Here is a 115,343-nt window from a genome sequence, read left to right as displayed (position 1 = left end):
GAAGGGCCGAATGTGAAGGCATCGATCCCGGTTCTCGCCGCCGTCACCGCACTCGTCTTAGGCACCGTCCCAGCCGCCGCAACGGAGGCGGGCCCCCGGTTCTCCGTCCCCGGCCGTACCGGCGCGACCTGCGTGGACGCGCCGCTGACGATCACGTTCCCCGAGCCGGTGTCACTGGGCACGTCCGGGGCGATCGAGATCCGCACGGCCGACGGCACGCTCGCCGACCGCATCGAGGCGGCCACCGCCAAGGACGACAGGAAGAACATCGGACAGGCGGTCTCGGACACGGGCCTGCCGCACGACTTCTCGTACGAGTCGATCATGGTGGAGGGGAACACCGCCACCGTCTACCCGCACCACCGCCTCGACTACGGCCGCACGTACACGGTGACCGTGGAGGCCGGGGTCTTCCCCGGTCACGGCCCCGCGAGCTGGCGCTTCACCACCACCAAGCGCCGCCCGCACGACCAGCGCAGGCTGGCCGTCTCCGCCAAGGGGACCGGCGACTTCTGCACGGTGCAAGGAGCCATCGACGCCGTGCCGCTCGGCAACGACCGGCCGGTGACCATCGACGTCAAGCCAGGCGTCTACACCGAGATCGTCTACGTCCGCGAGGACCGCCCGCACATCACCGTCAAGGGCGCGGGCCCCGGCCGCACGGTGATCCAGTACCCGAACAACGACCTGCGCAACGGCGACAAGGCGCTGAGCGACGGCGGCCCCGAGGACGTGTGCCCGCGCCGCGTGCTGGAGACCTCAGACCTGCACAACTGCTGGCGGCAGACGTTCGGCGTGGACGCGGCCGACTTCCGGCTGACCAACCTCACCGTGCACAACACCACCCCGGACGGCGGCTCGCAGGCCGAGGCGTTCCGCGGCAACAACGACCGGATCGTGCTGGACCGGGTGCACCTCGTCAGCTTCCAGGACACGCTGCGGCTGCAGGGCAAGGGCTTCGTCACCCACAGCAAGATCAGCGGCGACACCGACTTCGTGTGGGGCACGGGCACGGTGTTCATCCAGGACTCGGAGCTGCAGTCCACCGACCGCGGCTACATCTCGCAGAGCCGCAGCGACGAGACGCGGCCCGGCTACGTGTTCGTGCGGACGAAGCTGACCAGGGCCCCCGGCGTGCCGGACGCGTCGGTGGTGCTCGGCCGCACCGCCGTGTGGCGCTTCACGCACAGCCAGACCGTGTTCATCGACACGAAGATGGACGCCCATGTGGCGCCGGTCGGCTGGCAGATCGACCCGGACGACTGCGCGCAGGCCCAGACGGCCGAGTTCTGGGAGTACGGCAGCACGGACCTGGCGGGCAACCCCATCGACACCTCGCAGCGGCTGGCCTGCTCCCGTCAGCTCACCCCCGAGGAGGCGGAGCGGTGGCGCGACCCGGCGTTCGTGCTGGGCGGCTGGGACCCGCTGCGCGACCGCCCGGCCGGGACGTCATGAAGGAACGGAGAGGCGAGATGACGGTACGGGACGCGGGCATGGAGCCTTCACACGACCCCGGCGCCCTCTCAGGGACCCGGCACGACCCCGGCGCCCTCTCAGGCGCCCGTCACGCCTCCGGTGCCCTCTCAGGCGCCCGGCACACCTCCGGTGCCCGAGCAGACGCCAGGCACGACTCCGGCACCCGCGCAGGAAGAGCGGGGCAGAGCAGGCGTGCGGTGCTCGGCGGCGTGCTGGGCGGCATCGGCGTCGCCCTCGCGGCGACGGGCCCGGCCGCGGCGGCGCCCACCCCGGGCGGCGATCCGGCCGGCTCCGCAGGCGGCACCCCGGCTGGTTCTTCAGGCGGCGTAGCGGGGGCGCGGGCGAAGGCCAGGCCGGTGTCGCCGGTGAACGCGGAGGTCGCGGCGAGGTTCGGCCCCGAGTACAAGACGCTGCCCGCCGCCGTGGCAGGCGTGGACATCGAGCCGCTCATCGGCATCACCAGCACCGAGGACATCGCGGCCCGGCGGCAGCGGATGATCGACTTCATCTGGAAGGGCGCCGGCCTGCCGCAGGGCCTGCCGACCGTCGAAAAGGGCGTGGACGCCGCCGAGTTCGCCTCGCTCACCGGCGTGCGCAGGATCGACCTGCTGACGGTGCCGCTGCGCTACCGGATCTCCGCCAAGGTGTACGACCTGCTGCCCCGCAAGCCGTGGAACCGCCGCCTGGCCCTCTACCACAACGGCCACGGCGAGCCACCGGAGACGATGCTCCGCACCGTGCAGGCGCTGCTGGATCGGGGCTACCGGGTGATGGCGTACGCGATGCCGTTCCACCACTGGAACGGCGGCCAGCAGATCGAGGACCCCGCGAACCCGGGCACGATGCTGCCGAGCCCGTCGCACCGGGAGCTGGTGCCGTGGGAGAGCGAGTCGTTCTCGACGCTGGCGTTCTTCCTGGAGCCGCTGGTCGTCACCCTCAACTACGCAGAGGCGACCTACCGCCCGGCCTCGGTCGAGATGCTGGGCCTGTCGGGCGGCGGCTGGACGACCACCGTGTACGCGGCGCTCGACCCGCGCATCAACCACAGCTATCCGGTGGCCGGGTCGCTGCCGTTCTTCCTGCGCCCCGCATCGCCGAAGCCGAGCCCCACGGTGGGCGACTGGGAGCAGACCAAGGAGTCGTTCCCCGGCTTCTACTCCTCGATCACCGCCGGCACGGCGGACGACTACCTGCAGATGTACGTGATGGCCTCGATCGGCGAGAACCGTGGCCAGCTCCAGATCCTCAACAGGTTCGACGACTGCTGCTTCAACGGCGTGAGCCATCGGGTGTACGCGGCGCCGCTGCGCGACCGGGTGCGGCTGCTCGCGGGCGGGCGGCCGGAGCACGGCCGCTGGGACCTGCTGGAGGACGCCACCCATGGCGATCACACGATCTCGCCGTACGCGCTTTCCGTCATCCTCTGGGATCTTGACAGCACAAATGTCACAACCTAATATCAGAATATAGATACATTAGCGAATAAATATTCACCGGCCATTTGTGGAGGGCCGCATGGCGGGCAGGATTTTCTCTCACCGGCGCCGCGTCATCATCAACAGCGATGCGAAGAACGAAGCGGACGACCAATTCGCGATCGTGCACGCCCTGCTCTCTCCGAGCCTCGACATCAGGGGCCTGATTCCCGCGCATTTCGGCAACCGCCGTACCCGGCACAGCCTTGAGGAGAGCCGCGCGGAGATCGAGCTGCTGCTGCGGCTGATGAAGCTGGAGGGCCAGGTGCCGGTGGCGGACGGCGCGCCGTACGCGCTGCCCGACGCCGGCACCCCGGTCCCCTCGCCGGGCGCCGAGCTCATCATCGAGGAGGCCATGCGCGAGGGCGCCGAGCCCCTCTACGTCGCCTTCCTCGGCCCACTCACCGACATGGCCTCGGCCCTGCTGCTGGAGCCGCGCATCGCCGAGCGGGACGTCACCGTCATCTGGATCGGCGGCGGCGGTTACGACGGGCGCGGCCCCCAGGACGGCCGTCCCGAGTTCAACCTGTCCAACGACATCGTGGCGGCCAACCTCGTCTTCTCGTCGGCGCTGAAGGTGTGGCAGGTGCCCGCGCCGACGTACCGGATGATGGCCGTCGGCTACGCCGAGCTTGACGCCAAGGTCGCGCCGTGCGGCGAGATCGGCGAATACCTCGTACGCCAACTCGTCGAGTGGAACGAGCGGCGGCACCGCGGCTCCATCGAGTTCCGCGTGCTCGGCGACTCGCCCGCGATCGGCCTGATGCTGCACCCCGACTGCGGCACCTGGGTCGAGCGGCCGGCGCCGAACTTCCGCTACGACGGCACCCTCGACTTCTCCAGCGCCAACCGGCCCATCCGCACGTACGACTCCATCGACGCGCGCTTCATCCACGAGGACTTCTTCGCCAAGCTGCGCGCCTTCGCAGACGGCGCGGGCCGTTGAGCACACCCATCAGAGCAGGAGGCGATGCGCCATGAGTGCGCTGACGTTCGGCGCCGGGATATGGGCGTTCGGGCAGATCGTGGACCGGTACGCCACGGACGGCTACGGTCCGGCGAGGACGATGACCGAGATGCTCGATCTCGCGGCCGCCGTTGACGGGCTGGAGTGCCTGGACGTCAACGTGCCGTTCGCCGAGGGCGTCACCAAGGCGTCGGAGGTGGCCGGGCTGCTGGCCGAGCGCGGGCTGCGGGCCAGGGCGATCACCCCGCACATCTACACCAGGGAGTTCACCAGGGGCGCCTTCACCAACCCCGACCCCGCCGTACGCCGGAAGGCCGCCGAGCGCGTGCACGAGGCCGTCGCGGTCGCGCGCGAGCTGGGCGCCGACTACGTGAAGTTCTGGCCCGGCCAGGACGGCTTCGACCTGCCGGGGCAGGCCGACTACGCGCGGCTGTGGGACCTGACCGTGACCGCGATCAGGGAGCTCGCGTCCGCCCACCCCGACGTGCAGTTCGCGATCGAGTACAAGGCCAAGGAGCCGCGGGTGCGCATCACGCTCGCCGACGCGGCCCGCACCCTGCTGGCCATCGAGGAGGCCGGGCAGCCGAACGTCGGCATCGTCATGGACTTCGGCCACTCGCTGCTGGCCGGCGAGACGCCCGCCGAGGCCGTGCAGCTCGTGCACCGGCGCGGGCGGCTGGTCTCGGTCGAGCTGAACGACAACTGGCGCGGCTGGGACGACGACCTGCCGGTGGCCTCGGTGCACCTGTTCGAGACCATCGAGTATGTGCTGGCCGTGCGGCGCATCGGCTGGGACAAGCCGATCCTGCTCGACCAGTTCCCGTACCGGGAGGATCCGGTGCGCGCGCTGTCGCAGAGCATCCGGACGATCAGGATGCTGGAGGAGGTGTGCGACCGGGTCGATCTGGACGCGCTCAGGGACGCGCAGGAACGGCAGGACGCGCTGGCCGCGCAGGCGGTGCTCTGGTCGGCGATCGGGACGGCACGTGCGACCTAGCGACACCACACTCCCCCACCCGCCGGTGAGCACCGGCGCCGAGCTGCGCCCCGACCATCAGGCCATCGCCGAGTGGCGGCGGCTGCGCGAGCGGCTGGCCCGCGCCGACCGCGCGGGCCGCGCCGCCGCGCTCGCCGCGCTGGCCGGCGGCATCAGGCGCACGGTCATCGGCACCATCGCGGACGCCGGTCTCGGCCACACCGGCGGCGACCTGTCGGTGACCGACATCCTCACCACCCTGTACGCCGCCGTGCTGCGCCTCGACCCCGCCGACCCCTCCTGGCCGGAGCGCGACCGGCTCATCCTGAGCAAGGGCCACTGCTCGGTCGCCCTCTACACCACGCTCACGACCTGCGGCTTCTTCCCCGCCGAGCACCTGAGCACGTTCGCCGCCCCGCTGTCGCCGCTCAACGGCCATCCCAGCCGCCGCTCGGTGCCGGGCGTGGAGACCAGCACGGGTCCGCTCGGCCACGGCCTGCCGGTCGGCGTCGGCGTCGCGATCGGGCTGCGGCTGCGCGGGTCGGCGGCGCGGACGGTGGTGGTGCTGGGCGACGGCGAGCTGCAGGAGGGCAGCAACTGGGAGGCCGCGATGACGGCGGGCCACCGGCGGCTGTCGTCGCTGACGGCGATCGTGGACCGCAACGGGCTGCAGCAGGGCGCGCGCACCAGCGACACCAACGACCTGGAGCCGCTGGCCGACAAGTGGCGGGCCTTCGGGTGGGAGGCGGTCGAGGTGGACGGGCACGACCACCTGGCGCTGCTCGACGCCGTCACGGCACCGCGCGACGAGGGCCGGCCGCGCTGCGTGATCGCCAGGACAGTGAAGGGACGGGGCGTTTCGTTCATGGAGGACCGGGTGGAGTGGCATCACCGGGTGCCGGACGCCGAGCAGACCCGCGCCGCGCTCGCCGAGCTGGCCGAGTCAGGGGACGCACGTTGATCGTGAAAGCGGCGCACGACTGCCGCGACGCCTTCGCCGACGAGCTGGTCGGCCTGGCCCGCGCCGACGACCGGATCGTGGCCGTGTGCAACGACTCGGTCGGGTCGAGCAAGCTGGCCGCCTTCGCCGCCGAGTTCCCCGACCGGCTGGTGAACGTGGGCATCGCGGAGCAGGACATGGTGGGCATCGGGGCGGGCCTCGCCAACGCGGGACTGGTGCCGTTCGTGTGCGGGGCGGCGACGTTCCTCACGGCCCGGGCGTTGGAGCAGATCAAGGCGGACGTGGCCTACAGCGCGGCGAACGTCAAGCTGTGCGGGATGAGCCCCGGGCTGTCGTACGGCGCGCTGGGGCCCACCCACCACTCGACCGAGGACCTGTCGTGGCTGCGCGCCATCGCCGACCTGCCCGTCGTGGTGCCCGCCGACCCGGCGCAGACGCGCGCGGCGGTGCGGTGGGCGGCGCGGACGGCCGGCCCGGCGTTCCTGCGCATCGGCAGGTTCCCGGTGCCGGACGTCTCGCCGCCGGACGGGCCCGCGTTCACCTACGGGCGGGCGGCCCGGCTGCGCGAGGGCTCGGACGCGACGATCGTGGCGACCGGCACGCTGGTCAGCCGCGCGCTCGAGGCCGCGGAGCTGCTGGCCGGGCGCGGCGTGCAGGCCAGGGTGGTGAACGTCTCGACCGTCTCCCCGCTGGACCGCGAGGAGATCGCGGCGGCGGCCACGCAGACAGGGGCGGTCGTCACGGCGGAGGAGGCGGTGCCCACCGGCGGGCTCGGGGCGGCGGTGGCGGAGGTGGTGCTGGAGACGCGCCCGGTGCCGATGCGGCTGCTCGGCCCGCGTACGTTCGCGCCCACCGGCGAGCCGGAGTTCCTCCTCGAACACTTCGGGCTCACCGCGGACGGCATCGCCCGCGCGACGCTGGAGGTGCTGGGCCGTGCCGGCGCGTGACGTGCGGGCGGGACCGCCGCCCGGTCTGAACGCCGGGGACGCTCGCGGCGCGCCCGTACGGCGGGACGCCGGAGAGGGCTCGGCCGGGCCGTTCGTCCTGGGCGTCGATCAGGGCACGAGCGCGACCAAGGCGATCCTGGTCGACGCGGCGGGTGAGGTGGTGGCGCGGGCGTCCGCGCCGCTCGCCCGGCGGGACCCGGGTCCCGGGCTGGTCGAGCAGGACGCCGCCGAGCTGTGGCGGAGCGTCCTCGACGCGGTCGCGGCCTGCCTGCGCGACGCGCCGCCCGGCCGGGTCGCGGCCGTCGGGCTGAGCGTCCAGCGCGAGTCGATCATGCTGTGGGACGGCGGCACGGGCGAGCCGCTCGGGCCGCTGGTGAGCTGGCAGGACCGCAGGGGCGGCGAGCTGTGCGCCCGCCTGGCCGGCGCCGCCTCCCTGGTACGCGAGCTGAGCGGCCTGCCGCTCGACCCGATGTTCTCGGCGTCCAAGGCGGCCTGGCTGCTCGACCGGCACGGCAGGAAGGGCGTGCGGCTCGGCACGGTGGACTCCTGGCTGCTGTACCGGCTGGGCGGCGGCCACGTGATCGAGGCCGGCTGCGCATCGCGTACCCAGCTTCTCGACGTGCGGCGGCGGGCGTGGAGCCCGGAGCTGTGCGAGCTGTTCGGGATCCCCGATGAGGCGCTGCCCGAGGTGGTGCCGTCCACGGGGGCGCACGCCGGCGCGGGCGCCCTGCACCCCTCGCTGGCCGGGGTGCCGGTCGCGGCCGTGCTCGGCGACTCGCACGCCGCCCTGTACGCGCACACGGCGGGCCGCCCAGGCGGGGTGAAGGTCACCTACGGGACGGGCTCGTCCATCATGGCCCTGGCGGGCGCCGACATGTGCGAGAACACGGCCCGTGAGGCGGGGCTGTGCCTGACGATCGCCTGGGACGACGGCGCGCCCGCGTACGCGCTGGAGGGCAACATCCTGGCCGCCGGCGCCACCGTCACCTGGCTGTCCGGGGTGCTCGGCGTCGAGCCTGACGAGCTGGCGCGGCTCGCGGCCCGCGGCGAGCGGGGTAGGCTGCACATCGTGCCGGCGTTCGGTGGTCTGGGCGCGCCGTGGTGGGACGACGGAGCAGAAGCGATCATGACGGGTTTCGGCCTGGGCACGCGCAGGGAGGACCTCGCGCGGGCCGCGGTCGACTCGATCGGCCTGCAGGTCGCCGACGTCGTGGCGGCCATGCGGCGGGCCGCGGGGCCCGTCACCGAGCTGCTGGCCGACGGCGGTCCGGCGGCCAACACCGACCTCATGCAGTGGCAGGCCGACATCACCGGGCTGCCGGTGCGGGTGGCGGCGCGTCCCGAGCTGTCCGCGCTGGGTGCCGCGCACCTGGCCGGGCTCGAAACCGGTGTATGGTCCCGCGGGGAGCTGTCGGGGCTGCCGCGCCACGGCCGGCGACACCCGCCCGTGCTGCCGGTGTGCGAGCGGCGCCGCGCGCTAGCACAATGGCACTCGGCAGTGGCCCGGGCTCGCCACCGGACCAGCAGGAGCGGCGAAGCCGAAGCGGAGGCCAGCGATCGTGGGAGCTGACAGTGGGTTCGACAAGGGCCGCGCGGGCGAGGTGAGGCTCGGCGGTCGCCGGCTCGGCCAGGAGTCCGAGCGCATGCGGCTGCTCGTCCGCGTCGCCCGGCTCTACCACGAGCACGGCGTGCGCCAGCCGCAGATCGCCGCCCAGCTGCGCATCTCGCAGCCCAGGGTGTCGCGGCTGCTCAAGGAGGCCGCGGAGATCGGCATCGTGCGCACGGTGGTCGTGGTGCCGTCCGGCGTGCACGCGCTGCTGGAGGAGGACCTCGAGCGCAAGTACGGCGCGGAGCAGATCATCGTCGTGGACGCCGCGGGCGAGAACCACGACGTGGTGGCCGCGCTGGGCTCGGCCGGGGCGACGTACCTCGACGCCACGCTGATCGGCGGCGAGCACCTCGGCATCTCCTCGTGGAGCGCGAGCCTGCTGGCCACGGTCGAGGCGATGCAGCGCCGTCCGGTGCGGGTGGCCGAGGAGGTCGTGCAGCTCATCGGCGGGGTCGGCAAGGGCTCCGCGCAGGTGCAGGCGACCCGGCTGGCCGCTCATCTGGCCGACCTGACCGGCGCCGAGCCGGTCTTCCTGCCCGCTCCCGGGCTCGTGGGCTCGGCGGTGGCGCGGCAGGCGCTGGAAGAGGACCACGTGGTGCGGCAGGTGATCGATGCCTGGTCGCGGCTGACCACCGTGCTGGTCGGCATCGGCAGCCTCAACCCGTCGCCGCTGCTGCAGGAGAGCGGCAACGCGATCTCCGAGGACGAGCTGGAGACGCTGCGCGGGCTCGGCGCGGTGGGCGATGTGTGCCTGCGCTTCTTCGATGCCGAAGGCCGGCTGATCGACTCGCCGCTGGAGGAGCGCATCCTCGGCATCCCCGCCGCCGACCTGCGGCGGGTGCCGCGCCGCATCGCCATCGCCGGCGGACGCCGTAAGACCGCCGCCATCAGGGCCGCGCTCAAGGGCGGCTGGGTCAACACCCTCATCACGGACGTCGGCGTCGCCGAGGAGCTCCTGAAGGACTGACCCGGCCCTCCTGGCAGAGAAAGCCTCCCGCAGGACGACCGGCCTCCTCGCCGAGGAGCTGAGGAACTTTCCTCGCCGAGGAGCCGGGGACCTCTCCTCGCCGAGAGCCGGGGAACTCTCCCGGAGGACCGACCGGCCGAGGAGCTTCTTTCCAGGGCCACCCTCGGTTCTCCTCGTCAAGGAGCCGCTCAGGGTTGCCCCGAGCCTCCCCGCCACCACGCCCGTGCCCCGGCGCCCGGATGCCGCGCCGACGTGCGGCGGATGCCGCACCCACCCGGCCGGCGAGGTTCTGCGCCGGCACACGCGAACCTCGCGGGCCCCGCCCGCTCCTCCAGGCCCCCGCACCCCACCCAGCTCCCCCACGCTCCCCGCCCGCCGCCGGCTTCCATGTGCTCTCCCACCGCCGCCGCGCGTTCGGCGTGGCGGCCGTCGTGCCTTCGCGCGGGCGGCCGTCGTGCCTTCGCGCGGGCGGCCGTCGTGCCTTCGCGCGGGCGGCCGTCGTGCCTTCGCGCGGCGGTCTTCGTGCCGTCCCGTGGCGGTCTTCGCGCGTTCGCCGGAACTCGAAAGATGACCGCCGGAGAAACCGCTCTTGACAGTCACATCCGTGTCGTTCACGATGTGATGAATCCACTCCATTCATGCCTGAATAAAAATTCTCACCGACAGCAGCGTGGTCCGGAGTGTGCCGATCAGACGGCACGGCCCTGCCTATTCCCGGGGCGGAAAGAGAGCGTTTCGATGACCGAGGCCCTTGGCTTCGATCCCCAAAGATCAGGATTCGGCCGCCGCGCTTTACTGCGCTCGGCGGCATTGGTCACACCCGCCGTGGCCTGGGGCCGGCTGCGGGTCATGCCGCCGCTGCGGCGGTGCCCACGCCGTCGCCGGCACCGGCTCAGACGGCGCAGGCCGCCGCGAAGAAGGTGCCCGCCTTCCCCGGCGCCGAGGGCGCGGGCATGTACGTCACCGGCGGCCGCGGCGGCAAGGTGTACGAGGTGACGACCCTCGACGACGACGGCCCCGGCTCGCTGCGCGCGGCGGCCGCCAAGTCGAACGGCACGATCGTCTTCCGGGTGGCCGGCACCATCAGGCTCAAGAGCGGGCTCGACATCACCGGCTCCAACCTGACGATCGCCGGCCAGACCGCGCCCGGCCACGGCATCACCGTCATCGGCAACGAGACGGCGATCAAGGGCAGCAACATCATCCTGCGCCACCTGCGCTTCCGCGGCGGTGACGAGCTCGGCACCCCCATCGACACCTTCGCCGCCAGGGGCGTGCGCGACGTCATCATCGACCACTGCTCGTTCAGCTGGGGCGTGGACGAGTGCTTCTCCGTCTACGGCAACACCAACGTGACCGTTCAGTGGTGCATCATCTCCGAGGGCCTGGTCAACTCGGTGCACGACAAGGGCCGGCACGGCATGGGCGGCCTGTGGGGCGGCGACACGGTCACGTACCACCACAACCTGCTCATCCACCAGAACGGCCGTAACCCGCGCTTCAGCTTCGAAGAGGGCATGGCGCTGGTGGTGGACCACCGCAACAACGTGATCTACAACCCGGGCATCACGTCCTGCTACGGCGGCGAGTGGTCCAACGGCATCAACCTGGTGGGCAACTACTACAAACCGGGCCCCAACACGCTGCCCGGCATCGCCAGGGAGATCGTCGCCCCCGGACGCTTCGGCCAGTGGCACGTCAGCGGCAACGAGATCGAGGGGCACGCCGACGTCACGGCCGACAACAGCAAGGGCATCACATTCCCGGTCGGCGGCATCACGCTGCTGCCCAGGCCGGTGGAGTTCGACAACGGCATCACCGAGCAGACGGCGCGCGAGGCGTTCGCGACGGTCCTGGAGCAGGCGGGGGCCACGCTGCCGCGCCGGGACGCCATCGACGCGCGGCTGGTGAACGAGGCCCGCACCGGCACGGGACGGCACATCAACTCGCAGAAGGACGTGGGCGGCTTCGTGCCCCTGCCCACCGAGGTGGAGCCCCCGGCAGACGGCGACCACGACGGCATCCCCGACGAGTGGGAGACCGCGAACGGCCTCGACCCCGCCGACCCCGAGGACGCGCAGACGGCCGGCCCCGACGGGTACACGAACCTGGAGCGCTACCTCAACTCCATCCAGCGGGCCGGCGCCCGCAACCCGGAGGTGGCGATCACCTCCCCCGCGATCGACCAGGTGTTCGCGGCGGCCAAGAACAAGCAGTCCATCACGATCACGGCCGACGCCAAGGCGCTCGACGGCGCGACGATCGCGAAGGTCGAGTTCTTCCACGGCGACACGAAGATCGGCGAGGCGACGGCGGCGCCGTACACGGTGACGTGGGAGGGGGTCAAGGACGGCAGCTACTGCCTGACGGCCAGGGCCACCGACAGCACCGGATCGGCGACCACGTCCTCGCTGGTGCCGATCCACGTCAACCGCACCAGGACGCACAGCGGCTGGCAGGTCAGGGACATCGGCGAGGTGCCGATCCCCGGCAACACGGCGCTCAAGGACGGCGTCTTCACGATGAAGGGCTCCGGCAAGATCGCCGGCTGGAACGACTCCTTCCACTTCGCGTACAAGGCGGTCGGCTTCAGCAGGCGCGGCGAGGTCCTGGAGATCACCGCCCGGCTCGACGGCATCAGCAGGAACCACATCGGCGCGGTGGCCGGCGTCATGGTGCGGCAGGACCTGGAGCCGGACTCGCCGTTCATGCTGGCCGGCATCGGCTACTCAGCCAGCAGTGAGGACGGCTCCGGCCGGCGGGCGATGGCGATCAGGGTCGCCTCGCACGGCACCCGGCCGAGCGTCGGCGAGTGGCCCGACGGCCTGGGCGAGAAGCCGTACTGGCTGCGCCTGGTCGCGAGGAGCCTGCCGACCGGCAACGACACCGAGTTCGAGGCGTTCCTGTCGGACAACTCCCTCAACTGGGACCGCATCGGCTACGAGCGCATCGCGATGCGCACCAGCCGCTTCTACGTCGGTCTCGTCGTGGACGGCAACCAGGAGGCCAACGGCGTCCACAACTACATCACCGCGACCTTCAGCCAGGTCAAGGTCAATCGTTAGACCCCCGGAAACGGAGCACCGATGACAGAGCACGCCTTCACGAGGAGGAGCCTGCTCCGCGGCGGCGGAGGGCTTCTGCTGCTGGCCACGGCCGGTGGCTGCGGCTTCTTCGACACCAGCCCCGCCAAGGACGCGGGCGGCCCGGCGGCGGCCGCCGACCTGTCGGCCAAGGAGGCGCCGCAGCTGGCCGAGCTGGTCAAAGCCGGCAAACTGCCGCCGCTCGAGCAGCGTCTGCCGAAGAACCCCATGGTCGTCACGCCGCTGAAGGAGCCCGGCCGCTACGGCGGCACGTGGGCCTCGGCGATCGTGGGCGAGGACGACTTCGACTGGCTGTACTACTCGCTCGGCTACGAGCCGCTGGTCCGGCTCAAGCCCGGCACCAACGGGCAGAAGGGCCCCGACGACATCGTCCCGAACGTGGCCGAGTTCGAGGTCCAGGACGACGGCCGGGTGTACGTGTTCCGGCTGCGCGAGGGCCTGAAGTGGTCCGACGGCCAGCCGTGCACGGCCGACGACATGCTGTTCGCCTTCGAGGACGTGGCCACCTACCACGACCTGCACACGACCGGCGTCTACGACCTCTACCTGGAGAACGGCACCACGGACGAGCTGGTCAAGGTGGAGAAGGTGGACGAGCGGACGGTCCGCTACGTCTACAAGCAGCCGAAGGCGGGCCTGCTGTTCCAGATCGCGGTCTCGACGTTCGAGCGCGGCGGCGCGGCCGGGTTCCTGCTGCCCAAGCACTACCTCAAGCAGTTCCACAAGAAGTACAACCCGGACGCCGACAAGCTGGCCAAGGAGCGGCAGCTGGAGGACTGGACCCAGCTGTTCATGAACAAGAACGACGTCGCGCACAACGCCGACATGCCGACGCTGCACCCGTGGAAGATCACGAACCCGGTCGGCAAGGGCACGGCGGTGGTGGCCGAGCGCAACCCGTACTACTGGAAGGTCGATGACAAGGGGCGGCAGCTTCCGTACATCGACCGGTTCAGGGCCGAGGTGCTCGGCGACGTCGAGGTCGAGCTGCTGAAGATCATGAACGGCGAGATCGGCCTGCAGCTGCGCAACTTCAACACGCCGGAGAACAAGCCGCTGATCGCGCAGAACGCCGAGAAGGGCAAGTACCGGCTGTTCGACGTGCCGAGCCGGCTGAGCAACACGATGATCCTGCAGTTCAACCAGACGATCAAGGACGACGGACTGCGGGAGCTGTTCCAGAAGAAGGACTTCAGGATCGGCCTGTCGTACGCGATCAACCGGCAGGAGATCATCGACGGCGTGTACGCCGGCCAGGGCGAGCCGTGGCAGGCCGCGCCGTCGAAGAACAACGCGCTCTACGACCCGGAGTTCGCCAAGCAGTACACCGAGTACGACGTCGCCAAGGCCGACGAGTTCCTCGACAAGGCGGGCCTGACGGAGAAGGACTCCGACGGGCGGCGGCTCGGCCCCGACGGCAAGCCGCTGATCATCACGGTCATGGCGAGCACGGAGTTCCCGCACCACGTCGAGGCGCTGGAGTTCGTCAAGAAGGGCTGGGAGGCGGTCGGCGTCGGGCTGCGCGTGGACCCGGTCGCGGGCACGCTGTTCACCGAGCGCACGATGGGCAACCAGCCGCAGTGCTCGACGTACACGTGCAGCGACTTCGACGTGATCACCGGCACCGGCGGCGACCACTACTACGTGCCGAGCAACTCCGGCAGCGCCCGCTACGCCATCCGCTGGGCGCAGTGGTACGGCAGCAAGGGCAAGAGCGGCGACGAGCCGCCGGCCCGGTGCGCGCGCAGCTCGAGGCGTTCACCAAGATGCGCACGGAGCCGGACTTCACCAAGGCGCTGGAGCACGCCAAGGAGGTGGTGAAGGCGGCCAAGGAGCAGTTCTACGCGATCGGCATCAGCTCGTACCCGGACGAGTACGGCATCGTCTCCACCGCGTTCAAGAACGTGCCGGACTCGATGGCGTCCGCGCCGGTGAACCCCGGGCCGACCCAGCCCGAGCAGTACTCGCTCTGAGGGGCACGGCGTGCTGGCTTACTTCGGGCGCCGCCTGATCTACGTGGTGGTGACGCTGTGGGCGATCTCGATCGTCGCGTTCGTCATCATCAACCTGCCGCCGGGCGACTACGTCTCGACACTGGTCGCGAACGCGCAGGCGGGCGGCGAGGGCATCACCCCCGCCGAGATCGCGAACCTGCGGCAGCGCTATGGGCTCGACGATCCGCTGCTCGTGCAGTACTGGCGCTGGTTCTCCGCCATCCTGTTCCACGGCGACTTCGGTCAATCGTTTGCCTGGAACCAGGCGGTCTCCACGCTGATCGGCGAGCGCATCGCGCTGTCGGCGGTGCTGTCGCTCAGCTCGCTGCTGATGGTCTGGGCGATCGCGTTCCCCATCGGCATCTACAGCGCGGTCAAGCAGTACTCCTGGGGCGACTACGGCTTTTCGTTCCTCGGCTTCATCGGGATGGCGGTCCCGGAGTTCATGCTGGCGCTGGTCCTCATGTACATCGGGTTCCGCTACTTCGGGCAGAGCGTGGGCGGGCTGTTCTCGCCGGAGTTCCAGGACGCGGCCTGGAACCTCGGCAAGGTGCTCGACCTGCTGAGCCACCTGTGGGTGCCGATCGTGGTCATCGGGGTCTCCGGCACGGCCGGCATGATCCGGGTGACCAGGGCCAACCTGCTGGACGAGCTCTACCGCCCGTACGTGGTGACCGCCAGGGCCAAGGGCCTGCCGGAGTGGAAGCTGCTGCTGAAGTACCCGGTGCGGATGTCGCTCAGCCCGTTCTTCAGCACCGTCGGCTGGCTGCTGCCCGGCCTGATCGGCGGCGAGACGATCGTCTCGGTCGTCATGAGCCTGCCCACCGGCGGCCCGCTGCTGCTCAGCGGCGTGCTGAACCAGGACATGTATCTCGTCGGCAGCTTCGTGCTGATCCTCAGCACGCTGACCGTGATCGGCACCGTGATCAGCGACCTGGCGCTGGCCTGGTGGGACCCGCGAATTCGCAAACGGTACAAGAGAGAGTAGCGCCAGATGTTCCTCAGGCGACCGACGGCGAGGGAAGCAGGGACGCTGCCGCAGTGGCGGCTGATGTGGCGGCAGTTCCGCCGGCACCGGCTCGCGATGGTCGGCGCGGCGATCCTGATCCCGGTCTACTTCGTGGCGATCTTCGCGGAGTTCTTCGCGCCGATGTCCAGCTCGACGGCGAACACGCAGATGACGTACGCGCCGCCGCAGGTGCTGCGCATCTCCGCCGAGCACGGCCTGCACGTGTACGGGTACACCAGCGAGCGCGACCCGCGCACGTACGCGCAGACCTACACCGAGGATCCGTCGCAGGTGATCGAGGTCGGGCTGTTCGTGCACGGCGATCCGTACAAGCTGCTGGGGCTGATCCCGTCCGACATCCACCTCATCGGCCCGGTGCGGCACGGCGATCCCTTCTACCTGCTGGGCACCGACCAGAACGGCCGTGACCTGCTGTCGCGGCTCATCCACGGCGCACGCGTGTCGCTGTCCATCGGGCTGGTGGGCGTGGCGGCGAGCTTCCTGCTCGGCATGCTGATCGGCGGCGTCTCCGGCTATTTCGGCGGCGGCGTCGACAACGTGGTGCAGCGCGTCATCGAGTTCCTGATGGCGATACCGACGCTGCCGCTGTGGATGGCGCTGTCGGCGGCGCTGCCCACCGACTGGGGGCCGCTCACCCGATATTTCGCCATCACGGTGCTGCTGTCGCTGATCGGGTGGACGGGTCTGGCCAGGGACGTCCGCGGCCGGTTCCTGGCGCTGCGCGAGGAGGACTTCGTCACCGCGGCCAGGCTGGACGGCGTGGGCAGGCTGTCGATCATCTTCCGGCACATGATCCCCTCGTTCGCCAGCCACATCATCGCCTCGTTGTCGCTGGCCATCCCCGGGATGATCCTCGGCGAGACCAGCCTGAGCTTCCTCGGGCTCGGCCTGCAGGCACCCGCCGTGAGCTGGGGCGTGCTGCTGGAGGGCGCCCAGAACGTGCGCGTCGTCGCCAACGCCCCGTGGCTGCTCGCGCCCGGCGTCGCGGTGGTGGTCGTGGTGGTCGCCATGAACTTCTTCGGGGACGGGCTGCGCGACGCCGCCGACCCGTACGGAGCGGCGAGCGGAGGCCGGAGAAGGAAGCCGTTCAGGCGTAACCGCGTAGGCCGACAGTGAGCGCGACCATCAACACCGCAATAAGGGGGTGGGCAGGCGTGGCCGCAGGCGACGTGCTGCTTGAGATCGAGGACCTGCACACGCACTTCCACATGGACGACGGCGTCGTGCACGCCGTGGACGGCGTGGACCTGCGGATGCGCAAGGGCGAGACGCTGGCCATCGTCGGCGAGTCCGGCTGCGGCAAGAGCGTCATGGCCCGCTCGATCCTGCACCTGGTGGACCCGCCGGGCCGGATCGAGGGCGGCAAGGTCACCCTGCACCGCCCCGACGGCCCGGTGGAGCTGGTCGGCGCGCACAAGCGGCTGCTGCGCCAGGTCAGGTGGAAGGACATCGCGATGGTCTTCCAGGAGCCGATGGCCTCGCTGAGCCTGGTGCACACGATCGGCAGCCAGATCATCGAGGCGGTGCGGCTGCACGAGAACGTCGGCAAGGCCGAGGCCCGCAAGCGCGCCATCGAGATGCTGGACCGGGTCGGCATCCCGATGCCGCAGCGGCGGGTGGACGCCTACCCGTTCGAGCTGAGCGGCGGCATGCGGCAGCGGGCGATGATCGCGATGGCGCTGTCGTGCCGGCCGAGCCTGCTCATCGCCGACGAGCCGACCACCGCGCTCGACGTGACCACGCAGGCGCAGATCCTGGAGCTGCTGCGCGATCTGCAGGACGAGCTGGGCATGGCGATCATGCTGATCACCCACGACCTCGGCGTGGCCGCGCAGGTGGCCGACACGATGGCGGTGATGTACCTGGGCCGGGTCGTCGAGTACGGCTCCGCCGAGCAGGTGCTGTCGCAGCCGCGCCACCCGTACGCGCAGGCGCTGCTGCGCTCGATGCCCCGGCTCGGCCAGGCCAGGCAGCGGCGGCTGGCGGCGATCAGGGGCTCGGTGCCGCCCCCGTACGCGCGGCCCGAAGGCTGCTCCTTCCACCCGCGCTGCGACCACGCCGTCGAGGGGCGGTGCGACGTGGTGACGCCGCGCCTGACCGAAGTGGGCGGCCGCGAGGTGGCGTGCCTGCTCTACCAGGACGAGCCGGAACCGCAGCGGGGCGGCGCCCCGGACGACACCCCGGATGACAGGGAGGAATCGTGAGCACGGAGCCTCTGCTCCGGATCGAAGGGCTGACCAAGCACTTCCCCGTCCGCAGCGGCCTGCTGGGCCGGCAGGTGGGCGCGGTGCGCGCGGTGGACGAGGTCGATCTGGACATCGCCCCGGGCAGCACGCTCGGGCTGGTCGGCGAGTCGGGCTGCGGCAAGACGACGCTCGGCCGGTGCATCGTGCGCGCGCACGACCCGACCAGCGGCCGCATGCTCTACCGGCGGCCCGACGGTTCGGTGATCGACGTGGCGACGCTGAAGGAGAAGGAGCTCAAGCCGTACCGGGCCGAGGTGCGGATGATCTTCCAGGACCCGCACTCGTCGCTCAACCCGCGCAAGACGCTGCGCGAGATCATCGGCGAGCCGATGCGGGTGCACGGCTACGGCACGCCGGACGAGATCGCCGAGCGCGTGGGCGACCTGCTCGAACGGGTGGGCCTGCGCCGCGAGTACGCGAGCCGCTACCCGCACGCCTTCAGCGGCGGCCAGCGGCAGCGGGTCGGCATCGCGCGGGCGCTGGCGCTGTCGCCCCGGCTGGTGGTGGCCGACGAGGCGGTCAGCGCGCTGGACGTGTCGGTCCGCGCGCAGATCCTCAACCTGCTCATGGACCTGCAGGAGGAGTCGGGGCTTGGCTTCCTGTTCGTCAGCCACGACCTCGGCATCATCGAGCACGTCGCGGACGTGGTGGCGGTGATGTACCTCGGCCGGGTGGTCGAGCAGGCCCCCACGGAGGAGCTGTACCGGCGGCCGCTGCACCCCTACACCGAGGCGCTGCTGTCGGCGGTGCCCGACCCCGACCCGGCGGCCAAGCGGCACCGGGAGCGGATCAAGCTGCTCGGCGACATCGCCGACCCGGCGAACGTGCCGCCGGGCTGCCCGTTCCACCCCCGCTGCGTGTACGCCAAGGACGAGTGCCGCGCCGACCGGCCGCCGCTGCGCGAGGTCGGCGGGCGGCGGGTGGCCTGCCACTTCGCCGAGGATCTCGACCTGCGCGGCGTGCCCGGCCCCGAGATCCGGGAGGTGACCGCGTGAGCGACCCGCGTTTCGACGGCGTCGTACGCCCGTCCGCCACGCTGGAGGACGCCGAGGAGGCGCTGCTGCCGGCCCCGCACGGCGTCGACAACCACGCCGCCAACCTGCTGCGCACCTCGTCGGGCGAGCTGCTGTGCACCTGGTTCAGCGGCCCGCAGGAGGGCGACCCCGGCACGAACGTGGTGGTGTCGCGGCTCGCGGGCGGGCGCTGGGAGAAGCCCGCGCTGGTGGCCGCCGACCCCGAGCGCACCGAGCAGAACCCGGTGCTGTTCGAGGTGGACGGGCGGGTGTGGCTGCTGCACACCTCCGGCGAGCCGCACGACCAGACCAGCGCGCACGTGGTGGCCCGCACCTCCGGAGACGGCGGCCGTACGTGGAGCGCGCCGCGCGTGATGCTCGCCAAGCCGGGCAGCTTCGTCCGGCACCCGCCGCTGGTCCTGGACGACGGCACCTGGCTGCTGCCCGCCTACCACTGCGCGCCGACGGGCGACCACAGCGTGGTCCACCTCAGCGCGGACGGCGGCGACACCTGGACCGCGCACGACGTGCCGGACAGCGCGGGCCTGGTGCAGATGACGGTCGTGCCACGGCCCGGCGGCGGGCTGCTGGCCTTCTTCCGCGACCGGCGGGCGGGGCGCATCCACGCCTCGTTCTCGGCCGACGGCCGTAGCTGGTCCGCGCCGGAGCGGACCGAGCTGCCCAGCAACGACTCCTCCGTCCAGCTCACGAGGCTCGGCGACGGACGGCTCGCGCTCGTCTACAACGACGCGAGCCTGGAGCGCGACCGGTTCCGGTGGGTGACCAAGAACGGGAAGCCGCGTAAGAAGGCGCTGCGCACCCCGCTGTCACTCGCCCTGTCCGAGGACGGCGGTGCGACCTGGCCGCACCGGCGCGTCCTGCAGGAAGCCGACTCCGAGTATTGGCAGAACGAGCTCGGCTACTCGTATCCGAGCGTGATCGACGGCGGCGGAGGCCGGGTCCACGTCGCCTACTCCTACCTGCGCAAGACCATCAAGTATCTAGAGATTGGCGTGTGATGAAAGTACGGCAGAGCCTGTTATACGGCGCTCTGGCGGTGGCGGTCGCGGTGCCGTCGTACGTCGCGGGCGACCGCGACGCCGCCGGCGGCGACAGCGGCACGGTACGGGTGCAGCCCACCGGCGCGTACGCCTGCCGCCAGGACGTGGCACCGCCCGACCCCGACGTGCCCAAGGTGCACGCGGCGACGATCGCGCAGGCCCCGCAGGGCGACCTGCTCACCGTCTACTACGGCGGCGCCACCGAGGGGGCGCCGGACCAGGCGCTCTACATGTCGCGGCTGGCGGCCGGCGAGCACACCTGGTCGGAGCCCGAGGTGGTGTTCGACGAGCCGGGCAAGGCCGACGGCAACCCGGTGCTGTGGTCGGACGGCAAGCGCCTCTACCTGTTCTTCGTCACGATCGAGGGGCACGGCTGGGAGCAGGCGCCGATCCGGCTGATCACCTCCGACGACGGCGGCCACGCCTGGAGCGAGCCCGTCACCATCCGCAAGGAATGGGGGTGGATGGTCGGCACCAACCCGATCCGCATGTCGAACGGCGAGGTGCTGCTGCCCATCTACGACGAGGGCGGCTCCCGCTCCGGGTTCTACGTCTTCAGCGAGGACATGAGCTCGTGGCAGGCGTACCCGGAGAACACCGAGGACTGGATCAGGACGCCGCGCGGCTCGATCCAGGCGAGCGTGGTCGAGGTGGAGCCGGGGCGGCTGGTCGCGTACATGCGCACCGGTGACGCCGCGATCTACACCAGCCAGTCCACCGACTTCGGCCGCACCTGGAGCGAGCCGGTGGCCGAGCCGATCGGCAACCCGAACTCGCGGGTCGCCGCGCTCAAGCTCGACACCGGCAAGCTCGTGCTGGCCTACAACCCGTGGGTGGAGCACCGCTCCCCCATGCGGCTGTCGCTCTCGCCCGACAAGGGCCGCACCTGGGAGCACTCGGTGGACGTCGAGGCGCAGTCGGGCCCGCAGTTCACGTACCCGATGCTGACGCAGAGCGCCGACGGCTTCATCCACATGGTCTACAGCTACAACCGCAACAACATCCGGCACGTCGTCTTCAACGAGCAGTACCTGCGTGACGCCGTGGGCCTGCTGTCGAACTACCCCGAGCACACGATCACCGAGTTCAAGAACGGCGTCCGGCGCAACGTCGTGCGTCAGTGCCACTACACCCCCGCGAAACAGCCCCGCTGAGGAGAGAGATGCACAAGGTGCGCGGTATCGCGCTGCTCGCGCTCGCGCTGTCCCTGACCACCGTCCCGGCCCAGGCGTCCGTCGCGGCGGAGACCGCTGCTTGCAAGGACGTGCCGAACAAGTACAACCAGCCGTTCCAGGTCTGCGACGACGAGCTGTTCATCTTCGCCGCCAACTACAAGCCGTTCGAGTCGACCGTCGACGAGCAGCGGCAGGGCACCCGCGTCTTCGACGAGATCATCGGTAACAGGCTGCGGGCGGCGTTCCCCGGCGTGAAGATCAAGTACGCGACGTGGGACCTGCCCATCCGCTACGAGGACCTGAAGAACGCGGGCGTCACGCCGGACATCGTCATCGAGGACCCGAAGTCCCGCATCGACCGCGACCTCGAACCGCTGGGCTGGGTCGGCGACATGACCGCCGACATCGAGCGGGCCGGCATCGACCTGAGCACGCTCAACAAGGCCGCCGTCGAGCTGACGAAGTCGCGCTCCGACGGCGGGATCTACGGGGTGCCGATCTTCATCGACGAGCACGTGCTGCTCTACAACAAGAAGATCTTCGACAAGTTCCGGGTGAAGTACCCCAAGCCCGGCATGACGTACGACGACGCGTACAAGCTGGCCAAGAAGCTCACCAGGGACGACGGGCTGGACCACTACAAGGGGTACATGCAGCATCCCGACCAGTACCTGGAGTTCAACCAGCTCGGGCTCTACCCGTTCCAGCCGACGACGAGCGAGGAGCCGGAACCCGAGGAGGTCAAGGTCGATATCACGGGTGAGGGGTGGAGGGAGTACACCGAGAACCTGTACCGCTTCCTGATGATCCCGCGCAACGGGTTCACCACCGTCACCGACTTCCTCAAGGGCGACATGAGCCGGCCCGGCCACCTGGCCATGGCGGTGGAGACGCTGTCGCGGCTCACCATGTACGCCGGCAGCGAGCTGTTCATCGAGGACGGCGACGAGGACTCGTTCGCGCAGTACCGCGAGAGCGTCGACATCGGCGTCAGCGCGCTCCCGGTGTTCGAGCGCGGCTCGAAGACCATCTACCAGCCGAACACCAGGGCCGCGTTCGTCCCGCCCGCCGCCCCGCACCGCGAGCAGGCGCTGCAGGTGGTGAAGTGGCTGGTGTCGGAGGAGGCGCAGACCGAGATCTCCCGCCACGGCATCAAGGCCGTGCTGCAGACCGACGAGGTCGTGGAGAGCTTCGGCAAGGCCATCCCCGAGCTGGCCGGCATCGACACCTCCGCGGTCTACTGGGGCGAGAACGCCACCATCGGCGACTATGAGAACACCGAGTTCTGGGACCTGCCGCTGTGGACGGTCTTCCGCCAGCACGTGCTGCGTGACGGCATGACCCCCGAGCAGTCGCTGACCGTGTCCCAGCAGGAGGACATCCCCGCCTACATCAAGGCGCAGGCGGACGCAGGGAAGGACTGGTAACCCTGACTTCCACCGTGGAACGCTGGGGCGTCCACGAGATCGAGCTGGCCGGGCCGGCCGGCGGCAACCCCTTCGCGGAGGTTCGCCTGGCGGCCCGGTTCCGCTTCCGTCACCGCATCGTCGAGGCCGGCGGCTTCTACGACGGTGACGGCGTCTACCGCGTCCGGTTCATGCCGGACGCGGTCGGCTCGTGGACCTACACCACCGTGAGCAACGTGCCCGAGCTGGACGGCGTGACCGGGGAGTTCACCGTGACCCCCGCCACGCCGGGCAACCACGGCCCGGTGCGCGCCGAGGGCACCGGCTTCGTGTACGCCGACGGCACGCCGTACCTGCCGTGGGGCACCACCGCCTACCACTGGACGCACGACCTGGACGAGGAACGGGAGCGGCGCACGCTGCGCACGCTGGCCGCCTCGCCGTTCAACAAGCTGCGCATGTGCGTGCTGCCCACCGGGGCCATGCGGCCGCCGCTGGTGCCGTTCGCCGGCACCGACCCGGACGGGCTCGACTTCACGCGCTACGACCCGGCCTTCTTCCGCCACCTGGAGTCGCGGGTACGCGACCTGCGCGACATCGGCGTCGAGGCCGACATCATCCTGTTCCACCCGTACGACGGGGGCCTGCGCGGCATCGAGGACATGGGCCGCGAGGCCGACCACGCCTACCTGCGCTACGTCATCGCCCGCCTGGCGGCCTTCCGCAACGTGTGGTGGTCGGCGGCCAACGAGTACGACTTCAACAAGGCGAAGACCGTCGAGGACTGGGACGACATCCTGCGCACGATCGCCAGGCTGGACCCGTACGAGCATCTGCGCTCGATCCACAACGGGACCCGCATGTACGAGGTCGCCTCGCTCTACGACTTCACCAAGCCGTGGGTGACGCACCAGAGCATCCAGCACTGGGACGCCACCCCCACCGACGCCTGGCTGCGCGCCTGCCCCAAGCCGGTGGTGATCGACGAGATCTCCTACGAGGGCGACCTGGGCAAGCGTTGGGGCAACGTGACCGGCCAGGAGCTGGTGGACCGCTTCTGGGAGGGGGTGACGCGGGGCGGCTACGTCGGGCACGGCGAGTCGCTGATGGGCCACCAGCCGCGCGCCTGGGTCAGCAACGGCGGCGAGCTGTTCGGCGAGAGCCCCGCCAGGATCGCGTTCCTGCGGCGCGTGGTGGAGGAGAGCCCCGCCGGGTCGTTCCTGCGCTACCTGGGCCGGCGGCAGCAGGCCCACGTGACGGTGGAGCTGCCGGACGACGGCGCGTACCGGGTGGAGCTGATCGACACCTGGAACATGACCATCAGCCCGGTGGACGGCGAGCACAAGGGGCGGGTGCGGGTCGCGCTGCCGGGCCGGCCGTATCTGGCGCTGCGGATGACGAAGGTGACTTCATGATCGACAAGGGGTTGGCGACGACCGCGCTCGGCTGGCACCTGCACGACGAGCGGCGGCGGGCGCGGACGCTGGCCACGCTGAAGTCGTCGCCGTTCGACCGGGTGCGGATGGCGGCGCTGGCCTCCCGCTGCTCGCTCGACGCGCTGGAGGAGCGGGTGGAGGAGCTGGCCGGGATCGGCGTGACGGCCGAGCTGGTGCTGCTGCGGCCGGGCGAGGGCATCGAGGACGTGGACGGCGCCGCCCGCTACCTGAGCGAGGTCGTGCCCAGGCTGGCGCCGCATCAGAACGTGTGGTGGTCGCTCACCGACGACCCCGGCGCCTTTCCCGCCTTCACCGAGCACGACTGGGTGAGCCTCGGGAACCTGGTCGCCGAGGAGGACCCGCTGCACCATCCGCTGTCCATCACCGTCGATGCCGGCTCGCCGCTGCTGTGGCGGCGGGTGTGGACGCACGGCAGCGTACGGGCGCGCAGCCCGCGCGACGCCTGGGTGCGGACGCGCCACCACCACAAGCCGGTGCGGATGGACTTCTGCGGGTACGAGGGCGACGCCGACGACCCGTGGCACAGCCTGACCCCCGAGGAGGTGGTGGTCCAGGCGTGGGACGGCGTCGTGCGGCGGCGCTGCGTGACGCACGGCGAGTCGTACGCGGGCGACGACGGGCTGACCTGGTCGCAGGACGGCGGGACGCTGAAGGGGGCCGCCGTGCCCAGGCTCGCGCTGCTGCGCCAGGTGCTCGCGGCCATCCCCGACGAGGCCGCATACCGCGACAGGGACGCGCCGATGCTGGAGCTGACCGGGGAGTTCTACCTGGAGTTCTGCGGCGAGCACCGGTTCCCCGAGCGGTCGTTCGAGGTGCCGGACGGGCGGTACGAGGCCGAGGTGATCGACACGTGGGAGATGACCGTGACGCCGCTCGGCATCATGAAGGGCCCGGCGGTCACGGTGCCGCTGCCCGGCACGGTCGGCCAGGCCATCCGCCTGCGCCGCGTCCCATGACGGCCCGCCACGGCACCGGCCCCCGGCGCTCCGATGCTCCGGGCGAGCGGCCGGTTCCGCCGCTCGCCCGGCTGGCCGGCCCGGGCGGGAAGCTGGTCGAGATCGTGAGCGGCGCCGGAGTGGCGGGCGATCCCCCGGTGGGCGGCGCTCCAGTGGGCGGCGCTCCAGTGGGCGGCGCGGAGGTGCGGCTCGGGCGTGACGGCGCCGCCGAGCCGCACCTCCGCGTGCCGCTGCACGTCCTGTTCACCGCCTCGACCGGCCGTCCCTGGCGGTTCCGGCCCGCCGACCCGGCGAGCGTGCGCGTCCTGCCGCCCGGCTCCGGCGGCGACGGGATCGTGGCGACGGCGCGGGCCGGGGAGCTGAGCGTGCGGCTGGAGCTGGGCTTCGGCCGGGAGGGCATGCTGGAGCTGCGCACCACCTGGCGCAACGACACCGGCGAGCGGCTCGTAGACGTGGCGGCCGGGCTGCTGCTCCCGCTGCCGGTCCAGGACGCCTGCCTGACCATGCCGGGCGTGCTCTACAACGACAACCCGTCATCCGACCCGGCCCGCGAGGTGCCGCACATCGGCTTCGTCTGCGAGGAGCACCGCCTGCCCATCCCGGCCGTCAACGCCGCGTGGGACGGCCGCTACCTCAGCCTCTTCGCGCATCCCGGCCCGGTGCGCGACGAGGAGGACGGCTCGGTCGCCTACGGCTCGCTCGGCGCGGTCCGCGCGCCCGGCCTGGCGGTGACGGCGATGACCGGCGTGATCGCGTTCAACGGCCGGCCTGACGTCTGCTACGTCAGCAAGGCGGAGACGGCCGGCCGCCCGCTCGGCTACCGCGACCTCGCGCCGGGCGCGGAGATCACCACCCGGCACAGCCTCGACTGGGGCGAGGTCGCGCCGCGCGGCTTCGGCTTCAGGACGCTGGTGCACACCCGCCTCTACCGGGACGAGGGGGCCGCCCCGCTGAGCGTGGACGAGATCGTCCGGCTCAAGACCGACGCGATGGACTCCCGCTGGAACGGCGACGGCCACCTCGCCTACGAGGGCGTGCGCCACGGCCGCCCGCGCTCCTACCTGTACGGCTGGACCGGCCAGGCCATGAAGCTGGCCCTGTGCGAGGCCATCCTGGGCGTCGAGGACGGCCAGGACGAGCGGATCGAGCGGGCCCGCCGCGCCGCCGACTTCTACGTCCACGGCGGCAGGACGCCCGTGCGCGGCCTGCACGCCGCCCGCTACCTGGTGGACGAGGACCGCTGGGAGTCGTTCCGCAAGGACGGCTGGGGCGACTTCGTCTCCAGCCGGGCACACGGCGAGACCATCACCGACCTGGCCGCGCTCGCGCTGCTGTTCAGACAGGCCGGGCTGGAGGTGCCGCACGCCTGGGAGGAGGCGGTGACGGACGCCGCCTCCGTCTTCTGGCACACCAGGCTGCCCGAGGGCGTCGTGCCCGTCGGCTGGAGCCCGTGGGGCACGCCGGTCTCCGGCATGGTCAGCGCGGCCGGGGTGGCGTGCGTCCTCGCGATGCTGGGCGCGTACCGGCTGAGCGGGGAGCGGGTGTGGCTGCTGCGCGCCGAGGAGGTGCTGGCCGCCTACCACCGGGAGCACGCGGCCACGTACGAGCGGCCGTTCGCGCACGCCACGCTCGACGCCTCGGGCGAGGACAAGGAGGCCGGGATGTACTTCTTCCTGGCCGCGTACGAGCTGCACCGGCTGACCGGCGACGAGCGCTACGCCGGCTGGGCGGAGGCGGCCGCCGACTGGCTGCTGACCTTCGTGTACGTGTGGTCGCCCGAGTTCGCCGCGGGCAGCACGTTCGCCCGGCGCGGCTTCAAGGCGGCCGGCTGGCCGGCGGTCAGCGTGCAGAACCACCACCTCGACGTGTTCTTCCCGACGTCGGAGCTGCTGGAGTTCGGCCTGTCCACGGGCCGGCCGCGCTACGCCGAGCGGGCCGTGCGGATCCTGCACGCCATGGGCCAGGGCATCTGCCGCGAGCCCGGCGACTGGGGGTTCCGGACGCCGGGCGAACAGGGCGAGGGGTTCTTCCAGACCAACTGGCAGCGCACGGGCGAGGCGAACACGTGGAACCCGTCCTGGGTGATCGCGCTGCCGCTCTATCACGCGCTGCGCATGAGGAAGGTGAGATGGACAGGCTGACCGAGCCCATGACCGAGCCCATGACGGAGGCCGCGGCGTGGCGGTACGCCGACGAGCTGCGGGAGCGGGTGCGCCCGCCGGAGTTCCCCGACCGCTGGTTCGACGTGACCGAGTACGGCGGCGGCGACGGTCTGTGGACGGAGGCGTTCCGCGCGGCGATCGCCGCCTGCCACAAGGCGGGCGGCGGGCACGTGCGGGTGCCGCCGGGGACGTATGACACGGGCGCCATCCACCTGCTGAGCAACGTGGACCTGCACGTCGAGGAGGGGGCCGTGATCCGGTTCTCCACCGACCCCGCCGACTACCTGCCGGCCGTCTACACCCGGTTCTCGGCCATCGAGTGCTACAACTACTCGCCCTTCATCTACGCCTACGAGCAGGAGAACATCGCGATCACCGGCGGCGGCACGCTCGACGGCTCCGCGGGGCCCGAGCACTGGTGGCCGTGGGTGGGCACGCCGGAGTTCGGCTGGCGGCCGGGCACGCCGCACGAGGCCGCCGACTGGGAGGCACTGCAGCGCATGGCCGCCGACGGCGTGCCGGTGGCGGAGCGCGTGTTCGGTGCCGGGCACTACCTGCGGCCGAACATGATCCAGCCGTACCTGTGCCGCAACGTGCTGGTCGAGGGCGTGCGGATCGTGCGCTCGCCGATGTGGGAGATCCACCCGGTGCGCTGCGAGAACGTCCTGGTCAGGAACGTGTCGATCTACTCGCGCGGCCCGAACAACGACGGCTGCGACCCCGAGTCGTGCCGCGACGTCGTCATCTCGGGCTGCGTGTTCGACGTCGGCGACGACTGCATCGCGATCAAGGCGGGCCGTGGCCCCGACGGCCGCCGCGTCGGCGTGCCGTGCGAGAACGTGCTGATCGAGGACTGCGACATGCGCTACCGGTACGGGTCCGTCGCGATCGGCACCGACACGACGGGCGGCATCCGCAACGTGTTCGTGCGCCGCTGCCGCTGGGGCGGCCCCGGGCTGTACTTCGGCCTGTACGTCAAGACGAACTCGGTGCGCGGCGGCTTCGTGGAGAACGTCTTCGTCAAGGACGTGACGATCAGCGAGCTGACCAAGGAGGCCGTCTCCATCGACCTCTACCACGGCGACGGCCACAACGGCGACGACCCTCCCCCGATCCGCAACGTGCACGTGTCGGGACTGCGCAGCGACCGGACGCGCAGCGCGTACCTGCTGCGCGGCTACCCCGAGCAGCCGCTGCGGGACATCGCGATCAGGGACAGCACGTTCGCGCACGTGCTGCGCTCCGACGTGGTGAGCGACGTCGAGGGGCTGTCGGTGACCGGAGTGCGGATCGGCGGCGGCTGAGGCTCTGAAAGAGATGGCCGCTGAAAGGGGGCCCGAGGGGGTGCGGCCCGCCGCACAGCCCACCTGAGGGGCCGCAGCCGAGGGGGTGCGGCCCGTGTCGCGGTGCTCAGTGCATCGGGGTCCAGATCGTCATGGGCCCCAGGTCGCGGTTGGCCCAGGCGTAGTACGGGATGAAGGTCAGATCGACCGGGCCCTCGTGCTCCGGCTCCAGCGGGGCGGCTGCGGTGCGGTAGGGGTATCCGCCGTCCTCCTCGCGGTGCACGTGGACCCGGCCGCGCGCGTGGACCGGCACCACCTCGGCGGGCAGGCCGGTCAGGGGCCTGCCGTCGGTCAGCTCGGCACCGGCGAGGCACAGGTCGTCCACGCCGGCGTCCGGGTGGTCGGCCTGTTCCAGGCAGTAGACGAGCGGGCCGCGCTCGACGGCGACCTGGCCGCGGGCCACGTCGAGCCGGGGCACGGCGGCGGTGAGCCGGGGGCGTACGGCGAGGTCGAGCACGACGCGGTCGCCCGGCCGCCAGGTGCGGCGGGCGCGGTAGTACGAGCCGGGCCGCGCGGGCAGGCCGGTGCCGGACAGGCCGTCCACGGTGGCGCCGTCGGCCCACGACGGGATGCGGGCGGCGAGCGTCCACGGAGTGCCGGGGGTCTCGACGACGGTGATCTCGACGCGGCCGTCCCACGGGTAGCCGGTCTCGACGCGCAGCACCACGTCACCGGCCCTGAGGGTGCCGGGGGCGTACAGGTGGAGCTGGACGCCGCCGCCGTCGCGGGTGACGAGGTAGCGGTCGAGCGAGGACAGCAGGCGCATGACGTTGGGCGGGCAGCAGGCGGTGCCGTACCAGTCCTGGCGGCCGCGCGCGGCGGCGCGGCGGTCGTCGGGGTTGGCGCCCGCGCGGACGCGCAGCGCGTTGACGTAGAAGAAGCGGTCGCCGGAGAGCGAGACGCCGGGCAGGACGGCGTTGTAGAGGGTGCGCTCCATGAGGTCGGCGTAGGCGGACTCGCCGGTGGCGAGCAGCATCCGGTACGACCACTGGACGCTGCCGACGGCGGCGCACGTCTCGCAGTAGGCGGTCTCGGGCGTCAGCTCGTACGGGCCGCCGAACTGCTCGCCGTACCAGACGGAGCCGAGCCCGCCGGTGAGGTACGTCTTGGTGGCCACCATGTGCCGCCACTGCCGGGTGAGTGCGGCGAGCAGCTCGCGGTCGCCGGTCTCGGCGGCGACGTCGGCGGCTCCCGCGGCGAGGTACATGGCGCGGACGGCGTGCCCCTCGACGGTGGTGGCCTGGCGCAGCGGGACGCGGTCCTGGCGGATGCCGGGCCCGTGGTGGCCCTTGAGCGGCAGCGTCTCGTGGCCCCTGCCGTCGATCATGCGGGTGGCCAGGTCGAGGTACGCGCGCACGCCGGTCTCGCGGTAGAGCTCGACCAGCGCGGTCTCGATCTCGGGGTGCCCGTCGAGCGCGTCCGGCGGCAGGTCCTTGACGAGGTGGTCGGCGAAGCGGCCCGCGACGCTCAGCAGGCGTTCGTCGCCGGTGGCGCGGCGTCCTGCGACGGCGGCCTGCATGAGGTGGCCGGCGCAGTAGAGCTCGTGGCTGGATGCGAGGTCGCTGTAGCGGGCGCGGCCGGTGAGCTGGGTGTGGGTGTGCAGGTAGCCGTCGGGGGCCTGGGCGGCGGCGACGAGGGCCGAGGCGTCGTCGTACGCGCGGGCCAGGTCTGCGGACGGCGCGCGGCCGCGCTCCCAGGCGAGGGCTTCGAGCCACTTGTAGACGTCGGAGTCGGCGAAGACCTTGCCGCGGTGCCGCCCGCCGCCGCGTGCGGCCTGTTCGAGATTGGCGAAGGCGCCGGACTCGCGGATGCGCTCGCCGCCCAGGGGAATGGTGACCTCGCGGTTGACCCGCTGCCGTGCTGCCCAGAAGCCGCCGTCGATCCGCATGCCGGGGGCGGGTCGCAGGGTCACGGCGGCTTCCGGGCGGGGTCGTACCACCGAATCATCGCTCATGCGGACATCCTGCCTCAGTGTTTATATATCCAACAAGATACGAATATCTATGCTCACCTTGACGCCACAGGAGAGGCGTCGGAGGCTGGGATGCAAGGTTTATGCGTGCGTGAATATTTATGAGGGGAACGATGCCTGAGATTCCCGACACGGTCGTGCTCGAAGAGCGGGCCGCGCTGGCGATGAACGCCGTGGCCGGGCTGCCGGACGAGAGCATGGGCGGCATCCCGTACTTCAGCGCCGACCTGCTCGCCCGCCCTGCGGTGCTGCGGCACGGCGACTGGGACTGGGGCTCCAGCCACGGACGGCTGCTCGACGCCTGCGTGCTGGCCAGGCACATGACGGGCAAGGACACCTGGCGGGAGGTCGAGGACGGCTACCGGCGGCGACTTGCGACCTTCTTCGGCCCCGACGGGCTCAGTTACCGCCAGGCCCGCCCCGAGGCCGGCTGGCCGGCCAACGCCAACCTCATCGACCAGCGGGCCGTGATCCTCTCCCTGACCACCTCGTACCTGTCGGACGGCGACCCCGAGGTCAGGAAGCTGGCCGACGCGCACGTGGCCGCGCTCAAGCGCATCGCCATCAAGGAGCGCGACGTCTGGTTCTATCCCGCCTCCGAGTACACCCCCGACGGCTGGCCGTCCCCCAACGCGATCGCGCTGCACCTCGCCCCCGACCCGGCCTCCTTCAGCGGCCGGCTCATCATGCCACTGCTCCGCTACCACCAGGCCACCGGCAACGACGACGCACTGGAGCTGTGCGGCTGGTTCGCCCGGCTCATCGTCGAGAAGAGCGGCGTCTACCTCGAGGACGGCGGCTTCAACGCCGCCCGTGCCTACCGCAGCGGCCACTTCCACACCCGGCTCGGCACCCTCGAAGGGCTCGCCAGGTACGCCCTGCACACCTGCGACCACGAGCTGACCGCGTTCGTGCGCCGCTCCTACGACTGGGCGCTCGGGCAGGCCACCGCGTTCGGCTGGACCCCCGGCGACCTCGCCGACCAGCGGTACGAGCACGAGAGCTGCTCCCTGGTCGACCTCATCGGCCTCGGCACCACGCTGGCCCGCGCCGGGCACACCGGCTACTGGGGCGTCGCCGAGCGCTTCCTGCGCAACCACCTCGTCGAGTCGCAGCTGCTCGACCTGAGCTGGGTCGAGTCCGCCCCCGACGACTCGCTCGACGAACCCGGCTGGACCACGCACGTACGGGTGGGCGAGCGCGTCCTCGGCGCCTTCGCCGGGTACGGCGCGCCCAACGACTTCGTCTGCGACGTCGAGCTGGGCCGTGGCCACACCGCCGACGTGCAGGCGTGCTGCGTGGGCTCCGGCGTGCGCGGCCTGTTCTGGGGCTGGAACAACGTCGTCACCGCCGACGACCGGGTGACCCGCGTCAACCTGCTGCTCAACCGGGCCACCCGCCAGGTGACCGTGCTCAGCCACCTGCCGCACGAGGGCCGCGTGGACCTGGAGGTGCACGAGGACCTGCGGGAGCTGCGGATGCGGGTGCCGGAGTGGGCCGGTTACGCGAAGGTCCGCGTCACGCGCGCATTGGGCGGCTCGGGGGGCTTGGGGGGCTCAGGCGGCTCGGACGGCGCGGACGGCTCCGCGGCTCCCGGCGGCTCCGAAGACCCCGGAGCCGTGGAGACCTTCGACGGCACCAGGACCGGGGCCTGGGCTCCCGACGGTTACCTGTCGATCCCCGCGCCGCGCCGGGGCGAGCGCGTCACCGTCACCTTCCCCGTCCCCGAGACGACCAGCACGGAGGTGGCGGCGGGCCGCGAGTACCGGGTGCGCTGGCGGGGCGACGACGTGATCGGGATCAGCCCCGAGGGCACGGCCCGGCCGATGTACAGCGGCCGACGGGTGCATCCGGTGGCGCCGCGCCGTACGTACGAGCTGAACCGGCCCGCCACCGAATGGACGTGGTGACGGCCTGGTCGGCCGCATCCGAGGCGCTCGGCGGTGACCTGTGCGAGGTGACGGTGCGCAACGTCGTCCGTCCCGTCGTGAGCGGGACCGGGCTGCGGGTGCGGCTGACCAACGCGCTCGGCGACCGCACGGTGCATTTCGGCCACGTGTACGTGGGCGTGCCCCGCGAAGGCCCGGCCCTGGAGCCCGGCTCGAACCGCCTGGTCACCTTCTCCGGCTCCCCGGAGGTGCGCCTCCCGCCTGGGGCGACGGCACTCAGCGACCCGATATCCGAGGCCGCACCCCAGGGCACGTCCCAGGACGTGCCGCACACCACCGCCCGGAACACGATCGCCCGAAACATGATCGCCCGGAACACGATCGCTCGCTACACGGTGCGAGGTCCGACGCCGCACCCAGGACGGGATCCCGGACAGACCCCGGCCTCGGACCTGGTGCGGGCCGGGCGCCGGCTCGCCGTCAGCGTCTACCTGCGCGGCCCCGGCGGCGTCCTGACCGGCCGCAACCGCGCCACCGCCCCCGCTCATCCGCCTCCCACGCTCCCGACCGGGGTACGGGAGACGGCCGGTGTGCAGGAGGCTGCCGGTGTGCAGGAGGCGGCCGGTGTGCGAGAAGCGGCCGGGATGCGGGAACCCGCAGGGGCGCCCTCCTACCGTTCGGTGCGCGGTGACCACGCCGGGGACGAGAGCGGAGAGGCGTTCGTCGAGGAGACGACGGTATGGCACTGGCTGGACGCGCTGACCGTGGTCCCCGCCGAGCCACCGGTGCGGGTGGTGGCGGCGCTGGGCGACTCGATCACCACCGGCGTCGGCTCGCGGACCGGCCACGGCTGGCCCGACTTCCTCTCAGCCGGTACGGGGCTCGCCGTGGTGAACGAGGGCGTGTCCGGCGGGAAGGTCCTGACGGCGGGGACCGGACGGCCGGCGGAAGCACGGCTGACCGCCGAGGTCCTGACCAAGCCGGGCATCACCACCGTCATCGTGCAGGCCGGGATCAACGACCTCGGCGCGGGCGCTCGGGCGGAGGACCTGATCGCCGCGTACCGGCGCATGGCCGCAGCCGCCCGCGCCGCCGGGGTGCGGCTGGTCGGCGGGACGATCACGCCGTACGAGGGCGCGGAGTACCACACGGCGTCCGGCGAACGGGCCCGCCAGGAGGTGAACGCGTGCCTCCGGCGAGGCGGCGTGTTCGACGCGGTGGCCGACTTCGACGCCGCCCTCCGCGACCCCGCCCGCCCGGCCCGCCTCCTCCCGGCTTACGACAGCGGCGACCACCTCCACCCCAGCACCGCAGGCCACCACGCCATGGCCACCGCCGTCCCCCTGCCTCACCTCTGACCACCCCGCCCGCCGTGACACCTCCCACCACCTCACGCGGCGGCGCCTCAGCCCACCGGGTACGTGATGGCGGGTTCGGGGCGGTGGACGCCTCGGGGGCGGTAGCCGAGGGTGTCGGAGAGGCCGAGGTAGTCGGCGAGCAGCCAGATGATGGCGAGCCACATCTCCGTCCCCTGGAGGCCGGGCGTGCGGGTCGCGCCGGTGCCGCTGGTGAGGGCGAAGCTGAGGCCGGCGCCGTCGTGCCAGCCGCCGAGCGCCCGTTCCAGGTGCTCCCGCGCCCAGGCCTCACCCTCGGCGCGCCGGTGCCGGGTCTGGCGTCCGGCGAGCCAGAGCGGGTGGATGACGTCGAGCACGTTGCAGGCGTTGCCGGTGTCCGGGCCGAAGTAGCGGGGGTCGCGGGCCTGGGCGAGCACGGTGTCGACGGCCCGCTCCGGATACGGCAGCGGCAGCCCGAACTGCGCGTACGTGCCCCGCGTGAGCCGGTAGAAGCCGTTGACCACCTGCAGCCACCCGGCGTCGGAGTCGGGCTCGCCCCACATGCCGTGGGCAGGACGGCACCGGCTGAGCAGCCAGCCGTACAGGGTCTCGAACTGCGGGCCGGTCAGGCCGAAGTCGGCGAGGTTGCGGTAGAGAGCGGTGCCGATGGCGTCCACGACGGAGCCGGCCGTCCAGGCGTTGCGCGTCCAGTCGAGGCCGTCGAGCAGGGCGATGAGGTCGGCGGGCGGAAGCTCGGAGACGGCTCTGATCGGGTGGCGGAAGCGGGTGCCGAGCAGGTCCAGCGCGTAGCCGACGGAGAGGATGTGGTACGCGGTGATGCCCTCGAGCTGCAAAGGGCTCCCGGTGCCCGCCGCCTCGCCGGTCCTTCCGGCGGTGTCCTCGCCCCCGTCGTTCCCTCCCCCGTGAGAGGCCGCCTCGGGTGAGCCGGGGGCGCCGATCTCCGGGACGAGGCCGGTGATGGGGTCCTGGCGGTCGCGGAGGAAGGCGATGATCTCGTCGCGGGAGGGCGTGGGCGGCGGTCCGCCGAGCAGCAGGTCGGCGATCTCGACGGCGTCGGCCCAGGCCCGTACGGTGGGCGCGGCGCCGGGCCGGTCCAGGTAGCGCTCGCCGTCCCAGCAGCGGGCCAAGACGTCGTGCGCCTGCTGCCTGGCCCGCTCGGCGAACGCGACGAGCCGCCCCTCCAGGTCACGCGGTGCGGACGGGCGGCTCGCCCCGTCTCGCGGGGTGCGGCGGTCGCGGATCAGGCGGGCCGGGTTGCCGGCGACCATCGCCCAGGCGGGCACGTCCTTGGTGACGACGGAGCCGGCTCCGATGACGGCGTGGTCGCCGATGGTGACGCCGTCGAGGACGACGACGTTCGAGCCGATCCACACGTCGTCGCCGACACGGATGCCCTTGCTGGTGATCGGCTGGCGGAAGACCGGCCGGTCGGGGGCGGTGCCGTGGTTGAAGCCCAGCAGGGAGGTGTGGGCCCCGATCCGTACGGCGTCGCCCAGCGAGACCGTGCCCCGGACGACGGCGTACGGGTTGACGGTGCAGTCGCGTCCCATGGAGATGTCGCCGGTCACGTACGCGTGGGCGGCGAGGTAGCAGAAGTCGCCCATGCGCAGCCGGTCGGTGTGCACGGCGGCCAGCGGCGAGATGAACACCTTCTCCGCCGGCTCGAGCCCGATGCTCTCACGCAGCCCGGCGATGTGGGCCTCCTGGGCGCGGCGGTCGTCGTCGGTGGCGTGGTCCCAGTACAGCCATGGACAGTAGTCGAACGTCATGGCGGCTGATTCCTCTCGGCTCGTAGGGGGTTCACGTCACGGATGCACCGGGGCCAGCGTCATCGACCAGGTGTAGGGGCGCACCTGGAGCCGGTGACGCTCGGGCAGGGCGGGCCCGCAGGAGGCGCTGCCGATGCCCTGCTGTCCGTGGTCGAGGTTGAGCCACACGCGCCCGGAGTCGGTGAGGTCGTGCGGGTGGCGGGCGGCCCGCAGCGCCTCGCTGGTCCAGCGGCGGGCGGTGAAGTCGACGTACGGCTCGCCGTCCACGCGCAGGGTGGGCAGGCCGGGGCCGGACACCTCCAGCCAGCGGGTCTCGACGTGGTTGCCGTTCTCCTGGGGGACGACGTACGGGGTCTGCAGCGCGTCGATGGAGCCGCTGAACCTGCCGACGCGGGCGGCGGCCCTGCTGTCCACGTACGACTCGCCGGGCCCGAGGCCGAACCACGTGACGTCGGTGTAGCCGCCGGGCAGCGCGAACCTCGCGCCCATGCGGGGCGGCCGGACGGTGAGGTGGCCGTAGGCGGTGTCGTCCCAGTCGCCCACGGGTTCGGCGTCGATCCGCAGGTGCAGGGTGCCGTCGTCGCGCAGCCGGTACGTGTACGCGGTGCGGAAGCCGAGCGTGCGGGTGGCGGGGCCGCTGCGCCCGCGGACGACGAGCGTGCGTTCGTCGGGACGTTCGATGCCGCCGGTGCGGTGCACGAACCTGTCGATGCCGGCGGCCTCCCAGTCGGCGGCGAGGTCGTTGGCGCCGCCGATGCCGTGGTCGTTCGAGATGGGGGCGCGCCACACGTCGAGCACGGGGCCGTCGAGTTCGAGGTCGCCGATGCGCAGCAGCCGGCCGGTCCTGCCATCGAACACCGCCGCCCCCAGCCGCAGCTCTCCCTCCGCCTGTCGCGAGGGGGTGGCCGGTGTCACGCCGGATGCGCGGCGGCGGTGGGTGCCGTTTCCGAGCCTGGCCTGGGTGAAGGCGACCACGTGCCCGGCCGGCGCCCAGCGGGCGTCCCCGGCCAGGACCGCCTCCACGGTCAGCCACGTCTCGCCCTCGTCGGCGGGCTCGACGGGCGGCAGCGGCACGCGTACGGACGAGCGCGCGGGACAGTGCGGCACGGAAAGCGTCCCGGAAACGCCGCGCTCCCCGTCGGTCTCCGCGAACCACCGGAACGCCAGATGCCCGAGCGCGGCGAAGTCGTACTTGTTGGTGACGACCAGCTCGCCGCCCGACACCTCCATCGCCACCGGCTCGATGGCCTTGCGCAGCTCCAGCAGCCCGGGAGAGGGCGTGCGGTCGGGGAAGACCAGGCCGTCGATGCAGAACCGCCCGCCGTTGGGCCGGGCGTCGATGTCGCCGCCGTGCCGGTGGTAACGGCGGCCCAGCTCGTCGTACCCGGCGAGGCCGTGGTCGATCCACTCCCACACGAACGCGCCGCAGAACCGCTCGTACGACTCCAGGATGCGCTGATAGTCCACCAGCGACCCGGGTCCGTTGCCCATGGCGTGCGCGTACTCGCACAAAAGGAACGGCAGCCCGCGACGCCGCACGTCATCAGGCGAGCCGGGCTCGACGCCGTCGGGCGTGTCCTCCTTGCGCTGCCCGATGCGCTCCAGGACGTCCTGTGCCGGATACATGAGGCTGTAGAAGTCGGAGTGCCGGTAGGAGGGGTCGCGCTCGTAGTGCAGCGGCCTGGTGGGGTCGCGCTCGCGGATCCACTTCTCGATCTCGCCGAACGCGGCGCCGCTGCCGCTCTCGTTGCCCAGCGACCAGATGATGACGCTGGGGTGGTTCTTGTCGCGCTCGACCATCCGCCGGGCGCGGTCGAGCAGGGCGTCGCGCCACATGGGCTCGGCGGGCGGGTTGCCCTCCCAGCCGGAGTAGATGAAGCCGTGCGTCTCGATGTCGCACTCGTCCACGACCCACAGGCCGTACTCGTCGCACAGCCGCAGGAACTCGGGGTGCGGCGGGTAGTGGGAGGTGCGGACGGCGTTGACGTTGTGCCGCTTCATCAGCTCGATGTCGCGGATCATGGTGGCGCGGTCGAGCGCGCGGCCGCGGTCGGGGTCGTGCTCGTGCCGGTTGACGCCGCGTAGCAGCACGGGCCTGCCGTTGACGAGCAGCCGCCCGCCGGCGATCTCGACGGTCCTGAAGCCGACGGCGAGCTCGATGGTCTCGCCGGCGGCGCGCAGCGTGCCCCGGTAGAGGTGGGGGTCCTCGGCGCTCCACGGCCGCACGTCCGGCACGGTGACCTGTTCGCCGGTGGGGACGGCGAGGCCCAGCGCGGGCAGCTCGACCAGGCCGGGGGCGTCGGCGGTGACGAGGAGGGTGCCGGTGCCGTCGCGGTAGGAGGCGTGCACGGTGAAATCGTCGATGCCGCCTTCGGGCCGCGACAGCAGCTCGACGTCGCGGAAGATGCCGGGCAGCCACCACATGTCCTGGTCTTCGAGGTAGCTGCCGGACGACCAGCGGTGGACGCGGACGGCCAGCACGTTGCCGCGCTCGCGCAGCCGCCCTGTGACGTCGAACTCGAACGGCAGCCTGCTGCCTTTGGAGTGGCCGAGCAGCTCGCCGTTCAGCCAAACCGTGCCGCAGGAGTCGACGCCCTGGAAGCGCAGCACGTCGCGGGCGGCGGGCCAGCCGTCGGGCAGGTCGAAGCGGAGGCGGTAGTCACCGGTGGGGTTGTCGTCCGGCAGGTACGGCGGGTCGATCGGGAACGGGTAGGCGGTGTTGGTGTAGAGCGGCTTGTCGTGACCTTCCAGCACCCAGTGCGAGGGCACCCGGATGGTGTCCCATGCGCTGTCGTCGAGGCCGGGGTCGGGCAGGCCGGGGCCGGTGCCCGCGGCGGTGCCGGAGAGCCGGAAGCGCCATTGCCCGTTGAGCGAGAGTCTGGGAGCGTCGGAGACGAAGTCCGCACGCGGTGCCCGCCGTCCCGTGCCGGGTGCCGGGTCCTCGTGGAAGTCGGCGATCACGTACGTCCCTCCGGAGGAGTCGCCAAAACGTTTTAACCCTAATGGTCCGGACTCCACGACACCAGATCTCAGATGCATTGACATGGGGGCATGAATAAATATATCATCTGGTAAATCGTTTTAAGATCATTGGGTAACTCCATGGCTCCTTCTCCCCCACGAGTCCGGCCCATGTCCGCTTCGGCACCGCGTACTACTGGGAGTACCAGCGCACCCCCGATCTGAAGCTCGATCTCGACCTCATGGCCCAGGCGAGGATCGACACGATCCGCGTGGGCGAGTCCGTCTGGTCCACCTGGGAGCCGCGCGACGGCGTCTTCGACCTCGACTGGCTGACGCCCGTCCTCGACGGCGCCCACGAGCGCGGCATGAAGGTACTGCTCGGCACCCCCACCTACGCCATACCGCCGTGGCTGCAGCGCAAGCACCCCGAGCTGGCGATCGTGCGGGCGGGCGGCGGCCGGATCCCGTGGGGCGCGCGCCAGGAGATCGACTTCACCTCCCCCACGTTCCTGCACTACGCCGAGCGCGTCATCCGCCAGGTCGTCGGCCGCCACGGAAGCCACCCGGCGGTGCTCGGCGTCCAGCTCGACAACGAGCCTGGCCTGCACCTCATCCACAACGAGCCGGTGTTCGAGCGGTTCAAGGCGTGGCTGGCCGACCGGTACGGCGACGTCGAGCGGCTCAACGAGGAGTGGGGGCTGACGTACTGGTCGCACCGCATCGGCGACTGGAACGAGCTGTGGCCGCCCTCCGGCAACACCACGCCCTCCTACGACCTGGCCTGGCGGCGCTTCCAGGCCGAGCTGACCACCGAGTTCATCACCTGGCAGGCCCGGCTGGTGCGCGAGCTGGTGCCGGAGGACCGCGAGCTGACCACGTGCCTGGCCTACCAGCGCCCGGCGCTGCACGACGTGCGGCTCTCCGAGCACCTGACGGTCACCAGCGGCAACGCCTACTACCTGCCGCAGGACCACCTCGTGCACGACCCGGCCGACACGCCGATCGAGGTCTCCTGGTTCAGCACCACACCGGAGGGCCTGTTCCAGGCGGCCGACCGCATGTACGCCTCCAAGGGGCGCCGCTTCTGGGTGACCGAGACCAACGCCACCTCGATCGCCGGCTCCCAGCTCAACCTCACCCCGTACGACGGGCAGCTCCGCCAGGCGGCGTGGGCCCTGGTGGCACGCGGCGCGGAGATGATCTCGTACTGGCACTGGCACACGCTGCCGTACGGCGCGGAGACCCACTGGGGCGGCATCCTCGGCCACGCGATGGAGCCGGGCCGGATCTACCGCGAGATCGCGGCGCTGGGCGCGGAGCTGGCGCACGCGGGCGACGACGTGGCGGGGCTGACGCCGGACGCCGACGTCGGCTTCCTCTACTCGCACGAGAGCAAGTGGGCGCTGTCCTTCCAGCCGCCGCTCACCCTCGACGGGCGCAACCCGGACAAGGACTCCTACGAGCGGATCCTGGCCACGTTCTACCGAGGCGCGGCCGACGCGGGCCTGCAAGCGGCGTTCGTGACACCCGCACAGGTCAATCGTTTGCCCATCGCGGTGGCGCCCGCGTTCCACTGCCTGCCGGACGCCGCCGCCGAGGCGCTGGCCGGGTACGTCGAGGGCGGCGGCCACCTCATCCTGACCTTCCTGACCGGCTACGCCGACGAGGAGGCGAGGGCGCGCACCGAGGTCGCGCCGGGCCCGCTGCGCGCGCTGGCCGGCGTGCGCTACCTGGAGTACGCGACGCTGCTCTCGCCGCTCCCCGTGCACGGGCTCGGCATCCAGGACGTGGCCAGGCACTGGGCCGACGCCCTTGAGCCCGAGGGCGCCGAGGTGCTGGCCCGCTACGACCACCACCACTACGGCCGCTGGCCTGCGATCACCCGTCACCGCGCCGGCGCGGGCACCGTGACGTACGTCGGCACGCTGCCGGGCCGCAAGCTGGCCGCCGAGCTGTTCCGCCAGGCGAGCACCCGCATGACCCGCCCGGAGCCGCTGGTCGTGGCGACCGTGCCGCAGGTCAGCATCCGCTCGGCGGTCAACGCGCGGGGCGAGCGCCTGTGGTTCGTGCACAACTGGTCCGGCCGCGCGAGCACGGTGACGCTCACCGACCGGGCGACCGAGGTCACCGGATCCCGCGAGAGGCTGCCGCCGGGCCCGCTGCGCCTGGCGCCCTTCGACGTACGGGTGGTGAGATGAGCGCGTTCCGGCCTGACTGGGAGTCGCTGCGCGCCCACCGGATCCCGAAGTGGTTCGGCGCGGCGAAGTTCGGCATCTGGTCGCACTGGGGCCCGCAGTCGGTGGGCCGCTCAGGCGACTGGTACGCCCGCCACCTGTACGGCATGCAGCCCTGGTCGGAGCCGTGGGAGCGCAAGCGGGCCACCAGGCAGCACGCCCATCACCGAGCCCACTTCGGCAAGGGCGGCGCCAAGGACCTGTTCCCGCGCTGGCGGGCCGAGCGCTTCGACCCCGACGAGCTGATCGACCTCTACGTGGGCAGCGGCGCCCGCTACTTCGTGGCGCTGGCCACCCACTGCGACAACTTCGACCTGTGGGACTCCACGCTGCACGCCTGGAACGCCGCCCGCATCGGCCCGCGCCGCGACATCGTGGGCGCGTGGGAGCGCGCGGCGCGGGCGGCCGGGCTGCCGTTCGGGCTGAGCTTCCACCAGAACTGGACGTGGCGCTGGCTCGACGTGGCCCACGGCGCGGACCCGGAGACGGGCGAACCGTACGACGGAGGGCTCACCACCGCCGACGGCGCGGGCACCTGGTGGGACGGGCTCGACCCGGCCCAGCTCTACCCGGAGCGGCACGAGCCGGGCGCCAAGCCGCCGGCCCGGGTGGCCGAGCGCTTCTACGCCCGCGTCCGCGAGGCGCTCGACCGCTACCGCCCCGACCTGGTCTATCTGGACGACGGGCGGCTGCCGTTCGACGAGGGCAGCGTGGTGGAGTCGGAGCCGGCCAGCAAGGAAGGACTGGCGCTGCTCGCCCACTACTACGACACCTGCCCGACCGGCGGCGTGGTCACGATCAAGGACGTGCCGGACGCCGACCGCACGGCCGTGCTGCTGGACTGCGAGCGCCGCCAGCTCGACACCGCGCAGCCGCACCCGTGGCAGTTCGACACCAGCGACGGCGAGTGGTTCGACTGCGCCGGCGACGACCCGATGTTCCACCCGCGCAAGAGCGCCCAGCAGGTGATCCACACGCTGATCGACGTGGTGAGCAAGAACGGCTGCCTGCTGCTGAACGTGCCGCAGCGCGCCGACGGCACGGTGGACGACCATGCCCGCGAGCTGCTGGCCGGGGTGGGCGCGTGGCTGCGGGTGTGCGGCGAGGGCGTCTACGGCACCACGCCCTGGGTGCGCGCCGCCGAGGGCTCGACCGGGCTGGGCGAGACCAAGGGCTACGAGGGCTACAACGAGGCCGACCGCGCCTACACCCCCGGCGACATCCGCTTCACCAGGCGCGGCGAGGCCGTCTACGCCACGCTGCTGGCCTGGCCGCACGACAGGACCGCGGTCGTGACCAGCCTGGGCACCGCCGCCGGGCTGCTTGAGCGCCGCCCGCAGCGGGTCGAGCTGCTGGGCCACGGCCCGGTCCCCTGGACGCTGTCCTCCGACGCGCTGCGCGCCGAGCTGCCACCCGAGCCGCCGACGACCGCCGCGTACATGCTGAAGATCATCTGAGGAGTGTCTTCGTTGCCGACGAACCTGCGAACGTGCGACCTGACCGACCCACTCGGCATCGAGGCCACCCGGCCCGTCCTGAGCTGGCGGCTCACCGGCGCCGCCGCGCAGACCGCCTACCACGTGCGGGTGGACGGCCTGTGGGACAGCGGCGAGGTCGAGTCGGCCGACCAGCGCGTGGTCTACGGCGGCGAGCCGCTGGCCGGCCGCACCGCCGCGATCTGGCGGGTCAGGACGCGCGACGAGACGGGCCGCTGGTCGGAGTGGAGCGAGCCGGCCCGCTTCGAGCTGGGCCTGCTGGAGCCCGAGGACTGGTCGGCGTCGTGGATCACCCACCCCGACTGGTACGACGAGGGCGGCGACCCCCGCGTGGGCGAGGGCCGCCCGCTGCCGCTGCTGGCCGGCGAGTTCACCCTCGCCGGGCAGGTGGCCGCGGCCCGCCTGTACGTGGCCGGGCTCGGCGTGTACGTGGCCTCGCTGAACGGCGCCCCGGTGACGGACGCCGTGCTGGAGCCGGCGTACACGGACTTCACCCGGCGGGTCGCGTACGCCACGCACGACGTGACGGCGCTGCTGCGGGAGGGACGCAACGCGCTGGGGCTGACGCTCGGCCCCGGCATCGCGCACGTCTTCCCGCACCAGGACCGCTACATGAAGTTCTACGGCTCGAAAGCCGCGCCGAAGGCGATCGCGCAGCTCGAAGTGCGTTACGCCGACGGCACGACCGAGCGGTTCGGCACGGACTCCGGCTGGCTGGCGACCGAAGGCCCGACCACCCGCTCCCACTGGTACGGCGGCGAGGACCACGACGCCCGCCTGCGGCTTCCGGACTGGGACGTCCCCGGCGCGGACCGCTCGGGCTGGCGGCCGGTCGTCGTCCTGCCCGGCGGCACGGAGCTGCTGCGGGCCCGCTCCTGCCCGCCGATCAGGGTCACCGAGGAGCTGCCCGCCGTGGAGAAGCGGCCGGCCAAGGACGGCACGCCCGTCTTCGACGTGGGCACGGTGATCGCGGGCTGGGCGGAGCTGCGGCTCGACCTGCCGGCCGGGCGCTACCTGCGGGTGCTGCCCGGCGACCAGCTCGACGACTACGGCCGCGTGGTGCAGTCGAAGCCGACGACCGGCGCGCCGATCTTCAACACGTACGTCACCAAGGACGGCCCGCAGACCTGGCATCCGGACTTCCGCTACGACGGCTTCCGCTACGTCGAGGTGCAGGGCCTGCCCGAGCACGTCGGCCGCGAGGCGGTGGCGGGGCTGGCGCTGCGCGCCGCCAACGACGCGATCGGCCGGTTCGAGACCTCGAACCCGCTGCTCAACGACATCCACCGGATCATCGACCGCGCGGTGCGCGGCAACATGTACAGCGTCCTGACCGACTGCCCGCACCGGGAGAAGCTGGGCTGGCTCGAGCAGACCCACCTGCTGTTCGACGTGGTGGCCTACAACTACGACGTGGCCGCCTACCTGCGCGAGCTGCTGGTCACCATCGCCGAGGCGCAGACCCCCGAGGGCCTGGTGCCGGACATCGCACCCGAGTACGTCGTCTTCGACGGGCCCTTCAGGGACGACCCGAACTGGGGCGGCGCGATGGTGCGCATCCCATGGCAGATCTACCGCTGGTACGGCGACACCTCGGCGCTGGAGCGGCACTACGACGCGATGGCCCGCTATGTCGGCTACCTGACGGGCAAGGCCGACGGCGGCATCGTGCGGCACGGGCTCGGCGACTGGTTCGGCCTGGACGGCAGCACGCCGGTGCCGCTGGTGTCCACCTGGGGTTACTGGCGGGCGGCGGGCACGCTGGCACGGGCGGCCGAGGTGCTGGGCCGCGACGACGACGCCAAGCGGTACCGCGCGCTGACGGACGAGATCTCCGCCGCGTTCACCGATGCGTTCCTGAAGGACGGGCGCTTCGGCGGCGGCGGTCAGGCGTCGCAGGTGTTCGCGCTGGACATGGGCGTCGTCCCCGCCGACCTGGCGCAGGGCGCGCTCGACGAGCTGAGCGCGGCCGTGCGGGCGGGTGAGATCACGGTCGGCGAGGTCGCGCTGCCCGCGCTCTACCAGGTGCTGACCAGGGCCGGGCGGCACGACGCGCTCTACGGCTTCGCCACCTCCACCAGCCACCCGAGCTACGGCTACCAGGTGCGCCACGGCGCGACCGCGCTCACCGAGGCGTGGGACGGCCCGACCCGCGGCCTGTCGCAGAACCACTACATGCTGGGCGCCATCGACGCCTGGTTCTACCGGGGGCTCGGCGGCATCGGCCAGGCGCCCGGCTCGACCGGGTTCCGCCGGCTGCTCATCGCGCCGGCCGCGCCCGGCGACCTCGCGTCCGTGACCGCCCGCACCGAGACCCCGTACGGCGAGGTGGGCGTGGCCTGGCAGCGGGCGGACGGCGCGTACGAGCTACAGGTGGAGGTGCCGCCGGGCTCGACGGCCGAGGTGCGGCTGCCCGACCTCGGTCTGCCCCGCTGCACCGCGCCCGGCGCGGCGACCGCCGTGGGTGAGCGGGCCTGGCAGGTGCCCGCGGGCCGCTGGACGTTCGGGGCGGGCCGATGACCGGCTACGACCCCGCGCGGCTGCGCACACCGCACAAGGCCGACCGGCTGCTCATCGGCCCGTCGGGCGAGCCGGGCGCGTTCGACGCGCTCTTCGTGGACTGCCCGTTCGTCTGCTCCGACGGCGGCGAGTACCTCATGACGTACGTGGGCTTCGACGGCACCGGTTACCAGACCGCGCTCAGCCGCTCGCGCGACCTGACGACGTGGAGCCCCGGCGAGGTCGTGTTCCCGCGCGACCCCGGCCACCCCTACCGGCGCTACAACGCCGCGCTCACCTCGATCGTGCGCGACAACCGGCTCGGCTCCGACGGGCAGGTCACCTGGCTGGACGGGCGGGCGATCGGCACCTACCACGCCTACCCCGAGCCGGGCATGGAGTCGGGCGCGGCGATCATCGGGTTCGTCGTCAGCGAGGACCTGCGTACCTGGAAGGACACCGGGTCGGTGCTGCGCCCGCAGGACGGTGGCGCATGGGAGCGCGGCGGCCTGTACAAGTCGTGGCTGCTGCGCCACGACGGCCTGTTCTACTGCTTCTACAACGCCAAGAACCGCACCTACGACGGCTGGCGCGAGCAGATCGGCTACGCCGTCTCCCCCGACCTCGAGCACTGGGAGCGCCCCTGCTCCGAGCCGGTCGTGCCGAACGGCGGGCCGGGCGCGTTCGACGAGCGCTTCGCCTCCGACCCGTGCGTGCTGCGCGACGGCGACTGGTGGGTGATGTTCTACTTCGGGCTCTCCTTCGACGGGCACGCCCGCGAGGGGTACGCGGTCTCGCGCGACCTGCGCACCTGGAAGAAGGGCGGCGAGATCCTGGTCGACGTGGGGCCGCCGGGCAGCGTGGACGACACCTACGCGCACAAGCCCGCCGTCGTGACCCACGAGGGACGCCTGCACCACTTCTACACGGCGGTGCGGCGGGCCGAGCCGTACCTGGTGGGCGAGCACCGCATGACCGAGCACAGGGGCGTCGGCGTGGCATGGGCGTGACCAGGCGCGCGGCGCACCTTCATCCAGGCATCACGCTCACCGGCGTGACGGGCCGACCCCCGCTTTCCGTATCCGGAGGACATCGATGCAGCACTCTCGCAGGACGTTCCTGGGCGCCGCGGTCGGCGGCTTCGTCATCGCGCCGGCCCTGGCCGGGCCCGCCGAGGCGGGCACCGCGTGGAGCCGGGTGCCCGCGATCAGGCGGCGGATCAGGCCGCCGCGCTTCCCCGCCCGCACGTTCCCCATCACCCGCTACGGCGCGACCGGTGACGGGACCGCCCTGTGCACCGAGGCGTTCCGCCGGGCCGTCGAGGCGTGCTCGGCGGCGGGCGGCGGCCGGGTGCTGGTGCCCGCGGGGACGTACCTGACCGGCGCGATCCACCTGGCCGACGATGTCGAGCTGCACCTGGAGGAGGGCGCGGTCATCCGCTTCAGCCGCGACCCCGCCGACTACCTGCCGGTCGTGCCGACCCGGTACGAGGGCATCGAGCTGATGAACTACTCGCCGTTCATCTACGCCTACGGCCGCACCAACGTCGCCATCACCGGCTCCGGCGTGATCGACGGCCAGGCCGACGCCACGCACTGGTGGGACTGGTCGAACGACCCGCCGCCGTCGGAGGGCCCCGACAAGCAGCTGCTCGCCCGCATGGCGGAGGAGGGCGTGCCGGTCGCGGAGCGGGTCTTCGGCGAGGGCCACTACCTGCGGCCCAACCTCATCCAGCTCTACCGCTGCCGCAACGTGCTCATCGAGGGCGTCACGGTCAAGGACTCCCCCATGTGGAACATCCACCCCGTCCTGTGTACGAACGTGACGATCCGCGGCGTCACCGTGGACAGCCCGCACGGCCCCAACAACGACGGCTGCGACCCCGAGTCCTGCGTGGACGTGCTCATCGAGAACTGCACGTTCGACACCGGCGACGACTGCGTGGCGCTGAAGGCGGGCAAGAACGCCGACGGCCGCCGGGTGAACGCGCCCTGCCTGAACGTCCTGGTCACCGGCTGCGTCATGCGCGACGGCAACGGCGGCGTGACCGCGGGCAGCGAGACGACCGGCGGCGTGCGCTGGGTGTTCGCCTGGGACTGCACGATGAGCAGCCCCCACCTGGAGCGCGCGATCCGGATCAAGACCAACCCTGACAGAGGCGGCTACGTCAGGGACTTCTACGTCAGGAACGTCACGGTCGGGCAGGCCGCCGACGCGGTGATCGAGGTGGCGCTCAACTACGAGAACAAGCACACCGGCCCCTACTTCCCGTACGTCGGCGACATCGAGATCACCAGGCTGCGGGCCGGGACGGCGCCCAGGGCCTTCACCCTCATCGGCAACCCCGGCAACCCGATCCGGGGCGTGAAGGTGACCAACAGCGTCTTCGAGAACATGACCGAGGACGACGTTGTGTCCGATGTGACCGGGTTCGTGCTGCGTAATGTGCGGGTCAACGGACACAGAGTGTGACCTTTACCCAACCACTGCGTCACCGTCGCCGTCCAACCTGGCATGAGCAGTCCACTGATCGACGGTGACCCGCAGCGACTCGGCGGCTACTGGCTGGCCTGGCCTCGGCGAAGGCGGCCAGGGAGTCGTCTACGAGGGCTATGACGAGGACGGCACGCGGGTCGCGGTCAAGGTGCTGCGCGGCGACCCCGACGGGCAGCCCCGGCTGCGCGAACGGCTGGCCAGGGAGGCCGCCGCCGCGCAGCGGGTCGCGCCGTTCTGCACCGCCAGGGTGCTGGACGCCGATCTCGAGGGACCCAGGCCGTACATCGTCAGCGCGTACGTCGAAGGGCCCAGCCTGCGCGCCGCCGGGCGCACCTTCGGCGGCGACGACCTGCACCGCCTGGCCACCGCGATCGCCACGGCGCTGACCGCGGTGCACGACGCCGGCGTCGTGCACCGCGACCTCAAGCCGGACAACGTGCTGCTCGGCCCCGACGGGCCCCGGGTGATCGACTTCGGCATCGCCCGTACGCAGGAGATGACGCTCAGCTCCACCGGCTCGGTCACGGGCACGCCCGGCTACCTCGCGCCCGAGGTGCTCTCCGGCGAGCGGGCCGGTCCCGCCGCCGACGTGTTCGCCTGGGGCGCGGTCGTCCTGTACGCCGCCACCGGCGAGGACCCGTTCACCGGCGACTCGGTCGCCGCGGTCATGCACCGCGTGCTCGCCCACGAGCCCGACCTGTCGGTGCTGCCCGCGTCGCTGCGCCGCCCGGTGGGCGCCGCGCTGGCCAAGGACCCCGCGGAGCGTCCGACCTCCCGCGATCTGCTGCTCGCCCTGCTGACCGGTACCGATCCCGTGCTGCCCGCCCGTCTGCTGACCAGGACCGGCGACGCCGTACGCCCGCTCGCCTCCGGCGGCGCGCACCCTCAGGACACCCCGGGCCCCGCACGGAGGCGCGCACACCGCACCATGGACACCACGCGGCGGCACGTCCGGGGCGCCGCGGGCTCCGTGGACACCGAGCAGCTCCTCGCGCTGGGCGCCGGTGACGGGCGGCGGGTCACCGCCGCGTTCGCTGTCGCGGCCGACCCGGCGCTCGACGTGATCGCCGAGGACGCCTACGCCGCGCTCCCGCCGGAGGACCGGCTCCTCGTGCCTGAGCTGTTCCTGCGGCTGGTCACCGTGACCGACGAAGGCGAGCTGGCGCTGCGCGAGGCCCGCAGGTCCGAGCTGCCCGCCGGGATCGACCGGGTGCTGTCGGCGTTCTCGTACCTGGTGTCCGGCGGCGACCCCGTACGCCTGCTGCGCCCCGCGCTGCCGCTGGCCTGGCCCCGGCTGCGCGGCTGGATCGAGGCCGACCGCGACGGCCTGGCCGTGCACCGCCGCATCACGGCGGCCACCGGACGCTGGCAGCGGCACGGCCGCAAGGACGCCGACCTGTTCCACGGCAGCACCCTCGACGACGCGCTGCGCTGGGCCGCCGCCGAGCGCAAGCACCTCACGCTCACCCCCGCCGAGCGGGACTTCCTGGCCGCGTCCGCCACGCTCACCCGGCGGCGCACGCGCCGCATCCGGCTGCTGTCGGTGGGCCTCGCCGCGCTGCTCGCGCTCGCCGTGGGCGCGGGCGGGCTGGCCTGGCGGCAGAGCACCACGCTGGCCGGGCAGCGCGACGCGGCCGACTCGGCCCGGCTGGCCGCCGCGTCCCACACCGTACGCGGGCGCGACCCCGTGCTCGGCATGCTGCTCGCCGCCGCCGCGGGGAAGCTGTCGCCCACGGGCGCGGCCAGGTCGAGCCTGATCGCGGCGGCCTCCGACCCGGCGACCACGGCCTTCCACGACCCGGCGCTCGGCCCCGACATCGTGCGCACGCTGACCGCCGACGGGCGCTCGCTGGTGAGCGTCACCCCCGGCGCGGTCACGGTGTGGGACGTCGCCACCGGCCGCCGCACCGGCGGCTTCACCGCCGCCATCACCGGCCCTCCGCCCGCCGCCGCGGGCTCCGGCTCCACCGCGACAGGCTCTGGATCCGCCACGACGGGCTCTGAGGCCGCCGGAGCCGGAAGCGAGGCCAAATCCGGGGCGGCCGGCGGAGCCGGAAGCGCGGCCGGAGCCGGATCTGGGGCCGGCGCCGGGGCTGGGGCCGGGCGGATGCGGGAGGCGGCCAGGGCCGCCGCCGACGGCTACGACACCGACCCCGAGAGCGGACGGCTGCGGGGAGCGGCGGTCAGCGAGGACGGCAAGGTGCTTGCCGTGGCCGACGACACGGGCGTGGGCCTGTGGGAGCTGGCCACGGGACGCCCGCTCGGCCGCCGGCTGCCCGCACCCGGCGCGGTGGACCTGTCGATCGCGTTCAGCGGCGGCAGGCTGCTGGTGACGGCCGGGCAGGGCACGCGCGTCTACGACTGGCGTACCGGGAAGACGACGTCGCTGCCCACCATGCGGCGGCCCGCCGTGCACCCGAGCGGCCGGTACGCGGTGGCGGGCCCCGACATCTACCTGCTGCCGTCGGGCAAGCGCCGCCCCGGCTACCCGGGCGTGTGCGCCGACTGCGACAGCGCCGCCGCCTTCAGCCCGGATGGCGCGCGGCTGGCGATCAGCGACGACGACGGCCTGACCGTGTACGACACCCGCACCCGCGAGGAGATCGACGTCCTGTACGGCTGGGAGGCGCACGCCGTGCCCGTGTTCAGCGCGGACGGCGAGCTGGTCGCGGGCGTCGGCAGGTCGATCAAGGTGTGGCGGCCGGGCGCCGGCGAGCCGCTGCTGCTGCAGCGCCGCCCGCGCGACCCGGTGACGGCCGCCGCGTTCGGCCCCGGCGGGCTGCGCTACCTCAGCGACGACACGGTGGTGACGCTGGTGCCCGCCCCGCCGTCCGACGAGCCGATGGACGCCGTACGGCTGAGCGGCGACGGCCGCACGGTGGCCATGCACGCGCTCGGCAGCACCGACATCACGCTGAACGGCCGCCACAGGAAGGTGGGCCACTTCGACGACTACGACAGCGAGCTGGCCTTCAGCCCCGACGACCGGCTGCTCGCGGTGCGGCGGGCGGACCACGTCACGGTCCACGAGACCGCCTCGTGGCGGAAGCTCGCCGCGCTCACCCCGGAGTTCGCCGCCGAGGTCGAGGCGAGATCGGTGCTGCCGACCGCGAAGGGCCTGTGGACGGCGGGCGAGCGGACGTTCACGCTCTGGGGGCTGCCCGGCGGGCGGCGGCTCAAGCAGGTGCCGAGGCCGGAGCGGCTGCTCGGCTGGACCGCCACCGCCGACGGGCGGCTCGTCGGGCTCGACGGCGCCGGGTCGCGGCTGGTGGACCTGGAGACCGGCACGCCGCTCGGCGCCCGGCTGTCGCTGCCGGGGCAGGCCGACGACGTGTGGTTCGGCGCGGAGCTCGACCTGGTCGCGGCGAACTTCTCCGGCAAGGTCGGCGTCTGGGACACCGCGACGGGCATGCAGGTGGGCAACTGGATGCGGATGGAGGGCCCGCCGTGGGACGCGGCGTTCTCGTCCGACGGCCGGCTGTTCGCCTTCGCCTCGCAGGACAACACGCTCAGCCTGTGGGACGTGCGTCAGGGACGGCGGATCGGCCCGCCGGTGGGGCTCACCGGCAGCGCCCGCTCGGTGGCCTTCACCGCCGGCTCCGCCGAGGTGCTGGCCATCGGCAGGGGCGGGCGGCTGACCCGGCTGCCGACCACGGTGCCGGCGCTGGCCGAGACCGTGTGCATGCGGGCGGGCCGGAGCCTGACCCAGGAGGAGTGGCGGCACTACCTGCCGGACCGCCCGTACGAGCCGGTCTGCCCGCCCCGCGAACGCTGACCGTCGCGCCGGAGCCGGCCCGCGCGCCGCCCATCGCACCGTGGCCGCGCCTGGCGCGCACCGACGTCAGGCCCGGGTCGGGGTGGTCGCGGGGAGGCCGTCGCCGGACGGCCCGCGGCCGAGCAGCAGCGTGCCGAGCCACATGACCGCCATGCCGACGGCGGCCAGCGCGGTGCCGGCGCCCTCCTGGAGCGTGGCCACGCCCAGCAGGACCACGCCGGCGGCGGTGACGCCGGCGCTGACCGTGGTGACCCGGCGCAGCAGGGCGAGGACGGCCGCCATCGCGAGCACCGCGAAGAAGAACAGCTGCGCACCCGGCGTGTAGACGACCAGCTCGATCCCCGGGTAGGCGCGCGCCTGGCTCAGCAGCGCCCGCATCTGCTCGCCGTCGGAGGCGGTGAACCCGGCGTGCAGGGCGATGGCGAGCTGGGCGAGGTTGGCGGCCACGCCGAGCAGCGCGACGACGGTCGCCGCCTCCACCGCCGCCCGGCGGCCGCCGCGTACCGGTCCGGCCAGGCCGCGCATGGCGAAGATCATGAGGCCGAACATCGCGAATCCGGCCAGCCAGGCGAGGTGCCCTGCCGTCCACCAGGGACCGGGCTCCGCCTCACCGTGGATGGGACGGAGGAGGAACCAGCCGGCGAGCAAGGCGGCGGGGCCGGCGGTGAAGGAGATCTGGGCCAGGCGGCTTGCGGGGTTCATACGGGCCACGATGCCCCGTTCCGCCCGGCCCGCTCATCGGTGATCGCCCCTGATCTGACCCTGAGGCCGCCAGGGGCGCGGGATCAGGTGAAGTAGCGCAGCCAGACGTACAGCCAGGCGAGCGCGATGCTCAGCGCGGTGACGATGATGCCGTACCGGGTGAACTGCCAGAAGCTGATCTTGTGTCCGTTGCGCGCGGCGATGCCGAGCGCGACCACGTTGGGGCTGGCCGCGACCGCGGTGCCGTTGCCGCCGAAGTCGGCGCCGAGCGCGAAGGCCCACCACAGCGCCTGCCCGGCCTGCGGGTCGGTCGCGGCCTCGACGACGCCTTCCACGATGGGCGCGGTCGTGGCGACGTAGGGGATGTTGTCGAAGAACGCGCCGAGCGCGCCAGAGCCGAACAGCAGCGCCGTCGCGGCGACCAGGTAGTTGTCGCCCAGCACGTCCAGCGCCCAGGTGCCGATGGCGGCGATCACGCCGGTGTGCACGAGCCCCGCCACCATGACGAACAGGCCCATGAAGAACACCAGCGTCGGCCACTCGACCTCGCGCAGCACGTCGTCGACGTTCGCGCGGGAGACCAGCAGCATGACGCCGGCGCCGACGAGCGCCACGATCGACGGCTCGACGTGCACCACCGCGTGCAGCCCGAACCCGGCGATCACCGCACCGAGCACCACCAGGCAGCGCACCAGCAGCCGCGGGTCGGTGATGGCCCGCCGCTCCTGCAGCGCCATCACCTCGGCCACGTGCTCGGCGTTGTACTGGAACGAGTTGCGGAACAGCACCCTGGTGAACAGCACGAACACGGTGAAGATGAGCACCACGATCGGCGTCATGTGCACGAGGAAGTCGTTGAACGTCAGCCCGCCGCGGCTGCCGATGATGATGTTGGGCGGGTCGCCGATGAGCGTGGCCGCGCCGCCGATGTTGGAGGCCAGCACCTCGGCGATCAGGTACGGCCGCGCGCTGATCCGCAGCCGGTTGCACACCACGATCGTGACGGGCGCCACCAGCATGATGGTGGTGACGTTGTCGAGGAACGGCGAGGCGATGGCGGTGATGCCCATCAGCATCACCATCAGCCGGTAGGGCCGTCCTTTGGCGCGTTTGGCCGCCCAGATGGCCAGGTAATCGAAGACGCCTGTCTGCTTGATGATCCCGACGATGATCATCATGCCGAACAGCAGGAAGATGACGTTCCAGTCGATGCCCTCGTGCTCGGAGTAGAACACCTCCGCGCCCGGGATCAGGCCGAGCACGGCCATCAGCCCCGCGGCGATGAGGACGACTTTGACCTTGTTGACCTTCTCCGTGGCGATGAAGAAGAACGCCACGATGAAGATGGCCAGTGCGAGGAAGGCGCTCATCCGTGCCGCCCCGGCGGGCCGGCCTGCCCGTCGGCGGAGAGCCCGCGTTCAGCGGGTACGTATCGACAAAGCAGACATTCAACGCATGACGGAACAACGCAGTGAAGGGCGAACATGGCGAAGACCTTTCGGAGATGGGTGAACCGCCGCGGCGACACCGGCGGAGCACGCCCGGAAGGTCGAGGCGTGGCCGCGCGGCACACGCCGGGCGGGCCAAGGTTCTGTCAGTCGTCTGAAGCGAGGGCCAGGCAGGTGAGCAGGCGTTCGAGGGTGATGGCCCCCTCGAGCGCGCCGTCGCGGCCGACGACGGCGACGATGGGGCTGCGCAGCCGCGCCATCAGCGCGGCCACCTCCAGCAGCGTCGCCTCCAAGCGCACGGTCGCGGGGGTGACCGGATGCCGGGGCAGGCAGTCACCGACCGTCCGCTCGCCCAGCTCTCCCCAGAACACGTCGGCGTGGGCCTCGTCGATGGCCCGGCACAGGGCCGGGTCCTCCTGGTACGCCCCCGGCACCGCCAGCCGCAGGACCTGCGTCCCCGGCAGGACGCAGGAGGGCCGTCCCTGCTCGTCCACCACGATCAGGCCGGGCATGCGGCCCAGGGCCATGAGGCGGACCGCCTTGGTGACAGGGTCGCCGGCGGTGACGGTGGGCAGGTTCACGGCGATTTCGCTGGCATGCATGACATCCGCTATCTCTCCAATCCGGCTCCGCTCAAGTGTCGTGGCGGAAAGGGGGCCCGAACCATCGGGTCCGTCACCCATCTCCGCGGGGATACAACATGTAGGCGTGGGCTACGGATGAGGGTCAGCCCGGATGGACAACGAAGGCCCTAGACGAAGAGGCTGAGGCTATGAACGACCGCGTGGCCGAGGGGGCGGCGCACCGGGCGGTGCAACTGCCGCGCACACCGGCTCAGGCGCTGTTCCGGCGGCTGGTTGTCATCAACGGGCTGGTGTTCACGATCGGCACGCTCGTGCTGGCGTTCTCTCCCGCCACCATCTCATCGCCGATCGTCCTCGCGGAAGTGCCGGTGCTGCTCGTGGGGCTCGCGGTGATGCTGGGCGCGAACGCGCTGCTGCTGCGGCGCAGCCTGGCCCCGCTCGACGCGCTCACCTCGCTCATGCAGCGCGTCGACCTGCTGGGCACCGGCGACCGCCTGTCCGACGGGGGCAACAGCGACCTCACCCACCTGATCGACACGTTCAACGCGATGCTCGACAGGCTGGAGGCCGAGCGCAGCGCGAGCAGCGCGCACGCGCTGGCCGCGCAGGAGGGCGAGCGCCGGCGCATCGCCCGCGAGCTGCACGACGAGATCGGCCAGAGCCTGACCGTGGTGCTGCTCGGGCTGAAGCGTGTGGTGGACCGCGCGCCCGACGACCTGCGCGAGGAGCTCCACGCCGTGCAGGAGACCGTGCGCGCCAGCCTCGACGAGGTCCGCCAGGTCGCCCGGCGGCTGCGGCCCGGCGTCCTGGAGGACCTCGGCCTGCACAGCGCGCTCAACGCCCTGGCCGTGGACGTCTCGCAGATGAGCGGCGTGAAGGTGACCCGGTGCGTCGAGGCCGACCTGCCCGACCTCGGCTCGGACGTCGAGCTGGTGCTGTACCGGATCGCGCAGGAGAGCCTGACCAACATCGCCAGGCACGCCCACGCCGAGCATGCCGAGCTGTCGCTCAAGGCCGAGAACGGCCGGCTGGTGCTGCGGATCACCGACGACGGGCAGGGCGGCGCGCGCCAGGACGGCGCCGGGATCCGCGGCATGCGCGAGCGTGCCCTGCTGATCGGCGCCCGCCTGACCGTCGACTCACCGCCAGGCGAGGGCACGCGCGTGAGCCTGGTCATCCCATGTCCCGCGAATCGGAGCGCAACCTCGTGAACAAGACCCGGATCCTGCTGGCCGACGATCACGCCCTCGTACGGCGGGGGCTGCGCCTGATCCTCGACGCCGAGCCCGACCTCGAGGTGGTCGCGGAGGCCGCGGACGGCGCCGAGGCGGTGGCCGCCGCCGACGACGACAAGGTGGATCTGGCCATCCTCGACATCGCGATGCCCCGCATGACCGGGCTCCAGGCGGCCAGGGAGATCAACCGCCGGGCGCCCGGCATCCGCATCCTGATGCTCTCGATGTACGACAACGAGCAGTACTTCTTCGAGTCGCTCAAGGTCGGGGCGTCCGGTTATGTGCTCAAGTCGGTCGCCGACCAGGACCTGCTGGAGGCGTGCCGGGCCACCATGCGGGGCGAGCCCTTCCTGTACCCCGGGGCGATCACCGCGCTCATCCGCGACTACCTCCAGCGCGACCGCGAGGGCGAGCGCCTGCCCGAGAGCATCCTGACGCCTCGGGAGGAGGAGATCGTCAAGCTGATCGCGGAGGGCAACTCGGCCAAGGAGATCGCCGAGACGCTGGTCATCAGCGTGAAGACGGTCGATCGGCACCGGGCGAACATCCTGCAGAAGCTCGGGATGCGCGACCGGCTCGAACTCACCCGCTACGCCATCCGCGCCGGCCTCGTCGAACCCTGACCCGCGCCCGCCCGGGCCTCTGGGGCACGCCCCCGCTCTGGCCCGCGCCGGGGCTCCGGGGGCGCGCCCCCGCCACGGGCCCTCGCGGCCCTGACCCGCGTCCCCCGCCTGCGGATCCGGGGCCGCATGGCCCGCCCCCTCATCCCGGGTCATGCGGCCAGGCCCCTGATCCGGCTCAGGCGGTGGCGTCCGTGACGTCGAAGTGCGCGCTCGCGTACGTGGCGAGCATGTCGCGGCCCTTGATCTCCGCGGCGGCCTCGGCGCCGACGACCCCCTGGTCGGGGAGCTGGCCGGCGCCGCCCTCGGGGCCGAGCGGGACGAGGATCATCGGCGGCTGCTTCTCGTACGGGACCGGCTCGCCCTCGCCGGTGATGAGCGCGCGCAGGTTGCCCGCCAGCAGCTCGCCCTGCCGCCCGGCGTACGCGGCCATGTCGCGGTCGGCGTCGGCGATGTCGCCGATCGCGAACACCCGCTCCTGACCGCGCACCCGCAGCATCTCGTCCACCTGTACGTAGCCGCGCGCGTCACGGGCGGCGGCCAGCTCGCCGCGCAGGTAGTCGGTGCGCAGCTGCACGCCGAAGCAGCGGAACCACATATCGGCGACGAGCTTCTCCCCCGCTCCGGTCGCGATCGCGATGGGCGCCACCGTGGCGGGCGCGGCGGCGGGCAGCTCCCGCAGCGGGCTGCCGAGCTTGAGCTCCACGCCGATCTCGTCGAGCTGGCGGCGCAGCTCCGCGCGCAGCGACGGCTGGAACGGGCCGGGCAGGATGTCGTCGGACATGTCGGCGAGCGTGACGTGCTTGCGGGGGAAGGCCGCCTTGATCTCACCCGCCAGCTCGAGCCCGACCGGGCCGGCGCCGATCAGCAGCACCCGCTCCGCCTCCTTCAGCGCGTCGTGCGCGCGGCGCACCTCGGCCTTGGCGGCGGCCGCGTCCGGAGTGGCGATCTTGGCGGGGAACGGGTAGGCCGACCCCGTGGCCAGCACCAGGTAGTCGGGCTCCAGCGTGGTCCCCGACGCGAGCGTCACGCGGCGGCCGTCGGCGGCGACCGCCCTGTCACGCAGGAACCGGCCGTGCTTCAGCAGCCGGCTGTACGGCAGGAAGATCCGGTCCAGCCACTCGGGCTCGACCAGCGCCCGCCATGAGGCCACGTTGTGCACGAAGGCGTCAGACGGGTCGACGAGCGTCACGTCGGCGACATCGTCGAGCAGCTTGGCGACCTTGTGGCCGCCGTAACCACCGCCGAGCACCACGACGGACGGGCGGCTGCCCGCAGGCTTCTGGCTCATCAGCGAACTCCTTGCTAGGTATCGAGATGCGGCTAGGTTATTCATACCTACTTCGAAAATCAAAGCAGCAGTATTTCTGCTAGCGTTGAAGGCATGGCGGCACCGACGACCCACAACGTGGAAGCCTGTAATCGCCGCGACGAGGCGCTCACCCGCGCCTTCACCCTGCTCGGCAAGCGCTGGATCGCCGTCGTGCTGGGCAGCCTGCGCTCGGGACCGGCCGGGTTCCGCGAGCTGTCACGGGCCATCGACGGGGTCAGCGACTCCGTGCTGTCCGACCGGCTCTCCGAGCTGACCAAGGCGGGGCTGGTCGCCCGCAAGGTCGACGAGGGGCCGCCGGTCGCGGTGTCGTACGAGCTGACCGAGGCGGGCTGGGCGCTCATGCCGGCGCTCGAGCAGATCTCCCAGTGGGCTCACGACCACCTGCCACCCCGCTGACCACGCCCTGGCGCCGCGCCCTTGAACGCCCGGTTCTCGGTGTTACGTTGAGTCGAGGAGCGTGCCCGACACCCGCGAAGGACGTGGTCTCCCGTGCTCTACCTCTTCGGCTTCGATCGCATCGGCGTGGCCGTCAGCGACATCTTCTTCGTCGATCCCCAGCCCATGAAGGGGCAGGAGGGCGCCGAGCGCGGAGTGCGGCTCGAGCTGCGCAGGCTGGAGACGGGCGAGCTGAAGGGGTCGATCTACTCCGCCCGCCCGATCACCGTCGATCGGCCGATCTGGCGGGTGGACCTGCTGGAGTCGGTCTCGGGGACGCCCGGCAGCTTCGACCGTACGCACCACCACCCGGGCGTGAACGGCTGGGAGCCGGGGCGGCGGGTGTTCGACCCGCAGCTGTCGCAGGAGCCGCTGAAGTGGCTGCAGGAGCGGCTGTCGGACCTGGAAGGCGTGCTCGACCAGGCCGGCGAGCCGCGCGACACGGTGAGCGAGGCCGACGTCAAGGGGCTGCGCGAGCGCGCGCCCGAGATCGTGGAGACGGTCGCGCGGCTGCTCGACGCCGTCCGTTCCTCGCCCGTGCCCGAGGGCGCCGAAGTCGCGACCAGCGTACGCGCGAGCTGGCTCTGACCCGCCCGCACCCCATCGACCCGCGCCCATAGTGCGCCCACGGCCCGGCCTCCGCAATCAGCCGCCCGCCCCGTGACCGCAGCCCGCCGGGCCGCCGCCCGCATGCGCCCGCAGCCGCCCCTGCGGAGCGGCGCGCATCCGGAGCACCTGCCCCCTGCGGCCGGCCCTCGTTCTCAGCCGCCCGCCCCGTGACCGCAGCCCGCCGGGCCGCGGCCGTATGCGCCCATAGCCGCTCCCGCGTGACCAGCGTGCGCTTCTGAGCAGTTCTCATGCGGCTCGCTCGGGGCGGCGGGCCGATCCGCGAAGTCAGGCGGGGCAGCGGGCCGGTCCTTTGGAGCCAGGCGGGGCGGCGGGGCGGTCCTTGGAGTCAGGCGGGGCGGTCCGTGGAGCTGGGCGCGGGAGCGGGGCGGCGGTGCAGGAGTGAGAACTTCCCCCACATGGCCTCCGCCGCCTCGATGGAGGCCCCCGTACGCGCCGGGTCCACGGCGGCGAGCTGGGTGACCAGGGCCTGGGCGACGGCGATGCCGGCGGTCAGCGACGGGAAGAACGCCTCGCCCTCCGCCGGCACCATGACGACCTCCTCGGCGGCCTTGGCCAGGGCGGGGCTGGCGGCGTCGGTGACGGCGAAGACGCGCACGCCGCGCGCGCGGGCCTCGTTGGCGGCCAGGACGGTGCTCTCGTACAGACGCCAGAAGCTGATCGCGATCAGCACGTCGCCCTCGCCGATGGCGGCCATGGTGTTGGCGAGCTCGGCATCTCCCCCGGTGACGGCGGTGACCGGGTAGCCGGCCAGGCGGGCGTTGTGCGCGAGCGCGAGGCCCACGGCGGCGTAGCTGCCGTCGGCGACGATCACCGTACGCCGGGCCGCCGCGACCGCCTCGGCGATGGTGACGAGGACGCGCTCGTCGAGCCGCCGGTTGAGCAGGGCCAGGCTGTCGAGGTCGCGGCGCAGCGAGCGGGCGCTGGGCGAGCCGGCGCCCCGGTGCTCGGCGGCGACCTGGCCGGCGCTGAGCGAGGAGAGGTAGCGGGCGCGCAGCTCCTGCTGGAGCGCGGGCCAGCCGGCGAAGCCGAGCGCCTGCGCCGTGCGGGTGACGGTGGCCACGTTGACCCCGGCGAGCTGGGCCAGCTCCTGCGCCGACCCGAACGAGGCCCGGCGCGGCTGGGAGAGCAGCACTTCGAGCACGGCGGCCGACTTGCCGCGCAGCCCGCGCGCCGGCAGCCGCTCGCGCAGCCACTCCTCGAAGCTGTCGGTGCCTGTCACCCGTTCTCTCTCCTCACCGGCCGCTCGGCCGCTCTGTGGGCCTTCAGCCGGGAGCATCCTACGTGCTCCGGCTCCGCGAGTTTTGCAAAGAACATTGCAATTTTAGCGAAACGCACTATATGTTGCTGCGCAATCGACCTGCAGGGCCACAACCTGGTGAAAGGTGTGTTCGATGACCTTGTTGGCCCGTCTGGACCGGCTCCCGCTGAGCCGTCCTCACTACCTCCTCCTCCTGATCGGCGGCCTCGGATACACCTTCGACGGCATGGACTCCGCGGTCGTCGCGTTCCTGCTGCCGAGCGCGCAGGAGGCATGGAACCTGTCCAACGGGCAGCTCGGCATCATCGGATCGGCGACGCCGTTCGGGTTCCTGTTCGGCGCGACGGCGGCCGGGCTGCTCGGCGACAGGATCGGGCGCAAGAAGGTCATGATGTACGCGCTCGCCTTCTACGCCGCCTTCTCGGTGGTCGCCGCGTTCGCCCCCAACTACGAGGTGTTCCTGGCCGCCCGCGTGCTGGCCGGGGCGGGCGCCGGCGCGGAGAGCGCGATCATCGCGCCGTTCCTGTCGGAGTTCGTACCGGCCAAGCGGCGCGGCTGGTTCGTCGGCGCACTGTCGGGGTTCTTCTCGTTCGGCTTCGTGGCGGCGGCGCTGATCGGCCGGTTCGTGGTGCCGACGTTCGACGAGGGCTGGCGCATCGCGCAGATCATCACCGCGGTGCCCATCGTCATGCTGCTGTGGTGGCGGCGCTCGCTGCCCGAGTCGCCCCGCTACCTGCTGCAGCAGGGCCGTACGAGCGAGGCCGAGCAGGTGGTCGCCGACCTGGAGCGGCGCGTCGAGCGCGCCGTCGGCGGCCCGCTGCCCCCGGTGCCCGGCACCGCCGTCGCCCCTGCCGCCGAGACCCCCAAGGTGAACCTGCTCAGCGCCCTGCGCTACCTGTGGAGCAAGGCCATGGCCAAGCGCACGGCGGTCATCTGGCTGATCTGGTTCGTGATCACGTTCTCGTACTACGGGTTCTTCTCCTGGATCCCGACGCTGCTCGTGCAGCGCGGCATCACGGTCACCAAGAGCTTCGAGTTCTCGATCATCATCTACCTGGCGCAGATCCCCGGCTACTTCTCCGCGGCCTGGCTGTCGGAGCGGCTCGACCGCAAGAACACCATCGCCATCTACCTCGCGGGCTCGGCGGTCAGCGCGTTCTGGCTGTCGCAGATGGACTCGCCCGTCACGATCACGCTCGCGGGCGCGGTGCTGTCGTTCTTCCTGAACGGCACGTACGCCGGCGTCTACTCCTACACCCCCGAGGTCTTCCCGACCTGGATCCGCGCCACCGGCACCGGCCTGTCCAGCGCGTTCGGGCGGGTCGGCAGCATCCTGGCCCCGACGATCATCGGCGTGTCGGCGGCGAGCCTCGGCTTCGCCGGGGTGTTCGGCCTCACCACCGCCGTGCTGGTGGCCGGGGTGGTCTGCGTGATGGTGTTCGGGCTGGCCACCGCAGGGCGATCGCTGGAAGAGCTCACCGAACCCGCCACCGAGGAGGCGACCACGTGAACGACCTGGACGAGCTGGAGCGGCGCGTACGGGAGGAGGTGGGCGTGCGGCTGTTCACCGTGCTGGCCTGGGTGCCGCAGCGGCGCGCGCTGCGCCGCGTCCACAGCAGCCACCCCGCCGAGTATCCGGTGGGCGGCGAGAAGACCGTCGAAGTGGCCCAGCGGTGGCTGGCCACCTGCATCGAGCGGCGCGAGCCGTACTTCGGCCGCGACAAGGCCGCCGTACGGGAGATCTTCGCCGACCACGAGCTCATCGAGAGCCTCGGCTGCGGCTCGATCATCAACGTGCCCGTGCTCGGCCCGGACGGCGAGGTCGCCGCCGTGCTGAACATCCTCGACGCCGAGGGCGCCTACGACGACGCCTCGGTGGCCGCCGCCCAGAAGATCGCCAAGGATTTCACGTTCGGAGGTACCGCATGACCCTGCTGCTGCGCAACGCGCTGCTGCTCGACGTCGAGACCGGCGAGTACGCCGAGGCCGACCTGCGCTGCGCCGACGGCAGGATCGCCGAGACCGGGCGCGGGCTCACCGCGCCGGACGGCACCCGGGTGATCGACGTGGCGGGCGCGCGGGTCGTGCCCGGCCTGATCGACGCGCACGTGCACGTCACCGCCTCCAGCGCCGACCTCGGTTCCCTGCGGTCGAAGCCGCCGTCGTACGTGACCGCGCACGCCGCCCGCATCATGGGCGACATGCTGAGCCGCGGCTTCACCACCGTGCGCGACGCGTCGGGCGCCGACTTCGGCCTCGCCGACGCGCAGGCCGAGGGCCTGATCAGGGGGCCGCGGCTGCTGTTCTGCGGCAAAGGGCTGAGCCAGACCGGCGGCCACGCCGACTTCCGCGGCCGGGGCGAGCACCTCGACGACGACCACCCGTGCTGCGCGGGCGTCGGACGGGTGGCCGACGGCGTGGACGCCGTACGCACCGCCGCCCGCGACGAGCTGCGCAAGGGCGCGCACCACATCAAGGTGATGGCGTCCGGCGGCGTCGCCTCCCCCACCGACCGCATCGACTCCACCCAGTACTCCATGGACGAGCTGCGCGCCGCCGTCGAGGAGGCCGAGGCCGCGGGCCGGTACGTCGCCGCCCACGCCTACACCGCCCGCGCCGTCAACCGGGCGCTGGAGGCCGGGGTGCGCTCCATCGAGCACGGCAACCTCATCGACGACTCCAGCGTGGAGCTGTTCCTGCGGCACGACGCCTTCCTGGTGCCGACGCTGGTGACGTACTGGGCGCTGAAGGAGGAGGGCCGCGAGTTCGGGCTGTCGGAGAGCAGCTGGCGCAAGGTGGACGACGTGCTCGAAGCCGGCATCGTCGCGCTCGAACGCGCCGCGCGCGGCGGGGTGCGGCTGGCCTACGGGACGGACCTGCTCGGCGGCATGCACCGGCACCAGAACCAGGAGTTCCGGCTCCGCGCCGAGGTGCAGCGGCCGCTCGACGTGCTGCGCGCCGCCACCACGGGCGCGGCGGAGCTGGTCGGGATGTCCGGCGAGATCGGCACTCTCGCCGTGGGCGCCCGCGCCGACCTGCTGGTGCTCGACGGCGACCCGCTGGAGGACATCGGCGTGCTCGCCGACCCCGCCCACATCCGCCACGTGATCCAGTCCGGCACGCTCGCCGCATCCGCCACGTGATCCGGTCCGGCACCCTTGCCGCAGCCACCGCATGATCCGGTCCGGCACCCTTGCCGCAGCCACCGCATGATCCGGTCCGGCACCCTTGCCGCAGCCACCGCATGATCCGGTCCGGCGCCCTCGTCTGACCGACCGCCATCACCATCACCCCTCATCAGGGCCTGCGCCTCGACGGCACCTCCCGCCCTCCCCGGCTGGGCGCCTGCGGTGAATCGGGCGTGCCGGAAGGGTGCGGACGCGGAGGGAGGGGCGCGGGCGTGAAGCGAGGGGCCGGGGCCGGAGATGGCTGGGCCGACACGCGAAACCCTCCATGGGCGCGGAGCGCGGAGATCACCAGACCGACGTGCGAAGCCGTTCACGGGTGCGAGGCCGGGAGTGCGTGCGTACCGTGAAGGGCGTGACGACGCTCATGCGCACCGTCCTGGTCGTCGCCGCGGTGGCGGTCCTGCTCCTCGCCCTGCTGTGGGCGTTCCAGCGGCGGCTGATCTACCTGCCCGACGGCTCGCCCGCGCCTCCGGCGGCGTCGGTGCTGCCGGACGGGCGCGACGTCACGTTCACCACGAGCGACGGCCTGACGCTGTCGGCCTGGTACGTGCCGGGACGGCGCGACGTGACCGTGCTGGTGATGGGCGGCAACGCGGGCAACCGGCTGCACCGGGCGCCGCTGGCGAGCGCGCTGGCGGAGCACGGGCTCGGGGTGCTGCTCATGGACTACCGCGGCTACGGCGGCAACCCGGGCGGCCCCGACGAGGAGGGCCTGTTCCGCGACGCGCTGGCCGCGCGCGACTGGCTCGGCGACCGGCGGGTGGTGTACTTCGGCGAGAGCCTGGGCGCGGCGGTCGCGACCCGCCTGGCCGTGGAGCGCCCGCCGCTCGGGCTGGTGCTGCGCTCACCGTTCACCGACCTGGCGGCGGCCGGTCAGGTCAACTACCCCTTCCTTCCGGTACGCGCTCTCCTGCGCGACCGCTTCCCCGTCACCGAGCGGGTCGGCCGGGTGCGCGCCCCGGTCGTCGTCGTGTACGGCACCGCCGACACGATCGTCCCCGCCCGCCTGAGCCGCGCGGTCGCCGAGGCCGCCGGCGCCACCGTCGTCGAGATCCCGGGCGCGGGGCACAACGACCTCGTCATGCTGAACGGCCGCGAGCTGGTGAACGCCGTGCTCACCCTGGCCGGCCGTTCCGCCTGAACGTCGCGGGGCCCGCCTGAGCATCGCGAGACGGCGGGGCGTCACGGGAAGGTTCTCCTCCCGGCATCGCCAGGGGCCGGGTGCCGCCGTACGATCCGCTGCTGAGCGCCTGACCCGGCAAGCGCCTCTCGACGCCGACCCCGTGCGGAAAGCCCCCCCGCGCCGAAAAGCCCGGCGCCGGCGCTGGAAAGCGCCCCGAGCGGATGCGCGCCTGCGGGTCAGGTGTCGAGCAGCGGGGCGAGGGCGGTGACGGCGTGGGCGCGGTGCACGTCGAGCGTGGCCACGGCGTCGTCGGCGGAGCGGCGGCGCAGCGCGTCGAGCGTGGCGCGGTGCTCCTTGATCACCCGCTCCCTGTTGCCCGGCTCGCCGTAGTACATCGACCGGTAGGCGTCGGTGGAGTCCCACAGCGTACGGATCAGCCGGACCAGGCGCGGCATCCCCGAGCAGTCGAACAACATCATGTGGAACGCCCGGTTGGCGGCGGCCATGGCCGCGACGTCGCCGGCGGCGGCGGCCCGCTCGACGTCGTCCTGCGCGGCCTCGAGCCGGGCGAGGTCGTCGTCCGTCAGCCGGGGCACCGCCCGGCGCACGGCCTCCTCTTCCAGCAGCTCCCTGATGCGGTAGACCTCGCGCAGGTCGTCGAGTGAGAGCGTCTCGACGAAGTAGCCGCGATGGGCCTCGTAGGTGACCAGCCCTTCGCCCTGCAGCGTCTTGAGCGCCTCGCGCAGCGGGACCCGGCTGACCTGAAGCTCCTCGGCCAGCGCGTCCTGCCGGATGGGCGCGCCGGGGCGCAGCCTGCCGGTGGTGATGGCCCGCCGCAGCTCGCCCAGCACGAACTGCTGGGCCGTGGGCGGCCTGCGTCGTGCCTCGTCCGGACTCACCGCCCCAATATCTCACGAACCCACGCCTCGTCCTGCCCGAGCGCGGGCGGCCTGCGGCGGTAGGAGGGCGGGGTGGCGCTGAGCCGCAGCGGGTTCGCGACCTGGCCGACGCCGTCGATGTCCACGGCGGGTTCGAGTCCGAGACCGGCGGCGAGCGAGAACGCGGCGGCCAGGTCGTTGATCGGGCCGCACGGCACCCCGGCCTCGGTGAGCCGGGCGAACCACTCGTCGGCCGTGCGCTCGGCGAGCGCCGCGTTGAGCTCGGCGACGAGCGGCTCGCGGGCGGCGACGCGATCGGCGTTGGTGGCGTAGCGGGGGTCGCCGGCGAGATCGGGCCGGTCGAGGGCGGCGCACAGGGCGCGGAACTGGCGGTCGTTCCCCGCGGCGATGACGATCGGGCGGTCGGCGGCCTGGAACACCTCGTACGGCACGATGCTCGGATGCCGGTTGCCCATGGCGCGCGGCACGACCCCGGCGGCGGCGTACGCGGAGGAGTGGTTGGTGAGCGCCGACAGCAGCGACGACAGCAAGGACACCTCGATGCGCTGCCCTTCGCCTGACCGGTCGCGGTGGCGGAGGGCGGCGAGGATGCCGAGCGCGGCGTGCAGTCCGGTGATCACGTCCACCAGCGCGACGCCCGCCTTGGTGCCGGGGCCTTCCGGCTCGCCGGTGACGCTCATCAGCCCCCCGACGGCCTGGGCGATGAGGTCGTAGCCGGGCAGGCCGGCGCCCGCCCCGGACCCGAAGCCGGTGATGGAGCAGTAGACGAGCCCGGGGTTCAGCTCGCGCAGCGCCTCGTAGCCGAGCCCGAGCCGGTCCATGGTGCCCGGCTTGAAGTTCTCCACCAGCACGTCGGCCCGCGCGGCGAGGGCTCTGGCGACCTCGATGTCCTCCTTGAGGTCGAGCGCGATGGAGCGCTTGTTGCGGTTGACGCCCAGGAAGTACGTGGCCTCGCCGCCCGCGTACGGCGGCCCCCAGGCCCGCGTGTCGTCGCCGGTGCCGGGCCGCTCGACCTTGACCACCTCCGCGCCCAGGTCGGCGAGGAGCATGGTGGCGTAAGGACCGGCGAGCACCCGGCTGAAGTCGGCGATCAGCAGCCCCGACAGCGCCCCGCTCATGCCGGCGCCCCCAGGTAGACGGTGACGGCGCGGGTGCAGACCCGGCGGCCGGCGATGAGATGCAGAACGTCCATGGTCAACGCACCCTAACTATGCCATATTGGATTTTCAATATTGGATCCAAAATACGGAGACGCCATGTTCGCACCCACCGCTCTCTTCTCCCTCGACACCCTGCTGACCGAGGAGGAACGCGAGATCAGGAGCACGGTCAGGCGCGTGTGCGACCGCGAGATCCGGCCGCACGTCGCGGGCTGGTTCGAGGCCGGCGAGCTGCCCGCGCGCGAACTGGCCCGCACGCTCGGCTCGCTCGGCGTGCTCGGCATGCACCTCGACGGGTACGGCTGCGCCGGCATGGGCGCGGTCGCGTACGGGCTGGCCTGCCTGGAGCTGGAGGCCGCCGACTCGGGCCTGCGCAGCCTCGTCTCCGTGCAGGGCTCCCTGGCCATGTACGCGATCTGGAAGTACGGCAGCGAGGAGCAGAAGCAGGAGTGGCTGCCCGCGATGGCGGCCGGCGAGCGCATCGGCTGCTTCGGCCTGACCGAGCCCGACTTCGGCTCCGACCCCGGCGGCATGCGCACCACGGCCAAGCGGGAGGGCGGCGACTGGGTGCTGAACGGCACCAAGATGTGGATCACCAACGGCTCCGTGGCGGACGTGGCCGTGGTCTGGGCGCGTACGGACGAGGGCATCAGGGGCTTCCTGGTCCCGGCCGGCACACCCGGCTTCACCGTCAACGAGATCAAGCACAAGCTCTCCCTGCGCGCGAGCGTGACCAGCGAGCTGGTGCTGGAGGGCGTGCGGCTGCCCGCCGACGCGATGCTGCCCGGCGCGCGCGGCCTGTCGGGGCCGCTCGGCTGCCTGAACGAGGCCAGGTTCGGCATCGTGTTCGGCGCGATGGGGGCGGCGCTCGACTGCCTGGAGACGACGCTCGCGTACGTGGCCGACCGCGAGGTGTTCGCCAGGCCGCTGGCGTCGTACCAGCTCACCCAGGAGAAACTCGCGGACATGACGCTGGAGCTGGGCAAGGGGCTGCTGCTCGCGGTGCACCTGGGCCGGCTGAAGGAGGCCGGGACGCTCGCGCCCGAGCAGGTGAGCCTGGGCAAGCTCAACAACGTGCGGGAGGCCCTGGAGATCGCCAGGAAGTGCCGCACGCTGCTCGGCGCGAACGGCGTCACCCTCGAATACCCGGTGATCAGGCACGCGGTGAACCTGGAGTCGGTGCTCACCTACGAGGGCACCTCCGAAGTCCACACGCTGGTCATCGGCAAGGCGCTGACCGGCATCGGAGCCTTCAAGTGACGCTCAGAACGTCCGCCAGGTCGCCTCGGTGACCTGGCAGGGCCCGCCCTGATGCACCCGCAGATGCCCGGCGGGCAGGTCGAGCCCGATCGTGGCGAGCGTCTCCCACCGCTGGTTGAGCGGCTGGGTGAGGTCGGGGTGCGCGCAGACGGGCGCGTCCGGCGCGTGGCTGAGCATGGCGAGCGCCCGCGCGTGCTGGTCGGGGTCGCGCAGGTCGTCGACGTGGTCGCGCAGGTGGCGCAGCCGGTCGTAGGTGCCGGGCCGCGAGGTGGCGTGCCGCTCCCCCGCCGCGAGCGCGGCGTCGTGGAAGTGGTTGCAGTGCAGCAGCACGCCGTCGGGTTCCGGCGGGATGACGGCCACGCCCGCCGGGGAGATCTCGATGGACGCGGCGTCGTTCCCCTCGTCCGAGGCGGTGACCACGGTGATGACGGTCGAGGCCGAGACCCGGGCGGAGCGGGCGATCTCCGCCGCCTCCGCCACCGTGGCCGCCTCGTCGAGGATGCGGCGGGCGATCAGGTGCACGGGCACGCCGATGTCGTCGGTGTCGGAGTCGTGGCGCAGGATGTTGAAGTGCACGCCGAGCCCGGACGTGGCGGCTCCGATCTTGGCCAGCGCGCCCGCCTCGGTGAACGTGCGCACGACGTGACCGGGGCGCGGCTCCAGCTCCCACAGCATCGGCGCCTCGCGCAGGTGGTCGTGCCAGTCCCAGGTCTGCACCGTACGCGGCGGGCCGCTCTCGGGCAGCACCACCGAGGTCGAGCACTCGCCGTGCCCGGTCGCGTCGATGGCGGCCAGGATCTCCGTGCGCGCGTTGACGACGGCGACCTGCCACGGCTCAAGGCCGGAGCCCGCGGCGATGCCCGTCATCTCCTCGGCCAGCTCGGGCGCCCAGTCCGCGCTCGCTTCGAGTGCCCGCTCGGCCCACGCGCGCACCTGTTCGGGGGTGGCGCCGGCGACGGCGAACAGGTCGGTGTAGCCGGCGTAGTTGGCGGCGATGCGGTCGCGCAGGTGGGTGCCGAGCTCCTTGCCACGAGCGCGGGGGTCGATCTGGCTGGACGAGAAAGCAGGAAAAGTCATGATGCACCCATCAAGTCGGCGAGCCGCGGGTTGCGGGCGGCGAGATCGGCGCGGACGCGCGAGTACCGTTCGGCGTCGATGCCCTGGCTCAGCTTGAACATGGCCTTGACCGACCGTACGTCCACGCCGAAAGCCACTACCCCGGGCAGCAGCGCGCGGAACCTCTCGCGCGAGACGGGCGCCGGCTCCCAGCGCGGCGAGCGCGGCGATCCAGCGCGGCCGAGGCGGCACGGCCGAGGCGGGGCGCGGCGGCTGCGCGCGCCGGGGCCGGCGTACTGCGCGCCTCCCGCGTCGGCAGTGCGGCCACGCGCCGGCCGACCCGCCCATCACGGCCATCGGCCTGCGGCCCGAGAAGGCCGGCCCAGCTGCGCCGAGCTGCTGTTCGAGCCGCTGCCGGGGCCGCACAGGCGGGGGCGGAACGCGTCCACCCCATCGAGCCGGCGGTACGCGCCTCCACGAGCCCCCGCCCGTAGCGGCCAGGCGAGCGCGTCAGCTGAAGGTGACGTCGCTGCAGAGGTAGTAGACCTGGTCCATGTGCGAGGCCTGCCAGATCGTGTAGACGACGTGGCGGCCGGTGCGCGAGCCCTTGTCGATGCCGGTGACCAGGTACTCGTTCGCGGGGGCGTACCGCTGGGTCTCCCTCACCAGCTCCAGGTCGCTCCAGCGGAGCGGCGTGGTGGTGGCGTCGTAGCCCTGCTTGGTGATGTAGACCCTGATGTAGTCGGCGCCGTGCAGCGCCTGGTCGTACAGCCGGATGTCGAACGTGCTGCCGAGGCTCGTCGTCTTCCACGCGCCCGGCGTGTCCATCGAGCGGTAGCGGCCGCCCTGCGTCTGGCCGGCGCTGCAGAGCTGGCCGTCGGGCACGGCGGCCTGGTGGTTGCCGCCGACGTTGTCGCGGTAGAGCCCGTTCCAGTTCCACATGGCGTTGGGGTCGTCCTGCCACGCCTGCCAGCACATCGGGTCTTCCTGCGCCATGGCGGGGTTCAGGTGGTCGCTGCCCCAGCGGTCCCAGCAACCGTAGTTGCGGGTGGCCGGGTCGATGACGGAACCGTGCGCCGAGGCGGTGCCGGTGAGCGGCACGAACAGGATCCCCAGGGCGGAGAAGAGCAGGATCAGGGCACGCGACGCCCTGCGACGACGTGGTGCTTGGGGCATAGTGCGGTCTCCGTGTTTCCGGTCGGGGGTTGCCGGTTGCTGGGAGCGCTCCCAGTGGCGGACGGTATCTGACGGCGGACGTACGGCCAAGTGACGGCGGATTGTCAACCGCGCCCGCCCTCTGTGACCCCGGGGGTTGAGCTGGGGAAAGGGCTTTCCCGATATTGCTCAGGAAGTTGAAACTTTCAGGGAAGATCGCTTGGTAGCAAGCGCGGCACGGAGCGTGACGCAGCCGGATAAGGTGCCGCGGAGAAGACGATGACGCGCTGCCCGCCCGCACACAGCTCGGCGACGCGGTCCATGACCATCGTGCCGCCCAGGTTGAGGTCCGGCAGCAGCACGTCGGCGGCGAGCGAGGTGCAGGTGGGCACGGTGGAGCCGCGCCCCGGCGACCGGGTGGCGATCGCGAGTGAGGGGGCGCTCGACGCGCTGGGCGCGGAGCGGCTGGAGGTGCTGCTCATGGCGGGCGCGTCGCCTGCGGCCTGCCTGGATCGCGTCTTCGACGGAGCTGACCGCTCAGGAGCGCAGACGAGATGGCCGCTCAGGAGCCCAAGGGCGACGCCACGGTGATCGTCGCGGAGTTCGTGACCGCCTGAGCCGCAAGGGCTGATCGCGGAATCAGCCTGACTTGCCCGTAAGATCCTCGGTGTGAGCGCACCCCACGGCATCAACCCGAACATTCCTCACTCCGCCCGGGTCTACGACTACTGGCTCGGTGGCAAGGACAACTTCGAAGCCGATCGCCGGGTGGCCGAAGCGACGATGGCCGCGGTGCCGGGCATCCGCGAGAGCGCGCGGAACAACCGGGCCTTCCTCGGCCGGGCCGTGCGCCACCTCGCGCAGCTCGGCGTGCGGCAGTTCCTCGACCTGGGCACCGGCATCCCCACCCAGGGCAACACCCACGAGGTGGCCCAGGAGGAGGCGCCGGAGTCGCGTGTGGTCTACGTCGACAACGACCCGATCGTGATGGCGCACGCCAGGGCCCTGCTGACCAGCACGCCCGAGGGCCGCACCGCGTACATCGAGGCCGACGTCCGCGAGCCCCGCTCGATCCTGGAGCACCCCGACACGCTGGCCACCCTCGACTTCACGCAGCCGATCGCGCTCGTCATGGTCGCGATCCTCATGCACATCCCCGACAGCGACGACCCCGAGGGCCTGGTCAAGGCGTACACGAAGGCGCTGCCGTCGGGCAGCTACCTGGTGCTCAGCCACCTGACGCTCGACCTGATCGACAAGAAGACCGCCGACGACTACGTGGCGGCGACCAGCACGCAGGCGATGCACAGGACGCCGCGCACCGGCGAGCAGATCAGCCGCTACTTCGACGGGTTCGACCTGCTGGAGCCGGGGCTCGTGGCGGTGTCGCAGTGGCGGGACACGCCGCTCTTCCCCGACGAGCCCGCCTGGATGTACGCGGGCGTGGGCCGCAAACGCTAGACGCCGTCCCTGGCGCGGCCGGGCATCGGCGAGTTACCTCCTCTGGGACGGGACGACGACGAAGTGAGCACGACGGTCGGCATCGAGCGAGCCGCGAGCGACGAGGCGCCGGTGCCGCGGCGACGGCGGCGCAGGCGGTGGATGTCGTGGACGGCGGCCGTGGTGGTCGGCGTGTGGGCGGTCGAGCGGCTCTTCGGGTGGGAGCGCGGCTCGTTCGACACCCAGCTCATGACCGTGACGCCGTACGGCGCGGTGCTTGCGGCGCTGACCGCGATCGTGGCGCTGCTGCGCCGCAACCGGTGGGCGGCGCTGGTCGCCGCGCTGGCGAGCGTGACGATGGCCGCCGTCGTGGCGCCGCGTACGGTGGCCGCCGAGCAGCCGCCGGCCAAGGGCGCGCCGCTGCGGGTGCTGTCGGTCAACCTGTTCGGCCGTGCCGACGCCGCCGCCGTGGTCGCCCTGGTACGCCGCTACGACATCGACGTCTTCAGCGCCCTTGAGCTGACCCACGCCGAGGCGGACCGGCTCGACGCGGCCGGGCTGCGGGAGCTGCTGCCGTACCGGGTGCTGCAGCCGGAGGCCGACGTGACGGGCAGCGGCATCTACGCCAAGCATCCGGTGGCGGAGCTGAAGGACCTGTTCACGCCGATCGGGCACAACATGCCGGCCGCCACCGTGACGCTGCCCGGCGGGAGCAGCGTGGAGTTCGTCGCCGTACACCCCAACCCGCCCCTGGGCCGCAAGGAACGGGAGTGGACGGCGTCGCTGCGCGCGCTGCCCGGGCCCTCGCCGTCGGCGATCAGGGTGCTCGCCGGGGACTTCAACGCGAGCCTCGACCACCGCGCCTTCCGCGAGCTGCTGGACAGGGGGTACGTGGACGCCGCCGACCAGCTCGGCCGGGGCCTCACGCCCACCTGGCCGAACTTCCGTCCGATGCCGCCGATCATCTCCATCGACCACGTGGTGGCGGACCGGCGGGTGGCGGTGCGCGACGTCGAGGTGGTGGACGTCCCCGGGACCGACCATCGCGGCGTGTTCGCCGAGCTGCGACTGCCCTGAGCCCAGGTGTGGCCTCTTGCCGGGCCCGCCGCCTCGCGGGCGGGGTCCGCGGGCACCCGCCCCTGCGCTCCAGCCGGGTGGGGTCCGCGGGCGCGCGCCCGCGCTCGTACCGGGCGGGGACCGATGAGTGCGGAGCGCCCGCTCCCCCTGGCGGGAGCGGGCGCCGTCGTGCTGCGGAATGTCAGGCCGCGCTCTCCTCGGCCACTCGGGGGAGCACGTCGAGATCGTACGCTCCCGACTTGACGGCCGCGGTGAACGCCTCCCAGTCGCGGCGAGGAACCTCCAGGACCACATCCGGGTGATCCACGTGGACGACCTCCACGTGGTCGTTGATCCGCTTCGCCGCGACGCGGCTGGCGTCAGGTGTCATCTGCAGCACTCCTCTCGGTGCGTTGCGGGCTCGCCCCGGCCGCCCGTTCGCAGGGCGGCCGGGGCGGTTGCCGGAAGGCTTTCATCCCGGCGCGCCGTACGCCACCCGTCGGCCCGGCATTCGGTGGAAAAAGCCATCACGCGGTGGTCCGTCTTTTGACCTCGGTACAACAAACGGTTTCCGCGGTGCGGCGGTGGCCCGGAGAGGCGGCCGCGCCCCACGAGGACGTATGACCCAGCAGGGGTTGTAAGCCGCTTTTAAGGCAAAAGTTAGCGGCGTGGCGTAACTTCCCGCACCGACAAATCCGCCCGCCCCTTTGCAGGAGGCGCGGGCGATGAACGCCGCCTCTCCGCCGAAGGGATGCCACGAAAGGTGCGGCACTTAGCCCCGTGATTCGCCCGCTTTATTGATGTTTCGAGCTTCGTTGAAGCATTCCTCCGCCGATGTCTTCTCTGTCTACAGTCCTACCCGTGGGGGCCGAAGTAACAAGGACCAATGCGTGGAGCGAACTGATCATCGGCTCCACACCGCAGCTCTCCATCTCGATCTCGCCCAACCTGACGGCGCTCGCCATGCTCGCCGACGCCCTCGCCGGCCGCCGCCGCGGCCTGCCCGAGCTCTGGCGGCGGGCGGTCGGCGCGCGGGTCGGCCCGCTCGGTCATGAGGCCGTGCGTCCCCTGTCGGTCCCCGGATCCGCGCTCGCGCCCGACTTCCTGGTGCCGCGCTCCCCCTCAGGCGGCGACTTCACGGTCGCGGCCCAGATCGCCGCACTTCAGGAGCTCGAGCCCGACGCGTTGATCAAGGATCTCGAGCGTACGTACGGGCCTGGCACGCCGCCCCCGCAGTGGCGCCCGGTCGTCGAGCGGCCAGACCTCTGGCTGCACGGCTACGCCACCGCGCTCGCCGACGTCTGGAGAACCACCGAACCGCTGTGGAAGCGGGCCCGCCGGCTGCTGGACAGGGAGGTCGAGCGGGTCGGCGTGACCACCGTGCGCGGCGGGCCCGAGCTGCTGCTCGGCGCGATCAGCGACCGCATGTCCTACGGCGAGCGCGGGCTGGTCTTCTCGGGTGTCGCGGCCGGCACGTACGAGCTGGGCGACCGGCGGATCGTGCTGGTGCCGATGCTGGCCGGGCGCGACGCGCTCATCCTCGGCCTTGACGACCCCGACGCCGTCTGGATCGCCTACCCGGTGCCGGGGGCGGACTCCCTGTGGCGGCGGCCCGTCGCACCGGCGGTGGACGAGTTGTCCGCGCTGGTCGGGCCGGTCCGCGCCGATCTGCTCTGCGCGCTGGAACAGCCGATGACGATGTCCATGCTGGCGACCGACATGAAGATCGCGCCCAGCGGGCTGACGTACCACTGCGACCGGCTGCGCGCCGGGCGGCTGATCACGAGGGAGCGCCGGGGGCGCGAGGTGTGGATCGCCCGCACCCACCGGGCCGAGGAGCTGCTGGAGCTCTTCCGGCGCTGAGCCCAGGCGCCGGGAGTGTGAGGCTGTGTGTAAGGGCTGAGGGAAGGAGAGTGCCTGGGGATGGCGCTCACGTTCCACCGCGACGCGCTGGACGACTGCGGCGCGGCGGCGAAGTCGGCCTCCGGGGTCTTCGCCGGGCTGATCGGTACGGACGCCCCGGAAGCGGCGGCCTTCGGGACGGTCTCGGGATCGCAGGCGCTGGCGTCGGCGGTCTCCGCGCTGCGCGGCGCCGCCGAGCAGGCGGCCAAGACGCTCGGCCGCAGGCTGGAGGCGGTGGACCGCACGCTCGACGCCGTCGATCGCACGTTCACCTCCGCCGACGGCCAGGCGGTCAGGCGATGACCCCGGCGCGGCCCCGTACGGGCAGGACCAGGACAGGCCGCGCAGGCGGTCAGGCGATGACCCCGGGGCGGCCCCGTACGGGCAGGACCGGGGCAGGCCGCCAGGGCGGCGAGGCGATCACGTCACCGGAGGTGGCGCCGGCATGAGCGCGATCGACGACGTCGGCGGCATGCCCGGCGGGGCGGAGCTGGCCGGGCTCGCGCAGCGGCTGGTCGGCGACCCGGGCGCGATCTCCGCGCAGGCGGGCGCCTTGCGCACCGCGGCGAGCACGGCCCGGCGGCACACCGGCGCGCTGACCTCCGCGACCGGTGACGTGAGCGAGGCCTGGCAGGGCGGCAGCGCCGAGGCGTTCGCAGGCTACATGGGCAGGCTGACGGGTGCGGGCGACCGGCTGGCGCAGGCGCTGGAGACGGCGGCGGGCCACCTGGAGACCGCCGCCGAGACGCTGCGCGCCGCCGAGTCGCAGGCGCAGGAGGTGTGCCAGGCGTACGCCGCCGCCGTACGCGAGGCGCGCGCGGCCACCCCGCCGCCCACCGAGGAGCAGGTGGCGCGGAGCGTCGCCCCCGCGCTGAACGAGGCGCGCGGCATCCTGCAGCGGCTGGTCACCGAGACCGGCGGCACGCTGGCGAGCCTGGCGAGCAAGATCACCGAGGCCATGGAGGGCATCCCCGACGTGGGCGCGACCGTGCCGGAGCCGGACGCGCAGCCGTTCGCGCCCCGCGCCGGGCAGGCGCTCGGCTGGTCGCCGGCCTCACGCGGCGACGACCGGGGCACCTCGCTGGCCGGGTACGGCGGTGGCGGCACGACGGGCGGCTTCGGCGGCTACGGCCCGAGCGGTCCTCCCCCGCCCGGCGGCGGCCCCGCGCCCCAGGGCCAGGTGGCCGTCTGGATCGACCAGGCCATCGAGATCCTCAAGGCTCACGGGTACCCGGCCGACAAGATGCACCCGAACGACATCTACCTGATCATCAAGCACGAGTCGGGCGGCAACCCGCACGCCATCAACAACTGGGACTCGAACGCGGCCAGGGGCACCCCGTCGAAGGGCCTCATGCAGACGATCGACCCGACGTTCCAGCGTTACAAGCTGCCCGGACACGACGACATCTACAACCCGGTGGACAACATCATCGCGGGCGTCCGCTACGCGATCGCCCGCTACGGCTCGGTGTCGAACGTGCCGGGCGTCGTCGGCATGAAGACCGGCACGGGCTACCGGGGCTACTGACGGGCTACTGATCGGCCCGGTCGCCGTCGAGCACCGGCTTGGCGGCCCGCGCCGGGTCGAGCACCGGCCCTTCGGGGATGAGCTGGAGCAGGTTCAGCGGCACCGGCGCGGCCTGCGAGGGCGCGTAGCCGAGCTTGCCGAGGGCCTGCGCGCTGGGCACGGCGTGGCGGCGGCCCTCCTGGGTGATGAGGTAGTAGGAGCGCACGGCCTTGAGCTGGCCGTCGCCGGGCAGCACGCCGGCCAGGACGGCGCGGCCCGGCGGGAGGCGTACCAGGTCGGTGGCGTCGCCGCGCGGTGCGGGCAGCGCGGCGCCGGTGGTGAGGCGGACGCGGGTGGAGCCGGTGTCCGTCTCGGCGTACACCACGCAGAGCGGCCTGGCCGGGCTGTAGGCGATCATATCCGGCATCGTGGCGGGCAGGCCGTCGGCGGGCACGGTGGTGCGCGAGCGCGGCGCGGCGTTGGCGGTGGCGGCGTCCACGGGGATCTCCCTGACCGCGCCGCCGCCGTACGCGGCCCTGCTGGCCGGGTCGCTGAGCAGCAGCGCGGCCTGCGCCTGCGTGACGGGGGCGAGGCCGTCGGCGAGCAGCACGTACCAGCGGTCCTCGCCGCCCGCGACCGCTCCTGCGCGGAACACCTGACCGACGGCCGCCGCCCTGCCGCCCGGCCCGGTGGCGGGGCGGCCGCGTCCGCTGATCGCCGGGGCGGCCAGATCGGGGCCTTCCGGCAGCGCGTTGAGCCAGGCCACCGGTACGGACGCGGGGTCGGTGGCGGTGAGCCCGCGGGCGATGCCGGCGGGCACGCGCATGCGGGTGCCGCGCCAGATGGCCCACCGCTGCCCGCCGACGTCCACCAGCAGCGCCTGTCCCTCGGCGACGGGCGTGCCGCCGACCTCGCGTCCGGCGATCAGCGTCACGTACGGCTTGCGCCCGGTCGGCTCGGCCCGCTCCTGCACGCAGGCCGACCAGGGGCCGCGGGCCAGGTGCTCCGGGCCGGGCAGCGAGTCGGGCGCGCCGGGGATGCCGATGGGCACGCCCCGCTCGTACGAGGCCAGCGCCTCCCGAGCCACGACCCGCTCCTTGATCTGGCCGGACGGCAGCACGAGCCGGGCGGATGCGTAGTTGGCGACGGGGACGAGGCGGCGCTGGTCGGGGCTGTAGACGTAGCGGGCGCCGGTCTCGCGTTCGATGATCAGCGTGCCGGGCTCTTCCAGGGACGCGGTGCCACCGGGCCGCAGCAGCCCGTAGACGGCGAAGCCGACGCAGAGCAGCACCGCCACCATGATCCCGGCGAGGAACCCGATGGTCTGGCGGCGCAGCGGCCACTCCGGCTGGTTGGGCCGGCCGTGCAGCAGCGCCAGGCCGATCCGCTGGATGGTGAGGCGGTAGGCCTGGTAAAGGTCACGCCGGCTGTGCAACTGCGCCCTCGCTCCCGTTCACGGCCGCTAGCTGACCAGGCCGCGGATGGTCTCGTACAGGTTCATGACGGCGAGCGCGAGCGGGATGAGGGCGATCATCAGCAGGATGTCGAAGATGTCGCCCACCCGGCCCCAGAACGGCGACGGCCGCGAGGCGGCCAGCCAGAGCGCCGTGCCGGTCACGCCGAGCGCGAGGACCACCACGCCGGGCACGATCGCGTACAGCAGCAGCGCGTCGGCCGCGGTCAGCGCGGCTCCGGCGAGCGGCAGCGCCACGCCGGCCAGGGTCGCGGACAGCAGCCAGGCCCGCTGGCCGCGTCCTTCGAAGACGCGGGCCCGCATGAGCAGCGAGAGCGACAGCGCGGCGCTCATCACCAGCGCCGCCCAGGTGCCCTCCAGCGTCAGCAGCGCCTGCGCGCCGAGCACGACCAGCGACACCGTGCCGAGCAGCCCGGCACAGAAGCGGTCGGCGACCACGGTCTTGTCGATGACCAGCTCGCCGTCGAGGTCGCCGGTCTCGCGCCGCAGCTCCTCGGCCGTGGTGGGCAGCGCGGGCAGCGGCATGCCGGCCAGCCGGAACGACAGCGACGGGACGACCGTGGTGAGCCCCACCGCGAGCGCGGCGAGCACCGCCGCCACACCCGCCGCGGGCAGGCCGAACGCCATGACCACGCCGGCGCCGAGCAGCCCGCAGAACGCCGCGGCGGCGATGCCGAGGAAGGCGGGCAGCCCCTGCGCGACCGCGAACCCGGTGGCGGTGGCGAGCATGAGGGTCACGCCGCAGGCGGACAGCAGGTTGTCCGGCTGGAGCACCGACGGGCCTGAGGCGGGGGCGACCAGGCCGGCGACGAAGCCGTACGGCAGGGCGGCGTAGCCGAGCACCGCGCCGGATCGGGCGTCGCCGAGCGCGCGGGAGAGCGCCACGGCGACCACCAGCAGCAGCACCGCCACGATGCCCGCGACCAGGGCGGCGGGCGTCCACGGCGGCCCGGCGAGCGGCAGCGCGGCGGCGCCGGGCGCGAGCAGGCAGGCGGCGGCGCGCAGGCCGTACGTCCTCGTCAGATCGGGCTGCCAGCGGCCGGTGCGCTCGGCCACGCCGGTCGCCACGGCGTCGGCCACGTCGTCGAAGACGGGCTCGGGCAGCTCGTGGCCGCGCGGGCGCAGGTGCAGCAGCTCGCCGTCGCGCACCTGCAGCTCGGCGAGGGTGACGCCGGGGTCGAACGGCGGCCCGCCGAGCCGCTGCAGCGCCCAGCCGCCGTGCGCCAGGCCCGCCTCGGCCAGCCCTTCGCCGGCGATGCGCAGCACGGTCGGCAGCAGGTTGCCGAGCGGGATGTCCGGCGGCAGGCCGAGGTCCAGGAAGCCGCGCGGGGTCACGATGGTGACCCGGCACAGGTCGGTTCCGGTGGCGCTCACCCGGACGAGTGTAGGGAGCGCGCTGTCGTGACGGCGGGCGTAACACGTACAGGAATTTTGAAATATCCGGCATATCCCTACGTCAGGGGCTTGTATGGGCCCGGTGAGCGGCAGCCTGATCGTGGTACGCAGGCCCGAGCGGCGCAGGCCGCCGGAGCCTCCGAGCGGCGAGGTGCTTCTGGAGTCGCCGCCGGAGATCCCCGAGACCGTCACGGGCGGCGGGCTGACGCAACTGCTGACGTATCTGCCGATGATCGCCGGGGCGGGCGCGATGGCGCTGATGTTCACCGGCGGGTCGGCGCACAACCCGATCATGCTGGTCTCCAGCGGCCTGTTCGCGGTCTCCATGATCGGCATGAGCGTGGGCCAGCTCATGCGGACGGCGGGCGAGCGCCGCAACCAGCTCAACGGCCTGCGCCGCGACTACTACCGCTACCTGGAGCAGGTCAGGAAGCGGGTGCGTACGGCCGCCGCGCAGCAGCGCCGCGCCATGACCTGGAACCACCCCGACCCGGCCACCCTGTGGTCGCTGGTGATGACCAGCCGTCTGTGGGAGCGGCGGCCCCGCGACGACGACTTCGCCCAGGTGCGGATCGCCACCTCGGCGCAGCGGCTGGCGCTGCCGCTCATCCCGCCGGAGACCCGGCCGATCGAGGACCTGGACCCGCTGACGGCGGGCGCGCTGCGCAGGTTCGTGCGCACGCACGCGACCGTGCCGGGGCTTCCGGTGGCGCTGGCGCTGCACTCGTTCGCCAGGATCACGCTGTCGGGGGATCCGGTGGCGGCGCGCGACCTCGTACGCGCCGCGCTGGCCCAGGCGGCGGCCCTGCACGCGCCCGACGAGATGCGGATCTCGGTGTGCGCGGCGGGCGAGCGGGCCAGGGAGTGGGAGCCGGTCAAGTGGCTGCCGCACGCCCTGCACCCGTCGGAGGAGGACGGCGCCGGTCCCGTGCGGCTGGTCGTGGGCGACCTCGGCGAGCTCGACGGGCTGCTGGGCTTCGAGCTGAAGGACCGGCCGCGCTTCACCAAGGGCCTGTCGGCGGACGCGGTGCCGTACCACGTGATCGTGGTTGACGGCGGGACGGTGCCGCAGGGCAGCCAGCTCGCGCTCGACGTCATCGAGGGCGTCACGGTGATCGACCTGAGCGGCACGGTGCCGCAGGGGCCCGCCCAGCTCACGCTGCGGCTTGAGGTCACCGGGGACGAGCTGGTCAGGATCTCCGAGGACGAGCTGGGCAAGGAGGTCAGGTCACCGCTCGGCCGTCCCGACCGGCTGTCGCAGCCCGCGTTCGCGGCGCTGGCCAGGCAGCTCGCGCCGATGCGCACGGGCACGGGCGGTCAGGAGGAGGCACGCGACGTCTTCGCCGCCAACACCACGCTCACCGACCTGCTGCGCCTCGGCGACGCCCGGCGCCTGTCCACCGCCGTCACCTGGCAGCCGCGCCCGCTGCGCAACCGGCTGCGGGTGCCGATCGGTCTCGGCGCGGACGGGCGGCCCGTGGAGCTGGACATCAAGGAGGCCGCGCAGGGCGGCATGGGCCCGCACGGCCTCGTGGTCGGCGCGACCGGATCCGGCAAGTCGGAGCTGCTGCGCACGCTCGTGCTGGCGCTGGCGATCACCCACTCGTCCGAGACGCTGAACTTCGTGCTCGTGGACTTCAAGGGCGGCGCGACCTTCCTCGGCCTGGAGTCGCTGCCGCACGTCTCGGCCGTCATCACCAACCTGGAGGACGAGCTGCCGCTGGTCGACCGCATGCACGACGCGCTCCACGGCGAGCTGGTACGCCGCCAGGAGCTGCTGCGCGCGGCCGGCAACTTCGCCTCGCTGCGCGACTACGAGCAGGCGCGCGAGCAGGGGGCCGACCTGCGGCCGCTGCCGACGCTCTTCATCGTGCTGGACGAGTTCAGCGAGCTGCTGTCGGCCAAGCCGGAGTTCATCGAGCTGTTCGTGATGATCGGGCGGCTGGGCCGCTCGCTCGGCGTGCATCTGCTGCTGGCCTCGCAGCGGCTGGAGTCCGGGCGGCTGCGCGGGCTCGACACGCATCTGTCGTACCGGATCGGGCTGCGCACCTTCTCCGCCGCCGAGAGCCGGGCCGTGCTCGGGGTGGCGGACGCGTACTCGCTGCCGCCCGAGCCGGGCAACGCGTACCTGATGTTCGAGACGACCGGCATGACGCGGTTCAAGGCCGCGTACGTGTCGGGGCCGTACCAGCCGGCGGCGGCGCAGAGCCCGGCCACGGCGGCGCGCTCCGGCCACCGCGGGAAGATCGTCTGGTACGGCCCGGAACGGGTGCCGCTGCCGCCCGCGCCCGAGACGCCGCCGCCCGCCGAGGAGAAGGGCAAGCAGGAGAGCCTGCTCGACATCGTGGTGTCCCGGCTGGCCGGCAAGGGCCCGGCGGCGCACCGGATCTGGCTGCCGCCGCTGAAGGAGCCCGCCTCGCTGGACCAGCTCCTCCCCCGCATCGTGGCCACGCCCCGTCACGGGCTCACCGCCGCGGGCACCGCGCGGGACCGGCCGGGGCGGCTGCACGCCGTCGCGGGGATCGTGGACAGCCCGTTCGACCAGCGGCGGGATCCGTACTGGCTGGACCTGTCGGGCGCGGCGGGCAACGTCGCGATCGTCGGGGCGCCGCAGACCGGCAAGAGCACGCTGCTGCGCACGCTGATCGCCTCGCTCGCGCTCACCCACACGCCGAAGGAGGTGCAGTTCTACTGCCTGGACTTCGGCGGCGGCACCCTGTCGGCGCTGGCCGGCCTGCCGCACGTCGGCGGCGTGGCCACCCGGCTGGACGCCGACGCGGTGCGCAGGACCGTCGCCGAGGTGCGGGGCGTGCTGGAGCGGCGCGAGCGGCTGTTCGTGGAGCGGGGCATCGACTCCATGGCCACCTACCGGCGGATGGTCGCATCGGGCGAGTACGAGGGCGACGGCTGGGGCGATGTGTTCCTCGTCGTGGACGGCTGGGCGACGCTGCGCCAGGAGTACGAGCAGCTCGAACCCGACCTCGGCGACCTGGTGACGCGCGGGCTCGGCTTCGGCGTGCACGTCGTCGGCACCGCGAACCGCTGGCTGGAGTTCAGGGCCGGCGTGCGCGACCTGCTCGGCACCCGCCTCGAACTGCGGCTCGGCGACGCCTTCGACTCCGAGATCGACCGGCGGGCCGCCGCCAACGTGCCGGAGGGCGCGCCGGGACGCGGCCTGACCCGCGAGGCGCTGCACTTCCTCGCCGCGCTGCCGCGCATCGACGGCCGCAGCACCGTCGACGACCTCGCCGACGGCGTGTCCGCGCTGGTCGAAGCCGCCGCGGCGGCCTGGCACGAGCAGGGCGCGCCGCCCGTGCGGCTGCTGCCGTCCCTGCTGCCCGCCCACACGCTGCCGCTGCCGCCCGGCGACGGCGCCCGCGTGCCGATCGGCATCGACGAGGCCGCGCTCGCGCCCGTCCTGCTGGACTTCGACGCCGACCCGCACTTCGTGGTGTTCGGCGACACCGAGACCGGCAAGAGCAACCTGCTGAAGGTGATCGCGCGCGGCATCGCCGCCGCCCGCACGCCCATGCAGGCCCGCTTCGTCGTCATCGACTACCGCCGCTCGCTGCTGGACGCCACCGACACCGAGCACCGCGTCGGCTACGCCGCATCGAGCACCGCCGCCGCGACGCTGCTCAAGGGCGTGCAGGAGGTGCTGCAGGAACGGCTGCCGCCGCCCGACCTCACCGCCGAGCAGCTGCGCACCCGGAGCTGGTGGACCGGGCAGGACCTGTACGTGATCGTGGACGACTACGACCTCGTCGCCACCTCGGCCAACCCGCTCGCGCTCCTCGGCGACCTGCTCCCCCAGGCCCGCGACATCGGCCTGCACCTCGTGCTCGGCCGGGCGATGGGCGGCGCGGGGCGGGCCATGCTGGATCCCGTGGTGCGGCGGCTGAAGGAGATGAACACGCCCGCCGTGCTGCTGTCGGGGCCGCGCGACGAGGGGCAGCTCTTCGGGAACGTGCGGCCGCGTACGCTGCCGGCCGGGCGGGGTGTGTACGTGGATCGGCGTTCCGGAGACAAGCTCATCCAGACCGCGTTCCTGCAGTCCTGAGCCCGGCCGCTCCCCGCGGCCCTCGGCCGGTTCCGGTGTGCGGGCTGCGCAGAGTGCGGCCGCCGTGCCGGGCCGTCGTGGCCGGGTTCTACAGCCGGGGTTCTACAGTTCGCGTTCGATGCGGGCGAGTTCGGCCATGGCCTGGTCGAGCGCGGACTCGTACGCCTCGCGCGCCTCGCGCATGCGCACGTCGGCCGGGTTGTCCTGGGCGGACAGGTCCAGCGGGCCGTCCCCCACCACCTCGCGCAGCAGCTCGGCCGAGCGCGCCTGCAGGTCGGCCAGGGCCTCGGCGATCAGGCGCAGGATCGTCTCCGACAGGCGCTGCGAGCCCCACCGCATGGCCCTCGGGTCGATGTGCAGGCCGGTGACTCCCTCAGCCGAGCACTCGACCCTGACCAGGTCGTCCGGGTCACTGGCGGTGCCTGTGACGGCCAGGACCTGCTGGTAGAGGTCGTCCAGCCCGGTGTCGGGCTGCCGGGCGCGGTCGATCAGCCGGTCCAGGGCTCCTTCGTCGGGGATCGCCGTCACGTCTGTCTCACCTCTCCGTCTCCGGGCTCATCTCCCGGACGGGTCTCCGGACTGCTCCCCTGGCCCGTCTGACCGAACGGCGTCTGACCGAACGGCGGCCCGGGCGGCTCCTGCCGCAGCCTCGTCTCGCTGAACCGGGTCGCCACCGCCTGCTGGCCCAGCATGCCGCCGCCGAGCACCACCCCTCCGTAGAGCGCGAGCCTGCCCGGCGAGACCTTGGCCAGGTGGCCCACGACCTTGCCGAGCACGCCCTGCCCGCCCGCCGCGAACTGCCTGACCCGGCTGGCGATCGCGCCCGCCTGCCGGTCGGCCCTGATGCCGAACTGCGTGGCGGCCACCTCGGACACGGCCCTGGCGAACGGGTTGAGCTGGGCGTACCTGTGCATCACGCCGGCGACGTGCCCGCGTACAGAGTCGGCGACGACGGCGACGGTGCCGGCGTCCATGCGCTGCGAACCCACGGAAGCGTGGTCCATGCCGATCACCCCACCACCGGCGGCGGCGTGTCCACGGACGGGCGGAAGAAGTCGTCGTCGGCCCGCTGGGTGCCGGGGCGGCGCGCACTCTGCCGGTCGAGCGGCGCGCCCGCGGCCATCGGCAGGAACGGCACCCCGCCGGCACCTGCCGTTCCGGCCGTGCCCTGCCCGCCGGTCCCGGCCGGTAGGCCCGCCGGAGATGACCCGCCCACCACGGGGACGCTGCCGGGCCGTGCGGAGGGGCCCTGGGCGGTGGAGGTGTCCCTGCCTGCGGGAACGTGGCGGTCGGGCCTGGTGATCGGCTGGGCGACCGGGGTGGTGCGGGCCGTCCGCGGAACGGCGGCATGCGGCAGCACGCCGGTGGGGCGGGCGGTCTGCGGCTGCCGGGCGTTCTCCGCCGGGCCCGGCTGCCCGTCGGGGCCGGTCGAGAGAGGGCGCACCAGGTCCGATGTGCCGGTCAGGTGCGTGGTGCCGAGGTAGCCGGATGGGGTGGCGGTCACCGGGGTGCCTGTCGCTCCGGGGCCCGGCACGGCCGCGGGTGGGACGGTGCCCGGTGGGACGGCGGTGCCGGGTGGGACGGCGGCGCCGGGCGTGCCGGGTGGGACGGGCATCGTTGCCGGGGTCGTCTGCGGGGAGCCCGCCGTACCGGCCAGCTCCGTGCCCAGCCGCAGCGGGGTCGTGCTCTCCCCCGTCCCGTCGCCGCCGTCACCGGCGGCGGCAGGCGGCAGGTACGGCGCGGGCGAGGCCAGCTCCGCGTCCCACGGCAGCCGGTCGGGCAGCGCCGTGTGCGCATGATGGAAGGCCGCGTTGAGCCGGGTGATGAACGCCCTGGCCGCCTCGTCGGGGTCGTTGGTGGGATGGCGGGGGTCGGTCGATCCCGCGCCCATCGCGTAGTAGGTCTGCGGCTTGGTGGCCTGGTCGAACTGTTCCTTGGCCGTGGCCAGCTCCTGCCCGACGCTCGTCAGCGAGGGCGGGATCTCCTGCAGCCGGTCGCGCAGCGCCTGGAGGTAGGTCTGCAGCCGGTTCATCCGGGTGAGCATGGCGCGGGCCGACTCCCCGCCCCAGTCACCGTCGGCGACCAGGCGGGCCGCGCCGTCGCCGAGCGTGGTGATCGTGGTGGTGAGCAGCTCGGCGGTCTGCCGGTACGCCGCCGCGACCGGCTCGAACTCCTCCGGCCGCGTACCCATGATCAGCGACCTGATCGCGTCGCGGCCCCCGTACTGGTGGGGGTTGCCGCCCTGGAGGCAGCCGTTCTTGATCGGTTTGGGTTCCGGCACGCGTTCCTCTATCTCGCGCCTCTATCTCGCGCTGTCAGTGCGGCCCGCCACGCCCGCGGCCCGCTGGTCGGCGTCGCGTACGGTGGTCGCGGTGTCGGCCAGGTCGCCGATGACCCGCTGGACCTGCTCCAGCACGAACTGCAGCGAGTCTCCCGTGGCCTCGCGGGCGCGGCGCACGGTGTCGGCGTACCCCTGGGCGATGTCCCACGTCCCCGCGGCTCCCCGGCTCAGGTCCGGCACCTGGAAACGCGCCGCCTCCAGCCGGGGCAGCAGCTCCCGCTGCAGCTTGCCGGCCACGTCGAGGAGCGCGTCGGGCCGGCACACGGTGCGGTCCCCGGCGGCGGCCGGGTCGATGAGCGGCTCGTTCACCTGCTCAGCCGGTCCAGCGGCGCACGTTGACGTGCTCGGCCTCGCGCATGATGCCGGTGGCCTCCTGCAGCGACGGGCCGAAGCGCTGCATGGTGTCGCCCATCTTCACGACGGCGTCGTTCCACTGGCGCTTGGCCTCCATGTAGACCTCCTTGGCCGCGCCCTCCCAGGTCTCCAGCACCTTGAAGTCGGCCTCCAGGTCCGCCAGCTCGCCGACGAGATTGGTGTACGCGCGGCCGAGCTCGTTCGCGATCTCGTCCATCTCGTCGAAATTGGCGAGAATGATGTCGCTCATGTCAGCTCCTCGATCCGTGGTTCAGGAGACGGGCCCGGAGAATTCGCCGCCGGCGAGCGCGGCCCGGAGTTTCGCCGCCACATCGGTCGCCTGGGTGTTCGCCTCGTTGTATTGAATGCCGGTCGCCTTCAGGTTCTCGCCGATCGAGTTGAGCGCGTCGATGACCCTTCTGAACTGCGGCGTCCACTCGGCGAGAACCTGCTGGTAAACGGTGGCGGCCTCGCCCTGCCAGGCGGCGCCGAGCGTCTCGGGGATCTGCGTGAGCCGGTTGTAGATCTGCTCGATGTTGGCGACGGCCTGCTGCGCGCGTTCTGCGGCGCTATGCTGGCTGCCCTCGGTATAAGTGGTCGGTTGATTTACCACGGTGCTCCTTTCGGCGCGGCGCGGGCCGGGATATCTCCCGGATCAACGTAAGCGGGTTCCGGCGGGCCGGGCTGCGATTTCAACTTTCCTGTAAATGTCGCGGGGCCGCCCGCGCGCCAGCCTCTGCGCCTGGCCCTGGGCAGCATGAGCGCCACGAACACCACGATCGCGGTGACGCCCGCCGCGCCGGCGGTGATGCCGACGGCGACCGTACGCGTGCGCGGGTCCGGGACGGGCGCCGCGGGCAGCACGAGCGGCGGCGCGGCGGCGGCGCTCGCCGTGGCGGGGCCGTCGGGCGGCGGCAGCACCGAGGTGACCGCCTGCAGCGGGTTGATGAGTCCGGCGCCGGTGCCCGCCGCTCCCCCGCCCTCGGCGGTCTGCTCGATGCGGCGCTTGACCTGCCAGTGGTCGAGGTCCGGATATCGGGCTCTGACGAGGGCGGCGACGCCGGAGACGAAGGGGGCGGCGAAGCTGGTGCCGTCGAGCCCCGTACGGTAGCCGCCGCCCGTCCACGCGCTGGTGATCCCCGCGCCGGGCGCGGTGACGGAGACGCGGGTGGCGCCATTGGAGAAGTCCGGTTTGTCGCCGTCGGGCGAGGCCGCGCCGACCGCGATCACGCCGGGGTACTCGGCCGGGTACGCGGGCGTGACCTCGCCGCCGTCCTGCTCGACGTTCCCGGCGGCGGCCACGATGACCGCGTCCTGCTCCTGCGCGTACGCCACCGCCGCCTTCAGCTCGGGCGCGTCGTGGGCCTGCACGGACACGTTGATCACGTCGGCCCCGAGGTCGGCGGCCCGCCGGATGGCGGCGGCCAGCCGCGACACGTCGCCCGACCTGCCCGCGCTCTGCTTGATCGCCAGGATCTTCGCGGCCGGCGCCACGCCCAGCACCGGCACGCCGCGCGAGGTGAGGTCCTGGCCCGCGATGATGCCGGCCACCGCGGTGCCGTGACCGACGCAGTCGCGCGCGTCCGTCCCCGTGAGGTCCACCTGGTCGGTGACGACACCTCGGAGCTGCGGGTGCGCGGCGTCCACGCCGCTGTCCACGACCGCGACCCGTACGCCTTCGCCCCTGGTGAGCCGCCACACCTGCGAGAACCGCAGCCGTTCCTGCGGCCACGGCGTCCCGGTGACCTCGGCGACGCCGGGCTCGGGGTCGCAGGTGACCGCGCGCGCCGGGGTCGGGGACACCGGACGCGTCGGCGCCGGGGTCGGGGTGAGCGCCAGGAGGAGAGCGGCGGCGCCGTACCAAAGCGAAGGCACGAAACGGAAGTCTGCCCACATATCCGGCTGCTGTGGCTCTCTTAGAAATATCTTGAAATGGCGCTTCACCTGGCGGTGCGGCCGGTAGGCAGATGTCGGCACGTCCGTCGATCGTTGACGTACATGCCGATGCGGACACCGGTGCGGACGCGGGGAGTGAGCATGACGGTACCTGTCGCCGAGGGCGGCGACGGCAACGGCGCCCCCAGGCCGGGCATCGGGCTGTCGCGGCTACAGCGTCCCACGCGGACCGTCGGCCACGAGGACGCGATCTCCTCGCACGAGGAGCACGTCGGGCCGCGCAGCGTCGAGGACGCCTACGCCGACCACATCCACGACCACCGCAACGGCGACTACCCGCCGGAGCCTCCGCCCGCCCCGGCCCAGGCGCAGCTCGACGAACTGCTCGCGGCCAACCGTGTGGACCCGGGCACGACGAGCAAGACGATGTTCATCAAGATCGGCGAGTACGAGGACCCGCAGTCCGGCAGGCCGCTCCCATCGTCCCCGGTCGAGCGGCTGCGCCAGGACCTGGAGCGGCTGCAGGGCGCGGCGGGCGAGAGCCTGCAGGTCCGGCTCACGCGGGCCCAGCTCACCGAGCGGGAGCTCGGCACGTGGCAGGCCGCCATGGACCTCAAGTTCACCACCGACCAGGCGTACCGGACCATCGACGAGGCGATCGGGCGCATCACCCAGGTGTACGCGGCCGTGGTGCAGGCACTCGACGAGACCGTCAAGACCGCCAAGAGCGCTGACCAGGCCATCGCGGGCGGCGTCAGGAAGTGACGGAGGCCCGATGACCGACTACTGGGTCAGAGCGCTCAAGGACCCGCGGGTGCCGCAGATCGACGGCACCCTGCCGCAGTACGGCGAGGCGGAGAGCAGCGACGACATCTCCAACCTCATCCAGTCCACCAAGCCCGACAAGGTGGCCGAGGCCGGGCGCAGGTACACCGAGATCGCCGAGATGTGCGCCGAGTCGGTGGAGACGCTGCACCGCGAGGCCGCCCGCATCGCCGAGACCCTGGGCGGCGAGTCGCTGGAGGGCATCTTCGAGAAGATCGGCGAGCTCCAGCGCGACCTCGGCCGGCTCAGCTTCGCCGCCCAGTCCGTGGGCCAGCCCCTCATCTGGTACGGCAGGGACGTCCTGCCCTGGTTCCACAACAACGTGCCCAGGACCGGCAGCGTGGACCTGGACGACTGGATGGGCGACGTCGTCGGCACCGACACCAACGCCCACGCGCTCGCCCGCCACCACCTGCAGCAGCTCAACCGCTTCATCCAGGACGTCTACCACTCCATCGGCGACCACGTGGAGCAGCGGGCCACGGCTCCGGCGACCGGGATGCCGGACTTCGGGGCCGGTCCTGGGCTGGGCCTGGGCGGCGGGCTGACCGAGAACCCGTACAAGGGGTTCGGCTCGACGCCGGACCTCGGCGACGGCCTCCCCGGTTCGGGCGTTCCCGACATGCCGGACTACGAAGACCCGTCGCTGCGCGACCCGTCGATTCCGGACCCCTCGCTGCAGGACCCGTCGTCGCAGGATCCGTCGTCGCAGAACCCGGGGCTGGAGAACCCCGCGCAGCCGGACCCGTCCCAGCAGAACCCGGACATGCGGACTCCGTCTTCGGACGACCCGGCACTGCGGAACCCCGGCCTCCCGAACCCCGGCCTGCAGCGTCCCGAGCCGCAGAACCCGGCGCTGCACCAGGCCGAGCTGAGCAACCCGGCCACGAACCTGTCCAGCCTGCCCAACACGAACGTGCCCGCGCCGCAGGCGTTCGTGCCCGGCACGCCCACCGGCTCAGGCCCCACGGTCGTGCCCGGCAGCGTCGCCGCCACCGGCCTCGGCAGCAGCGGCCTCGGCGGTTCGGCCACGCCCGGCGCGGCCGGCCTCACCGGCGGGCCGATGGGCATGATCCCGCCGCTCGGCGGCGCGGCCGGTGCCGGGCAGGAGCGCGAGCGGGAGCGCATGAAGATGCCGCTCACCGAGTACGACCCGTTCGACAGCGATGACCTGGGCGGCCCGCCCCTGATCACATGACCGCGCTCGCCGACCGGGTACGCGGTCATCACCTGCTCGGACCGGCCGGCCACGACGGCCCCTGGACCGTGCACCGGGCGCGCTCGGCGACGACCGGGGCGGACGTACTGGTCAAGACGCTGGCCTGCCACCGTGTGGACAAGCGGGCGCTGAAGCGGATCATCCGCGGGTTCGGCTTCCCCGCCGAGCTGTCCGCCCACGGCGGCGTGATCCCCGTCCTGGAGGTGGGCGCGACCGGCGACGGGCGACCGTACCTGGTGACGCCCCCGCACGACGGCCCCACCCTCGCCGAACGCCCGGGCCGCGACCGCCCGATGCCACTTGACCAGGCCGCCGCACTCGTGGCGGCCGTGGCCCGCGCCGTCGCGGCCACGCACGCGGCGGGCGGCGTCCATGGCCGCGTCATCCCCGAGAACATCGTGCCGGCCGGGAACGGCGTGAAGCTGACCGGATTCGCCATGTCGGCGCTGATGTCGATAGTGGAGCTGCCGGACGGAACGCCGCCCTCGGTACACGCCTCCCCGGAGGAGCTTGAGGGCCGCCCGCCCGTGCCCGCTTCGGATGTGTACGCGCTGGCTTCGACGGCGTACGAGCTGCTGACGGGCCGTCCCCCGTTCGCGCTGGACGGAAACGTGGCAAAGTTCGCCCTCGCCGTCCTGACCGAGGCCCCGCCGCCACTGCCCGCGTCGGTCCCCGAGGACCTGGCCGCCACCCTGATTCAGGCCCTCTCCAAGGATCCGGCCGCGCGCCCCGCCGCCACCGACCTGGCCACCACCGCCGACAAGCACGCCGCTCCCGCACACAACGCCCTGCCCCAGGCGACCGGCACCCCGACCAGGCAGCATCCGCCCGCAGGCGTTCCCACCGACCAGCGTGGCCCCGCCAACGGCCCGCACGTCATCGGCGGCGAGCCGGGGGGTGCGGCGGGGTCGCGGCCGCCGTTCGGCGAGGCCGGCGGGCCCCTGCCGGCCGGGCATCCGTCCGGATCCTCGGCCGCGCCCTCAGCTCAGTCGGCCGCGGAGCTGCCGCGCACCGCGCTGTTGCCGGAGCCCGGTCCTCAGTTGCCGCGGACGGCGCGGCTGCCCGTGCCGGGCGCGCCCGGTTACGGGGAGCCGTCGTCGTCGGCCGAGCAGTCGGAGGCTAAGGTCCTTTCACCGGCCGGGCCGCCTGGGCGCGGAGAGGCGTCTGGAACCGGGCAGGGCGAGGTTTCCGGTGCCGAGCGGTCGGGGCCCCGGGAGCTGGTGTGGACCGTGGACTCGGAGCGCTCCCGGGTCAGGCCCCCGGCGGGGCCGCAGCCGTTCCTCCCGCCGCCGCCCGAGGCGAGTGCGCCCGCGCAGGCCCAGGACGCCGCGCAGGAGCGGCGGCGCGGGCGGATGCCGTTGATCGTGGCGGGCGTTTCCGCGCTTGCCGTACTGGCCGGTGCGGGCAGTGTGGCGCTGGCGATGAGCGGCGACCGGGGCGTCACCTTGACGGCCGACAGCGGGGCCGGCGCCACGCCGCCCGGTGACCCGGCCGTACAGGACGACCAGTCGAGCGACGACCGGTCCGGCGATGGCCGGCCTCAGGACGGTGTGGTCCACGACGGCCGGCCGCAGAGCGAGCAGCCTCAGGACACGCGAAACCGAGACGGGCGGCAGCAGCCCGACGCGCGGGCCACCGGCGGTCAGCCGCAGGCCGTGCCGTCGCCGGCTCCCGAGCAGGGCACGGCCGACCCGGCCACCTCCCCGCCGGCCACGCTCAGGACCCCCGACCCGGCCACGCTCACCGCCTACCGCCCCAAGAACCTCAAGCTGGTCGCCGACAACGGCACCACGGTGACGCTGTCGTGGAAGTCGGCACGCAAGACCCAGTACCCGGTGATCGTCCAGCAGGCCCCCGATGACCGGCTGATGTCGGCGCCGAGCGGCAGCACCACGTACACGGTCGGCAAGCTCGACCCCGGCACCGGCTACTGCTTCAAGGTGGGCGCGGTGGTCGCGCTCGGGCAGCCGTCCTCGGTGGCCTGGTCGTCGTCGCTGTGCATCAGGGGCGCGGCGGAGACCGGCACGGAGGACGACGTCCAGCCCCCGATCGTGCTCCCCCTGGTCACGCCACCCTCCAGCTGACCTTCGCCGAGCCACGCCCCGTCCGGGCAGACCTCCAGCCGAGCCACGCGCCGTCCCGCTCACCTGGACCGAGTCCCACGAGGGCCCGTCCAGCCGACCTCAGCCGCACCCGTCCAGCCGACCTCAGCCGAACAGCGACACCGGCGACAGCCGCCCGGCCGCCCGACGCAGCACCCCCACGTTCCCCTTCACCACCGCATCCACAGCGGCATAGTGCCGCCAGGCGAGGTCGGCGTCCGCGGCGTCCACGGGGGTGTCGCCGAAGGTGGCGAGGTTGGCCAGTTCGGCGAGGGCCGTGAGCGGTTCGCGGGCGGCGGGGTCCAGCGCCCGTTCCGCCAGGAACGCCACCTCACCGGCGGTCAGCGTCCCCGTCGTGACGGGCAGGCCGGCCGTGCGGAGCCGGGTGACGGTCTGCCGCCAGGCTCCGACGACGCGGGCGGCGGGCGAAGGAGCCCTGCGGCGGCGCGCCCGGCGTACGGCGGGGACGATCGCTACGGCGAGCAGGTAGACGGCGGCCAGGCCCCCGCCGGCGGCGAGCCACATCAGCGGCCCTGCCGAGGCGTCCTCGTCGGGGACCGGCGGCGGGGTGGGGCGGTCGGTGGAAGGCTTGGGCGTCGGCTCGGCCTGACCGGCGGAGTCGTTGATGGCCTGCTCGATCTCCTTGGCCTGCTTGGGCGCGCCCTCGGCGACGTCGCCGCCGTCGCCGGAGCGCGTACGGGACGGCGTCGGATAGAACGGCACCCACCCGATGCCGTCGAACTCGACCTCCGCCCAGGCCAGCACGTCGCCGCCGCGCACCTGCCGGACGCCGCCCTTCTTCTCTCCCGGCCGGAACCCGACGACGATCCTGGTGGGCAGCCCGAGCGCGCGCCCCAGCAGCGCGAACGACGCGGCGAACTGCTCGGTCGTCCCCCGCTTCGATTCGGTCAGGAAGAACTCGATGCTGCGGTAGCTGTGCCCGGGAGGCGCGTTGACGTCGTTCACGGCGTGCTTGCGCAGGTAGGAGGCCAGCTTGGCGGCCTGCTGGCCAGGGCTGCGTGCTCCCTTGGTGGCGCGGCGGGCGATCTCGCCGAGGCGGGCGCGCTGCGGCGGCGTGCGGCCGTCGGGCCCGTCGGGGAGGCGGCGCTGCTCCGGGTCGTCGGCGGGGGTGGCGTGGCGCAGCTCGGCGGCCGGATATCTCCGGATTCCTGAGGTCACGCGGTACGTCAGGCCCTCCCGCGCCTGCGTGCTGGCCAGCATGCCGGTGGCGGGATCGACCACGAGGTCCGTACCGGTCGCGGAGAGCGGCCTGTCGGCGGCGGGCAGCCACGGGCCCGGCAGCTTCTGCACGGTGAAGCGCTGCTCCACGGTCTCGCGCGTGGCGTCGTCGGCGCCGGGCACGCGTCCGCCCGTGGGGACGAAGCCGGCGCTGGACGTCCAGCTCACACCGTCGAAGGTGTCCAGGACGGCCAGCCGCAGGTTCGCGTCGGACGACGTCTCGACCGTGAACAGCTCGCGCCGCGGGTTCTGCAGCCACGCCGACACCTGGTCGAGCGCGCTCACGCCCTTGATCGGCCGCGGTGGCGGCTGCTCGACGAGGGTCCGTACGTCGAAGGGCCGCTCGGCGATGGGCAGCACGGGCGCCACGACGGTGGCGGCCAGCACCAGCAGGGCGAGGAGCGGCACCCCCGCCGCCACGGCGAGCGGCGACCTGCCGGTCCTGACCAGGCCGAGCAGCAGGACGAGGCCCGCGAAGCAGGCCGCGTACGGCACGACCGTCCCGCCCCCGGCCACCCCCAGCACCACGGCCACCGCGAACACCGGCAGCGCGGCGACGGCGGGCAGCATCGCGGCACGACGGCGCAGCGCCAGCTCGGCCGCCACGGTCGCGGCGGCCCAGACCAGGAAGCTGACCAGCACGATCGCGGGGCTGCCCGGGGCGGCGGGCAGGATGGTGGTGAGCAGCCACCCGCCCGCGTCGCGCACACCGGTCAACGCCGCGCCGGCGGCGGACGGTCCGGGCAGGAACCCGAGCCACGCCTGCTCCCTGAAGAGGGTCGCCGACACCGTCGTCAGCCAGGCCAGCACACTGATCGGGATCGTCCCCCACAGCGGCAACCGCCCCGACAGCGCCAGCGCCAGCACGCACGGCCCGCCCGCCGCCGGCCCGACCACGGGCAGCAGCGACTCCAGCGGGAACACCCCGTCGAACGCCAGCCCGGCACAGGCCGCCAGCAGCCCGGCCACGACGACGGCCGCCGCCTTCCGCCCAGCGGACTCCCGCTCCCCGGCGCCCGATCGGGACCCGCCTTCGCGGCCCTGCCCGGCCGAGGTCCCGTGGGCGGCCGCCGTCGCCGCGTCGCCTCGCCCGGCCGGTCCTGCCGCACCGCCCGAGCCGGGTGCTCCTCCGCCGGGCGCCGCGCCACTCCCGGCAGCGGCGAACCCGCCGCCCGGCCCGGACGCCGGGCTGCTCTCCCCGGGCGCGGGCATGGAGGTCTGCGCCGGGGCGGAGCGGGACGGCGGCTGTCCCGGAACCTGGGACTGCGCCGGTGCGGCCTGCGCGAACGTCGCGCCGGAAGGCTGCGCGGGTGCGGGACCCGCGGTGCCGGAGGGCGGTCGTCCCGTGGCCGCGGTGTGTCCCGTCGGGTGGCCGTCGGGAGAGGGGCCGCCGGGGGCCGGTGGGGGTGGGGTCAGCGTGGCCATGCCGCCGCCAGCTCGCCGAGGTCGGCCGCCTCGATGACCGTCACCCCGGCGGCACGGGGCCCGCCATCCGCTGCGGGCGCGCCGACGCGGACGAACAGGACCTGGTCGAAGCGGCGCCGCAGCGCCGCCGCGTCCGCCAGGGCCGCGTGGTCGCCGCTGACCAGCACCAGCGCTCCGCCCGCCCCCGCCTGGCGGAGCGCGTGGCGCGGGGGTTCGGCGCGGTCCGAGCGTTCCACGAGGGTGAGCCGGTCGAGGACCTCCTCGTCCTCGCCAGGGCCGCCCTTGGCGTGCAGCAGCTCGCCGTCCCCGGTGAGCACCCGTACGGGGAACCGGTCGCGGGCGACGGCGCAGGCCGCCGACGCGGCGACGTCCACGGCCAGCTCGAACGCGTCGTCCCCCTCGTACGACGACGCGCGGGTGTCGAGCACGACGACGGTGTCCGGCAGGTTGACGTCGGTCAGCTCCTTCACCATGAGCGTGCCGGTCCTGGCGGTGGAGCGCCAGTGGACGTGCCGCAGCTCGTCTCCGATGACGTACTCGCGCAGGCCGTTGAAGCTGCTCGCCCCGGCCGGGGCGGAGCGGGAGGCGAGCCCGTCGAGGTGCCGGCGCCGCCCGGAGTGCAGCGGCGTGAGCGGCACGGTGCGGGGCCGTACGAGGAGCACGTCGGCCCGCCCGTACGCGATCGAGCGCCGCGCCAGCCCGAACGGGTCGCCGCGGTCGAGCAGCAGCGGCCCCACCTGCGTGCGCCCGCGCCGCCGGGTGGGCAGCCGGTACGACACGGTGCGCGCCGACCGCCGCGCCAGCGACGGCACGTCCACGGTCACCGTGGTGTCCCTGCAGGTGTCGCGCGCGACCAGCCCGGAGTGCCTCCACCGGCCGGCGTTGCGCACGTGCAGGACGGCCACGGCCGGTTCGCCCCGGGCCACCTTGACCGGCGTGACCTCGCGCCGCACCTCGAGCCGGGCGCCGCGCAGGGTCCACAGCGCGCCGGCGCCCACGGCGGCCAGCCCGGTCACCGCGAGGACCGCCGCCTGGCCGTAGCCGAGCGGCGCGCCCGCCGCGTAGACCAGCGCCGATGCCGCGGCGAGGCCCCACCCCGCGCGGGTGATCATTCGCACTCCCAGAGCGGGGCGGCGGGGAAGCCCCCCTTCGGCGTGTTCACGAGCACGTCGTTGAGCCAGCCGTTGCCGTACTGCGATTCGATCTTGTTCCAGACGTCGCTGCTCTGGCCGGTGTACTCGTCGGTGTAGGCGGGGCCCTTCTGCTGGCAGAGCACGGTGAGCGTGATGTACACGCCCTTCGGGATCTTGCCCACCTCGCCGCCGCCGGGCGCGGAGCGGATGAGGGTGTTCACGTCGTCGTTGTTCGCGTTCTTGAACTGGGCGGACGGCGGCTTCAGGTCGGCGGTGGCCTCGGCGCGCTCCTCGCTCTCGCCGGCCTCGTTCCTGGCGCGCAGCGTCCACGTGTAGCTCTGGCCGTTCTTGAGCCCGGTCACCTCGGCGCTCGTGCCCTCCGGCTGCGCGGGGTGCTGTCCTGGGCCCTCCAGGATGTACGTGACGCCGTCCTGCGCGTTCTCAGGGGCCGACCAGGTGAGGTCGGCTCCGTGGTTCTTGCCCTTGGCGGTGAAGCCGGAGGGTGCGCCGGGGGCGACGCAGGGACGTACCGGGATGGACGGGGCCGACTCGACCTCGCCGCCGTCGTACACGGCGACGACCTGGAACGTGTACTCCTGGTCGCACCTGCCGCCGGTGACCCGGAACTGGAACGGCCCGTCCGGCCTGACCTGCGACGGCGTGACGTCGCCGTCGCTCGGGCCGCCCTTGAGCCGGTAGCCGGTCACCTCGCCCTTGGACGAGGGCGTGAAGACGATCTCCATCCAGCCGGGGCCGGAGTTAGCGGTGACACCGCCCGGCGGGTCGGGAGTGACCGTCGGCGTCGGCGTGGGGGTCGGAGTCGGTGTCGGGGTCGGCGTGGGAGTCGGCGTATGGGTGACCGTCGGCGTGGGGGTGGCGGTGACCGTCACCGTCGGCACGGCGGTCGTCGTCCGCGCGGGCACCGTGGTCGTCGCGGTCGGGACGTTCGTGGTCGCCGTGGTGACGACCGTGGGCCGCACGACGGTCGGAACGTTGGTGGGCTCGGGCAGCGGCGTCGGGGTGTCGTTCTGGCCGAGCGCCTCGTCGTACTTGCCGACGCGGTGCTGCCTGCCGTCCTCCTCGATGACCAGGGCGACCTCGCTGAACTGGTCGTTCACCCAGAGCAGCCCGTCCTTGACGAACACCTCCAGCGGGCCCGACTTGCCGGTCACGACCCGGTCGGCCTCGAAGCGCTTGGCCACCGTGTCGTACACGATGAGCTTGCCCGCGCTCTCGTCGGGGATGTAGATGCGGCGGCCGAGCGCCTGCGGCGCGCCCAGCTTGCCGCCCTTGACCGCGACCGTGGTGAGCGCGCCGGTGGAGGTGTCCACCAGCACGAGCGCGCCCTGCTTCGGCGCGAGCACCGGCACCACCTGGCTCTCGGCGACGGCGGGCACGAGCAGGCCGGCGCCGCCCGCATCGGTGATCGTGCTGGGCAGGCTGACCTGCAGCCTGGTGCCGGTGCCGCCGATCACCAGGGCGGTGGCGGCGGCGGAGTTGGTGACCAGCGGGACACCGTTCGCGATCGTCAGCGAGAGCGGGTCTCCGGGCTCGCCGACCGTGACCGCCTTGCCCTTCTGATCGCCGTTGATCTGGACGAGCGTGCCCTCCTCGGGGACGGGCACCCACAGCGTGCCGTTCTTGTCCAGCCCGCCCTGCCCGAGCGGCGGCTTCAGCGTGATCGGGGCGCCCATCGTGTCCACCGTCAGCGGGTTGAGCTGCTGTACGGTGCCGCCGCGCGGGTCGATGGCGTACGCCTTGCCCGCGCCCATCACGAGCTGCATGCCGCCCGCGCCGAGCTTGCCGGTCTGCGCCACCTCGAGCTGGGTGGGGTCGATGCGGCTGACCTGGCCGGTGGACTCGTCCATGACGAGCACGTTGTCGCCGTCCTGTACGACCTTGAGCTCCTGCCCGTCGGCGGAGGCGAGGTCCACCCGGCCGTCGAGCTGGCCGGACAGGCCGTTGGCGTGCACCACCTCGCCGTTGAGCGCGCTGGCCAGCCAGGCGCCCACGTCGGAGAGCTTCGGCCGGGCACTGGAGACACCCGTGCCCAGGAACAGGCCCACTCCTACCAGCGCGACGGCCAGCGCGGCCGCGACGATCCCCGCCGCCCGCCGCCCCGCCGCGCTCCGCCACCGAACGGCCACTGCTTCACTTCCCGCGAACTTCATGCGCATACGTGTCCGCGGACACACTAGGGCGCGTCCGGAGGATCCCGAGGTCCCTTCAAATAACGTGGAAATGTCGTGAAATAGCACCTCAGCCGGGTCGGCAAGCCAGCAGCGCGAAGCGGTGGGCGGTGGCCTTGAGCGGGCGCCCTCGGGTCATCTCCTCGTGCAGGCAGCGGAGGCGGGCGTCGTACGCCGTCACGTCGAAGCCGGGGATCTGCCACGAGATCAGCCGCAGGAACAGCACGAGCGCCCCGATGTCGTGGAACGTCGTGGTGAAGGCGGCCTCCTCGCTCCACACGACGTCGAGTCCCGCCGCCCGCAGGCCGGCGACGGCGCCGGCGAGGTTCCATGCGGCGTCCTCGTGGGGCGGGGCGGCCAGGGCGGCGTTCAGCTCCTCCAGGTCGCGTCCGCCCACCTGCTGGGTGAGGTACGTGCCGCCGGGGGTCAGGAGGCGGCGGATCTCCTCCGGCCGGTACGACTCATGCCGGTTGATGATCAGGTCGAAGGAGGCGTCATCGAACGCGGCCGTGCCCTCGGCCACCTCGACGCCGAGGGGTTCCAGCCTTGCCCTGGCCACCGGGACGTTGGGGGCGTACTCCTCGGTCGCGGCGGTGCGCGGGGGCAGCGGGGCGAGCGAGGAGAGCAGCTCGCCGCCGCCCGTGCCCAGGTCGAGCAGCGCCTTCGTGGCAGGGAGCCGGTCGCGCACCATCGTCTCGTAGTCCCACGGCAGGCCCCCCTCGTGCGTCACGCGGTCGCCGAACAGCGAGAAGTCCCAGCCCTCGAAGGGGGTGTCCAGCGCCTCGCGGATCAGGTCGTCGTAGCCCTTCATGCCCGCGAGCCTGCCGGACGGCTCCGCCACCGCGCACCGCATCATCGGGTGGGAGATGAGAAGGGGCGGCGCGGCTCGGCGGCCCCGTCCTCGCCGGTGACGGTCAGCGGGGTGGGGTGCTGGCGCGGAGGATGACGCGGGCGGGGAGGCGCACCCCGGCCTCGCGGGCGCCGGCCTCGCAACCGGTGTCGCCGTCCGGCAGCGCGAGGCGTACGGCGGCCGCGCCCGCCTCGCGCAGCGGCACCGCGACCGAGGTCAGCGCCGGCACGACGTCCACGGCGGGCGCGATGTCGTCGAACCCGGCCACGCCGACGTCCGGGCCCGGCCTCACCCCGGCCTCGCGCAGCCCGGTCATCGCGCCGATCGCCATCACGTCGTTGACCGCGAACACCGCGTCGACGTCCCCGATCCCCCGCTCGGCGAGCCGCCGTGCCGCCGCGTACCCGCCGTCGCGGGTGAAGTCGGTCTCGACCGCGATCGGCTCGGGCACGCCGGACCCGGCGAGCCCGGCCAGGAATCCCTCGTGCCGCTCGCGCGAAGTGCGCAGCGCGGCGGGGGCGTGGAGGACGGCGAAGCGCCGGTAGCCCGCGCCGAGCAGGGCGCGGGCGAGCTCGGCCGCGCCGCCCGCGTTGTCGATGGTCACGGTCGGGTACGGCAGGTCCCGCTGGCTGATCATGACGGCCCGCCCGCCCGCCGTCCGGTACGCCTCCAGCTCCTCCACCAACGCGTCCCTGGTGCCGGCCCCGTCGATGCGGCTGCCGGTGACGATGACGACGCGCGGGCGGGTGCCCCTGAGCGTCCTGACGATCTGCAGCTCGCGCTCCGGCGAGCCGCCGGCCACCGCCATCGTGACGATGAGCCCGGCGGCCTCGGCCTCTTCGATCACCCCTGCGGCGATGGCGGAGAAGTACGGGTCGGCCACGTCGCGGACCACCAGCGCGACGGTCCTGGTCGAACCCCTGGCGATGGCCTGGGCGGACAGGTGGGGCCGGTAGCCGAGCCGCTGCGCGGCGGCGCGGACGCGGGCGACGTTCTCCGCCCGGACGTTGCGGGCGCTGCCGTTGAGCGCCCGGGAGGCGGTGGCGACGGAGACCCCCGCCTCCCTGGCGACGTCGTGCAGGGTCGGCGGCGCGGCCTGCCCCTGCGGCCCGTCAGCCACGCCGCTCACCGCTCACGCCCGGGTGCGGACGACGGGGTGGGTGACGTCGTGGGCGCGCAGGTGGCCGCACATGCCCCACCGCTCCTCCGCGGGCGACTCCATGAGCGCCGCGTCCATCAGGTGACCGCCGTCGCCGCGCTCCAGGGCGTCGAGCACGGCGGAGGTGCGGCGGGTCTCCTCGGCGACCGTACGCTCCCAGATGCCCCGCCACTCCCCCACCCGGCCGCGGACGAGCGCGACCGCGCTGTCGTAGAAGGCGCGCAGCGCGCCGGGCCCGCCGTCCACGAGCCGCAGGAACCCCTCGACGGCCAGCTCCCTGCGGCGGCGCACCGCCTCCTCGACATCGGTGGCGGGCAGCGTGGCGGCCTCGCGGTAGCGGTCAGGGTCGGCCACGACGTCCGGTGGGAACGTCATGACCGCGTCCCCCGCCTCCGGCAGCCCCGCGTTGGACATCACGACCACCACCTCCAGGCCGCCCCTGTTGACGGCGCGGTGGATGGTGCCGGGCGTGAACCACACGGTGGTGCCGGGACGCAGCTCGGTCTCGCGCAGGCCGCGCGCGTCCAGCGTCTGCAGCGCGCCCTCGCCGCCGATCACCACGTACGCCTCCGTGGAGGCGGTGTGCAGGTGCGGCGTGCCGCCCTCCAGGCCGTCGGCGCAGGCGTTGCCGGAGTAGACCGACAGGCGGCTGACCGACGTGCCGCCGGGGAAGGCCCCGGGAGCGGCGGTCATCGCAGCGCCTCCCTCCCCCGCGCGGCGAGCTCGGCCGTGCCGTCCTCGCCCCGGTCGCCGTCGGCGATGACGACCGCGTACCGGAAGCGCAGGCTCTGCCCGTCGGGCAGCGGCACCTCCTCGCTGAAGAACGGCGCGGGGCACAAGCAGGCGAAGTACTCGGAGCGGGCGAACCACTGCGGCGGATGCTGCGGGTTGGCGGTGTCGTCCACCATGACGATCGTGGACCACTCGCCGGTCTCGTCGTGCCGGCCGCGGAAGCCGAACCACTCGGCGCGCTCGCCGCGCAGCTCGTCGCCGCCCGCCTTGCCGGGCGACTGGATGATGCCGCCGGTGAACGAGCGGGGACCGCGCCAGAACAGGCCGCCGTAGCCGGCGTTCTCGCGGCCCTTGGTGGTCGGGGAGCCGAAGTCGAGCGTGGCGCCGGAGACGTTCGTCATCGTGGTCTCGAAGACCAGCGTCCAGGCGTCGCCGTCCACCACGGACGCGCTCAGCGCGCGCTCCTCCTCGATGATGGGCGCGCCGGCCTGGGAGGTCCAGCCGAGCGTGTGGGCGATCTCGACCCGGCCGCCGTCGGCCGTGAGCTTCGTCATCTCGCGGTGGACGGCGCTGCCGTTGTTGTCGAGCTGGACGTAGCGCCCGTCGGTGAACGTCGGGCCGCCCCAGAAGTTGTGCTCGCCCACGTGCGGCAGCGACCAGGCGATGCCCTTGTGCCAGACGTGGTCGTGCGGCCGGTAGAGCGACACGAGCGCGCCGCCGAGCGTGCGGACCGGGTGCAGGTACGGCTTGGGCGACTCCAGCACCGGCGTGTCCGGGCGGTAGACGTAGGTGAACAGCTCGACGTCGCCCGCCGTGACCGCGACGGACCTGCCGAGGGTGTGGGTGGCCTGCAAGTTCACTGGTTCCTCCAAGGTGCGCCCGTGCCGTCCATCCTGCGGGCGAAGGGGTTGTCTGCGGTGATCTGCCCGGCCCGTACCCGCTCGCCGGTGAAGGCGGAGGCGTACAGCGCGGCGATGAACTCCATCGTGCGGCGGGCGTCCTCGGTGGTGACCGGCGGCTTCTCGCCCCGGTCGAGCGCGTCGAGCACGGCCGCGAACCAGCCGCTGTGCCCGCTCGAACCCTCGGTGCGGTCGGACTCCCACACCGTCTTGATCTCTTCGTGGGCGGGCGCCGGGGTGACCGTCCAGTCGTCGTCGGTGTAGCCGTACAGGTGCTCGACCTCGATGGTTGCGTGCTCGTAGTCGAAGCGCAGCACGGAGGTCTCGCGCGGCGACAGCACCGAGTTCACGACGGTGGCCATGGCGCCGTTCCCGAACGTCACGAGCGCCATCGACACGTCCTCGGTCTCCACCGGGCGGGCCTGGCGGGCGGCCATGGCGGTGACCTCGGTCCACGGGCCGAGCACCGACAGCAGCAGGTCGAACTGGTGGATGCCGTGCCCCATGGTGGGGCCGCCGCCCTCCGACTCCCAGGTGCCGCGCCACGGGACCGCGTAGTAGTCCTCGCCCCGATACCACTGGGTCAGGCAGGTGGCCACCAGCGGGCGGCCCAGGTCTCCGGCGTCCGCCAGGCGGCGCAGCCGGGCCGCGCCCGCGCCGAAGCGGTGCTGGAGCACGGTCGCGACGTGCGCGCCTGTGCGCTTCTCGGCCTCGATCAGCTGGTCGAACTCGGCGAGTGAGAGCGTCGGCGGCTTCTCCACCAGGGCGGTCACCCCGGCCTCCAGGCAGGCCAGTGCGAGCGGGGCGTGGAGCTGGGGCGGCGTGCACAGGTGCGCGACGTCGAGCTCCTGCTCGCGCAGCAGCTCCTCGGCGTCGGTGTAGGCGTGGGGGACTCCGTACTTGTCGGCGAACTCGCGGGCCCGGCCGGCGTCCACGTCGGCCACGGCGACGAGCTCCGCCCGTCCTCCGGAGTTCTGCACGGCCCTGGCGTGGGCATGGGCGATCCCTCCGGTGCCGATGATCGCGGCCCGGTACTGCTGTCGAGACATGTGTTCCTTCGTCCGGGGGTCGGTCGCGCGCCGCCGGGGAACGGCGCGGTCGCTTTCGGCCGGCGGCCCTGCCGGGAGCGCTCGTGTGGCCGGCACGGCCGTGATGGGAAAACGTATTCCGCAGTCTGCCCCGGCTGTCACAGGAGCGTCAAGAGTGGACATTCGGGACACCGGTACGTATTCGCCGCGCGTCGGCGGCGCGGGCGACGAGGCGGGCCCGGGAGGGTCAGCGGCGGGGGCGGGTGGTGGCGCGGGCGACGAGGCGGCCGGTCAGGCGGACGTGCCGGATCGGGCCGGGATCGGCCAGGGCGAAGCGGATCGCCCGCGCGCCCGCCTCGGCGAGCGGCAGCGCCACGGTGGTCAGCGGCGGCGTGACGTCGCGGGCGAGCGGGATGTCGTCCACGCCCGTCACGGACACGTCGCCGGGCACGTCGATCCCGGCCTCCCGGAAGCCGGAGAGGGCGCCGATGGCGATGGTGTCGTTGACCGCGAGCACGGCCTCCCGCCCGTCCATCCCGGCGGCGGCCAGCTCGCGCGCCGCCGCGAAGCCGCCGTCCCTGCTGACCGGGCAGGGCACGATGAGGATGTCGCGCTCGCGTACACCGCCCGCGGTGAGCCCGGCGACGCAGCCCGCCGTGCGATCGGCCAGGTTCCGCATGCCGGGCGTGCCGGCGAGGATCGCCACCCGCCGGTGCCCGAGACCGGCCACGTACTCCCCCGCGCTCCGCCCGGTGCCGTGGTTGTCGAAGCCGATCGCGTCGAACGGCAGGTCGGTGTCGCCGAAGATCACCGCCCGGCCGCCGTCCCGCTTGTACGACAGCAGCTCCTCGGCCAGCCGGTCGCCGGGCGCGCTCGCGAGGTACCGGTTGGAGGTGACGACGAGCGCCCGTGGCCGCAGCGCCCGCAGCACGCGCACGGTCTCGGCCTGCCGCTCGGCGTCGCCCATGGTGGCGGAGACGGTGACGAACGCGCCTGCCGTGCTGGCCTCCCGCTCCATGGCGGCCACCACCATGCCCATCGACGGCGTGGTCAGGTCGTCGGCGACCAGCGCGATGGAGTCGCCCGCCCTGCGCATGGCCCTGGCGGCGGCGTCGGCGGTGTAGCGCAGGGCCTTCGCGGCGGCCAGGACGCGGGCCTCGTACTCGGGTGCGACCTTCCTGGTGCTGCCGCTGAGCACGCGGGAGGCGGTGGAGATCGACACGCCCGCGGCGGCGGCCACGTCGTGCAGCGTGACCGTGGGCCGCGCCGCGTGGGGCATCCGCGATCGTCCTCTCGTGGGCTTCGGGCAGGGATTGCAGCGTACTGTCCCGGCGCATATGACGCGTGTCATACGGACCTCGTGACACCGGCGACTGCCCTGAAGGGGCCGCTTTCGATCATGCTGGCGGCATGACGATGCGACAGTTGAGAAAGACCGCCGTCCGCCGCGCCGCCGCCGTCGCGATGTCGCTCGGCGTCCTGGTCGCCGCAACGCCCGCCCAGGCGGCCGAGGCCGGGTCCGGCACCGGGCTCGACCGGCAGGCTCTGCGCCAGGCGCTCGGCGCCGTGCACGAGGCCGGCATGTACGGCATCTACAGCGCGGTACGCGACGGCGCCAAGAGCTGGCAGGGCGCCTCCGGCGTGGCCGACGTGCGGACGAACCGCCCGGTCACCTCCGGCATGGTGCACCGCGTGGGCAGCATCACCAAGACGTTCACCGCCGTCGCCCTGCTCCAGCAGGTCGCGCGCGGCACGGTCGAGCTGGACGCCCCGATCGGCCGCTACCTGCCCGACGTGGTGCCGGGCGAGCGCGGGCAGCGGATCACCGTACGGATGCTGCTCAACCACACCAGCCACATCGCCGACTTCGTCGGCCCCGCGTTCCCCTCGCTGTACGAGGGCTCGCCGCAGAGCCTCGACGACAACCGCTTCCGCCGCTTCACCCGCCTGGAGGTCGCCAGGCTCGGCCTCGACGCCCCGGCGACGGGCGAGCCCGGGTCCACGCCCGGCGTCTACTCGAACACGAACTACGTGCTCGCCGGCATGATCCTGCAGAAGGTCACGGGCATGGAGCCCGAGGAGTACATCACGCGCCACGTGATCCGTAAGGCGGGCCTGCGGCACACGTCGTTCCCGCGCACGCCGTTCATCCCCGGCCCGCACTCCAAGGCGTACGAGTCGCTGTTCGGCTTGATCGACCCGCCGCGCGACTACAGCGTCTACGAGGTGTCGTTCCTCAACACGGCCGGGGCGCTCACGTCCACGATGGACGACCTCAACCGCTTCTACCGCGCGCTGCTGCGCGGCGAACTGATCGGTCCCGCCGAGCTGGCGGAGATGCGGAAGACGGTGCCGGTGGCGGCCGGCGGGCTGCTGGACTACGGGCTCGGCATCTACGCCTACGACCTGCCGTGCGGCCGGTTCTGGGGGCACAGCGGCAGCGTGTTCGGCATGGCCACGGAGTCGCTGACCAGCGAGGACGGCAAGCGCCAGGTCTCGATGGGCGTCAACAGGACGAAGTACCAGACCGTGGACGAGAACGGCCAGGTGGTGCCGCACGCGATCGACTACGCCAGCCTGGAGTACCTGCTGCGCGCGGCGTGCGGCACCGGCGGGAACGCGCAGGCCAGGGCGGCGGCGCCGCAGTTCGTCCCGTTCGCGGTGGATCAGGTGCGGGTCAAGCGCTGAGGTGTGGCGCGCGGCACGTTCGTTGTGCGGATTCCTGCGCAGTCGATCCGGTACGTCCTCAGGGCCTGCCAAGATCTTGTCAAGGCGGAGAGATCAGCGTATGAACGCCCGGCTCCGTCCCGGCGGCCCCCCACACCGCCGGGACGGAGCGTTCACGCGGCGGGTCACCTTGGGTGGCGACCCGATGTGAGCGGCGGCGGCACTGCTGCTCTTTCCACGGACCCGGCCGCCGCCGCGGTCTGACGCGCCCTCGCGAACGCCGCTCAGGCGGGGGTGTCGATGCGCGAGCCGACCTGGGGGGCGATCTGCGGGGCGACGCGCTCCGCCCAGGCCGCGAGCACCTCGTCCAGCTTCGGCAGGTCCGCCTCGAGCACGGCCAGCCCCGGCGTGGGGACGGTCGCGCCCAGCTCCACCAGCAGCGGCCGCAGGTGCACCTCGACCGCGAGCGCGTGCCGGGCGTCGCCCATGACGAGCAGCGGCAGCGCCGGCTTCCCGGCCAGCGCGTTCGGCGGCAGCCGGTCGAGGAACGCTTTGAGCAGCCCGGTGTAGGTGCCCTTGTAGGTGGGGCTGGCCACGACCAGTACGCTCGCCTCGGCCACCTGCTCCAGCGCGACCTCCACGCCGCTGGACGCGCCGGGCCCGAACAGCTGCGGCCCGAGCGCCGACAGGTCGATCACCTCGTACGAGTCCGCCGCCGCGAGCCCGTCGATGCGCTGCCCGACGGCCTTGGCGGCCTCGACGGCCACGGTCAAGGTGCGGGATCCGCTCCGGGGGTTGCCCACCAGGACGACGACGCTCATCGGATCACCGCCGCGATGACGCGAAGCAGGCCGCCGCGCACCTGTGGCTCCGGCCGTCGTTCCTCGTCGCTCACCCAGTCCTCCTCGGCCTCGTCGTCGGGCAGGTCGTACCAGTGGACGTCGCCGTCGCGCTCGTCCAGTCGTGTCGTGTCAGCCATGCGCGGCCGCCACCCTTCGTTCCCTGGCCGCCGCGACCTCACCGCGCAGCAGGCTCCACACGTGCCGGCGGCCGCACGCCGCCGGCCGGGCCCGCGGGGTCTCCCCGGCGGGCCGGCGTCCACGATCTCTCTGATGCGGCCCGGCGCCGCCGTCATCACCGCGACCCGACGCCCCAGCCTGACGGCCTCGTCGAGGTCGTGGGTGATGAGCAGCACGGTCTTGCCGGTCCTCCGCCAGACGCGGACGAGCTCTGCGCCGAGGCGGGCGCGGTCGCGCGCCTCCAGCCCGGCGAACGGCTCGTCCAGCAGCAACACGCCCGGGTCGAAGGCGAGGCTGCGGGCGAGGGCGACGAGCTGCCGGTCCGCGAGAGACAGCTCGTACGGATAACGCTCCTCGGCCCCGGCCAGCCCCACCAGCTCGAGCAGCTCGCGGGCCCGCCGGTCGCGCGCCCGCCCGGGCACGCCGCGGGCCTCGAGCCCGAACTCCACGTTGGCCCGCGCGCTGCGCCACGGGAACAGCCCGTGCTGCTGGACGACCACGCCGCGCTCCAGCGCGGGCCCGGTGACGGGGACGCCGCCGATGAGCACCTGCCCACGGGTGGGCCGGACGAGCCCCGCGACCAGCGCGAAGATGGTCGACTTGCCGCAGCCGCTGGGGCCGACGAGCGTGAGCAGCTCGCCGCCGGGCACGTCGAGATCGACGCCCGACAGCACCGTGACGGGGGCGGCGGGATCGCCGGCCTCCAGCGTCACGCCTCTCAAGCTGAGATGCGGGCCCTGACTCATGCGTATGAAGCTACGAGCCATCGCCCACAAAGTCAACATTTCCTACATGAGATGAAGACAATACTCCGCCGCTATCGTCAGCCATAGAGCCGCCTGACGATTCACATCGAGGGGTATCGATGATCTTCATTACCGCGAAGTTCCGCGTCCTGCCCGAGCACGCCGACGCCTGGCCGGACATCACCCGCGAGTTCACCGAGGCCACGCGGGCGGAGCCCGGCTGCCTGTGGTTCGACTGGTCGCGCAGCCTCGACGACCCGAACGAGTACGTGCTGGTGGAGGCGTTCAGGGACGACGCGGCCGGGGCCGCCCACGTCCAGTCGGAGCACTTCAAGAAGGCTCAGCAGACGCTCCCGCCGCACCTGGCGGAGACTCCGCGCATCGTGAACACCACCATCCCCCAGGACGACTGGTCCGAGCTGGGCGAGATGGCCGTCAAGAAGGGCGCCTGACCCGCCGCGCTCCCCTTCGCCGCCCCCTGCCGCCACTCTGCGGCCAGGGGGCGGCGCCATGCGGGGGCGACGCCATGCGGGGGCGACGCCATGCGGGGGGGCGACGCCATGCGGGGGGGCGACGCCGCGCCGGGGACGGCGCCACGCCGGGGACGGCGCCACGCCAGGGACGGCGTCGTGCCGGGCGGGCGTGCGACCGGCGAACAGGGGCGCATGCCGGACGGCGCGACGCCGGCGCGACACGCACAGCACCACCGCGCCGGAACAGCCCCGCAGAGCCGCGCACCGTTGAAGTGACAACGCAGGGCGCGATCGATCGCCGGACGGCGGCCTCACCGACGGTGCGCGTCCACACCCGGCGGCAGGCCGTTACGCGAACGTTACGACCGCCCGGGCAACCCCTCGCAGCAGCGTCATCCCAGCTCAGAGCTCACATCGCGGCACGCGCTTCTTTTTTCCGGATTATTGACGAAAAACGGGACGCCTCGGCAGACTCTCCGCATGGCACCACCCAGTGGCCCTCTGTCGCAACTGCGGCGCGGGCACGAAGAGCTCGTGCTCGGCCTGCTGCGCAAGCACGGCCCCCTCAGCCGGGGCGAGCTGGGCAAGCGCTGCGGGCTGTCCAGGACGACCCTGTACGACATCCTCGCCGAGCTGGTCGCGAGCGGCGCCGTGGTCACCGCGTCCCCGCAGGAAGCGCCGCGCGGCCGCGGCAGACCCGCCGAGACGCTGACCCTCAACCCCGACGCCGGCCAGGCCATCGGCATCGACTTCGCCAGGGGCGGCCTGCACGTCGCGGCCGTCAACCTGGCGCACGAGATCGTCGGCTCCGCGAGCGAGCCGCACGACGCCGACCTGCCGTGGGAGCGGCGGGTCGAGCTGGCCGAGCGGCTCATCGGCTCGCTCACCGGCACCGGCTCGGGAGCGCTGCGGCTCGGGGCGCTCGACGCGATCGGCGTCGGCGTGGTCGGCGCCCAGGTCGAGGGCCCCACAGCCGAGGAAGCGGACGGCCGGGAAGGCGGCGGCGCGCCGGCCACCGGGGAGAGAGCGCCGCATCCCGCTCAGGTGCTGCTGCGCGAGCGGTTCGGCGTCCCGGTGCTGCTCGACAACAACACCAGGCTGGCCGCGCTCGGTGAGGCCATCTGGGGCGCGGCCGCGGGCGGCCAGGACGTGCTCTACCTGCGGCTGTCTCACGGCGTCGGCGGCGGGCTGGTGGTCGGCGGCTCGCTGCACCGCGGCGCGTACGGGCTGTCGGGCGAGCTCGGCCACATCACGGTCGAGCCCGGCGGCGCGCCCTGCGGCTGCGGCGGCAGAGGCTGCCTGGAGACCGTCGCCTCCATCAAAGCCGTGCTCGACGCCTACCGCGCCTCCGGCGGACAGGCCGGGGACGTGCGCGAGCTGGTCACAGCGGTGGAGGCCGGCGACCCGGGAGCGCTGGCCGTGCTCGAGCGGGCAGGCGGCAAGATCGGCGAGGTGCTGGCCGCCGTCTGCAACGCGATCGGCCCCAGCGTCATCGTGATCGGCGGCGAGCTGATCGAGACCGGCGCCGCGCTGGTCGGGCCGATCGAGCGGGCGCTGCACGACCACATCATGCCGGTCTCCCGCCACCGGGTGAGCCTGCGTCTCGCCACGCTCGGCGAGGCCGCGGGCGCCCTCGGCGGCATCGCCCTGGTGCTGCACGAATCTCCCCTGCTCTCCCGCTATCCGGCCGGGCCTGATCTCGCGGAGAGGCTCACTTCACCATGACGCAATCGAGGCACCACCCATGACCCAGCTCACCGCGACGGGCAAGGCGCAGGCGGCTCCGGCCGCGCGGCGTGGCCCCGGGCGCTCGCGGCGCGCCCTCGTACTCAACCTCGTCGCCGTCGTCGCCGGCCTGCTCGTCTGGACGGCGCTGGCCGGCTTCGGCGTGCAGGGACTGCCGAACCCGCTGGAGGTGGCGGGCAGGGCGGTCGAGCTGATCTCGGACGGCACGCTGGTGACCGACGCCCTGGCCAGCCTGCGCCGCGTCCTCATCGGTTTCCTGCTCGGCACGCTGCTCGCCATCCCCGTCGGCTTCCTCATGGGCTGGTACGCCACCGCGCGCGGCCTGCTGGAGCCGTACGTGCAGTTCTTCAGGACGATCCCGCCGCTGGCGATCATCCCGCTGGCCATCGTGCTCATGGGCATCGACGAGCGGCCGAAGATCTTCGTCATCTTCCTCGCGGCGTTCCTGTCGAGCGTGGTCTCGACGTTCCAGGGCGTGGTGGGCGTGGACCGGACGCTGATCAACGCCGCCCGCGTGCTCGGCGCGTCCGACCGCACCATCTTCCTCAGGGTCGTGGTGCCGGCCTCGACGCCGTTCATCCTGGTCGGGATGCGGGTCGGGCTCGGCGCGGCCTGGGGCACGCTGGTCGCCGCCGAGCTGATCGCCGCGCAGGAGGGCCTGGGCTTCCGGATGCAGCAGGCGCAGCTCTACTACGACCTGTCCACGATCTTCGTGGGCCTGATCACCATCGGCGTGCTCGGCCTGCTGATGGACCGCCTGCTGCTGCTCGCCGAGCGCCGCCTCACCGACTGGCAGGAGCGCCGATGAACAACAAGATCTCGTTCAGGGACGTCGTCAAGACGTACCCGATGAAGGACGGCGTCTTCACCGCGCTGGACCACGTGTCGCTGGACATCGCCGACCGCGAGTTCGTCACCGTCGTCGGGCCGTCGGGCTGCGGCAAGAGCACGCTGATGAGCATGGCGGCCGGGCTGGTGGAGCCGACCGGCGGCGAGGTGCTGGTGGACGGCCGCCCGGTGACCGGGCCCGGCCCCGACCGCGGAGTGATCTTCCAGCAGTACGCGCTGTTCCCGTGGCTGACCGTGCGCAAGAACGTCGAGTTCGGGCTGAAGCTCAAGGGCCTGCCCGCCGGCGAGCGCGCCCGCCGGGCCCAGCAGGCGATCGAGCTGGTCGGCCTGGCCGACTTCGCCGACGCGCTGCCCAAGACGCTGTCGGGCGGCATGAAGCAGCGCTGCGCGATCGCCCGCGCGTACGCGGTGGACCCGCAGGTGCTGCTCATGGACGAGCCGTTCGGCGCGCTCGACGCGCTGACCAGGGTGCGGCTTCAGGACCGGCTCCTTTCCACCTGGAGCAGGGAGCAGCGCACGGTCATGTTCATCACCCACGACGTGGACGAGGCCGTCTACCTGGCCAGCCGGGTGATCGTCATGGCCGCCAGGCCCGGCCGCATCCAGCAGGTCATCGACGTCGACCTGCCGTACCCGAGGACCGAGGAGATGCGGCTCTCCCCCGAGTTCGGGCGCATCCGCAACGAGGTCTGGCACGCCGTCTACCGCCAGGCGCCCGCCGCGCCGGCGGCCTGAACCCCCTAGACGAGAAAGCTCGAGAAAGAAGGACTGATCGGCCATGCGTCTGCTTCGCCGCGCCCTGACGGCCGCCACAGCCGTGACGATGCTGTCACTGTCCGTCACCGCCTGCTCCGGCGACGGTTCGACCGTCAGGTTCGGCTACATCAGCGACTACAACGGCGCCAGCCTGCTCGCCATCGCCGAGAAGCAGGGCCTGTGGGACAAGCAGGGGCTCACCCCCGAGATCAAGGTGTTCACCAACGGGCCGCTGCAGATCCAGGCGCTCGGCGCGGGCGACCTCGACTTCGGCTACATCGGCCCCGGCGCGATGTGGCTGCCCGCCTCGGGCAAGGCCAAGGTCGTCGCGATCAACACGCTCGCGTACGCCGACCGCGTCATCGGCCGCCCCGGTATCACGTCGATCCAGGACCTCAAGGGCAAGAAGGTCGGCGTGCCGGAGGGCACCTCCGGCGACATGGTGCTCAACCTGGCGCTGCAGAAGGCCGGCATGTCGGTCAAGGATCTCCAGAAGGTGCCGATGGACCCGGCGACGGTCGTCTCGGCGTTCGCGTCCGGGCAGATCGACGGGGCCGGCATCTGGTACCCGCTGATCGACAACATCAAGCAGCAGGTGCCGGACATGGTGGAGCTCGCCAGCACCAGGCAGTGGCCGGACAGCTCGTTCCCCACCGCGTTCGTCGGCGCGCCGGACGCGGACGAGGAGCTCACCACCAAGGTGATCAAGGTGCTGCAGGAGGCCAACGACTGGCGGGCGGCCCACCCCGACGAGGCCGTCGCCGAGGCCGCCAGGCTGCTCAAGCTCGACCCGGCCAAGGTCAAGGCCGACGCGGCCAACGTCCAGACGATGACCACCGAGGACCTGGTCGCCAAGACCAAGGACGGCACGGTGGCCAAGTGGCTGAACAGCCTCGGCGACTTCTTCGTCAGCACGGGCCAGCTCACGTCCAAGCCCGACCCCTCCGCGTACTACACCGGCGATCTCTACACGAAGGCCTTCACGAAGTGAACCTGCTGTTCCTGATGACCGACCAGCACCGCGTCGACACCCTGGGCTGCTACGGCAATCCGCACGTCGCCACGCCCAACCTCGACCGGCTGGCCGCGAGCGGCACCCGCTTCGACCGGTTCTACACGCCCACCGCCATCTGCACGCCCGCGCGGGCCAGCCTGCTCACCGGGCAGGCGCCGTTCCGGCACCGGCTGCTGGCGAACTACGAGCGCAACGTCGGTTACCTGGAGGACCTGCGCGAGGACGCCTTCACCTTCCCCGAGGCGCTCAAGGCGCGCGGCTACCGGCTCGGCCTCATCGGCAAGTGGCACGGCGGCACCCACCGCAACGCCGCCTCCTACGGCTTCGACGGGCCCGACCTGCCCGGCTGGCACAACCCCGTCGATCACCCCGACTACCTGGCCTACCTGGAGGAGCGGGGGCTGCCGCCGTACCGGATCTCCGACCTGATCCGCGGCACCACTCCGAACGGCAACCAGGGCAACCTGCTGGCCGCCCGGCTGCATCAGCCGGAAGAGGCCACGTTCGAGCACTACCTGGCCACCAGGGCGATCGAGCACATGGAGCGGTACGCCGCCGACGGGCGGCCGTTCTTCCTCGCCACCCACTTCTTCGGGCCGCACCTGCCGTACCTGCTGCCCGACGAGTACTTCGACATGTACGACCCCGACCTGGTGGAGCTGCCGCCGTCGATCGCCGAGACGTTCGAGGGCAAGCCGCCGGTGCAGCGCAACTACAGCGCGCACTGGACGTTCGACACGATCCCCATCGAGGTCACCCGCAAGCTCATCGCCGTCTACTGGGGGTACGTGACGCTGATCGACCGGCAGATCGGCCGCATCCTCGACCGCATGGACGAGCTGGGACTCACCGACCGCACCGCCGTCTTCTTCACCGCCGACCACGGCGAGTTCACCGGCGCCCACCGCCTGCACGACAAGGGCCCGGCCATGTACGAGGACATCTACCGCATCCCCGGCATCATCCGCGTCCCCGGGCAGCCGGCCCAGGTCAGGAACGAGTTCGTCACGCTGACCGACTGCACGGCGACCATCCTCGAATTGGCCGGCTGCGACACCGCGCCCGCCGTGGACAGCCGCAGCCTGCTCCCGCTCGTACGCGGCGAACACCCCGAGTGGCCCGCCGAGCTGCTGGCCGAGTTCCACGGCCACCACTTCCCTTACCCGCAGCGGATGATCCGCGACGACCGCTACAAGCTGATCGTCAACCCGGAGTCGGTCAACGAGCTGTACGACCTGGAGGCCGACCCGTACGAGCTGAGCAACCGCTACACGCACCCCGAGCTGGCGCCCGTGCGGCGGCGTCTCATGCGGCGGCTGTACGACCTGCTGCGGGAGCGGGGCGACAACTTCTATCACTGGATGACCCCGATGTACGACATCGGCGCCCTCGACTACGACCCGACGCTCAGCTCGTTCGAGAAGGAGGGCTCGACCGCCTGAGCGGAGCCGCTGTGCTCCCTGGCTCTGCCGACCGATTCCCGTTCCGGCAAACGCGTGTCGCGGAGCCCGGTTCGTGTGCTTGACTCCCGCCTTGGCACAACAGCACCGATTGGGAGAGTTCATGGGGGAGTTCGTGGGGATCGACCCCCGTGGCGCGCACGAGCTGATCCGCCGGATGGAGGCGGTCAAGGCGTACCTGAGCGGAACCCGGCCCGGCCTCGACGCGGCCATCGCCGAGGCGGGCCAGGACTGGGCGGGCCGCCAGGGCACCACCGCCATGCACCGCGCCTGGATGTTCCTCCACGAGTCCCAGCAGGACCTGACGTGGCGCATCGACACGGTCGAGCAGCTCGTGCCGGTGCGGGAACGCGGCATGCTGACCGCCACCTTCCCCTTCCCCTCCGAGCCGGACGCGCGGCAGGCGGCGGAGACCGCGGCCCAGGCGATCTCGGCCTCGGGCGATGGCGCGGCAGGGCCGCAGGCCGCCAGGGCCGTCGCGGCCATCGAGGGCGAGGCCGGTGACCCCGCCTACGCGGCGGCGCTGCTGGAGGCGCTCGGCCCGGAGGTGTTCACCCGGCTGCTCGAAGGGCTGCCCGGGGAACAGGGCAGGCCGCTGGCGCGGGCGTACGCGAGCGCCGAACGCACAGGACGGCTCGGCGACGCCTGGCACGAGCTGGTGGACACCGCGCCGTCCGCCGCACTGGCGGCGCTGGTCACGGGGGCCGAGCAGTCGGGCACGGTGCTCAACCGGGTCGCGCTGGCGCTGCTGAACCGCCCGCAGGACGCCTCGTGGAGCCCCCGCGACCTGCTCCAGCCGTACGCCGCCGACCCGCTGGCCTTCCAGCAGCTGCTGGCCGAGCATCCGCGCGAGTCGCGCACCCTGCTGAACGCCGCCACCGCCGACCCGGCCGCCGCTCAGGCGCTCGCCACCGCGCTGCACGAGGCGCTGCAGCCCGGCGCCGGGGCCGACGGGCTGCGCGAACGCGCCTGGACCACCGTCATCGGCACACCGGGCGGCCGGTCGGCGGCCGAGGGCGGCTGACCCATGGCCACCAGGCACCAGCTCCTTCGCGAGGCGGCCGACAAGGAGTCGCTGGCGGCCGCGTTCATGCGGTACGCCAGGGGCCTGGCGGGCGCGTTCGACGGCATCCCGGCGCGGCCCGCCGACTGCGAGTCGTACTGGAAAGGGCCGGCCGCCGAGCGTTACCTGACGCAGGTGGTCAGGCTCCGCCGCGAGCTGGCCGACCTGGAGGACTCCTGCCTGGCCACCGCCGACAATCTCCGCCGCCGCGCGGCGACCCTCCGCGCCACCGCCGCCACCATCCCCACCGACCCCTGACCCGCCGCACCACCCGGCCTGAAGGCACAACGCAGCAGGCGCACCTGGACACCCCGCCCGCACACGCCGGACGCGCCGCTGCCCGGCAGGACCGGGTGCGGCGCGTCCTGGCGGGCCGAAGCCCCGAAGGGCGCTCAGCGCATGGCGTCGAGGCCGCGGACCACGCCGGTGGTCAGCGTGCCGACCTCGGAGATGGAGATGGTGACGGTGTCGCCGTGCTGCAGCGTGAACGGCAGGTCGGGCACCAGGCACGTGCCGGTGGCGAGCACGGCGCCGTCGGGGAAGGAGTCGGCGCGGAAGAGGTAGCCGGCCAGGTCGTCGAGCCGCCGGTTGAGCTGGGAGGTGCTGGCCTTGCCCTCCCAGGCGGTCTCGCCGTCCCTGACGATGGTGAGCGCGATGTCCAGCGCGTACGGGTCGGCGACCTCCCACGCGGGCCGGATCGCCGGCCCGACCGCGCAACCGCCCAGGTAGATCTTGGCCTGGGGCAGGTAGAGCGGGTTGACCCCCTCGATGGTGCGGGAGCTGACGTCGTCGACGACGGTGTAGCCGACGATCTCACCGTGGGCGTTCAGGACGAGACCCAGCTCGGGCTCCGGCACGTCGATCTCGGAGTCCTCGCGTACGGAGATGCGGCCGCCTTCACCGGAGACCTTCCAGGCCACGGACTTGAAGAACAGCTCGGGACGTTCGGCGTCGTACACCAGCTCGTACACGTCGGCGGCGCGCTCGCTCTCCAGCACCCTCGCCTCGCGGGAGCGCCGGTAGGTCACGCCCGCGGCCCACACCTCCATGCGGCCGTCCACGGGCGGCAGCAGGGTGACGGAGCCCGACGGGTGGCGCGGACCGTCGGCCGCCGCGCACCGCTCCCGCAGTTCGTCGGAGGACAGCCGGAGCAGTTCGCCGACCGTGGTGATACCGGAGAGCTCGACCACCTGCTCGCCGTCGTCGACCCCGACCGCGTCGGCGCTGCTCAGAGGGCTGGTGAACCGTACGATCCGCATTCCTGCTCCTAGCTTCATCAGACGAGGGGGATCATGACATCCGATGAATCGTCCCCTGGGATCAACCTAGTAGGTCGCCGGGACGATGGGGAGGGGCGGTCCGGGTTGTGGGCACGCGAGCGGCCAGGCCGCCGTCCGGCGCCCGCGTACGAGGCCCCGGTTCAGAACGTGACCAGGAACTCGTAGCAGTTGAGCAGCCAGACCAGCAGCCACAGGGCGAGAGTCGGGAGCGGGATCAGCCCCCGGCCGGTTCCATATTCAGGCACCCGATACCACACGCCTTCCTTCCGACGGCGGGGCCAGGCTCGCAGCCCGTCTCCGGGGATGTGTGCGCTATTCGGAGCGGCCGGCGCTCCTGGAAGGATTTTCCGGTTTCGCGGCGGTTCCGGATTATGTGCTCCCTTAACGGGACAGCGTTCCTGTTGTGGCCCTCATGATAATTCTCCGGTATGGACCACTGCGGTATACGCCGCCAAAGGATTCCCGATTGTGTCCTTTACCGCCGCACAAGCAAGCGGCGATAACCGGAAATGTCGCCTATCCGGTGACAGGCTTGCCGAGCGCGCCGCCCGCCAGCCAGTCCTCCCACGACTTGGCCCACGGCGTCGGCCCGTTGCCGAATCGCAGTTTCCTGGACGTACCGGTCACCTCGATGATGTCGCCACGCTGGGTGAAGTCGTAGAACCAGCGGGCGTCGGCCGGGCTCGCGTTCACACAGCCGTGGCTGACGTTCGAGTTCCCCTGCGCGCCGGTGGACCAGGGGACGGCGTGGAAGAAGGTGCCGCTGTAGGTCATCCGCACGTTCCACTTGGTCTTGATGCGATATTCACCGGGCTCGCCGATCGTGGCGGAGTCCATGACGATGTCGGCCGCCTTCTCCTGCGCGATCATGACGCCCGAATAGCTGTCGTCGCCCGGCCTGCCGAGGCTCACCGGGATGGTTTTGACGACCTTGCCGTTCTCACGGACGACCGCTTTGTGGATCTTGGCGCTGACCTTGGTGATGTGCTCGGGTCCCACGGTGAACGTCAGGCTGCGATCCTTCGTCCCCCACACCCCCGGTCCCGCCCGCAGCCCCGCCAGGTGCGCGACGACGGTCACCCTCTCCCCGACCGGCCAGTACTCACGGGGCCTGAACTGCACCTCGCGGTCGCTCACCCAGCTCCAGGCGCCTTCGACCGGCTCGGACATGCGCACCACCA

93 protein-coding genes and 2 pseudogenes (1 of these 95 cut by a window edge) are annotated in these 115,343 nt (G+C 72.7%); 58 read left to right on the top strand and 37 right to left on the bottom strand.

Going from position 1 to position 115,343, the window contains the following annotated elements; translation table 11 throughout:
* The first annotated feature begins 12 nt into the window (after nucleotides 1-12).
* The 22 genes from ACFMQL_RS25525 to ACFMQL_RS25420 all read left to right on the top strand — a co-directional run bounded on the left by ACFMQL_RS25525 (nucleotide 13) and on the right by ACFMQL_RS25420 (nucleotide 28,286).
* Nucleotides 13-1,455 (top strand): pectinesterase family protein, encoded by a 1,443-nt coding sequence (locus ACFMQL_RS25525; RefSeq protein WP_378787360.1) that lies wholly within the window; start codon nucleotides 13-15, stop codon nucleotides 1,453-1,455.
* Between the two features lie 17 nt (nucleotides 1,456-1,472).
* The gene (locus ACFMQL_RS25520) at nucleotides 1,473-2,933 is read left to right on the top strand and encodes a hypothetical protein (protein ID WP_378787358.1); all 1,461 of its coding nucleotides are present in this window, start codon (nucleotides 1,473-1,475) and stop codon (nucleotides 2,931-2,933) included.
* A gap of 58 nt (nucleotides 2,934-2,991) precedes the next feature.
* Entirely contained in the window at nucleotides 2,992-3,897 is a 906-nt protein-coding gene (locus ACFMQL_RS25515; protein WP_378787357.1) for a nucleoside hydrolase, read from the top strand.
* 31 nt (nucleotides 3,898-3,928) lie between these two features.
* Nucleotides 3,929-4,915, top strand: a complete 987-nt coding sequence (locus ACFMQL_RS25510) for a sugar phosphate isomerase/epimerase family protein (protein ID WP_378787355.1) — start codon at nucleotides 3,929-3,931, stop codon at nucleotides 4,913-4,915.
* A gap of 25 nt (nucleotides 4,916-4,940) precedes the next feature.
* Nucleotides 4,941-5,855, top strand: a complete 915-nt coding sequence (locus ACFMQL_RS25505; RefSeq protein WP_364056199.1) for a transketolase — start codon at nucleotides 4,941-4,943, stop codon at nucleotides 5,853-5,855.
* Between the two features lie 2 nt (nucleotides 5,856-5,857).
* On the top strand, nucleotides 5,858-6,802 hold the full coding sequence (locus tag ACFMQL_RS25500) for a transketolase C-terminal domain-containing protein (RefSeq protein WP_364057536.1): 945 nt from the start codon (nucleotides 5,858-5,860) through the stop codon (nucleotides 6,800-6,802).
* Nucleotides 6,789-8,372, top strand: coding sequence for an FGGY family carbohydrate kinase (locus tag ACFMQL_RS25495; RefSeq protein ID WP_378787353.1), 1,584 nt, complete (start codon nucleotides 6,789-6,791; stop codon nucleotides 8,370-8,372). Before ACFMQL_RS25500 ends, ACFMQL_RS25495 begins: the two co-directional genes overlap by 14 nt.
* Nucleotides 8,362-9,378, top strand: a complete 1,017-nt coding sequence (locus ACFMQL_RS25490) for a sugar-binding transcriptional regulator (RefSeq protein ID WP_364056205.1) — start codon at nucleotides 8,362-8,364, stop codon at nucleotides 9,376-9,378. The genes ACFMQL_RS25495 and ACFMQL_RS25490 overlap by 11 nt, the downstream gene beginning before the upstream one ends.
* A gap of 866 nt (nucleotides 9,379-10,244) precedes the next feature.
* A complete protein-coding gene (locus ACFMQL_RS25485; protein WP_378787351.1) occupies nucleotides 10,245-12,443 on the top strand; it encodes an Ig-like domain-containing protein in 2,199 nt (732 codons plus the stop codon).
* 21 nt (nucleotides 12,444-12,464) lie between these two features.
* Nucleotides 12,465-14,303, top strand: coding sequence for an ABC transporter substrate-binding protein (locus ACFMQL_RS25480; RefSeq protein WP_378787349.1), 1,839 nt, complete (start codon nucleotides 12,465-12,467; stop codon nucleotides 14,301-14,303).
* Complete coding sequence (locus ACFMQL_RS25475; protein ID WP_378787347.1) at nucleotides 14,249-14,455, top strand: hypothetical protein; 207 nt, start codon at nucleotides 14,249-14,251, stop codon at nucleotides 14,453-14,455. Before ACFMQL_RS25480 ends, ACFMQL_RS25475 begins: the two co-directional genes overlap by 55 nt.
* A 10-nt stretch (nucleotides 14,456-14,465) precedes the next feature.
* Nucleotides 14,466-15,464, top strand: coding sequence for an ABC transporter permease (locus ACFMQL_RS25470; protein ID WP_364056214.1), 999 nt, complete (start codon nucleotides 14,466-14,468; stop codon nucleotides 15,462-15,464).
* A gap of 6 nt (nucleotides 15,465-15,470) precedes the next feature.
* Complete coding sequence (locus ACFMQL_RS25465) at nucleotides 15,471-16,622, top strand: ABC transporter permease (RefSeq protein WP_364056217.1); 1,152 nt, start codon at nucleotides 15,471-15,473, stop codon at nucleotides 16,620-16,622.
* Nucleotides 16,623-16,660: 38 nt separating this feature from the next.
* Nucleotides 16,661-17,710 carry an ABC transporter ATP-binding protein gene (locus ACFMQL_RS25460; RefSeq protein WP_364056220.1) on the top strand — a complete coding sequence of 350 codons (1,050 nt, stop codon included), beginning with the start codon at nucleotides 16,661-16,663 and terminating at the stop codon, nucleotides 17,708-17,710.
* Nucleotides 17,707-18,747, top strand: coding sequence for an oligopeptide/dipeptide ABC transporter ATP-binding protein (locus tag ACFMQL_RS25455; RefSeq protein WP_364056223.1), 1,041 nt, complete (start codon nucleotides 17,707-17,709; stop codon nucleotides 18,745-18,747). The genes ACFMQL_RS25460 and ACFMQL_RS25455 overlap by 4 nt, the downstream gene beginning before the upstream one ends.
* The gene (locus ACFMQL_RS25450) at nucleotides 18,744-19,784 is read left to right on the top strand and encodes a sialidase family protein (RefSeq protein WP_364056226.1); all 1,041 of its coding nucleotides are present in this window, start codon (nucleotides 18,744-18,746) and stop codon (nucleotides 19,782-19,784) included. The genes ACFMQL_RS25455 and ACFMQL_RS25450 overlap by 4 nt, the downstream gene beginning before the upstream one ends.
* Complete coding sequence (locus ACFMQL_RS25445; RefSeq protein WP_378787343.1) at nucleotides 19,784-20,980, top strand: exo-alpha-sialidase; 1,197 nt, start codon at nucleotides 19,784-19,786, stop codon at nucleotides 20,978-20,980. Before ACFMQL_RS25450 ends, ACFMQL_RS25445 begins: the two co-directional genes overlap by 1 nt.
* Before the next feature lie 8 nt (nucleotides 20,981-20,988).
* Nucleotides 20,989-22,428: an extracellular solute-binding protein gene (locus tag ACFMQL_RS25440; protein WP_364056232.1), complete on the top strand. Its 1,440-nt coding sequence runs from the start codon at nucleotides 20,989-20,991 to the stop codon at nucleotides 22,426-22,428.
* Between the two features lie 14 nt (nucleotides 22,429-22,442).
* Nucleotides 22,443-23,822 (top strand): DUF5060 domain-containing protein, encoded by a 1,380-nt coding sequence (locus tag ACFMQL_RS25435; RefSeq protein ID WP_364056235.1) that lies wholly within the window; start codon nucleotides 22,443-22,445, stop codon nucleotides 23,820-23,822.
* On the top strand, nucleotides 23,819-24,820 hold the full coding sequence (locus ACFMQL_RS25430) for a DUF5605 domain-containing protein (RefSeq protein ID WP_364056238.1): 1,002 nt from the start codon (nucleotides 23,819-23,821) through the stop codon (nucleotides 24,818-24,820). Before ACFMQL_RS25435 ends, ACFMQL_RS25430 begins: the two co-directional genes overlap by 4 nt.
* Nucleotides 24,817-26,961: a hypothetical protein gene (locus ACFMQL_RS25425; RefSeq protein WP_378787340.1), complete on the top strand. Its 2,145-nt coding sequence runs from the start codon at nucleotides 24,817-24,819 to the stop codon at nucleotides 26,959-26,961. Before ACFMQL_RS25430 ends, ACFMQL_RS25425 begins: the two co-directional genes overlap by 4 nt.
* The gene (locus ACFMQL_RS25420; protein ID WP_364056244.1) at nucleotides 26,949-28,286 is read left to right on the top strand and encodes a glycoside hydrolase family 28 protein; all 1,338 of its coding nucleotides are present in this window, start codon (nucleotides 26,949-26,951) and stop codon (nucleotides 28,284-28,286) included. Before ACFMQL_RS25425 ends, ACFMQL_RS25420 begins: the two co-directional genes overlap by 13 nt.
* 106 nt (nucleotides 28,287-28,392) lie before the next feature.
* Here the strand turns inward: ACFMQL_RS25420 and ACFMQL_RS25415 are convergent, their stop codons facing one another.
* Nucleotides 28,393-30,279 (bottom strand): beta-L-arabinofuranosidase domain-containing protein, encoded by a 1,887-nt coding sequence (locus ACFMQL_RS25415; protein ID WP_364056247.1) that lies wholly within the window; start codon nucleotides 30,277-30,279, stop codon nucleotides 28,393-28,395.
* A gap of 131 nt (nucleotides 30,280-30,410) precedes the next feature.
* Here ACFMQL_RS25415 and ACFMQL_RS25410 point away from each other — a divergent pair, with 131 nt between their 5' ends.
* Both ACFMQL_RS25410 and ACFMQL_RS25405 read left to right on the top strand, forming a co-directional pair.
* Nucleotides 30,411-32,207, top strand: coding sequence for a hypothetical protein (locus tag ACFMQL_RS25410; protein WP_378787338.1), 1,797 nt, complete (start codon nucleotides 30,411-30,413; stop codon nucleotides 32,205-32,207).
* Nucleotides 32,204-33,544, top strand: coding sequence for a GDSL-type esterase/lipase family protein (locus ACFMQL_RS25405; protein ID WP_378787336.1), 1,341 nt, complete (start codon nucleotides 32,204-32,206; stop codon nucleotides 33,542-33,544). The genes ACFMQL_RS25410 and ACFMQL_RS25405 overlap by 4 nt, the downstream gene beginning before the upstream one ends.
* 1,217 nt (nucleotides 33,545-34,761) lie before the next feature.
* On the opposite strand, the pseudogene ACFMQL_RS25400 reads toward ACFMQL_RS25405, so the two are convergent.
* Nucleotides 34,762-34,926: pseudogene (locus tag ACFMQL_RS25400) on the bottom strand (DapH/DapD/GlmU-related protein); the annotation flags it as partial.
* 420 nt (nucleotides 34,927-35,346) lie between these two features.
* Nucleotides 35,347-38,271: a glycoside hydrolase family 2 TIM barrel-domain containing protein gene (locus ACFMQL_RS25395; protein WP_364056259.1), complete on the bottom strand. Its 2,925-nt coding sequence runs from the start codon at nucleotides 38,269-38,271 to the stop codon at nucleotides 35,347-35,349.
* Nucleotides 38,272-38,474: 203 nt separating this feature from the next.
* On the opposite strand from ACFMQL_RS25395, the pseudogene ACFMQL_RS25390 reads away from it, so the two are divergent.
* The 7 genes and pseudogenes from ACFMQL_RS25390 to ACFMQL_RS25360 all read left to right on the top strand — a co-directional run.
* Nucleotides 38,475-39,587: pseudogene (locus tag ACFMQL_RS25390) on the top strand (beta-galactosidase); the annotation flags it as partial.
* Nucleotides 39,588-39,614: 27 nt separating this feature from the next.
* The gene (locus ACFMQL_RS25385; RefSeq protein ID WP_378790207.1) at nucleotides 39,615-40,472 is read left to right on the top strand and encodes a beta-galactosidase trimerization domain-containing protein; all 858 of its coding nucleotides are present in this window, start codon (nucleotides 39,615-39,617) and stop codon (nucleotides 40,470-40,472) included.
* Nucleotides 40,469-41,965, top strand: a complete 1,497-nt coding sequence (locus tag ACFMQL_RS25380; RefSeq protein WP_364056265.1) for an alpha-L-fucosidase — start codon at nucleotides 40,469-40,471, stop codon at nucleotides 41,963-41,965. The genes ACFMQL_RS25385 and ACFMQL_RS25380 overlap by 4 nt, the downstream gene beginning before the upstream one ends.
* 12 nt (nucleotides 41,966-41,977) lie before the next feature.
* The gene (locus tag ACFMQL_RS25375) at nucleotides 41,978-44,524 is read left to right on the top strand and encodes a family 78 glycoside hydrolase catalytic domain (protein ID WP_378787333.1); all 2,547 of its coding nucleotides are present in this window, start codon (nucleotides 41,978-41,980) and stop codon (nucleotides 44,522-44,524) included.
* Entirely contained in the window at nucleotides 44,521-45,513 is a 993-nt protein-coding gene (locus ACFMQL_RS25370) for a hypothetical protein (protein ID WP_378787332.1), read from the top strand. Before ACFMQL_RS25375 ends, ACFMQL_RS25370 begins: the two co-directional genes overlap by 4 nt.
* Before the next feature lie 85 nt (nucleotides 45,514-45,598).
* The gene (locus tag ACFMQL_RS25365; protein ID WP_378787330.1) at nucleotides 45,599-46,975 is read left to right on the top strand and encodes a glycoside hydrolase family 28 protein; all 1,377 of its coding nucleotides are present in this window, start codon (nucleotides 45,599-45,601) and stop codon (nucleotides 46,973-46,975) included.
* Between the two features lie 64 nt (nucleotides 46,976-47,039).
* Nucleotides 47,040-50,774, top strand: coding sequence for a WD40 repeat domain-containing serine/threonine-protein kinase (locus ACFMQL_RS25360; RefSeq protein ID WP_378787328.1), 3,735 nt, complete (start codon nucleotides 47,040-47,042; stop codon nucleotides 50,772-50,774).
* Nucleotides 50,775-50,840: 66 nt separating this feature from the next.
* Here the strand turns inward: ACFMQL_RS25360 and ACFMQL_RS25355 are convergent, their stop codons facing one another.
* The 3 genes from ACFMQL_RS25355 to ACFMQL_RS25345 form a co-directional block, all read right to left on the bottom strand.
* Complete coding sequence (locus ACFMQL_RS25355; protein WP_364056280.1) at nucleotides 50,841-51,476, bottom strand: hypothetical protein; 636 nt, start codon at nucleotides 51,474-51,476, stop codon at nucleotides 50,841-50,843.
* 83 nt (nucleotides 51,477-51,559) lie between these two features.
* Nucleotides 51,560-52,846, bottom strand: a complete 1,287-nt coding sequence (locus ACFMQL_RS25350; RefSeq protein ID WP_364056283.1) for an ArsB/NhaD family transporter — start codon at nucleotides 52,844-52,846, stop codon at nucleotides 51,560-51,562.
* 224 nt (nucleotides 52,847-53,070) lie between these two features.
* Nucleotides 53,071-53,526, bottom strand: coding sequence for a CBS domain-containing protein (locus tag ACFMQL_RS25345; protein ID WP_364056286.1), 456 nt, complete (start codon nucleotides 53,524-53,526; stop codon nucleotides 53,071-53,073).
* Nucleotides 53,527-53,696: 170 nt separating this feature from the next.
* Here ACFMQL_RS25345 and ACFMQL_RS25340 point away from each other — a divergent pair, with 170 nt between their 5' ends.
* Nucleotides 53,697-54,719, top strand: a complete 1,023-nt coding sequence (locus ACFMQL_RS25340; RefSeq protein ID WP_364056288.1) for a histidine kinase — start codon at nucleotides 53,697-53,699, stop codon at nucleotides 54,717-54,719.
* The gene (locus tag ACFMQL_RS25335) at nucleotides 54,689-55,366 is read left to right on the top strand and encodes a response regulator transcription factor (RefSeq protein WP_364056291.1); all 678 of its coding nucleotides are present in this window, start codon (nucleotides 54,689-54,691) and stop codon (nucleotides 55,364-55,366) included. Before ACFMQL_RS25340 ends, ACFMQL_RS25335 begins: the two co-directional genes overlap by 31 nt.
* A 175-nt stretch (nucleotides 55,367-55,541) precedes the next feature.
* Here the strand turns inward: ACFMQL_RS25335 and ACFMQL_RS25330 are convergent, their stop codons facing one another.
* Nucleotides 55,542-56,654 (bottom strand): NAD(P)/FAD-dependent oxidoreductase, encoded by a 1,113-nt coding sequence (locus ACFMQL_RS25330; RefSeq protein WP_378787325.1) that lies wholly within the window; start codon nucleotides 56,652-56,654, stop codon nucleotides 55,542-55,544.
* A 93-nt stretch (nucleotides 56,655-56,747) separates the two neighbouring features.
* Between ACFMQL_RS25330 and ACFMQL_RS25325 the strand changes: the two genes are divergently transcribed.
* Entirely contained in the window at nucleotides 56,748-57,092 is a 345-nt protein-coding gene (locus ACFMQL_RS25325; RefSeq protein ID WP_364056297.1) for a helix-turn-helix domain-containing protein, read from the top strand.
* Nucleotides 57,093-57,185: 93 nt separating this feature from the next.
* Nucleotides 57,186-57,719, top strand: coding sequence for a hypothetical protein (locus ACFMQL_RS25320; protein ID WP_364056300.1), 534 nt, complete (start codon nucleotides 57,186-57,188; stop codon nucleotides 57,717-57,719).
* A 367-nt stretch (nucleotides 57,720-58,086) separates the two neighbouring features.
* On the opposite strand, the gene ACFMQL_RS25315 is transcribed toward ACFMQL_RS25320, so the two are convergent.
* On the bottom strand, nucleotides 58,087-58,980 hold the full coding sequence (locus tag ACFMQL_RS25315; protein WP_378787324.1) for a MurR/RpiR family transcriptional regulator: 894 nt from the start codon (nucleotides 58,978-58,980) through the stop codon (nucleotides 58,087-58,089).
* Between the two features lie 172 nt (nucleotides 58,981-59,152).
* Between ACFMQL_RS25315 and ACFMQL_RS25310 the strand changes: the two genes are divergently transcribed.
* The 4 genes from ACFMQL_RS25310 (at nucleotide 59,153) to ACFMQL_RS25295 (ending at nucleotide 63,348) form a co-directional block, all read left to right on the top strand.
* Entirely contained in the window at nucleotides 59,153-60,529 is a 1,377-nt protein-coding gene (locus ACFMQL_RS25310; protein ID WP_378787322.1) for an MFS transporter, read from the top strand.
* Nucleotides 60,526-60,948: a GAF domain-containing protein gene (locus ACFMQL_RS25305; protein WP_364056309.1), complete on the top strand. Its 423-nt coding sequence runs from the start codon at nucleotides 60,526-60,528 to the stop codon at nucleotides 60,946-60,948. The genes ACFMQL_RS25310 and ACFMQL_RS25305 overlap by 4 nt, the downstream gene beginning before the upstream one ends.
* Nucleotides 60,945-62,162 carry an amidohydrolase family protein gene (locus ACFMQL_RS25300; protein WP_364056312.1) on the top strand — a complete coding sequence of 406 codons (1,218 nt, stop codon included), beginning with the start codon at nucleotides 60,945-60,947 and terminating at the stop codon, nucleotides 62,160-62,162. Before ACFMQL_RS25305 ends, ACFMQL_RS25300 begins: the two co-directional genes overlap by 4 nt.
* 397 nt (nucleotides 62,163-62,559) lie before the next feature.
* Nucleotides 62,560-63,348, top strand: a complete 789-nt coding sequence (locus tag ACFMQL_RS25295) for an alpha/beta hydrolase (RefSeq protein ID WP_378787319.1) — start codon at nucleotides 62,560-62,562, stop codon at nucleotides 63,346-63,348.
* A gap of 218 nt (nucleotides 63,349-63,566) precedes the next feature.
* On the opposite strand, the gene ACFMQL_RS25290 is transcribed toward ACFMQL_RS25295, so the two are convergent.
* Both ACFMQL_RS25290 and ACFMQL_RS25285 read right to left on the bottom strand, forming a co-directional pair.
* Entirely contained in the window at nucleotides 63,567-64,229 is a 663-nt protein-coding gene (locus ACFMQL_RS25290) for a GntR family transcriptional regulator (protein ID WP_364056318.1), read from the bottom strand.
* Nucleotides 64,226-65,347 (bottom strand): CoA transferase, encoded by a 1,122-nt coding sequence (locus tag ACFMQL_RS25285; RefSeq protein ID WP_364056321.1) that lies wholly within the window; start codon nucleotides 65,345-65,347, stop codon nucleotides 64,226-64,228. The genes ACFMQL_RS25290 and ACFMQL_RS25285 overlap by 4 nt, the downstream gene beginning before the upstream one ends.
* Nucleotides 65,348-65,485: 138 nt before the next feature.
* Between ACFMQL_RS25285 and ACFMQL_RS25280 the strand changes: the two genes are divergently transcribed.
* Nucleotides 65,486-66,649 (top strand): acyl-CoA dehydrogenase family protein, encoded by a 1,164-nt coding sequence (locus ACFMQL_RS25280; protein ID WP_378787317.1) that lies wholly within the window; start codon nucleotides 65,486-65,488, stop codon nucleotides 66,647-66,649.
* A 3-nt stretch (nucleotides 66,650-66,652) separates the two neighbouring features.
* Here ACFMQL_RS25280 and ACFMQL_RS25275 read toward each other — a convergent pair whose 3' ends face one another.
* From ACFMQL_RS25275 to ACFMQL_RS25260, 4 genes are all read right to left on the bottom strand, one after another.
* Nucleotides 66,653-67,726, bottom strand: a complete 1,074-nt coding sequence (locus ACFMQL_RS25275) for a C45 family peptidase (RefSeq protein WP_364056327.1) — start codon at nucleotides 67,724-67,726, stop codon at nucleotides 66,653-66,655.
* Nucleotides 67,723-67,851 carry a hypothetical protein gene (locus ACFMQL_RS25270; protein ID WP_378787315.1) on the bottom strand — a complete coding sequence of 43 codons (129 nt, stop codon included), beginning with the start codon at nucleotides 67,849-67,851 and terminating at the stop codon, nucleotides 67,723-67,725. Before ACFMQL_RS25270 ends, ACFMQL_RS25275 begins: the two co-directional genes overlap by 4 nt.
* 364 nt (nucleotides 67,852-68,215) lie before the next feature.
* Complete coding sequence (locus tag ACFMQL_RS25265) at nucleotides 68,216-68,881, bottom strand: lytic polysaccharide monooxygenase (protein ID WP_364056330.1); 666 nt, start codon at nucleotides 68,879-68,881, stop codon at nucleotides 68,216-68,218.
* Nucleotides 68,882-69,066: 185 nt separating this feature from the next.
* A complete protein-coding gene (locus tag ACFMQL_RS25260) occupies nucleotides 69,067-69,342 on the bottom strand; it encodes a hypothetical protein (RefSeq protein ID WP_364056333.1) in 276 nt (91 codons plus the stop codon).
* 187 nt (nucleotides 69,343-69,529) lie between these two features.
* Between ACFMQL_RS25260 and ACFMQL_RS25255 the strand changes: the two genes are divergently transcribed.
* Nucleotides 69,530-70,321 carry an SAM-dependent methyltransferase gene (locus tag ACFMQL_RS25255; RefSeq protein ID WP_364056336.1) on the top strand — a complete coding sequence of 264 codons (792 nt, stop codon included), beginning with the start codon at nucleotides 69,530-69,532 and terminating at the stop codon, nucleotides 70,319-70,321.
* Between the two features lie 63 nt (nucleotides 70,322-70,384).
* Nucleotides 70,385-71,377 (top strand): endonuclease/exonuclease/phosphatase family protein, encoded by a 993-nt coding sequence (locus ACFMQL_RS25250; protein ID WP_378787313.1) that lies wholly within the window; start codon nucleotides 70,385-70,387, stop codon nucleotides 71,375-71,377.
* Between the two features lie 181 nt (nucleotides 71,378-71,558).
* On the opposite strand, the gene ACFMQL_RS25245 is transcribed toward ACFMQL_RS25250, so the two are convergent.
* A complete protein-coding gene (locus ACFMQL_RS25245; protein ID WP_364056342.1) occupies nucleotides 71,559-71,747 on the bottom strand; it encodes a hypothetical protein in 189 nt (62 codons plus the stop codon).
* Between the two features lie 470 nt (nucleotides 71,748-72,217).
* Here ACFMQL_RS25245 and ACFMQL_RS25240 point away from each other — a divergent pair, with 470 nt between their 5' ends.
* The 3 genes from ACFMQL_RS25240 (at nucleotide 72,218) to ACFMQL_RS25230 (ending at nucleotide 74,789) form a co-directional block, all read left to right on the top strand.
* Nucleotides 72,218-73,219, top strand: a complete 1,002-nt coding sequence (locus ACFMQL_RS25240; protein WP_378787311.1) for an ArsR/SmtB family transcription factor — start codon at nucleotides 72,218-72,220, stop codon at nucleotides 73,217-73,219.
* 60 nt (nucleotides 73,220-73,279) lie between these two features.
* Complete coding sequence (locus tag ACFMQL_RS25235) at nucleotides 73,280-73,561, top strand: hypothetical protein (RefSeq protein WP_364056348.1); 282 nt, start codon at nucleotides 73,280-73,282, stop codon at nucleotides 73,559-73,561.
* A 142-nt stretch (nucleotides 73,562-73,703) separates the two neighbouring features.
* On the top strand, nucleotides 73,704-74,789 hold the full coding sequence (locus tag ACFMQL_RS25230; protein WP_364056351.1) for a transglycosylase SLT domain-containing protein: 1,086 nt from the start codon (nucleotides 73,704-73,706) through the stop codon (nucleotides 74,787-74,789).
* Between the two features lie 4 nt (nucleotides 74,790-74,793).
* Here ACFMQL_RS25230 and eccB read toward each other — a convergent pair whose 3' ends face one another.
* Together eccB and eccD are read right to left on the bottom strand one after the other, a co-directional pair.
* Complete coding sequence (gene eccB / locus ACFMQL_RS25225) at nucleotides 74,794-76,203, bottom strand: type VII secretion protein EccB (RefSeq protein ID WP_378787308.1); 1,410 nt, start codon at nucleotides 76,201-76,203, stop codon at nucleotides 74,794-74,796.
* A gap of 27 nt (nucleotides 76,204-76,230) precedes the next feature.
* Complete coding sequence (gene eccD, locus ACFMQL_RS25220) at nucleotides 76,231-77,616, bottom strand: type VII secretion integral membrane protein EccD (RefSeq protein ID WP_364056357.1); 1,386 nt, start codon at nucleotides 77,614-77,616, stop codon at nucleotides 76,231-76,233.
* Between the two features lie 103 nt (nucleotides 77,617-77,719).
* Here eccD and eccCa point away from each other — a divergent pair, with 103 nt between their 5' ends.
* Nucleotides 77,720-81,697, top strand: a complete 3,978-nt coding sequence (eccCa, locus tag ACFMQL_RS25215; RefSeq protein WP_378787305.1) for a type VII secretion protein EccCa — start codon at nucleotides 77,720-77,722, stop codon at nucleotides 81,695-81,697.
* Between the two features lie 102 nt (nucleotides 81,698-81,799).
* Here eccCa and ACFMQL_RS25210 read toward each other — a convergent pair whose 3' ends face one another.
* Genes ACFMQL_RS25210 through mycP form a run of 7 tightly spaced genes read right to left on the bottom strand, consistent with a single transcriptional unit; the run spans nucleotide 81,800 to nucleotide 86,267 of the window.
* Entirely contained in the window at nucleotides 81,800-82,225 is a 426-nt protein-coding gene (locus tag ACFMQL_RS25210) for a YbaB/EbfC family nucleoid-associated protein (protein WP_378787303.1), read from the bottom strand.
* Nucleotides 82,222-82,701, bottom strand: coding sequence for a hypothetical protein (locus ACFMQL_RS25205; RefSeq protein ID WP_378787302.1), 480 nt, complete (start codon nucleotides 82,699-82,701; stop codon nucleotides 82,222-82,224). The genes ACFMQL_RS25210 and ACFMQL_RS25205 overlap by 4 nt, the downstream gene beginning before the upstream one ends.
* A 5-nt stretch (nucleotides 82,702-82,706) precedes the next feature.
* The gene (locus tag ACFMQL_RS25200) at nucleotides 82,707-83,978 is read right to left on the bottom strand and encodes a hypothetical protein (RefSeq protein ID WP_378787301.1); all 1,272 of its coding nucleotides are present in this window, start codon (nucleotides 83,976-83,978) and stop codon (nucleotides 82,707-82,709) included.
* A gap of 21 nt (nucleotides 83,979-83,999) precedes the next feature.
* Nucleotides 84,000-84,347 carry a hypothetical protein gene (locus tag ACFMQL_RS25195; RefSeq protein ID WP_364056372.1) on the bottom strand — a complete coding sequence of 116 codons (348 nt, stop codon included), beginning with the start codon at nucleotides 84,345-84,347 and terminating at the stop codon, nucleotides 84,000-84,002.
* Nucleotides 84,348-84,351: 4 nt separating this feature from the next.
* Nucleotides 84,352-84,642 carry a WXG100 family type VII secretion target gene (locus tag ACFMQL_RS25190; protein WP_364056375.1) on the bottom strand — a complete coding sequence of 97 codons (291 nt, stop codon included), beginning with the start codon at nucleotides 84,640-84,642 and terminating at the stop codon, nucleotides 84,352-84,354.
* Nucleotides 84,643-84,663: 21 nt separating this feature from the next.
* Entirely contained in the window at nucleotides 84,664-85,005 is a 342-nt protein-coding gene (locus ACFMQL_RS25185) for a WXG100 family type VII secretion target (protein ID WP_364056378.1), read from the bottom strand.
* Nucleotides 84,999-86,267, bottom strand: coding sequence for a type VII secretion-associated serine protease mycosin (gene mycP / locus ACFMQL_RS25180; RefSeq protein ID WP_364056381.1), 1,269 nt, complete (start codon nucleotides 86,265-86,267; stop codon nucleotides 84,999-85,001). The genes ACFMQL_RS25185 and mycP overlap by 7 nt, the downstream gene beginning before the upstream one ends.
* 162 nt (nucleotides 86,268-86,429) lie before the next feature.
* On the opposite strand from mycP, the gene ACFMQL_RS25175 reads away from it, so the two are divergent.
* From ACFMQL_RS25175 to ACFMQL_RS25165, 3 genes are read left to right on the top strand one after another with little or no spacing between them, the layout of a single operon-like run.
* Nucleotides 86,430-87,053 carry a hypothetical protein gene (locus tag ACFMQL_RS25175; RefSeq protein WP_378787297.1) on the top strand — a complete coding sequence of 208 codons (624 nt, stop codon included), beginning with the start codon at nucleotides 86,430-86,432 and terminating at the stop codon, nucleotides 87,051-87,053.
* 10 nt (nucleotides 87,054-87,063) lie between these two features.
* The gene (locus tag ACFMQL_RS25170; protein ID WP_364056386.1) at nucleotides 87,064-88,311 is read left to right on the top strand and encodes a hypothetical protein; all 1,248 of its coding nucleotides are present in this window, start codon (nucleotides 87,064-87,066) and stop codon (nucleotides 88,309-88,311) included.
* Nucleotides 88,308-90,416: a protein kinase gene (locus ACFMQL_RS25165; RefSeq protein WP_378787295.1), complete on the top strand. Its 2,109-nt coding sequence runs from the start codon at nucleotides 88,308-88,310 to the stop codon at nucleotides 90,414-90,416. The genes ACFMQL_RS25170 and ACFMQL_RS25165 overlap by 4 nt, the downstream gene beginning before the upstream one ends.
* A gap of 123 nt (nucleotides 90,417-90,539) precedes the next feature.
* Here the strand turns inward: ACFMQL_RS25165 and ACFMQL_RS25160 are convergent, their stop codons facing one another.
* The 9 genes from ACFMQL_RS25160 to ACFMQL_RS25120 form a co-directional block, all read right to left on the bottom strand.
* Nucleotides 90,540-93,098, bottom strand: a complete 2,559-nt coding sequence (locus tag ACFMQL_RS25160) for a transglutaminaseTgpA domain-containing protein (protein ID WP_378787294.1) — start codon at nucleotides 93,096-93,098, stop codon at nucleotides 90,540-90,542.
* Nucleotides 93,086-94,210, bottom strand: a complete 1,125-nt coding sequence (locus ACFMQL_RS25155) for a DUF58 domain-containing protein (protein WP_364056395.1) — start codon at nucleotides 94,208-94,210, stop codon at nucleotides 93,086-93,088. Before ACFMQL_RS25155 ends, ACFMQL_RS25160 begins: the two co-directional genes overlap by 13 nt.
* Nucleotides 94,207-96,378, bottom strand: a complete 2,172-nt coding sequence (locus ACFMQL_RS25150) for a fibronectin type III domain-containing protein (protein ID WP_378787292.1) — start codon at nucleotides 96,376-96,378, stop codon at nucleotides 94,207-94,209. Before ACFMQL_RS25150 ends, ACFMQL_RS25155 begins: the two co-directional genes overlap by 4 nt.
* 112 nt (nucleotides 96,379-96,490) lie before the next feature.
* Nucleotides 96,491-97,261, bottom strand: a complete 771-nt coding sequence (locus ACFMQL_RS25145; RefSeq protein WP_364056401.1) for a methyltransferase domain-containing protein — start codon at nucleotides 97,259-97,261, stop codon at nucleotides 96,491-96,493.
* Between the two features lie 73 nt (nucleotides 97,262-97,334).
* On the bottom strand, nucleotides 97,335-98,390 hold the full coding sequence (locus ACFMQL_RS25140; RefSeq protein WP_364056404.1) for a LacI family DNA-binding transcriptional regulator: 1,056 nt from the start codon (nucleotides 98,388-98,390) through the stop codon (nucleotides 97,335-97,337).
* Between the two features lie 12 nt (nucleotides 98,391-98,402).
* On the bottom strand, nucleotides 98,403-99,122 hold the full coding sequence (locus ACFMQL_RS25135; protein ID WP_364056407.1) for a cupin domain-containing protein: 720 nt from the start codon (nucleotides 99,120-99,122) through the stop codon (nucleotides 98,403-98,405).
* Complete coding sequence (locus ACFMQL_RS25130; protein WP_364056410.1) at nucleotides 99,119-100,021, bottom strand: PmoA family protein; 903 nt, start codon at nucleotides 100,019-100,021, stop codon at nucleotides 99,119-99,121. The genes ACFMQL_RS25135 and ACFMQL_RS25130 overlap by 4 nt, the downstream gene beginning before the upstream one ends.
* A complete protein-coding gene (locus tag ACFMQL_RS25125; RefSeq protein WP_364056413.1) occupies nucleotides 100,018-101,109 on the bottom strand; it encodes a Gfo/Idh/MocA family oxidoreductase in 1,092 nt (363 codons plus the stop codon). The genes ACFMQL_RS25130 and ACFMQL_RS25125 overlap by 4 nt, the downstream gene beginning before the upstream one ends.
* Nucleotides 101,110-101,335: 226 nt before the next feature.
* Complete coding sequence (locus tag ACFMQL_RS25120) at nucleotides 101,336-102,367, bottom strand: LacI family DNA-binding transcriptional regulator (RefSeq protein ID WP_364056416.1); 1,032 nt, start codon at nucleotides 102,365-102,367, stop codon at nucleotides 101,336-101,338.
* Between the two features lie 131 nt (nucleotides 102,368-102,498).
* Between ACFMQL_RS25120 and ACFMQL_RS25115 the strand changes: the two genes are divergently transcribed.
* Nucleotides 102,499-103,776, top strand: coding sequence for a serine hydrolase domain-containing protein (locus ACFMQL_RS25115; RefSeq protein ID WP_364056419.1), 1,278 nt, complete (start codon nucleotides 102,499-102,501; stop codon nucleotides 103,774-103,776).
* 263 nt (nucleotides 103,777-104,039) lie between these two features.
* Here ACFMQL_RS25115 and ACFMQL_RS25110 read toward each other — a convergent pair whose 3' ends face one another.
* Nucleotides 104,040-104,576, bottom strand: a complete 537-nt coding sequence (locus ACFMQL_RS25110) for an NAD(P)H-dependent oxidoreductase (protein WP_364056422.1) — start codon at nucleotides 104,574-104,576, stop codon at nucleotides 104,040-104,042.
* Nucleotides 104,573-105,487: an ABC transporter ATP-binding protein gene (locus ACFMQL_RS25105; RefSeq protein WP_378787289.1), complete on the bottom strand. Its 915-nt coding sequence runs from the start codon at nucleotides 105,485-105,487 to the stop codon at nucleotides 104,573-104,575. The genes ACFMQL_RS25110 and ACFMQL_RS25105 overlap by 4 nt, the downstream gene beginning before the upstream one ends.
* Before the next feature lie 152 nt (nucleotides 105,488-105,639).
* Between ACFMQL_RS25105 and ACFMQL_RS25100 the strand changes: the two genes are divergently transcribed.
* The 8 genes from ACFMQL_RS25100 to ACFMQL_RS25065 all read left to right on the top strand — a co-directional run bounded on the left by ACFMQL_RS25100 (nucleotide 105,640) and on the right by ACFMQL_RS25065 (nucleotide 113,140).
* On the top strand, nucleotides 105,640-105,972 hold the full coding sequence (locus tag ACFMQL_RS25100; RefSeq protein ID WP_364056431.1) for a putative quinol monooxygenase: 333 nt from the start codon (nucleotides 105,640-105,642) through the stop codon (nucleotides 105,970-105,972).
* 501 nt (nucleotides 105,973-106,473) lie between these two features.
* Nucleotides 106,474-107,718 (top strand): ROK family protein, encoded by a 1,245-nt coding sequence (locus ACFMQL_RS25095; protein WP_364056433.1) that lies wholly within the window; start codon nucleotides 106,474-106,476, stop codon nucleotides 107,716-107,718.
* Nucleotides 107,719-107,737: 19 nt separating this feature from the next.
* A complete protein-coding gene (locus ACFMQL_RS25090) occupies nucleotides 107,738-108,547 on the top strand; it encodes an ABC transporter permease (RefSeq protein ID WP_364056436.1) in 810 nt (269 codons plus the stop codon).
* Nucleotides 108,544-109,323, top strand: coding sequence for an ABC transporter ATP-binding protein (locus ACFMQL_RS25085; RefSeq protein ID WP_378787286.1), 780 nt, complete (start codon nucleotides 108,544-108,546; stop codon nucleotides 109,321-109,323). Before ACFMQL_RS25090 ends, ACFMQL_RS25085 begins: the two co-directional genes overlap by 4 nt.
* A 43-nt stretch (nucleotides 109,324-109,366) precedes the next feature.
* Nucleotides 109,367-110,335, top strand: coding sequence for an aliphatic sulfonate ABC transporter substrate-binding protein (locus tag ACFMQL_RS25080; RefSeq protein ID WP_364056442.1), 969 nt, complete (start codon nucleotides 109,367-109,369; stop codon nucleotides 110,333-110,335).
* The gene (locus ACFMQL_RS25075; protein ID WP_364056445.1) at nucleotides 110,332-111,801 is read left to right on the top strand and encodes a sulfatase-like hydrolase/transferase; all 1,470 of its coding nucleotides are present in this window, start codon (nucleotides 110,332-110,334) and stop codon (nucleotides 111,799-111,801) included. The genes ACFMQL_RS25080 and ACFMQL_RS25075 overlap by 4 nt, the downstream gene beginning before the upstream one ends.
* Before the next feature lie 121 nt (nucleotides 111,802-111,922).
* Complete coding sequence (locus tag ACFMQL_RS25070) at nucleotides 111,923-112,843, top strand: hypothetical protein (protein ID WP_378787284.1); 921 nt, start codon at nucleotides 111,923-111,925, stop codon at nucleotides 112,841-112,843.
* 3 nt (nucleotides 112,844-112,846) lie between these two features.
* A complete protein-coding gene (locus ACFMQL_RS25065; protein WP_378787282.1) occupies nucleotides 112,847-113,140 on the top strand; it encodes a hypothetical protein in 294 nt (97 codons plus the stop codon).
* A gap of 134 nt (nucleotides 113,141-113,274) precedes the next feature.
* Here the strand turns inward: ACFMQL_RS25065 and ACFMQL_RS25060 are convergent, their stop codons facing one another.
* Both ACFMQL_RS25060 and ACFMQL_RS25055 read right to left on the bottom strand, forming a co-directional pair.
* Nucleotides 113,275-114,141, bottom strand: coding sequence for a fumarylacetoacetate hydrolase family protein (locus tag ACFMQL_RS25060; protein WP_364056454.1), 867 nt, complete (start codon nucleotides 114,139-114,141; stop codon nucleotides 113,275-113,277).
* 537 nt (nucleotides 114,142-114,678) lie between these two features.
* Nucleotides 114,679-115,343, bottom strand: partial view of an Ig-like domain-containing protein gene (locus ACFMQL_RS25055; RefSeq protein ID WP_378787280.1) — the 3' portion only. The gene runs 553 nt beyond the window's last position; the window shows 665 of its 1,218 coding nt (coding positions 554-1,218); the start codon falls outside the window, past its right edge — the gene reads right to left on this strand; it ends in the stop codon at nucleotides 114,679-114,681.

The organism is Nonomuraea fastidiosa (assembly GCF_042751225.1).
GTDB classification, from domain to species: Bacteria; Actinomycetota; Actinomycetes; order Streptosporangiales; family Streptosporangiaceae; genus Nonomuraea; species Nonomuraea fastidiosa.
The sequence above is the reverse complement of the archived record's forward strand: the minus strand, read 5'-3'. Positions and strand labels throughout refer to the sequence as shown.

What these genes read in the sequence shown, in the direction of transcription:
- ACFMQL_RS25065 (WP_378787282.1), top strand. Translation starts at nt 112,847, where the DNA reads ATGGCCACCAGGCACCAGCTCCTTCGCGAGGCGGCCGACAAGGAGTCG.
- ACFMQL_RS25125 (WP_364056413.1), bottom strand. Translation starts at nt 101,109, where the DNA reads ATGTCTCGACAGCAGTACCGGGCCGCGATCATCGGCACCGGAGGGATC.
- ACFMQL_RS25060 (WP_364056454.1), bottom strand. Translation starts at nt 114,141, where the DNA reads ATGCGGATCGTACGGTTCACCAGCCCTCTGAGCAGCGCCGACGCGGTC.
- ACFMQL_RS25345 (WP_364056286.1), bottom strand. Translation starts at nt 53,526, where the DNA reads ATGCATGCCAGCGAAATCGCCGTGAACCTGCCCACCGTCACCGCCGGC.
- ACFMQL_RS25230 (WP_364056351.1), top strand. Translation starts at nt 73,704, where the DNA reads ATGAGCGCGATCGACGACGTCGGCGGCATGCCCGGCGGGGCGGAGCTG.
- ACFMQL_RS25365 (WP_378787330.1), top strand. Translation starts at nt 45,599, where the DNA reads ATGCAGCACTCTCGCAGGACGTTCCTGGGCGCCGCGGTCGGCGGCTTC.
- ACFMQL_RS25160 (WP_378787294.1), bottom strand. Translation starts at nt 93,098, where the DNA reads ATGGCCACGCTGACCCCACCCCCACCGGCCCCCGGCGGCCCCTCTCCC.
- ACFMQL_RS25155 (WP_364056395.1), bottom strand. Translation starts at nt 94,210, where the DNA reads ATGATCACCCGCGCGGGGTGGGGCCTCGCCGCGGCATCGGCGCTGGTC.
- ACFMQL_RS25275 (WP_364056327.1), bottom strand. Translation starts at nt 67,726, where the DNA reads ATGACTTTTCCTGCTTTCTCGTCCAGCCAGATCGACCCCCGCGCTCGT.
- ACFMQL_RS25110 (WP_364056422.1), bottom strand. Translation starts at nt 104,576, where the DNA reads ATGAGCGTCGTCGTCCTGGTGGGCAACCCCCGGAGCGGATCCCGCACC.
- ACFMQL_RS25080 (WP_364056442.1), top strand. Translation starts at nt 109,367, where the DNA reads ATGCGTCTGCTTCGCCGCGCCCTGACGGCCGCCACAGCCGTGACGATG.
- ACFMQL_RS25520 (WP_378787358.1), top strand. Translation starts at nt 1,473, where the DNA reads ATGACGGTACGGGACGCGGGCATGGAGCCTTCACACGACCCCGGCGCC.
- ACFMQL_RS25260 (WP_364056333.1), bottom strand. Translation starts at nt 69,342, where the DNA reads ATGAGCAGCACCTCCAGCCGCTCCGCGCCCAGCGCGTCGAGCGCCCCC.
- ACFMQL_RS25310 (WP_378787322.1), top strand. Translation starts at nt 59,153, where the DNA reads ATGACCTTGTTGGCCCGTCTGGACCGGCTCCCGCTGAGCCGTCCTCAC.
- ACFMQL_RS25445 (WP_378787343.1), top strand. Translation starts at nt 19,784, where the DNA reads ATGAAAGTACGGCAGAGCCTGTTATACGGCGCTCTGGCGGTGGCGGTC.
- ACFMQL_RS25300 (WP_364056312.1), top strand. Translation starts at nt 60,945, where the DNA reads ATGACCCTGCTGCTGCGCAACGCGCTGCTGCTCGACGTCGAGACCGGC.
- ACFMQL_RS25325 (WP_364056297.1), top strand. Translation starts at nt 56,748, where the DNA reads ATGGCGGCACCGACGACCCACAACGTGGAAGCCTGTAATCGCCGCGAC.
- ACFMQL_RS25465 (WP_364056217.1), top strand. Translation starts at nt 15,471, where the DNA reads ATGTTCCTCAGGCGACCGACGGCGAGGGAAGCAGGGACGCTGCCGCAG.
- ACFMQL_RS25380 (WP_364056265.1), top strand. Translation starts at nt 40,469, where the DNA reads ATGAGCGCGTTCCGGCCTGACTGGGAGTCGCTGCGCGCCCACCGGATC.
- ACFMQL_RS25170 (WP_364056386.1), top strand. Translation starts at nt 87,064, where the DNA reads ATGACCGACTACTGGGTCAGAGCGCTCAAGGACCCGCGGGTGCCGCAG.
- ACFMQL_RS25235 (WP_364056348.1), top strand. Translation starts at nt 73,280, where the DNA reads ATGGCGCTCACGTTCCACCGCGACGCGCTGGACGACTGCGGCGCGGCG.
- ACFMQL_RS25335 (WP_364056291.1), top strand. Translation starts at nt 54,689, where the DNA reads ATGTCCCGCGAATCGGAGCGCAACCTCGTGAACAAGACCCGGATCCTG.
- ACFMQL_RS25285 (WP_364056321.1), bottom strand. Translation starts at nt 65,347, where the DNA reads ATGAGCGGGGCGCTGTCGGGGCTGCTGATCGCCGACTTCAGCCGGGTG.
- ACFMQL_RS25265 (WP_364056330.1), bottom strand. Translation starts at nt 68,881, where the DNA reads ATGCCCCAAGCACCACGTCGTCGCAGGGCGTCGCGTGCCCTGATCCTG.
- ACFMQL_RS25355 (WP_364056280.1), bottom strand. Translation starts at nt 51,476, where the DNA reads ATGAACCCCGCAAGCCGCCTGGCCCAGATCTCCTTCACCGCCGGCCCC.
- ACFMQL_RS25415 (WP_364056247.1), bottom strand. Translation starts at nt 30,279, where the DNA reads ATGAGCGATGATTCGGTGGTACGACCCCGCCCGGAAGCCGCCGTGACC.
- ACFMQL_RS25085 (WP_378787286.1), top strand. Translation starts at nt 108,544, where the DNA reads ATGAACAACAAGATCTCGTTCAGGGACGTCGTCAAGACGTACCCGATG.
- ACFMQL_RS25515 (WP_378787357.1), top strand. Translation starts at nt 2,992, where the DNA reads ATGGCGGGCAGGATTTTCTCTCACCGGCGCCGCGTCATCATCAACAGC.
- ACFMQL_RS25510 (WP_378787355.1), top strand. Translation starts at nt 3,929, where the DNA reads ATGAGTGCGCTGACGTTCGGCGCCGGGATATGGGCGTTCGGGCAGATC.
- ACFMQL_RS25425 (WP_378787340.1), top strand. Translation starts at nt 24,817, where the DNA reads ATGACGGCCCGCCACGGCACCGGCCCCCGGCGCTCCGATGCTCCGGGC.
- ACFMQL_RS25245 (WP_364056342.1), bottom strand. Translation starts at nt 71,747, where the DNA reads ATGACACCTGACGCCAGCCGCGTCGCGGCGAAGCGGATCAACGACCAC.
- ACFMQL_RS25175 (WP_378787297.1), top strand. Translation starts at nt 86,430, where the DNA reads ATGACGGTACCTGTCGCCGAGGGCGGCGACGGCAACGGCGCCCCCAGG.
- ACFMQL_RS25165 (WP_378787295.1), top strand. Translation starts at nt 88,308, where the DNA reads ATGACCGCGCTCGCCGACCGGGTACGCGGTCATCACCTGCTCGGACCG.
- ACFMQL_RS25135 (WP_364056407.1), bottom strand. Translation starts at nt 99,122, where the DNA reads ATGACCGCCGCTCCCGGGGCCTTCCCCGGCGGCACGTCGGTCAGCCGC.
- ACFMQL_RS25100 (WP_364056431.1), top strand. Translation starts at nt 105,640, where the DNA reads ATGATCTTCATTACCGCGAAGTTCCGCGTCCTGCCCGAGCACGCCGAC.
- ACFMQL_RS25330 (WP_378787325.1), bottom strand. Translation starts at nt 56,654, where the DNA reads ATGAGCCAGAAGCCTGCGGGCAGCCGCCCGTCCGTCGTGGTGCTCGGC.
- ACFMQL_RS25420 (WP_364056244.1), top strand. Translation starts at nt 26,949, where the DNA reads ATGGACAGGCTGACCGAGCCCATGACCGAGCCCATGACGGAGGCCGCG.
- ACFMQL_RS25090 (WP_364056436.1), top strand. Translation starts at nt 107,738, where the DNA reads ATGACCCAGCTCACCGCGACGGGCAAGGCGCAGGCGGCTCCGGCCGCG.
- ACFMQL_RS25115 (WP_364056419.1), top strand. Translation starts at nt 102,499, where the DNA reads ATGACGATGCGACAGTTGAGAAAGACCGCCGTCCGCCGCGCCGCCGCC.
- ACFMQL_RS25280 (WP_378787317.1), top strand. Translation starts at nt 65,486, where the DNA reads ATGTTCGCACCCACCGCTCTCTTCTCCCTCGACACCCTGCTGACCGAG.
- ACFMQL_RS25440 (WP_364056232.1), top strand. Translation starts at nt 20,989, where the DNA reads ATGCACAAGGTGCGCGGTATCGCGCTGCTCGCGCTCGCGCTGTCCCTG.
- ACFMQL_RS25430 (WP_364056238.1), top strand. Translation starts at nt 23,819, where the DNA reads ATGATCGACAAGGGGTTGGCGACGACCGCGCTCGGCTGGCACCTGCAC.
- ACFMQL_RS25410 (WP_378787338.1), top strand. Translation starts at nt 30,411, where the DNA reads ATGCCTGAGATTCCCGACACGGTCGTGCTCGAAGAGCGGGCCGCGCTG.
- ACFMQL_RS25480 (WP_378787349.1), top strand. Translation starts at nt 12,465, where the DNA reads ATGACAGAGCACGCCTTCACGAGGAGGAGCCTGCTCCGCGGCGGCGGA.
- ACFMQL_RS25205 (WP_378787302.1), bottom strand. Translation starts at nt 82,701, where the DNA reads ATGGACCACGCTTCCGTGGGTTCGCAGCGCATGGACGCCGGCACCGTC.
- ACFMQL_RS25095 (WP_364056433.1), top strand. Translation starts at nt 106,474, where the DNA reads ATGGCACCACCCAGTGGCCCTCTGTCGCAACTGCGGCGCGGGCACGAA.
- ACFMQL_RS25120 (WP_364056416.1), bottom strand. Translation starts at nt 102,367, where the DNA reads ATGCCCCACGCGGCGCGGCCCACGGTCACGCTGCACGACGTGGCCGCC.
- ACFMQL_RS25350 (WP_364056283.1), bottom strand. Translation starts at nt 52,846, where the DNA reads ATGAGCGCCTTCCTCGCACTGGCCATCTTCATCGTGGCGTTCTTCTTC.
- ACFMQL_RS25190 (WP_364056375.1), bottom strand. Translation starts at nt 84,642, where the DNA reads ATGAGCGACATCATTCTCGCCAATTTCGACGAGATGGACGAGATCGCG.
- ACFMQL_RS25070 (WP_378787284.1), top strand. Translation starts at nt 111,923, where the DNA reads ATGGGGGAGTTCGTGGGGATCGACCCCCGTGGCGCGCACGAGCTGATC.
- ACFMQL_RS25340 (WP_364056288.1), top strand. Translation starts at nt 53,697, where the DNA reads ATGAACGACCGCGTGGCCGAGGGGGCGGCGCACCGGGCGGTGCAACTG.
- ACFMQL_RS25475 (WP_378787347.1), top strand. Translation starts at nt 14,249, where the DNA reads ATGCGCACGGAGCCGGACTTCACCAAGGCGCTGGAGCACGCCAAGGAG.
- ACFMQL_RS25370 (WP_378787332.1), top strand. Translation starts at nt 44,521, where the DNA reads ATGACCGGCTACGACCCCGCGCGGCTGCGCACACCGCACAAGGCCGAC.